Source organism: Diaphorobacter sp. JS3050 (genome assembly GCF_013154915.1).
In the GTDB taxonomy this organism is placed as follows: Bacteria; Pseudomonadota; Gammaproteobacteria; order Burkholderiales; family Burkholderiaceae_C; genus Diaphorobacter; species Diaphorobacter nitroreducens.
The window spans coordinates 2624638-2736294 of sequence record NZ_CP053553.1 but is presented as its reverse complement, the minus strand read 5'-3'; the positions used below and the strand labels follow the sequence as shown (position 1 = coordinate 2736294).

The 111657-nt window shown below is 68.2% G+C and carries 104 protein-coding genes, 1 tRNA gene and 4 pseudogenes (2 of these 109 cut by a window edge); 50 read left to right on the top strand and 59 right to left on the bottom strand.

Annotated elements, in window-relative coordinates:
- Nucleotides 1-149: the start of an AI-2E family transporter gene (locus HND92_RS13165; protein WP_172207576.1), read on the bottom strand. Its footprint begins 931 nt before the window's first position; only the first 149 of its 1080 coding nucleotides appear in the window; its start codon is at nucleotides 147-149; its stop codon lies beyond the left edge, outside the window.
- 18 nt (nucleotides 150-167) lie between these two features.
- Nucleotides 168-1217, bottom strand: a complete 1050-nt coding sequence (purM, locus tag HND92_RS13160; RefSeq protein ID WP_172207565.1) for a phosphoribosylformylglycinamidine cyclo-ligase — start codon at nucleotides 1215-1217, stop codon at nucleotides 168-170.
- Between the two features lie 336 nt (nucleotides 1218-1553).
- On the opposite strand from purM, the gene hda reads away from it, so the two are divergent.
- From hda to folK, 4 genes are read left to right on the top strand one after another with little or no spacing between them, the layout of a single operon-like run.
- Nucleotides 1554-2246, top strand: coding sequence for a DnaA regulatory inactivator Hda (gene hda / locus HND92_RS13155; protein WP_011806134.1), 693 nt, complete (start codon nucleotides 1554-1556; stop codon nucleotides 2244-2246).
- Nucleotides 2247-2296: 50 nt separating this feature from the next.
- Nucleotides 2297-2998, top strand: a complete 702-nt coding sequence (locus HND92_RS13150; protein ID WP_172207562.1) for an HAD family phosphatase — start codon at nucleotides 2297-2299, stop codon at nucleotides 2996-2998.
- Nucleotides 2995-4590: a polynucleotide adenylyltransferase PcnB gene (gene pcnB / locus HND92_RS13145; RefSeq protein ID WP_172207559.1), complete on the top strand. Its 1596-nt coding sequence runs from the start codon at nucleotides 2995-2997 to the stop codon at nucleotides 4588-4590. The genes HND92_RS13150 and pcnB overlap by 4 nt, the downstream gene beginning before the upstream one ends.
- On the top strand, nucleotides 4587-5105 hold the full coding sequence (gene folK, locus HND92_RS13140) for a 2-amino-4-hydroxy-6-hydroxymethyldihydropteridine diphosphokinase (protein WP_253940027.1): 519 nt from the start codon (nucleotides 4587-4589) through the stop codon (nucleotides 5103-5105). The genes pcnB and folK overlap by 4 nt, the downstream gene beginning before the upstream one ends.
- 266 nt (nucleotides 5106-5371) lie before the next feature.
- Here the strand turns inward: folK and HND92_RS13135 are convergent, their stop codons facing one another.
- Nucleotides 5372-6343 (bottom strand): tripartite tricarboxylate transporter substrate binding protein, encoded by a 972-nt coding sequence (locus HND92_RS13135; RefSeq protein WP_103738817.1) that lies wholly within the window; start codon nucleotides 6341-6343, stop codon nucleotides 5372-5374.
- Nucleotides 6344-6475: 132 nt separating this feature from the next.
- Here HND92_RS13135 and HND92_RS13130 point away from each other — a divergent pair, with 132 nt between their 5' ends.
- Nucleotides 6476-6826 (top strand): four-helix bundle copper-binding protein, encoded by a 351-nt coding sequence (locus HND92_RS13130; protein WP_103738818.1) that lies wholly within the window; start codon nucleotides 6476-6478, stop codon nucleotides 6824-6826.
- Nucleotides 6827-7011: 185 nt separating this feature from the next.
- Here the strand turns inward: HND92_RS13130 and HND92_RS13125 are convergent, their stop codons facing one another.
- Nucleotides 7012-8064: a CDP-6-deoxy-delta-3,4-glucoseen reductase gene (locus HND92_RS13125; RefSeq protein ID WP_011806128.1), complete on the bottom strand. Its 1053-nt coding sequence runs from the start codon at nucleotides 8062-8064 to the stop codon at nucleotides 7012-7014.
- A gap of 45 nt (nucleotides 8065-8109) precedes the next feature.
- Here HND92_RS13125 and HND92_RS13120 point away from each other — a divergent pair, with 45 nt between their 5' ends.
- On the top strand, nucleotides 8110-9066 hold the full coding sequence (locus HND92_RS13120) for an SDR family oxidoreductase (protein WP_088886362.1): 957 nt from the start codon (nucleotides 8110-8112) through the stop codon (nucleotides 9064-9066).
- Here the strand turns inward: HND92_RS13120 and HND92_RS13115 are convergent.
- The 6 genes and pseudogenes from HND92_RS13115 to HND92_RS13090 all read right to left on the bottom strand — a co-directional run bounded on the left by HND92_RS13115 (nucleotide 9063) and on the right by HND92_RS13090 (nucleotide 15146).
- A complete protein-coding gene (locus HND92_RS13115) occupies nucleotides 9063-9710 on the bottom strand; it encodes a DUF4124 domain-containing protein (RefSeq protein ID WP_011806126.1) in 648 nt (215 codons plus the stop codon). The two genes, HND92_RS13120 and HND92_RS13115, sit on opposite strands and share 4 nt — an antisense overlap.
- A gap of 9 nt (nucleotides 9711-9719) precedes the next feature.
- Nucleotides 9720-10319 carry a hypothetical protein gene (locus HND92_RS13110; protein WP_172207548.1) on the bottom strand — a complete coding sequence of 200 codons (600 nt, stop codon included), beginning with the start codon at nucleotides 10317-10319 and terminating at the stop codon, nucleotides 9720-9722.
- A 277-nt stretch (nucleotides 10320-10596) separates the two neighbouring features.
- Nucleotides 10597-11349, bottom strand: a pseudogene (locus tag HND92_RS13105) (methyl-accepting chemotaxis protein); the annotation flags it as partial.
- A 135-nt stretch (nucleotides 11350-11484) separates the two neighbouring features.
- Nucleotides 11485-12450, bottom strand: a pseudogene (locus HND92_RS13100) (tripartite tricarboxylate transporter substrate binding protein BugE); the annotation flags it as partial.
- Between the two features lie 90 nt (nucleotides 12451-12540).
- Entirely contained in the window at nucleotides 12541-13797 is a 1257-nt protein-coding gene (locus HND92_RS13095; RefSeq protein WP_172207544.1) for a CaiB/BaiF CoA-transferase family protein, read from the bottom strand.
- A 152-nt stretch (nucleotides 13798-13949) separates the two neighbouring features.
- The gene (locus HND92_RS13090; RefSeq protein ID WP_103738822.1) at nucleotides 13950-15146 is read right to left on the bottom strand and encodes an acyl-CoA dehydrogenase; all 1197 of its coding nucleotides are present in this window, start codon (nucleotides 15144-15146) and stop codon (nucleotides 13950-13952) included.
- A 164-nt stretch (nucleotides 15147-15310) separates the two neighbouring features.
- Between HND92_RS13090 and HND92_RS13085 the strand changes: the two genes are divergently transcribed.
- A complete protein-coding gene (locus HND92_RS13085) occupies nucleotides 15311-16264 on the top strand; it encodes a LysR substrate-binding domain-containing protein (protein WP_103738823.1) in 954 nt (317 codons plus the stop codon).
- A 21-nt stretch (nucleotides 16265-16285) separates the two neighbouring features.
- On the opposite strand, the gene HND92_RS13080 is transcribed toward HND92_RS13085, so the two are convergent.
- The gene (locus HND92_RS13080; RefSeq protein ID WP_011806120.1) at nucleotides 16286-17011 is read right to left on the bottom strand and encodes an LrgB family protein; all 726 of its coding nucleotides are present in this window, start codon (nucleotides 17009-17011) and stop codon (nucleotides 16286-16288) included.
- Entirely contained in the window at nucleotides 17008-17382 is a 375-nt protein-coding gene (locus tag HND92_RS13075) for a CidA/LrgA family protein (RefSeq protein ID WP_011806119.1), read from the bottom strand. Before HND92_RS13075 ends, HND92_RS13080 begins: the two co-directional genes overlap by 4 nt.
- Before the next feature lie 225 nt (nucleotides 17383-17607).
- On the opposite strand from HND92_RS13075, the gene HND92_RS13070 reads away from it, so the two are divergent.
- The 3 genes from HND92_RS13070 (at nucleotide 17608) to HND92_RS13065 (ending at nucleotide 19035) form a co-directional block, all read left to right on the top strand.
- The gene (locus HND92_RS13070) at nucleotides 17608-17835 is read left to right on the top strand and encodes a hypothetical protein (RefSeq protein ID WP_015913796.1); all 228 of its coding nucleotides are present in this window, start codon (nucleotides 17608-17610) and stop codon (nucleotides 17833-17835) included.
- 614 nt (nucleotides 17836-18449) lie between these two features.
- Complete coding sequence (locus HND92_RS19505) at nucleotides 18450-18584, top strand: hypothetical protein (protein WP_255580449.1); 135 nt, start codon at nucleotides 18450-18452, stop codon at nucleotides 18582-18584.
- 121 nt (nucleotides 18585-18705) lie between these two features.
- Nucleotides 18706-19035 (top strand): hypothetical protein, encoded by a 330-nt coding sequence (locus tag HND92_RS13065; protein ID WP_172207540.1) that lies wholly within the window; start codon nucleotides 18706-18708, stop codon nucleotides 19033-19035.
- Nucleotides 19036-19164: 129 nt separating this feature from the next.
- Here the strand turns inward: HND92_RS13065 and HND92_RS13060 are convergent, their stop codons facing one another.
- Both HND92_RS13060 and HND92_RS13055 read right to left on the bottom strand, forming a co-directional pair.
- On the bottom strand, nucleotides 19165-19773 hold the full coding sequence (locus tag HND92_RS13060) for a lipocalin family protein (protein ID WP_135149715.1): 609 nt from the start codon (nucleotides 19771-19773) through the stop codon (nucleotides 19165-19167).
- 25 nt (nucleotides 19774-19798) lie between these two features.
- Nucleotides 19799-20749 (bottom strand): MerR family transcriptional regulator, encoded by a 951-nt coding sequence (locus tag HND92_RS13055; protein WP_172207538.1) that lies wholly within the window; start codon nucleotides 20747-20749, stop codon nucleotides 19799-19801.
- A gap of 169 nt (nucleotides 20750-20918) precedes the next feature.
- Here HND92_RS13055 and HND92_RS13050 point away from each other — a divergent pair, with 169 nt between their 5' ends.
- From HND92_RS13050 to HND92_RS13010, 9 genes and pseudogenes are all read left to right on the top strand, one after another.
- Nucleotides 20919-22223, top strand: coding sequence for an NAD(P)/FAD-dependent oxidoreductase (locus HND92_RS13050; protein ID WP_172207536.1), 1305 nt, complete (start codon nucleotides 20919-20921; stop codon nucleotides 22221-22223).
- Entirely contained in the window at nucleotides 22220-23038 is an 819-nt protein-coding gene (locus HND92_RS13045) for a DUF1365 domain-containing protein (RefSeq protein ID WP_172207524.1), read from the top strand. Before HND92_RS13050 ends, HND92_RS13045 begins: the two co-directional genes overlap by 4 nt.
- A gap of 2 nt (nucleotides 23039-23040) precedes the next feature.
- Entirely contained in the window at nucleotides 23041-24261 is a 1221-nt protein-coding gene (locus HND92_RS13040; RefSeq protein WP_172207521.1) for a cyclopropane-fatty-acyl-phospholipid synthase family protein, read from the top strand.
- Nucleotides 24262-24336: 75 nt separating this feature from the next.
- A complete protein-coding gene (locus HND92_RS13035) occupies nucleotides 24337-26013 on the top strand; it encodes a methyl-accepting chemotaxis protein (protein WP_172207518.1) in 1677 nt (558 codons plus the stop codon).
- A 194-nt stretch (nucleotides 26014-26207) separates the two neighbouring features.
- Complete coding sequence (locus tag HND92_RS13030) at nucleotides 26208-26636, top strand: chalcone isomerase family protein (RefSeq protein ID WP_371814774.1); 429 nt, start codon at nucleotides 26208-26210, stop codon at nucleotides 26634-26636.
- Nucleotides 26633-27952 (top strand): annotated as a pseudogene (locus HND92_RS13025) (MFS transporter). Before HND92_RS13030 ends, HND92_RS13025 begins: the two are co-directional and overlap by 4 nt.
- Nucleotides 27949-28485: a DUF3833 domain-containing protein gene (locus HND92_RS13020; RefSeq protein ID WP_172207514.1), complete on the top strand. Its 537-nt coding sequence runs from the start codon at nucleotides 27949-27951 to the stop codon at nucleotides 28483-28485. The pseudogene HND92_RS13025 and the gene HND92_RS13020 overlap by 4 nt, the downstream one beginning before the upstream one ends.
- 11 nt (nucleotides 28486-28496) lie before the next feature.
- Nucleotides 28497-29279, top strand: a complete 783-nt coding sequence (locus tag HND92_RS13015; protein ID WP_172207512.1) for an SDR family NAD(P)-dependent oxidoreductase — start codon at nucleotides 28497-28499, stop codon at nucleotides 29277-29279.
- Nucleotides 29280-29282: 3 nt separating this feature from the next.
- Nucleotides 29283-29771: a nuclear transport factor 2 family protein gene (locus tag HND92_RS13010; RefSeq protein WP_172207489.1), complete on the top strand. Its 489-nt coding sequence runs from the start codon at nucleotides 29283-29285 to the stop codon at nucleotides 29769-29771.
- Between the two features lie 248 nt (nucleotides 29772-30019).
- Here HND92_RS13010 and HND92_RS13005 read toward each other — a convergent pair whose 3' ends face one another.
- The 4 genes from HND92_RS13005 to HND92_RS12990 all read right to left on the bottom strand — a co-directional run bounded on the left by HND92_RS13005 (nucleotide 30020) and on the right by HND92_RS12990 (nucleotide 31416).
- The gene (locus HND92_RS13005) at nucleotides 30020-30328 is read right to left on the bottom strand and encodes an RNA-binding protein (protein WP_172207485.1); all 309 of its coding nucleotides are present in this window, start codon (nucleotides 30326-30328) and stop codon (nucleotides 30020-30022) included.
- A 76-nt stretch (nucleotides 30329-30404) separates the two neighbouring features.
- Nucleotides 30405-30665, bottom strand: a complete 261-nt coding sequence (gene infA, locus HND92_RS13000; RefSeq protein ID WP_011806104.1) for a translation initiation factor IF-1 — start codon at nucleotides 30663-30665, stop codon at nucleotides 30405-30407.
- A gap of 23 nt (nucleotides 30666-30688) precedes the next feature.
- Entirely contained in the window at nucleotides 30689-30904 is a 216-nt protein-coding gene (locus HND92_RS12995; protein ID WP_041839047.1) for a hypothetical protein, read from the bottom strand.
- A gap of 427 nt (nucleotides 30905-31331) precedes the next feature.
- Nucleotides 31332-31416, bottom strand: a tRNA-Leu gene (locus HND92_RS12990).
- Nucleotides 31417-31459: 43 nt separating this feature from the next.
- Between HND92_RS12990 and cysM the strand changes: the two genes are divergently transcribed.
- The 3 genes from cysM (at nucleotide 31460) to HND92_RS12975 (ending at nucleotide 33278) form a co-directional block, all read left to right on the top strand.
- Nucleotides 31460-32365 carry a cysteine synthase CysM gene (gene cysM, locus HND92_RS12985; RefSeq protein ID WP_011806052.1) on the top strand — a complete coding sequence of 302 codons (906 nt, stop codon included), beginning with the start codon at nucleotides 31460-31462 and terminating at the stop codon, nucleotides 32363-32365.
- Between the two features lie 115 nt (nucleotides 32366-32480).
- Nucleotides 32481-33044 carry an NUDIX domain-containing protein gene (locus tag HND92_RS12980; RefSeq protein ID WP_172207482.1) on the top strand — a complete coding sequence of 188 codons (564 nt, stop codon included), beginning with the start codon at nucleotides 32481-32483 and terminating at the stop codon, nucleotides 33042-33044.
- 6 nt (nucleotides 33045-33050) lie between these two features.
- Nucleotides 33051-33278, top strand: a complete 228-nt coding sequence (locus HND92_RS12975) for a sulfurtransferase TusA family protein (protein ID WP_011806050.1) — start codon at nucleotides 33051-33053, stop codon at nucleotides 33276-33278.
- Between the two features lie 111 nt (nucleotides 33279-33389).
- Here HND92_RS12975 and galU read toward each other — a convergent pair whose 3' ends face one another.
- The 7 genes from galU to hemC all read right to left on the bottom strand — a co-directional run bounded on the left by galU (nucleotide 33390) and on the right by hemC (nucleotide 42284).
- Nucleotides 33390-34277 carry a UTP--glucose-1-phosphate uridylyltransferase GalU gene (gene galU, locus HND92_RS12970; RefSeq protein ID WP_011806049.1) on the bottom strand — a complete coding sequence of 296 codons (888 nt, stop codon included), beginning with the start codon at nucleotides 34275-34277 and terminating at the stop codon, nucleotides 33390-33392.
- A 78-nt stretch (nucleotides 34278-34355) separates the two neighbouring features.
- The gene (locus HND92_RS12965) at nucleotides 34356-37223 is read right to left on the bottom strand and encodes a valine--tRNA ligase (RefSeq protein WP_172207477.1); all 2868 of its coding nucleotides are present in this window, start codon (nucleotides 37221-37223) and stop codon (nucleotides 34356-34358) included.
- A 135-nt stretch (nucleotides 37224-37358) separates the two neighbouring features.
- The gene (locus tag HND92_RS12960) at nucleotides 37359-37979 is read right to left on the bottom strand and encodes a VOC family protein (protein WP_011806047.1); all 621 of its coding nucleotides are present in this window, start codon (nucleotides 37977-37979) and stop codon (nucleotides 37359-37361) included.
- A 178-nt stretch (nucleotides 37980-38157) separates the two neighbouring features.
- The gene (locus HND92_RS12955) at nucleotides 38158-39441 is read right to left on the bottom strand and encodes a heme biosynthesis HemY N-terminal domain-containing protein (RefSeq protein ID WP_172207467.1); all 1284 of its coding nucleotides are present in this window, start codon (nucleotides 39439-39441) and stop codon (nucleotides 38158-38160) included.
- A 23-nt stretch (nucleotides 39442-39464) separates the two neighbouring features.
- Nucleotides 39465-40541, bottom strand: a complete 1077-nt coding sequence (locus HND92_RS12950; RefSeq protein ID WP_172207465.1) for a uroporphyrinogen-III C-methyltransferase — start codon at nucleotides 40539-40541, stop codon at nucleotides 39465-39467.
- Nucleotides 40531-41349, bottom strand: coding sequence for a uroporphyrinogen-III synthase (locus HND92_RS12945; RefSeq protein ID WP_172207463.1), 819 nt, complete (start codon nucleotides 41347-41349; stop codon nucleotides 40531-40533). Before HND92_RS12945 ends, HND92_RS12950 begins: the two co-directional genes overlap by 11 nt.
- Nucleotides 41350-41351: 2 nt before the next feature.
- Nucleotides 41352-42284, bottom strand: a complete 933-nt coding sequence (gene hemC / locus HND92_RS12940; RefSeq protein ID WP_015913774.1) for a hydroxymethylbilane synthase — start codon at nucleotides 42282-42284, stop codon at nucleotides 41352-41354.
- Nucleotides 42285-42408: 124 nt separating this feature from the next.
- Between hemC and ppc the strand changes: the two genes are divergently transcribed.
- The 4 genes from ppc (at nucleotide 42409) to HND92_RS12920 (ending at nucleotide 48732) form a co-directional block, all read left to right on the top strand.
- Nucleotides 42409-45258: a phosphoenolpyruvate carboxylase gene (gene ppc, locus HND92_RS12935; protein ID WP_172207461.1), complete on the top strand. Its 2850-nt coding sequence runs from the start codon at nucleotides 42409-42411 to the stop codon at nucleotides 45256-45258.
- A gap of 9 nt (nucleotides 45259-45267) precedes the next feature.
- The gene (gene yccS, locus HND92_RS12930) at nucleotides 45268-47451 is read left to right on the top strand and encodes a YccS family putative transporter (protein ID WP_172207450.1); all 2184 of its coding nucleotides are present in this window, start codon (nucleotides 45268-45270) and stop codon (nucleotides 47449-47451) included.
- Nucleotides 47452-47563: 112 nt separating this feature from the next.
- Nucleotides 47564-48163: a hypothetical protein gene (locus HND92_RS12925; protein WP_231403378.1), complete on the top strand. Its 600-nt coding sequence runs from the start codon at nucleotides 47564-47566 to the stop codon at nucleotides 48161-48163.
- A 14-nt stretch (nucleotides 48164-48177) separates the two neighbouring features.
- Nucleotides 48178-48732, top strand: a complete 555-nt coding sequence (locus HND92_RS12920; RefSeq protein WP_253940026.1) for a FlgO family outer membrane protein — start codon at nucleotides 48178-48180, stop codon at nucleotides 48730-48732.
- Between the two features lie 81 nt (nucleotides 48733-48813).
- Here the strand turns inward: HND92_RS12920 and flhC are convergent, their stop codons facing one another.
- The 3 genes from flhC to bfr all read right to left on the bottom strand — a co-directional run bounded on the left by flhC (nucleotide 48814) and on the right by bfr (nucleotide 50504).
- Nucleotides 48814-49353: a flagellar transcriptional regulator FlhC gene (gene flhC, locus HND92_RS12915; RefSeq protein WP_011806038.1), complete on the bottom strand. Its 540-nt coding sequence runs from the start codon at nucleotides 49351-49353 to the stop codon at nucleotides 48814-48816.
- A 41-nt stretch (nucleotides 49354-49394) separates the two neighbouring features.
- Nucleotides 49395-49724 (bottom strand): flagellar transcriptional regulator FlhD, encoded by a 330-nt coding sequence (gene flhD / locus HND92_RS12910; RefSeq protein ID WP_011806037.1) that lies wholly within the window; start codon nucleotides 49722-49724, stop codon nucleotides 49395-49397.
- A gap of 303 nt (nucleotides 49725-50027) precedes the next feature.
- Nucleotides 50028-50504: a bacterioferritin gene (bfr, locus tag HND92_RS12905; RefSeq protein ID WP_011806036.1), complete on the bottom strand. Its 477-nt coding sequence runs from the start codon at nucleotides 50502-50504 to the stop codon at nucleotides 50028-50030.
- 237 nt (nucleotides 50505-50741) lie between these two features.
- On the opposite strand from bfr, the gene ahpC reads away from it, so the two are divergent.
- Together ahpC and ahpF are read left to right on the top strand one after the other, a co-directional pair.
- A complete protein-coding gene (gene ahpC / locus HND92_RS12900) occupies nucleotides 50742-51305 on the top strand; it encodes an alkyl hydroperoxide reductase subunit C (protein ID WP_047350525.1) in 564 nt (187 codons plus the stop codon).
- Nucleotides 51306-51410: 105 nt separating this feature from the next.
- Entirely contained in the window at nucleotides 51411-52967 is a 1557-nt protein-coding gene (ahpF, locus tag HND92_RS12895) for an alkyl hydroperoxide reductase subunit F (protein ID WP_172207433.1), read from the top strand.
- Nucleotides 52968-53067: 100 nt separating this feature from the next.
- Here ahpF and HND92_RS12890 read toward each other — a convergent pair whose 3' ends face one another.
- Entirely contained in the window at nucleotides 53068-53898 is an 831-nt protein-coding gene (locus HND92_RS12890) for a pyruvate, water dikinase regulatory protein (protein WP_011806033.1), read from the bottom strand.
- 223 nt (nucleotides 53899-54121) lie between these two features.
- Here HND92_RS12890 and ppsA point away from each other — a divergent pair, with 223 nt between their 5' ends.
- The 4 genes from ppsA to HND92_RS12870 all read left to right on the top strand — a co-directional run bounded on the left by ppsA (nucleotide 54122) and on the right by HND92_RS12870 (nucleotide 59534).
- On the top strand, nucleotides 54122-56512 hold the full coding sequence (gene ppsA / locus HND92_RS12885; protein ID WP_172207431.1) for a phosphoenolpyruvate synthase: 2391 nt from the start codon (nucleotides 54122-54124) through the stop codon (nucleotides 56510-56512).
- 20 nt (nucleotides 56513-56532) lie between these two features.
- On the top strand, nucleotides 56533-56850 hold the full coding sequence (locus HND92_RS12880) for a DUF4212 domain-containing protein (protein WP_172207429.1): 318 nt from the start codon (nucleotides 56533-56535) through the stop codon (nucleotides 56848-56850).
- The gene (locus tag HND92_RS12875; RefSeq protein WP_172207427.1) at nucleotides 56843-58930 is read left to right on the top strand and encodes a VC_2705 family sodium/solute symporter; all 2088 of its coding nucleotides are present in this window, start codon (nucleotides 56843-56845) and stop codon (nucleotides 58928-58930) included. Before HND92_RS12880 ends, HND92_RS12875 begins: the two co-directional genes overlap by 8 nt.
- A gap of 136 nt (nucleotides 58931-59066) precedes the next feature.
- Nucleotides 59067-59534 carry a hypothetical protein gene (locus tag HND92_RS12870; protein WP_103738039.1) on the top strand — a complete coding sequence of 156 codons (468 nt, stop codon included), beginning with the start codon at nucleotides 59067-59069 and terminating at the stop codon, nucleotides 59532-59534.
- A 116-nt stretch (nucleotides 59535-59650) separates the two neighbouring features.
- On the opposite strand, the gene efp is transcribed toward HND92_RS12870, so the two are convergent.
- The 3 genes from efp to HND92_RS12855 form a co-directional block, all read right to left on the bottom strand.
- The gene (gene efp, locus HND92_RS12865; protein WP_011806028.1) at nucleotides 59651-60205 is read right to left on the bottom strand and encodes an elongation factor P; all 555 of its coding nucleotides are present in this window, start codon (nucleotides 60203-60205) and stop codon (nucleotides 59651-59653) included.
- A 166-nt stretch (nucleotides 60206-60371) separates the two neighbouring features.
- Nucleotides 60372-61484 (bottom strand): elongation factor P maturation arginine rhamnosyltransferase EarP, encoded by a 1113-nt coding sequence (earP, locus tag HND92_RS12860; protein ID WP_172207425.1) that lies wholly within the window; start codon nucleotides 61482-61484, stop codon nucleotides 60372-60374.
- Nucleotides 61481-62380, bottom strand: a complete 900-nt coding sequence (locus HND92_RS12855; protein ID WP_172207422.1) for a LysR family transcriptional regulator — start codon at nucleotides 62378-62380, stop codon at nucleotides 61481-61483. The genes earP and HND92_RS12855 overlap by 4 nt, the downstream gene beginning before the upstream one ends.
- A gap of 120 nt (nucleotides 62381-62500) precedes the next feature.
- Between HND92_RS12855 and HND92_RS12850 the strand changes: the two genes are divergently transcribed.
- The 5 genes from HND92_RS12850 (at nucleotide 62501) to HND92_RS12830 (ending at nucleotide 67352) form a co-directional block, all read left to right on the top strand.
- Entirely contained in the window at nucleotides 62501-63721 is a 1221-nt protein-coding gene (locus HND92_RS12850; RefSeq protein WP_088886385.1) for a CaiB/BaiF CoA-transferase family protein, read from the top strand.
- Nucleotides 63718-64692, top strand: a complete 975-nt coding sequence (locus tag HND92_RS12845) for a hydroxymethylglutaryl-CoA lyase (RefSeq protein WP_088886386.1) — start codon at nucleotides 63718-63720, stop codon at nucleotides 64690-64692. The genes HND92_RS12850 and HND92_RS12845 overlap by 4 nt, the downstream gene beginning before the upstream one ends.
- Before the next feature lie 36 nt (nucleotides 64693-64728).
- Nucleotides 64729-65730 carry a tripartite tricarboxylate transporter substrate binding protein gene (locus HND92_RS12840; RefSeq protein WP_172207420.1) on the top strand — a complete coding sequence of 334 codons (1002 nt, stop codon included), beginning with the start codon at nucleotides 64729-64731 and terminating at the stop codon, nucleotides 65728-65730.
- Nucleotides 65731-65780: 50 nt separating this feature from the next.
- A complete protein-coding gene (locus HND92_RS12835) occupies nucleotides 65781-66767 on the top strand; it encodes a tripartite tricarboxylate transporter substrate binding protein (RefSeq protein ID WP_172209313.1) in 987 nt (328 codons plus the stop codon).
- Nucleotides 66768-66833: 66 nt separating this feature from the next.
- The gene (locus tag HND92_RS12830) at nucleotides 66834-67352 is read left to right on the top strand and encodes a M48 family metallopeptidase (RefSeq protein ID WP_015913756.1); all 519 of its coding nucleotides are present in this window, start codon (nucleotides 66834-66836) and stop codon (nucleotides 67350-67352) included.
- Between the two features lie 67 nt (nucleotides 67353-67419).
- Here HND92_RS12830 and murI read toward each other — a convergent pair whose 3' ends face one another.
- Nucleotides 67420-68295 (bottom strand): glutamate racemase, encoded by an 876-nt coding sequence (gene murI, locus HND92_RS12825; RefSeq protein ID WP_172207417.1) that lies wholly within the window; start codon nucleotides 68293-68295, stop codon nucleotides 67420-67422.
- Nucleotides 68296-68478: 183 nt separating this feature from the next.
- On the opposite strand from murI, the gene HND92_RS12820 reads away from it, so the two are divergent.
- Nucleotides 68479-69558, top strand: coding sequence for an IS630 family transposase (locus HND92_RS12820; RefSeq protein ID WP_005801445.1), 1080 nt, complete (start codon nucleotides 68479-68481; stop codon nucleotides 69556-69558).
- Nucleotides 69559-69848: 290 nt separating this feature from the next.
- Here the strand turns inward: HND92_RS12820 and HND92_RS12815 are convergent, their stop codons facing one another.
- The 9 genes from HND92_RS12815 to HND92_RS12775 form a co-directional block, all read right to left on the bottom strand.
- Nucleotides 69849-70280: a GFA family protein gene (locus HND92_RS12815; protein WP_172207415.1), complete on the bottom strand. Its 432-nt coding sequence runs from the start codon at nucleotides 70278-70280 to the stop codon at nucleotides 69849-69851.
- A gap of 25 nt (nucleotides 70281-70305) precedes the next feature.
- Complete coding sequence (locus HND92_RS12810; protein ID WP_172207412.1) at nucleotides 70306-70950, bottom strand: DUF938 domain-containing protein; 645 nt, start codon at nucleotides 70948-70950, stop codon at nucleotides 70306-70308.
- An 11-nt stretch (nucleotides 70951-70961) separates the two neighbouring features.
- Complete coding sequence (dmeF, locus tag HND92_RS12805; protein WP_216662896.1) at nucleotides 70962-71945, bottom strand: CDF family Co(II)/Ni(II) efflux transporter DmeF; 984 nt, start codon at nucleotides 71943-71945, stop codon at nucleotides 70962-70964.
- On the bottom strand, nucleotides 71942-72214 hold the full coding sequence (locus tag HND92_RS12800; protein ID WP_015913751.1) for a metal/formaldehyde-sensitive transcriptional repressor: 273 nt from the start codon (nucleotides 72212-72214) through the stop codon (nucleotides 71942-71944). Before HND92_RS12800 ends, dmeF begins: the two co-directional genes overlap by 4 nt.
- A 204-nt stretch (nucleotides 72215-72418) precedes the next feature.
- Nucleotides 72419-73513, bottom strand: coding sequence for a tartrate dehydrogenase (locus HND92_RS12795; protein WP_172207410.1), 1095 nt, complete (start codon nucleotides 73511-73513; stop codon nucleotides 72419-72421).
- Between the two features lie 337 nt (nucleotides 73514-73850).
- Nucleotides 73851-74312: a GatB/YqeY domain-containing protein gene (locus tag HND92_RS12790; RefSeq protein WP_172207406.1), complete on the bottom strand. Its 462-nt coding sequence runs from the start codon at nucleotides 74310-74312 to the stop codon at nucleotides 73851-73853.
- A gap of 97 nt (nucleotides 74313-74409) precedes the next feature.
- Nucleotides 74410-74622, bottom strand: a complete 213-nt coding sequence (gene rpsU, locus HND92_RS12785; protein WP_007833691.1) for a 30S ribosomal protein S21 — start codon at nucleotides 74620-74622, stop codon at nucleotides 74410-74412.
- 129 nt (nucleotides 74623-74751) lie between these two features.
- A complete protein-coding gene (locus HND92_RS12780; protein ID WP_172207403.1) occupies nucleotides 74752-75156 on the bottom strand; it encodes an antibiotic biosynthesis monooxygenase in 405 nt (134 codons plus the stop codon).
- A complete protein-coding gene (locus HND92_RS12775; RefSeq protein ID WP_172207400.1) occupies nucleotides 75153-75506 on the bottom strand; it encodes an NIPSNAP family protein in 354 nt (117 codons plus the stop codon). Before HND92_RS12775 ends, HND92_RS12780 begins: the two co-directional genes overlap by 4 nt.
- 108 nt (nucleotides 75507-75614) lie before the next feature.
- On the opposite strand from HND92_RS12775, the gene HND92_RS12770 reads away from it, so the two are divergent.
- The 7 genes from HND92_RS12770 (at nucleotide 75615) to sufT (ending at nucleotide 82377) form a co-directional block, all read left to right on the top strand.
- Nucleotides 75615-76343 (top strand): helix-turn-helix transcriptional regulator, encoded by a 729-nt coding sequence (locus HND92_RS12770; protein WP_172207397.1) that lies wholly within the window; start codon nucleotides 75615-75617, stop codon nucleotides 76341-76343.
- Between the two features lie 143 nt (nucleotides 76344-76486).
- A complete protein-coding gene (gene sufB / locus HND92_RS12765; protein WP_253940025.1) occupies nucleotides 76487-77980 on the top strand; it encodes a Fe-S cluster assembly protein SufB in 1494 nt (497 codons plus the stop codon).
- Nucleotides 77981-78060: 80 nt separating this feature from the next.
- A complete protein-coding gene (gene sufC, locus HND92_RS12760; RefSeq protein WP_172207394.1) occupies nucleotides 78061-78831 on the top strand; it encodes a Fe-S cluster assembly ATPase SufC in 771 nt (256 codons plus the stop codon).
- A gap of 4 nt (nucleotides 78832-78835) precedes the next feature.
- Complete coding sequence (locus tag HND92_RS12755) at nucleotides 78836-80083, top strand: SufD family Fe-S cluster assembly protein (RefSeq protein WP_172207390.1); 1248 nt, start codon at nucleotides 78836-78838, stop codon at nucleotides 80081-80083.
- Nucleotides 80076-81341, top strand: a complete 1266-nt coding sequence (locus tag HND92_RS12750) for an aminotransferase class V-fold PLP-dependent enzyme (protein ID WP_172207388.1) — start codon at nucleotides 80076-80078, stop codon at nucleotides 81339-81341. The genes HND92_RS12755 and HND92_RS12750 overlap by 8 nt, the downstream gene beginning before the upstream one ends.
- Nucleotides 81338-81823 (top strand): Fe-S cluster assembly sulfur transfer protein SufU, encoded by a 486-nt coding sequence (sufU, locus tag HND92_RS12745; protein WP_172207386.1) that lies wholly within the window; start codon nucleotides 81338-81340, stop codon nucleotides 81821-81823. The genes HND92_RS12750 and sufU overlap by 4 nt, the downstream gene beginning before the upstream one ends.
- Complete coding sequence (sufT, locus tag HND92_RS12740) at nucleotides 81820-82377, top strand: putative Fe-S cluster assembly protein SufT (RefSeq protein WP_015913741.1); 558 nt, start codon at nucleotides 81820-81822, stop codon at nucleotides 82375-82377. The genes sufU and sufT overlap by 4 nt, the downstream gene beginning before the upstream one ends.
- A gap of 67 nt (nucleotides 82378-82444) precedes the next feature.
- Here sufT and HND92_RS12735 read toward each other — a convergent pair whose 3' ends face one another.
- The 4 genes from HND92_RS12735 to HND92_RS12720 form a co-directional block, all read right to left on the bottom strand.
- Nucleotides 82445-82744 (bottom strand): DUF2249 domain-containing protein, encoded by a 300-nt coding sequence (locus HND92_RS12735; RefSeq protein WP_011806004.1) that lies wholly within the window; start codon nucleotides 82742-82744, stop codon nucleotides 82445-82447.
- A gap of 69 nt (nucleotides 82745-82813) precedes the next feature.
- A complete protein-coding gene (locus HND92_RS12730) occupies nucleotides 82814-84019 on the bottom strand; it encodes an NnrS family protein (RefSeq protein WP_123676044.1) in 1206 nt (401 codons plus the stop codon).
- A gap of 102 nt (nucleotides 84020-84121) precedes the next feature.
- Nucleotides 84122-85363, bottom strand: coding sequence for an NAD(P)/FAD-dependent oxidoreductase (locus HND92_RS12725; RefSeq protein ID WP_172207384.1), 1242 nt, complete (start codon nucleotides 85361-85363; stop codon nucleotides 84122-84124).
- A 70-nt stretch (nucleotides 85364-85433) separates the two neighbouring features.
- A complete protein-coding gene (locus HND92_RS12720) occupies nucleotides 85434-86600 on the bottom strand; it encodes an ABC transporter substrate-binding protein (RefSeq protein WP_172207382.1) in 1167 nt (388 codons plus the stop codon).
- A gap of 194 nt (nucleotides 86601-86794) precedes the next feature.
- On the opposite strand from HND92_RS12720, the gene HND92_RS12715 reads away from it, so the two are divergent.
- On the top strand, nucleotides 86795-87295 hold the full coding sequence (locus tag HND92_RS12715; RefSeq protein ID WP_011806000.1) for an acyl-CoA thioesterase: 501 nt from the start codon (nucleotides 86795-86797) through the stop codon (nucleotides 87293-87295).
- Between the two features lie 4 nt (nucleotides 87296-87299).
- Here the strand turns inward: HND92_RS12715 and cobA are convergent, their stop codons facing one another.
- From cobA to HND92_RS12675, 8 genes are all read right to left on the bottom strand, one after another.
- Nucleotides 87300-88109 (bottom strand): uroporphyrinogen-III C-methyltransferase, encoded by an 810-nt coding sequence (gene cobA / locus HND92_RS12710; RefSeq protein WP_011805999.1) that lies wholly within the window; start codon nucleotides 88107-88109, stop codon nucleotides 87300-87302.
- Entirely contained in the window at nucleotides 88106-89035 is a 930-nt protein-coding gene (gene ybiB / locus HND92_RS12705; RefSeq protein WP_172207380.1) for a DNA-binding protein YbiB, read from the bottom strand. The genes cobA and ybiB overlap by 4 nt, the downstream gene beginning before the upstream one ends.
- A gap of 93 nt (nucleotides 89036-89128) precedes the next feature.
- Nucleotides 89129-91987, bottom strand: coding sequence for a nitrate reductase (locus tag HND92_RS12700; RefSeq protein WP_172207368.1), 2859 nt, complete (start codon nucleotides 91985-91987; stop codon nucleotides 89129-89131).
- Between the two features lie 377 nt (nucleotides 91988-92364).
- Nucleotides 92365-92754 carry a nitrite reductase small subunit NirD gene (nirD, locus tag HND92_RS12695; RefSeq protein WP_088886406.1) on the bottom strand — a complete coding sequence of 130 codons (390 nt, stop codon included), beginning with the start codon at nucleotides 92752-92754 and terminating at the stop codon, nucleotides 92365-92367.
- 76 nt (nucleotides 92755-92830) lie between these two features.
- On the bottom strand, nucleotides 92831-95296 hold the full coding sequence (nirB, locus tag HND92_RS12690) for a nitrite reductase large subunit NirB (RefSeq protein WP_011805995.1): 2466 nt from the start codon (nucleotides 95294-95296) through the stop codon (nucleotides 92831-92833).
- A gap of 488 nt (nucleotides 95297-95784) precedes the next feature.
- Complete coding sequence (locus HND92_RS12685; protein WP_172207355.1) at nucleotides 95785-97371, bottom strand: efflux transporter outer membrane subunit; 1587 nt, start codon at nucleotides 97369-97371, stop codon at nucleotides 95785-95787.
- Nucleotides 97368-100535 carry an efflux RND transporter permease subunit gene (locus tag HND92_RS12680; RefSeq protein ID WP_172207345.1) on the bottom strand — a complete coding sequence of 1056 codons (3168 nt, stop codon included), beginning with the start codon at nucleotides 100533-100535 and terminating at the stop codon, nucleotides 97368-97370. Before HND92_RS12680 ends, HND92_RS12685 begins: the two co-directional genes overlap by 4 nt.
- An 18-nt stretch (nucleotides 100536-100553) precedes the next feature.
- Nucleotides 100554-101894 (bottom strand): efflux RND transporter periplasmic adaptor subunit, encoded by a 1341-nt coding sequence (locus tag HND92_RS12675; protein WP_172207342.1) that lies wholly within the window; start codon nucleotides 101892-101894, stop codon nucleotides 100554-100556.
- Nucleotides 101895-102270: 376 nt separating this feature from the next.
- Between HND92_RS12675 and HND92_RS12670 the strand changes: the two genes are divergently transcribed.
- Together HND92_RS12670 and HND92_RS12665 are read left to right on the top strand one after the other, a co-directional pair.
- Complete coding sequence (locus tag HND92_RS12670; protein WP_047350494.1) at nucleotides 102271-102930, top strand: DUF937 domain-containing protein; 660 nt, start codon at nucleotides 102271-102273, stop codon at nucleotides 102928-102930.
- A gap of 179 nt (nucleotides 102931-103109) precedes the next feature.
- Nucleotides 103110-103547 carry a CBS domain-containing protein gene (locus HND92_RS12665; RefSeq protein ID WP_011805990.1) on the top strand — a complete coding sequence of 146 codons (438 nt, stop codon included), beginning with the start codon at nucleotides 103110-103112 and terminating at the stop codon, nucleotides 103545-103547.
- Nucleotides 103548-103723: 176 nt separating this feature from the next.
- Here HND92_RS12665 and HND92_RS12660 read toward each other — a convergent pair whose 3' ends face one another.
- The 4 genes from HND92_RS12660 to HND92_RS12645 all read right to left on the bottom strand — a co-directional run bounded on the left by HND92_RS12660 (nucleotide 103724) and on the right by HND92_RS12645 (nucleotide 107695).
- A complete protein-coding gene (locus tag HND92_RS12660; RefSeq protein ID WP_011805989.1) occupies nucleotides 103724-104527 on the bottom strand; it encodes an ABC transporter ATP-binding protein in 804 nt (267 codons plus the stop codon).
- Entirely contained in the window at nucleotides 104524-105465 is a 942-nt protein-coding gene (gene ntrB, locus HND92_RS12655) for a nitrate ABC transporter permease (RefSeq protein ID WP_172207339.1), read from the bottom strand. Before ntrB ends, HND92_RS12660 begins: the two co-directional genes overlap by 4 nt.
- Nucleotides 105466-105498: 33 nt before the next feature.
- The gene (locus HND92_RS12650; protein ID WP_172207328.1) at nucleotides 105499-106743 is read right to left on the bottom strand and encodes a CmpA/NrtA family ABC transporter substrate-binding protein; all 1245 of its coding nucleotides are present in this window, start codon (nucleotides 106741-106743) and stop codon (nucleotides 105499-105501) included.
- A gap of 331 nt (nucleotides 106744-107074) precedes the next feature.
- On the bottom strand, nucleotides 107075-107695 hold the full coding sequence (locus tag HND92_RS12645) for an ANTAR domain-containing response regulator (protein ID WP_172207324.1): 621 nt from the start codon (nucleotides 107693-107695) through the stop codon (nucleotides 107075-107077).
- A gap of 160 nt (nucleotides 107696-107855) precedes the next feature.
- Between HND92_RS12645 and HND92_RS12640 the strand changes: the two genes are divergently transcribed.
- Both HND92_RS12640 and tsaD read left to right on the top strand, forming a co-directional pair.
- A complete protein-coding gene (locus HND92_RS12640; protein ID WP_172207320.1) occupies nucleotides 107856-109016 on the top strand; it encodes a branched-chain amino acid ABC transporter substrate-binding protein in 1161 nt (386 codons plus the stop codon).
- A 77-nt stretch (nucleotides 109017-109093) separates the two neighbouring features.
- Entirely contained in the window at nucleotides 109094-110143 is a 1050-nt protein-coding gene (gene tsaD / locus HND92_RS12635; RefSeq protein ID WP_172207318.1) for a tRNA (adenosine(37)-N6)-threonylcarbamoyltransferase complex transferase subunit TsaD, read from the top strand.
- A 68-nt stretch (nucleotides 110144-110211) separates the two neighbouring features.
- Here tsaD and HND92_RS12630 read toward each other — a convergent pair.
- Nucleotides 110212-111657, bottom strand: a pseudogene (locus tag HND92_RS12630) (aldehyde dehydrogenase) (it continues 5 nt past the right edge of the window).

The following is a 111657-nucleotide window of genomic DNA, read 5'->3' as shown; positions in this document are numbered from 1 at the left end:
GGCAGCAGCCCGCGCAGCATCACGAGCAGCAGCGCGGCGCCCATCAGCACGTAGCTGGCGATCACCACGCCCCGCGTGGCGGGCGCGAATGGCGGCCTCAGGGCGGCAGGCGTGGCGGCGGAGCCTTGCGGCGGCTGACCCGAAGGCATCGTGCCAATCGCGCTGGATCAGCCCACGACGACGGCGGCGCCGTCGCCACGCTCGGCAATGGCACCGATGGCGTACACCGCCTCGCCCAGCGCGCGCAGCGTGGCGGCCGTGGCATCGGCGGCCTCCGCCGGCACGACCACCACCATCCCGATGCCGTTGTTGAACGTGCGGTTCATCTCGATGTCGTCGATGCCGGCGGTCTTTTGCAGCCAGGCGAACAGCTCCGTCTGCGGCCAGCTGCCGGCCTTCAGGTGGGCGGCCGTGCCTTCGGGCAGTACCCGCGGAATGTTCTCCAGCAGGCCACCACCGGTGATGTGGGCCAGGGCCTTGATCGGATGCTGTGCCAGCGCGGCCAGCACGTTCTTCACGTACAGGCGCGTGGGCTCCATGACGGCGGCCTTGAAGGGCTTGCCGTCCAGCGTGTCGGGCAGCATGCCGGCGGCCGCGGCGCGCTCGATGCACTTGCGCACCAGCGAAAAACCGTTGGAATGCACGCCGCTGGAGGCCAGGCCCAGCACCACGTCGCCGGGTTTCACCGTCTGGCCGGTGAGGATCTTCGACTTCTCGACCGCGCCCACGGCAAAGCCGGCCAGGTCGTATTCACCGTCGGGGTACATGCCGGGCATCTCGGCCGTCTCGCCGCCGATCAGTGCGCAGCCGCTCAGCTCACAGCCACGGGCGATACCCCCCACCACTGCGGCGGCGGTGTCCACGTCCAGCTTGCCGCAGGCGAAGTAGTCCAGGAAGAACAGAGGCTCGGCGCCCTGTACCAGCACGTCGTTGACGCTCATGGCCACCAGGTCGATGCCCACGGTGTCGTGCATGTTCCACTCGAACGCCAGCTTGAGCTTGGTGCCCACGCCGTCGGTGCCCGAGACCAGCACCGGCTCCTGGTAGCGCTTGGGCACCTCGAACAGCGCGCCAAAGCCGCCGATGCCCGCCATCACCCCCTCGCGCAGGGTCTTCTTGGCCAGCGGCTTGATGCGCTCGACCAGCGCGTCGCCTGCGTCGATGTCAACGCCGGCGTCTTTGTAGGAGATGGGAGTGGAGGGGGCAGAGGAACTCATGGGATGTGCGTCAGTGCTGAGGGCCGCGGTCGGCGGGCCGGAAAGCGGGGATTTTAAGGGTCCGCCCGGGCGGGCCGCGAATGCCCCCGCGCGGCGGGCTGCGCCGCACGCGGCCCGGGCTCGGGTCGTCTGGGCCATCGACGCACTAAAATCGCGGGTTGCACGCCCTGCGTGCCACCCGCTTTCCGGGTGCCTCCGTGGTTTCGCGGCGGTGAACCGCGGCGCGTCCCCTACCTTGCCTCCCATGCCATCCACTCCATCCCGTTACGGCCCGGCCACGCTCCGCATTGCGCGCGGAGGCCGGGGCGCGCCGCATTTGCGCGGGTGGCGCTCGCCATGAAGCAGCTGGCCCTGGACATTGGCCTGGTGACCGGCCCCACGCTCGACAACTTCCATGCCGGCCCCAACGCGCAGGCACTGCAGCACCTGCGGCTGGCGGTGGCCGGTGGCGCCGCGCCGCGCTCGCCCGTGCCCACCTACCTGTGGGGCGAAACGGGCACCGGCAAGTCGCACCTGCTGCGGGCCACGTACGAGGCGCTGCGCGGGCAGGGCGCCAGCGTGGGCTGGCTCGACGCCTCCGTCGCGCTGCCCTCGGCCTTCGACGAGCGCTGGAGCGCGGTGCTGCTCGACGAAGTGCACCTGTACACCACGGCGCAGCAGGCGGCGGCTTTCAACTGGTTCGTCAACGCCATCAACCCCACCGAAGGAGCGCCCCGTTGGGTACTGGCCGCGGGCGACCTGCCGCCGGCCGACCTGCCGCTGCGCGACGACCTGCGCACACGGCTGGGCTGGGGCCACGTGTTCCAGCTCCAGCTGCTGGACGAGCAGGAGCGTCGCGCCGTGCTGCGCCAGCAGGCCGATGCGCGCGGCATCTTCCTGGCCGATGAGGTCATGAACTACATGCTGGGCCGCTTTTCGCGCGACCTGGGCAGCCTCATGCAGCTGCTGGACCGGCTCGACAGCTTTGCGCTGCGCACGCAGCGCGCCGTCACCGTCCCGCTGCTCAAGACCATGCTGGAGACCGAGTAGCGCGCGGCCATCGGTGCAGGGCGCTTTCATCCACCCATTGCAATCAACGCATGACCTTTGACACGCAGGTACAACGCCGCCGACTGGCCCTGTTCGACCTGGACCACACCCTGCTGCCCCTGGATTCCGACTACGAGTGGGGCGAGTTCACCATCCGCATCGGCTGGGCCGACCGCGAAGAGTTCGGCCGGCGCAACAAGGCGTTCTACGACGACTACGTCGCCGGGCGGCTGGACGTGCACGACTACGTGCGCTTCGCCACCGACGCCATTCGCCGGCGCGGCGCCGAGGCGGCGGCCCTGGCGCACGCGCAGTTCATGCGCGAGGTGATCCAGCCCGCGCTGCGCGAGGAAGCGCGCGCACTGGTACAGCGCCACCGCGACGCGGGCGACGAGGTGCTCATCATCACCGCCACCAACGAGTTCGTCACCCGCCCCATCGCCCTGGCGTTGGGCGTGGATCAGCTGGTCGCCGTGGAACTGGAGCGCGGCGACGACGGCTGGATCACCGGCGGCATTCGCGGCGTGCCCTCCATGCGCGAGGGCAAGGTGCAGCGCATGGAGCAGTGGCTGGCCGAGCGCGGCCTGCGCTGGACGGACGTGGACAGCACGTTCTACAGTGACTCCATGAACGATGTGCCGCTGCTGGAAAAGGTGGATCATCCCGTCGCCACCAACCCCGATCCACGCCTGCGCGCACTGGCTTCCCAGCGCGGCTGGCGCATTCTGGACCTGTTTCCCCCACACCCATGATCAAGACCTTCATCGACAAACTGCTGGGCAAGGGCGCCGCCGGCGCGGGCCGTGGCACGCGCGGCCGCTTTGGCAAGCGTGCGGAAGTGCCCGCCGCGGTGCACGGCATCAACCCCGAACTGGTGGACCGCCGCGCCAGCGACGTGGTGCGCACACTCAAGCAGGCGGGCTACGAGGCCTACATCGTCGGCGGCGCGGTGCGCGACCTGCTGCTGGGCCTCAAGCCCAAGGACTTCGACGTGGCCACCAACGCCACGCCCGAGCAGGTCAAGGGCCTGTTCCGGCGCGCCTTCATCATCGGCAAGCGCTTTCGCATCGTGCACGTGGTGCACGGCCGCGGGCGCGAGCATGAGGTGATCGAGGTCTCCACTTTCCGTGCCTACATGGACAACGCGGCAGCCGAGCAGGTGGGGGGCAACGAAAAGACCAGCAAGGCCCAGCTGGCCGGCATGCACCATGCCGTGGACGCCAGCGGCCGCGTGCTGCGCGACAACGTCTGGGGCCCGCAGGACGAGGACGCCACGCGGCGCGACTTCACCGTCAACGCCATGTACTACGACCCAGAGACCGAGGTTGTGGTGGACTTCCACAGGGGCATCGAGGACGCCAAGAAACGCGTGCTGCGCATGATCGGCGACCCGGCCACGCGCTACCGCGAGGACCCCGTGCGCATCATCCGCGCCGTGCGCTTTGCGGCCAAGCTCAGCCCGCTGGGCTTTGCCCTGGAGCCCAAGACCGCCAAGCCCCTGGTGGAGTGCGAGCCGCTGCTGCGGGAGGTGCCGCAAAGCCGCCTGTTCGACGAGATGCTGAAGCTGCTGCAGACCGGCCACGCACTGGCCTCGATCGCGCAGCTCAAGTCCCTGGGGCTGGCCACGGGCATCTACCCGCTGCTGGACGTGGTGGTGGACCGTTCCAGCCACCCGTTTGTGCAGGCCGCGCTGGCCGACACCGACCGCCGCGTGGGCGAGGGCAAACCCGTTGCGCCCAGCTTCCTGCTGGCCTGTGTGCTGTGGCAGGACGTGAAGGCCGGCTGGGAGCAGCGCCTGGGGCGCCAGCAGCCCTTTCCGGCGCTGCAGGATGCGATCGACGATGTGTTCGACAAGCGCATCGGCGATGTCTCCGGCCGCGGCAAGCTGGCGGCGGACATGCGCGAGATCTGGGTCATGCAGCCGCGCTTCGAGAAACGCTCGGGCAGCACACCCTTCGGCATGGTGGCGCACCTGCGTTTTCGCGCAGGCTTCGACTTCCTGCGCCTGCGCGCGGACGTGGGCGAGGTGGAGGAGGCGCTGGCCGAGTGGTGGCAGGAGTTCTCGCTGGCCGACGATGCGCGCCGTGAGGACATGATCGAGCAGGCGCGCGAGGAGCAGCGCGCGCGCCAGCGCAAGGCCCAGCCCACGGTACGGCGCGTGCCCAAGGCCGCGCCAGTCGCCACGGACGACGCCGAGCCCCCGCGCAGGGCCAGCGATGCCGGTGATTCCCTGGCCGAGCCAGCGGCAGAGGACGCTGCTGCGCCCAAGAAGCGCCGCCGCCGTCGCCGCAAGCCCACGGGCAGCGGTGCATCCGAGGGTGGCGCGCCCGCGGGCGAGGCGTGACCCCGCCTTCCGTGGCGGCCAGCGCCTGGGTGGGCCTGGGCGCCAATCTGGGGGATGCGCGCGGCGCGCTGCGCGACGCGGTGCGGGCGATGGGCGCGTTGCCCGGCACCCAGGTGCGGCAGGTCTCGTCGCTGTACCGCAGCGCGCCGGTGGATGCCGGCGGGCCCGACTATCTCAATGCCGTGGCGCAGTTGCAGACCACCTTGGCGCCACTGGCGCTGCTGCATGCCCTGCAAGCCATCGAGCAGGCCGCGGGGCGCGAGCGCCCCTACCGCAACGCGCCACGCACGCTGGACCTGGATCTGCTGTTGTACGGGGAGGAGCGCCTGGACGGCGCCGAACTCACGCTGCCCCACCCGCGCATGGGCGAGCGGGCCTTCGTGCTCCTTCCTTTGGCGGAACTGGCGCCCGGCCTGGCCCAGACGTGTGGCACAGCCGCCCAGCGCGCCCTGGCCAGCGGCCAGCGCATCGAGCGCCTGGCCGAAGCCACCGAATGGCTGGGCGCAAACTCCTGAATTAATAGCTGCTTGCGCTGGTCGTGCGGACGTTTGAAGGTGAAACCACCTGCAAACCGCCATATGGCAAGCGTGAGGCGCTCTTATTTTTGATGTGAGCGCGCCGCCGGTTGCGAGGCGTCACCGCCGTGGCGGCGGGTGCGGCAGCGCAACAGGGGGGCGCCGTTGGGGCGGCTTGGCCCCAGGCTGACGACGACACGCCCGGACAGTCGCGCCGTGTGCGCCGCCCGCGGCACTCCGGTGGCACCCGGAATGCCGCGTTCCGGTCAGTCGACCTTGGCGCCGGAGGCCTTCACCACCTGTTGGTACTTGGCGCGCTCGGCGGCCATGAAGGCGTCGAACTGCTCGGGCGTGGTGGCCACGGGCTCGGCCATCAGCGCGGAAAAGCGCGTCTTGGTTTCCGGTGCCTTGAGTGCCTCTGTGAAGGCCTTGTTGAGCTTGGCGATCACGGGCTTGGGCGTGCCGGCCGGTGCCACCAGACCCCACCAGGTGTCGATGGCAAAACCCTTGAAGGTCTGCGACAGCGGGGGCACGCCGGGCAGCATGGGGCTGGCTTCCAGCGAGGTGACGGCCAGGGCCTTGAGCTTGCCCGACTTGATGTTGGGCGCGGCGGCGGCCAGGTTGTCGATGTTGAAGTCCACCTCGCCGGCCAGCAGGGCCAGCTGCGCGGGGCTGGCGCCGCGGTAGGGGATGTGCAGCGCGAAGATGCCGGCCTTCTGCTTGAACATCTCGCCCGCCAGGTGGCCGGCGCTGCCGTTGCCGCCGCTGCCGTAGTTGAGCTTGGCGGGGTTGGCCTTGGCGTAGGCGATCAGGTCCTGCAGGGTGTTGATCTTGAGCTGCTCGGCCCGCGCGGCGTTGACCACCAGCACGTTGGGCACGCGCACCATCTGCGTGATGCCGGCGAAGTCCTTGGCCGCGTCATAGGGCATGCGGTTGTACAGCCAGGGGTTCACGGCGTGCGTGGCCGTGGCGGCGATGCCGATGGTGTGCCCGTCGGGCGCGGACTTGGCGATCAGATCGGCGCCGATGTTGCCGCCCGCACCCGCCTTGTTGTCGACGACCACCACGCCGAGCGTGTCGCGCACGCGCTCGGCCAGCGCACGCGCCGTCACGTCCAGCGGGCCGCCAGGCGCGTAGGGCACGACCAGGCGGATCGGCGCGTCCTGCGCGTGGCTCAGGGGGGCTGCGAGTGCCGCGCCAATGGCAGCGGCCGAAAGAAGAAGGTGTCTGCGGTTCATAGGCCTCCATTGTGCAAAAAATGGAAGACGCTTCCGTGGCGCCGCAATGCTGCCCTGTCCTACGACAAGGCGCGGCGCATCTTTCTACGATGGGCCCGGGCCTTGCCTGCCCCCGCCCATGAAAGGACTGACATGCTGGACGCCCCCACCATCCTGGACGAATCACGCTACTCCCACTGCATCGCGGCCTGCAACGCATGCGCTGCCACCTGCGATTTCTGCGCCGCGGCGTGCCTGCGCGAGCCCGACCCGCGCCACATGGCCAAGTGCATCGCGCTGGACATGGACTGCGCCGACATCTGCCGCCTGGCTGCCGCCACCATGGCCCGCGAGAGCCCCCACGTGAACTATGTCTGCGAGCTGTGCGCGCGCATCTGCGAAAGCTGCGCACAGGAATGCATGAGCCACGCGGCGGACCATTGTCAGGACTGCGCGGAAGCCTGCAAGCGCTGCGCCAGCCTGTGCCGCGACATGATCGCTTGAGTGAATTACGCTCCCTGAGCGGCGGCGCTTACCGCGGCCTTGTTGCAGCACTTCGCGGTGCCGTGCGACGCGGATCGCGCACGGCGCCCGTGGTCTGGCAGATCCCGTTCGACGACACCTGCCGGCCAGGCACAACGCCCGTTGCGTGGCGCAGGGTCGTGCGCGGTGCGCCGCGCGTACGTCCGTCAGCCGCCGTGCTTGTCGGCCTCGGACGTGAATGCGTCGGCGTAGAACTCGTCGGGCGGCAGGCCACGCTCTGCGCTGTAGGCGGCGCGGGCCGAGTCCACCACGATGGGCGCGCCGCAGGCATAGACCTGATAGCCCGAGAGGTCGGCAATGTCCTCCATGACCGCCTGGTGCACGAAGCCCGTGCGGCCAGCCCAGCCGTCCTCGGGCAGGGCGTCGGAGACCACGGGCACGTAGCGCAGGTTTGGCAGCGCGGCCAGGCGCTCGCGGATCCAGCCGTCCATGTACAGGTCCGCCGGGCGGCGCCCGCCCCAGTAGAGCGTGGCCGGGCGCGTGATGCCCTTGTGCTGCATGTGTTCGATCAGCGCCTTGATGGGCGCGAAGCCCGTGCCCGAAGCCAGAAACACCATGGGCTTGTCGGAATCCTCGCGCAGGAAGAAGCTGCCGAAAGGGCCCTCCACGCGCAGGATTTCCTTCTCCTTCATGGCGTTGAACACATGGTCGGTGAAGCGCCCGCCGGGCATGTGGCGGATGTGCAGCTCCACGCCTGGCGCGCCTTCCTGCGTGTGGGGTGCGTTGGCCATGGAGTACGCGCGGCGCGCGCCGTCACGCAGGATGAATTCGATGTACTGGCCCGCGTGGTAGCGGAAGGTGTCGGCCGCGGGCAGTTGCAGGCGCACCTGCATCACATCGTGCGATGCGCGCGTGAGCGCCGCCACGCGCACCGGCAGCTTCTTGATGGGATAGGCGCTCTCGTCGGTCACCTGGCGCGATTCCAGCACCACGTCGGTCAGCGGCTGGGCACAGCAGGTGAGCACGAAGCCGGCTTCTTCCTCCTCGGTGCTCAGCGCCTTCTGTTGGTGCTCGCCGTGCACCACCGAGCCGCTGAGCTTCTTGCACTTGCACGAGCCGCAGGCACCGTCCTTGCAACCGTAGGGCATGCCCACGCCGCCGCGGATGGCCGCGGACAGGATGGTTTCGCCAGCCTGCGCCTCGAAGGCACGGCCACTGGGCTGCACGGTGATCTGGAATGCGGTCTCTGCGCTGGTCATGACAGTGGGTATCCTTGGAGTTGTCTTCAAGCAAACCGACCGATTTTGCCCTCAATCCAAAACCCTCTCGGCGCCCTGCCGGCGCGCTTTCGCCGCCAGCGCGTGCTCATCATTGGCTGCGGCGACGTGGGGCTGCGCGTGGTGCGCAGCCTGAACGGACCCCAGGGCGGGAGTGGCCGCCCGCGCGTGCTTGCGCTCACGTCCTCGCCCACGCGCGTGCCGCAGCTGCGTGGGGCGGGCGTTACGCCGCTGCTGGGCAATCTGGACGATGCGGCCACGCTGGCGCGCCTGGCGGGCGTGGCCACGCGGGTGCTGCATCTGGCGCCGCCACCTGGCGAGCGCGAGGTTGGTCCGCGCTGGTGGCTGGACCCCCGCAGCACGGCGCTGGCGCGTGCGCTGCGCCGGCGCACGCTGCCGCAATCCCTGGTGTATGCCTCCACCAGTGGCGTGTATGGCGACTGCGCGGGGGCCTGGGTGCCCGAGTCGCGGCCCGTGGCGCCCGCCACGCCGCGCGCGCAGCGCCGCGTGAATGCCGAGCGCGCCATGCGTCACCTGGGTCGTGCGGGCGTGCCCGTGAGCATTCTGCGCGTGCCCGGCATCTACGCCCCTGACCGTGAGGGCGGCACGCCCGAAGCGCGCCTGCGCCGCGGCACGCCCGTGCTGGCCGAGCCTGACGACGTCTATACCAACCACATCCATGCGGATGACCTGGCGCGGGCCTGCATGCTGGCGCTGTGGCGCGCTCGTGCGCAACGCATCTACAACGTGGCAGACGACAGCCAGCTCAAGATGGGAGACTACTTCGACTTCGCGGCCGACCTCTATGGCTTGCCGCGTCCGCCGCGCGTGCAGCGCAGTACCGCGCAGGAGCAGCTACCGCTGTCGCTGCTGAGTTTCATGGGCGAATCACGGCGGTTGACCACTAAGCGCATGGCGCGCGAACTGCGCCTGCGCTTGCGCTATCCCACCGTGCGCGAAGGGCTGCAGGCACCGCACCCTTAGCGGGGGTAGGTGTTGCCCTGCTTGTCGTAGCAGCGAAACACGTTGCAGTGCGTGATTTCGCGCCGCGGCGGCGGCGCGGGCCGTGGTGGCACCACCACCACCGGCGGGGCGTAGTAGGGCGAGGGATAGACGGTGCGGCTGGAGCGCGCGCTCTCCGCGCGTGCATAGTCCGCCGGACTCAGGCAGGCGAGGTCAGCCTGGCGCTGCGCCGCATCCAGCCGCGCCTGCTCGTCGTACATGCCGCGGCCCATGGTGGAGAGCACCTCCTGCAGGTTGCGCCGTGCGCGCTGGCAGTCTACGGATTGCGATGGATCGGCCGGGGTGGCGCGAGGGCGCGCTGCGCGCGTCGCGGGCTCGGCGTCGCGCTGTTGCTGGCGCTCCCATTGCTGTCGCTCCTGCTTGCGCTCCAGGGCTTCGGCGGCTTGCTCGCGCTCCTGCTGGATTTCCTGGGGGGTCTTGCGGGCTTCGACTTCGCGTGCGGACTGACCGCGGCCGCAGTCGCCATCGGTGTAAGTCACCTTGCCCGTGGCCGGGTCGGTGCAGCGCACCACCTGGGCCATTGACGGCAGGGGCAGACAGGTAACCAGCGTCAGCGCCAGCGCGGCACTGACGGTGCCAAGGGAGCCAGGCAGGGCTCGGGTCATGGGCGGCCTTCAGCGCCAGTCGGGGCGCGGGTTGGGGCGGTCGCCGGGCTGGGGCTGGAATGCCTGGTTGCGTCGCTCCCGCTCGGCTTCGCGCTCCGCGCGGCGGTCACGTTCGAACTGCAGCTGCCGTTCTCGTGCCACGTCGGGGTTGGGGTGGCGCAGCAGCTGGTCCTCCTTACGGCGCTGGTCCCAGTCGCGGCGGCGTTCGGCCTCCCAACGTTCGGCGTCGCGGCGGCGTTCCGCTTCGCGCCGGTCGGCTTCACGGCGGTCCGCATCGCGGCGGCGGTCGGCTTCGCGACGACGGTCCGCCTCACGGCGTTCGCGCTCCTGGGCCTCGCGCCATTGGCGCTCACGCGCTTCCCGCCACTGGCGCTCGCGCCAGGCGTCTTCACGCCAGCCGGAAGGCGGCGGGGGGTAGTCGCGCCAGCCTAACGGCGGGGCGGTATAGATCACGCCGGGCTGCTCGTACACCGTCATGGACGATGGCGCGGGATAGTAGCCGCCCCCATCGTAGTAGGGGTCACCCGGCACAGCGGCGCAGCCGACAGCCAGCGAGGCGAGCACGCCGGCGGTGAGGATGCGCACAGAAGTCCAACGCGAACGAGGCATGGAGAGGTCTCCCGGGTAAGCACGCCGGGCGGTCCGGGCCGGCGCTGTGGTGGTAAAGGCGGTGGTCTCGCTGCCACCTCTTGTGTGTCAGACGCGCGTCGGGCCATTTTGGTTGACCCTACCGGACCGGCTTTGTCAGGCTTTGCCCTCTCTTCACCATTGTGACGGGGTGTTTCGCCGCCAGCGCAGGGCCTGGCGGCCGCGCGGCGCGCGATGATTTCGCCTGGCGCAAGAGCGCCTACGCTGCCTATCCGCGCTGTTGTGCTGCGGGCACGGAGCCGTCGGCGCGCAGGCGGAACAGGGCCACGGACTGCACCAGTTGCTCGGCCTGCAGCTTCAGGCTGTCGGCGGCGGCTGCGCTTTCCTCCACCAGTGCGGCGTTCTGCTGCGTGGCCTGGTCCATCTGCGCCACGGCATCGCTCACCTGGTGCACCCCGGCGCTTTGCTCCTGGCTGGCGGTGCTGATCTCGGCCACGATGCCGCTCACCCGCTGGATGGCCGTCACCACCTCCGTCATGGTGGCGCCGGCTTGGCCGACCAGTGCGGACCCTTGCTCCGCCCGCTCCACGCTGGTGTGGATCAGTTGCTTGATCTCCTTGGCCGCGGCGGCCGAGCGCTGGGCCAGCGCGCGCACCTCGCCGGCCACCACGGCGAATCCGCGGCCCTGCTCGCCGGCGCGTGCGGCCTCCACCGCGGCGTTCAGCGCCAGGATGTTGGTCTGGAAGGCGATGCCGTCGATGACGCCGATGATGTCCGCGATGCGGTGGCTGCTTTCGTTGATGCCCTGCATGGTGGTGACGACCTGGGTCACCACTTCGCCGCCCTGGCTGGCGACCTGCGAGGCGTTGGCGGCCAGCTGGTTGGCCTGGCGCGCGTTGTCGGCGTTCTGGCGCACGGTGGAACTCAGCTCCTCCATAGAGGCGGACGTTTCCTCCAGCGCGCCGGCCTGCTGCTCGGTGCGGGCCGACAGGTCGTTGTTGCCCTGGGCGATCTCGGTGCTGGCCAGTGCCACCTGGCGCGCGTTGACTCTTTCTTGTATTTTGTTTCAATAGGTAGTTGCCCTGTAATGCTTGGGCATGTCAGGAAGGCCTGCCGTTGCACTCATGGCGCAAACGAAAAAGCCCCGCGGGTGGCGGGGCTGGTGAGGGTGGAGGCGGTGCGCGCAGTCCATGGTGAGCTTCTGCTTGTCCACCACGTTTTTGTAAGCCGTGTATTCGGCCTTGATTTCCTGGGCGAACTTCGCCGGCGTGTCGGCCACGATCAGCGAGCCCGTGTCCTCGATGCGCTTGCGCACCGCAGGGTCCTTCAGCACCTTGTGCACTGCGGCGTTGACCTTGTCCACGATGTCCTTGGGCAGGCCCTTCGGTCCGATGATGCCGTAATAGGCCATGCGGTTCACGTTGGGCAGGCCCACTTCGGCCAGTGTGGGCACGTCGGGCAGCACGGCCAGGCGCTGCGGGGCGGCCACCACCAGGGCGGTCAGGCGCTTGTCCTTGATGAAGGGCAGGGCGGACGGCAGGTTGTCGAAGATCAGCGGGATCTGGCCGGCGACGGCGTCGTTCAGTGCCGGGCCCGAGCCGCGGTAGGGCACGTGCACCAGCTGGGTGCCGGTCTCCAGCATGAACATTTCCATCATCAGGTGGCCGATGCTGCCGGTGCCGGGCGAGCCGAACGAGTACTTGCCTGGAGTCTTCTTGACTTCGGCCAGGAAGCTCTTGTATTCCTTGCCGGCGAACTGCGGGTTGGCCGCAATCACGTTGGGCGTGGCGGCGATGTTCACGACCGGGGTGAAGTCGGTGAACACGTTGTAGGGGATCTTGGGGTTGATGGCCGGGTTGGTGGCCGTGGTGGACACGGTGGCCACGCCCAGGTTGTAGCCGTCCGGCGTGGCGCGCGCGGTTTCGGCCGCACCGATGGCGCCGCCGCCGCCGCCCTTGTTCTCCACCACCACGGGCTGGCCCAGCTCGCGGCCCAGGGGCTCGGCCACCACGCGGGCGATCAGGTCGGTGGTGCCGCCCGCGGCGAAGGGCACCAGCAGGCGGATGGGCTTGTTGGGGTAGCCGGACTGGGCCTGGGCGGCCGTGCCGAGCAGGGCCAACAGGCCCAGGGTGAGTGCGCTGCGACGAATCATGCTTTTATCTCCTGTTATCGATGTGGTGAAGCAATGGCGTGCCAGTGATGGCGGGAAGGAAGCACCGGCGGGGCCGGTGCGGGAAAAGGGTCAGATGGCACCCCCCGCTTTGAGCGCTGCGATGGCCGAAGCATCCAGGCCCAGCTCGCGCAGCACCTCGTCGGTGTGCTGGCCGAGCGCGGGTGGCGCGCGATGGTAGCGGACGGGCGTGCCCGACAGCCGCATGGGGTTGGCCACCGTGGCCACGTGGGCGATGCCGTCGCCGGCGTCGCGGGGCAGCTCCCTGCGGATGCCGCGCGCGCGCACCTGTGGGTCGTCGAAGGCCTGGGTGATGGTGTTGATGGGGCCGCAGGGCACGGCCTTGTCCTCCAGCAGGGCGATCCACTCGGCGGTGCTGCGGGTCTGCAGGACGGGCTCCATCAGCGCCAGCAGCGCAGCGCGGTGCTGCACGCGTGCGGTATTGGTGGCAAAGCGTGCGTCCTGTGCCCATTCGGGGTGGCCGCACGCCTGGCAAAAGCGCGCGAACTGTCCGTCGTTGCCGATGGCCAGCAGCACGTTGCCGTCGCGGCTGCGAAAGTCCTGGTAGGGCGCCAGGCTGGGGTGGATGTTGCCGGCGCGTCCGGGCGCCTGCCCGGTGGCCAGGTAACCCGCCGCCTGGTTGGCCAGCACGGCCATGCCCACGTCGAGCAAAGCCATGTCGATGTGCTGCCCTTCGCCGGTGCCGTTGCGGGCGTTGTCGCGCGCGTTCAGCGCGGCCAGGATGGCGTTGCTGGCGTACAGGCCGGTGAACACGTCCACCACGGCCACGCCGACCTTCAGAGGCCCGCCACCGGGCTGCCCGTCGGCATGGCCGGTGATGCTCATCAGGCCGCACATGGCCTGCACCATCAGGTCGTAGCCGGCGCGTTCGGCATACGGCCCGTCCTGGCCGAAGCCGGTGATGGAGCAGTAGACCAGGCGCGGGTTCAGCGCTTTCAGGCTGGCGTAGTCCAGCCCGTATTGCGCGAGGCCCCCCACCTTGAAATTCTCGACCACCACGTCGGCCTCGGCGGCCATGCGGCGCAGCAGCGCCTGGCCCTCGGGATGGGCCATGTCCACGGTGATGCTGCGCTTGTTGCGGTTGCAGGCGGTGACGTAGCTGGCCTCGCGCGTGTCGCGGCCAGCGTCGTCCTTCAGGAAGGGCGGGCCCCAGTGGCGCGTGTCGTCACCGGCCTGGGGGCGCTCGACCTTGACCACGTCGGCGCCCAGATCGGCCAGCATCTGGGTGCACCAGGGACCGGCAAGCACGCGCGAAAGATCCAGTACCTTGATACCGTCCAAGGCGCCGCGGGGGGTGGAAGCACTCATGAAATCGCTATTGAAAACGTAGCTGCTCGCGCTTGTTGTGCCGCCAATTCAAGGATAAAAACCATTGAACTGATTGCAGGGTAAGCGCGAGAAGCTCCTATTTTGAGAGCGCGCGTGACGGGCCTTTGATGCGGCCCGCGCGCCGCGCCGGGTCAGTTGGCGAACGCGGCGATGCCCGTCTGCGCGCGGCCCAGGATGAGCGCGTGCACGTCGTGCGTGCCCTCGTAGGTGTTGACCACCTCCAGGTTCACCAGGTGGCGTGCCACGCCAAACTCGTCGCTGATGCCGTTGCCGCCCATCATGTCGCGCGCCAGGCGGGCGATGTCCAGAGCCTTGCCGCAGTTGTTGCGCTTGATCAGCGAGGTGATCTCGACCACGTTCTGGTGCTCGTCCTTCATGCGGCCCACGCGCAGCGCGGCCTGCAGGCCCAGGGTGATCTCGGTCTGCATGTCGGCCAGCTTTTTCTGCACGAGCTGGTTGGCGGCCAGCGGGCGGCCGAACTGCTTGCGGTCCAGCGTGTACTGGCGCGCGGTGTGCCAGCAGAACTCGGCCGCGCCCATGGCGCCCCAGGCGATGCCGAAGCGTGCGCTGTTCAGGCAGGTGAACGGGCCCTTCAACCCGCGCACTTCGGGGAAGGCGTTTTCCTCGGGCACGAACACGTCGTCCATCACGATCTCACCGGTGATGGAGGCGCGCAGGCCCACCTTGCCGTGGATGGCGGGGGCGGACAGGCCCTTCATGCCCTTGTCCAGGATGAAGCCGCGGATCTGGCCCACGGTGCCGGATGCCTCCACTTCCTTGGCCCAGACGACGAACACGTCGGCCACGGGGCTGTTGGTGATCCACATCTTGTTGCCCTTGAGGCGATAGCCGCCGTCCACCTTGTAGGCGCGCGTGGCCATGCTGCCGGGGTCGGAGCCGTGGTCGGGCTCGGTCAGGCCGAAGCAGCCGATGAACTCGCCGGAAGCCAGCTTGGGCAGGTACTTCTGCTTCTGCGCCTCGGAACCGAACTCGTTGATCGGCACCATCACCAGCGACGACTGCACCGACGCCATGGAGCGATAGCCCGAGTCCACGCGCTCGATCTCGCGCGCCACCAAGCCGTAGCTCACGTAGTTCAGGCCGGCGCCGCCGTATTCGGTGGGGATGGTGGGGCCCAGCAGGCCCAGCTCGCCCATCTCGCGGAAGATGGTCACGTCGGTCTTCTCGTGGCGGAACATGTCCAGCACGCGGGGCGCCAGCTTGTCCTGGCAGTAGGCGCGCGCGGCGTCACGGACGGCGCGCTCGTCCTCGGTGAGCTGCTGGTCGAGTTGGAAGGGGTCGTCCCATTGGAAGGCGGTGCGGGGCATGGTGTCTCCAGTGCTGGAATGCGGGGTGGGTGGTAGGACCCAAGCATGCACAAGGTGCATTGCTTGGTTAACGAAGGTGATCGTATGGCGTCTGAGTAAGTGACGGCAAGCGAGTTATTTGCATCCAGATATTTGATTTAAGAATATCTGGCTAAGATGCTGCGATGCGACGACACCTGCCATCCACCCAGGCGCTGGCCTGCTTCGAAGCCGCTGCGCGTCACGAGAGCTATACCCGGGCCGCGCAGGAGTTGGCGCTGACGCAAAGCGCGGTGTCGCGCCAAATCCTGGCGCTGGAGGAGCAACTGGGCGTGCAACTCTTTCGCCGCACGCGCCACGGGGTGGTGCTCACCCCCGCGGGGCGGCATTACGGGCAGCAGGTGGCGCGCTGGCTGCAGGGGCTGGAGCGCGACACGCTCGACGTCATGGCCCACCAGGGGCATGGCGGCGCCATTTCGCTCGCGGCCGTGGCCACCTTTGCCACGCGCTGGCTGATCCCGCGCCTGCCGCTGCTGGCCGCGCGCCACCCCGAGATCGTGGTGCACATCGAGACGCAGACCCGGCCCTTCCTGTTCACCGATACGGCCTTCGACGCGGCGCTGTACGCGGGCACGCCCGAGCAGGTCGCCAACTGGCCCGGCGTGCAGGCGCAGCTGCTGATGCAGGAGGACGTGGTGCCCGTGTCCAGCCCGCGCCTGCTGGAGACGGCGGCGCAGCAACTGGGCATGCCGCGCGGCACGGGCCGTGCACACCAGGGCCTGCCGCCACAGGCGCTGGCGCGGCTGCCGCTACTGCAGCAAAGCACCCGGCCCTATGGCTGGCGACAGTGGTTCGATGCCATGGGCGTGTTGGATGCGCCGCGCGCGCTGGAAGGGCCGCGCTATGAACTGTTCTCCATGACGGCCGCCGCGGCGGCCCACGGCCTGGGGATTGCGCTGATGCCGCCCATGCTGATCGAGGCCGAGATCGCCCGGGGCGAGCTGGTGGTGGCCTGCCCGCGTCCGTTGCGTGGCGAGCGGGGTTACTACCTCGTGAGCCCCGCGCAGCCCCAGCCGCCGGTGCTGGCCGCGTTCGCTGGCTGGCTGCAGGACATGGCGGTGGCCGGGCCGCTGGCGTAGCCGCTCTTCAGCATCTGTCGATCAGCGTCCACCCATCAACGCGACGCATACCGGCACCAGCACGGCAGTGGCCACACCGTTCAGGCCCATCGCCAGCGCGGCGAAGGCACCGGCCGTGGGATGCACCTGCAGTTCGCGCGCCGTGCCGATGGCATGGGCCGTGAGTCCGATGGCAAAGCCGCGCACGGCCGGGTCGTGCACGCGCAGCAGGCGCAGCAGCGGCCCCGCCAGCACCGCCCCCGCAATGCCCGTGATGGCCACGGCCACCGCTGCCAGCGATGGCGCGCCGCCGATACGCTCCGCCACGGGCAGCGCGATCGGCATGGTGGCGGATTTGGGTGCGAGCGCCATCAGCGTCTCATACGATGCGCCCAGCGCCCAGGCCAGCAGCAGGGCGGAGACGATCGCCACCGTGCAGCCCACGAGCAGCGCCACGCTGATCGGGCGCCAGAGCTGGCGAATGCGCTCGCGCTGCGCGAACAGCGGCACGGCCAACGCCACCGTGGCGGGGCCGATGAGAAAGCTCAGCAGTTGCGTGCCCTCGCGGTAGGTGGCGTAGGGCGTGCCCGTGAGCAACAGCACCGCCACGACGAGCGCCGTCGCCGTCAGTGGTGGGATCAGCAGCGGGTGTGCGCCGCTGCGCCGATACAGCGCCAGCGTCAGCGTGTAGGCCGCCAGCGTCAGCGCCAGCCAGGGCAGGGGCGACGCCGTGAACCATGCGGCCAGCCCGGGGAGAGACGCGCTCACGGGGCCTGCTCCTGCTCGCGCGGGCGTGCGTCGGCGCTGTCGCGCAGCAGCCAGCGCAGCGTCCAGGCCGTCACCACCAGCGTGATGGCCGCCCCCACGATGCCGGCCACAAGGAACGGCAGCCATTCGCGCGCGATGCGGTCAAAGTGCAGCATGACCCCGGCGATCGCGGGTATGAACAGCAGCATCATGTTCTGCAGCAGGCTGCCCGCGGTGCTCTCCAGCGCCTGCGGGACGCGCCCGTATGCCAGCAGCGCCGCCAACAGCAGCAACATGCCTGCGAGAGCGCCAGGCAGGGGCAGGCCCAGGAGCTGGACCAGAAGTTCTCCCAGCAACTGGAGGATGAAGAGGGCGGTCAGGGCGTAGAGCATTGAAGGCGGGCAGGGCGGCGCGCAGGCGCAAAAACCATGATCATCCCTGATACCCACCGCCCCGCGCTGGTGCTCGGGTGATGCCGCCTCTTTGCGGGAGGTCGGGGGCTCCGCCGGTTGCGCGCAACGGCCATCCGCAATACCCTGGTGTGCAGCGGTCGCCCGGCGAAGCACCCTCCGGTGCAACGCAACGGTCGCCGCACCATTGCACCAGGAGGACTTGCCATGGCTACCGCCCAGCCCCTGTACCACGCACCCACGTTTGAACCTACCGTGGATGAGATCGCCACGCTGAAGCAGCTCGAAATGGGCCAGGCCCTCAGCGTGCCCGACGCGCTCAAGCACCATCTGTCCGGGCGCCTGCTGGATTGGGCCTATATCGGCAAGACGCCCGGGGGCGAGTTCCACATCACCGACCTGGGCCGCCAGCTCATCAAGCGCCAAAACAACTGAGCCGGGGTCACCGCTGCGGGGCGGATTCGCCTCCGTCCTACACGGCGCCCCGCGCGGGCGAAGGTAACTTACGGCCACCGCGGCAAACACCCGACGGGTGCGCATCGCAGCTTCGCTGCCATGCCCAGGCGGCGCGGGCCGGGCTTCTCGGCTCCCATTGCGGGAGCCCTGGCGCCAGGTCTGGGCCGAACGCTGTGGCCGCATGCATGGCAAGGGTGGCGTTCTCTTATCGCCGCCCGGCGGCATGTGGCTAACACCCGTAAGCTTTGCCCTTTGGCAGCGTCCCGTGCTGGCCAGTCCTCACGGGGCCCCGCGTACTCGATTGCCGAGGCGCGGGCGGCAGGCACATCGTCCTGCCGCTGCCTCTGGCGCGGTATGCCACCGACCCGGAGATGGCTGACATGATTCACCGCACCGCTCTCGCCCACCGCCAACCGGCCGATCCCCCCGTGGAGCCGGATGTGCCCGCACCACCCCCGGAGCCCGCTGACACGCCTCCGCGTCTGGGCTGAATGGCGGTACGTACGGGCGGTACGCGCACTTGCGCGGGTGGCTGTCTTACAAGGCAGGCCCCGCCAGGCGCTTATGGTGGTCTGCAACTATCGGAGCGTGACATGCCACCTACCAAACCCGCCTCAGGCGAAGTACCCCATTCTTCAGGCCGCAACCGCGTGGCCACCTCCAGGACTGTGACACTGCTGCTCATCGCCGTGGCGGTGATGCTGCTGTTCCTGTGGGCGCCGTGGTAGCACCGGGACAGACCGTTGGTCTTTTTGCGCTGTTGAACGGGACGTTCGAACGGGGCATTCGTCTGACAGTGGCCGTGCCCCTGTGTTCATAACGTGCTTCATGTAACACAGGAGCTTCACCATGAACCGCACCCCCAACCGTCCGGGCGCTGAACCATCCCCGGGCACCACCCCACCGAGCCAGCGCGACGACAAGCGCGCCATTCGCATCGCCCTTGTCACCGCCCTGATCGCGCTGGTAGCCGTTGTCGTATTCAACTTGCGCGCTCCAAAGGATCGCTTGAGCGCGCCTGGCGAAGGGGCTCCCGCAGCCACCCAAGGGTCCGCCGGAATGGCCGGGCCGTCGGTGGATGCCCCCCAGCCCTCAGCGCCCCAGCGCGGCGACACGCCTACCACCCCGGGTCGCGCAGGCATGGGCGCACCTGCCGGGGGCGCGCCCTCGGCGCAGTAAACGATTCGGGCACGCGCATTGCCGCACGACTGACCGGCTACGAATGTGGGTCAAAGAAAGCCGCACGCCACTGAGCGCGTTTTCGATCCCACGTAGGCTTCTTTTCCCGCTGCTCGCTGGTACATGCAGTCATCGGGGCGGGTGCGCAGGATCCTGGCGCTTGTGCGTGACCCAGATCAGGGCGTGCGTATCCACCCCCAGCGCCTGGGCGCGAGCCACGATGGCATCGCGCTGCGCAGCGTCCAGATGTTTGTCGCGCGCCAGAATCCAGCAGTAGCTGGTATCAGGCCCCAACACCAGCGCCCAGCGGTAGTCAGGGTCAAGCGCCGCGACGTGGTAGCCGCCGTAGAACGGGCCGAAGAAGGACACCTTGAGCGATCCGGTGGTGGGGGCACCCGTGAACAGCGCCTTGCCAACGGCTTCGCGCCATTGGCCCGATGCGGCGGCAAAGCCGCGGTTGACCACGCGCACGCTGCCGTCCGCCTGGGGGGTGTAGGTGGCGGACACATCCGTCATGCCGCGCTCGAATGAGTGGTCGAGCCGGGCCAGCTCATACCAGCGCCCCTGATAGCGCTGTAGATCGAATGGCGTGACCGCTTCTACGCCCGGCGGGGGGCTGGTGTTTGCACAGCCGGCCATTACGGCGACGCCCGCCATCCACAGCGCCCACAGGCCTGCGCGGCAGGACGGGATGAGTGCGCGCCGCACAGAAAACAGAAAAGCTGGGAGCAGGTACATGTGATGTCCTTGACCAAGTGCTGGATCAGTGTGTGTGGCGCCATTGCGCCACCAAGGGTTGAAGCCCCGTCAGGTGCTGGACGGGAGTGATCCCTTCCAGGGGCTTTTGGTACAGAGCCGTGCACGAGCCGCCGACCCACAACGCGGTGGTGGGAGACAACTGGGCCCGCAACTCACGCAGGCTGGCGTGAACGACTGTCCCGTTATGCACATTGCTGAAGCTCAAAGCCACCACATCCGCCCGATGGGCCACGGCGGCTTGGGCCACGTCGCCCACGGGTGTCTGCGTACCCAATGAAACGCAGGTACAGCCTTCCAGTGCCAGCAGTGCTTCAACCATGAGCAACCCCAGGCTATGCAATTCCTGGGGTAGCGTGGTGAGCAGGACTTTGGGACCTTGCGGTATGGGCAGCGGCGCCAGGGAAGCGATGGCGTTGCGCAGAACCCCGGTGATGACCTCGGTGAAGAGGTGTTCCTCGAAGACCTCGAAGCGCCCTTGCACCCAGGCCTCGCCCACGGCCGTGGTCAGGGGAGCCACCAGGTCGGTGACGAACGGAGCGAACCCCATGCGCAGCTGTGCGTGACTCAGGGCATGCCGCAGGGCTTGCGGATCGTGCGCTCCGATGGCGTCAAGAAGCGGAGTCAGGGTCGCAGGTGAGGAGAACGCCTGAAGATTTGTCTTGGACAAAACTGAACTGGGGGATGAAGGTCTCTGGTTCAGCAAGGACAGCAGTTCTGCACTGTCCAACCCCACCACCTTGCCGGGCCTGGCCCCTGTGTCGAGCAGGCGGCGAATCAGTTTCAGCCGTTGCACCTGCTCGCTCGGATACAGGCGGTCCCCCGCCCCGTCGCGCAAGGGTTGCGGGAAGCCATAGCGTTTTTCCCATACGCGCAAGGTGTCCTTGGCTACGCCGGTTTCGCGCTCCACGGCCGCGATGGGCAAACCTGCGCTCTCGGGATGGTCTGGCGTGCTCATGCGCCAACCTTTATGCGGCGTACAGGCCGCAGGAGGGTATCGAAAGTCATGGACAAACTGTGGGGATTGGTGAAATTGTCTAGGACAAAATTAGTTTTGTCCACTACATTTACGCCCATTGTCTGCGCACAGCGCTACCTCTGGTATTTCGCCGAGGGTTGGAGTGATCATGAAAATCGCCATCATTGGTTCGGGAATTTCAGGTTTGGCCGCAGCCCACCGCCTGCGGGCGCAGGCGCATGTCACGGTGTTCGAGGCGGGGCATTACTTCGGCGGCCACACCCACACGGTGGACGTGTGCCTGCCGGACGCGGCCGGGGAATTGGTACCGCATGGCGTGGACACCGGCTTTCTGGTCTTCAACGAACGGACCTATCCCGGGCTGATTGCCTTGTTTGACGAGCTGCAGATACCCACCGCGCGCTCGGACATGTCGTTCTCGGTGCAGGTGCCTGGCGCCGGCGCACTCGGCACCGGGACGCTGGAGTGGAGCGGTGCCAACCTGGCAACCGTGTTTGCCCAGCGCCGCAACCTGCTGCGTCCGCGTTTCTGGGGCATGCTGCGCGAGCTGCTGCGTTTCAATCAGCTGTGCACCGCCCTGGCGGAGTCGGGCGAAGAGGCCGCGCTGGCCCAGCCCCTGAGCGAGTTTCTGGCGCGGCATGGCTTTGGCACAGCGTTCCGCGACTGGTATTTCCTGCCCATGCTGGGCTGCATCTGGAGTTGCCCCACCGATCAGATGCTGCGCTTTCCCGTGGCCACCATGATCCGTTTCTGCCACAACCACGGGCTGATTCAGGTGAGCCACCGCCCGCAGTGGTTCACGGTGGCGGGTGGCGCACGCCAGTACGTGCACCAACTGCTGCGGGGGCTTGATGCGCGACTGGCCACGCCCGTGGAGCGCATCGTGCGCGATGCCGCTGGCGTGCAGGTGCATGCAGCGGGGCAAAGCGAGCGCTTCGACGCCGTGGTGCTGGCGGTGCACAGCGACCAGGCCCTGCGCCTGCTGGCGCAGCCGACACAGCAGGAAACCCAGGTGCTGGGTGCCATCCGCTACCAGCCCAATCGCGCGGTGCTGCATACCGACGCGCATGTGATGCCGCAGCGGCGCAGCGCCTGGGCCGCGTGGAATTACGAGCGCGCGGCCAGCAGGGAACGTGAATCGGCGCGCGTGTGCCTGCATTACTGGCTCAATCGCTTGCAGCCTTTGCCTTTTGCCGACCCCGTGCTGGTCTCTCTCAATCCGACGCGTTCGATTGCGGCGGAGAAGGTATTGGCCGAATTCGACTACGACCACCCCGTGTTCGATCTGGCCGCCATTGCCGCCCAGGACCAGGTTCCGCAATTGCAGGGCGTGCAGCGCACGTGGTACTGCGGTGCTTGGACGGGGTATGGCTTTCATGAAGACGGCCTGCAGTCGGGCTACCGCGCCGCCGATCTGCTGCTGGAGCAGTTGCGCCAGCGGGAGGCCGCATGAACCTTCCAGTCACCGCGGTCGCCGGCAACCGGCCGCACATCGGCTTCGGTCATGTGTGGCACACCCGGCTGCGCCCGCGCCGTCACCGTTTCATCGTCCCGACCTTCTTCCTGCTGCTGCCCATGCGCACGCTGCGCGCGCAGCCGCAGGCCGCGGGCGTGTTGGCGCTGAACCGGCCGGGTGCTCTGGCGTTTCGCGATGCCGACCACGGTGATGGCCGCAGCCCGCAAGCCGGGGGGGCATTGGCCTGGCTGGAAGAGCTGCTACGCGGCGAAGGCATTACCGATGCGCAGGGTGAGATCTGGCTGCACTGCTATCCGCGCATCCTGGGCTACAGCTTCAAGCCGGTGAGTTTCTGGTACTGCCACCGCCGTGACGGCAGCCTGCGTGCCATCGTGGCCGAAGTGAACAACACCTTCGGCGAGCGCCATGCCTACCTGCTCGACGCACCAAGGTACGGCGAGGAATTACGCGCGCGCAAGGTTTTCCATGTGTCGCCGTTTTGCCCGGTGGAAGGCGGCTACCGCTTTGAATTCAAGCGCAGTGGCACACAGGGGCTTGAGTCCACGCGCGTGCGCATCGACTTTGACGATGCCCAGGGCCCGCTGGTGCTCACCGGCGTGGCAGGGCGCCTGCAACCCTTGGACGCCAGCAGCCGCCGCCGGGCGCTGTGGCACTACCCGTTTCTGACATGGGGCGTCATTGCGCGCATCCACTGGCATGCACTGCTGCTGTGGATCAAGCGTGCGCCCTTGCATTCCAAACCCACGCCGCCTGCACGGCCCGTGACCCGATCTTCCTCGCCGAGCACCTGACCATGAACACCACCACTGTCTCGCCGTCCGCGCTCCCCTTGCCTGACATGCCTGCCGCGGCACGCCATGGACTGCGCCTGTTGCAGCGCCTGCAGCGTGGCACGCTCCATCTGGAGCTACCCGACGGCAACGTCGTGCAATTGGGTAGCGGCCAACACCCGCATGCCAGCATGCGCCTGCACAACTGGAAGGTGTTTGGAGCCGTCCTGCGCTCGGGGGATATTGGCCTGGCGGAGAGCTACATCGCCCAGGATTGGAGTACGTCTCACCTGGCCGATTTGTTGCGGCTGCTGATGGACAACCGCGATGCGCTGGAGTCTCTGGTCTATGGCGGCTGGTGGGGGCGGCTTGCGTACCGTCTGCGTCACCTGCTCAACCGCAACACCCGTGCCGGGAGCCGGCGCAACATCCACGCGCACTACGACCTGGGCAACGCCTTCTACACGCTGTGGCTGGACCCGAGCATGAATTACTCCAGTGCATGGTTCGAGGGCAATCTGGGGGGAGACCTCACCCAGGCGCAGCATGCCAAAGTACGCCGCGCTCTGCACAGCGCGGGCGTGCAGCCCGGGCACCGGGTGCTGGAAATCGGTTGTGGCTGGGGTGCCCTGGCAGAGGTGGCCGCTGGCGAGTTCCGGGCGCAGGTGACAGGGGTGACGCTGTCCACGGAGCAACTGGCCTGGGGCCAGGAGCGCATGCAGGCCGCGGGCCTGGCCGCCCAGGTGGATTTACGGCTGCAGGACTACCGTGATATCCAGGAAGGCCCGTTCGATGCCATCTGTTCCATCGAAATGGTCGAGGCCGTGGGGCAGGCTTATTGGCCTAGTTACTTTGGTGCCATGGCGCGCCTGCTCAAGTCGGGCGGGCGCGCCTGCGTGCAAAGCATCGTGATCGACGACGCGCTGTTCGACCGCTATGTGCGGGGTACCGATTTCATCCAGCAGTACATCTTCCCAGGGGGGTGTCTTCCCAGCCCATCGCGTTTTCGCGCCGCCGCGCAGGGCGCGGGCCTGCGGGTGGTGGAGGAGTTTGCCTTCGGCCGCGACTACGCGGAAACCCTGCGCCGCTGGCACCAACGCTTCGTCCAGCAGCGAGCCCAGGTACAGGCCCGGGGATTTGATGCGTCTTTCCAGCGCACCTGGGAGCTCTATCTGGCGTACTGCGAGGCCGCATTCGACGCACGCAGCATCGACGTCGTGCAGTACACGCTGGTGAAGGACTGAAGCGCCCCTCACGGGCAACGATCCCCGCTTTTCATGGCCCCGTACGGCCCCCTTTTTTTCAACAAGAAAATCATCATGTTCTTATCTCGAATGACGGTCGCCGCCCGCTTGTACGCCGGGTTCGGATTGATCCTGGTCCTTTTGGTGGTGCTGACGGGTATCGCCCTGGTGAAGGTGAACCGCATTGACCAGGCGCTGCGAACCAACAACGACATCCACGTGCAGGTGCAGCGCTACGCCATCAACTTCCGTGGTTCGGCCCATGACCGCTCCATCGCCGTGCGCGACGTGGTGCTGAGTCCGTCCCCCGCCGAGCGCGACCGGGAGATCGCCACCATCGCTGCGCTGGCGAACTTTTACGCCCAGTCGGCTGCGCCGCTGGAAAAGCTCATCACCCGCAAAGGCGCGGCCCCTGAACTGGGGCAGCTGTATGCCGATATTCGCAGCGCTGAATCCAAGGCCGTGGCCACCACTCAGGCCATCATTGCCCAGGTGCAGGCGGGCGACGCCGCTGCGGCACAAACCCTGTGGACGCAGGCCAAGCCGCAATACGTGCAGTGGCTTGCAACCATCAACAAGCTCATCGACTTCAAGGAAGCGCGCATCCAGGCGACCAACCAGGGCGCCATGGACGAGGCGGGCAGCTTCCTCGGCGTGATGTTCTCGGCGCTGCTGCTGGCGTTGGTGCTCAGCGTGGCGGTGGCCTGGAGCGTGGCGCGCAGCATCGTGCGTCAGCTCGGGGCCGAACCCGCAGCGCTGGCCGACGTGGCCAGCCTCGTGGCGCAGGGCAACCTGCGGCCGGTGACGGGCGCTGCCCAGGCGCAGCCGGGGAGTGTGCTGGCATCGCTGGGGGCGATGCAGGCCAGTCTGGCGCGCGTGGTAGGCCAGGTGCGCCAGGCGTCGAACGCCGTCACCGTGGGTTCCGAAGAGATTGCCGGCGGCAACGCCGGGCTGCTGCAGCGCACCGAAGAGCAGGCAGCGAACCTGCAGCAGGCCGCCGCGTCCATGGAGCAGATGACCGCTTCGGTGAGGAACAACGCCGACTCGGCCCGCCAGGCCACCCAGGTCGCGGCCTCCGCCAGCCAGGCGGCCCACAAGGGCGGCGCGGTAGTGGCCCAAGTGGTCAGCACCATGGAGGAGATCACGGCCAGCAGCCACAAGATGGCCGACATCATCGGCGTGATCGACTCGATTGCGTTTCAGACCAACATTCTCGCGCTCAATGCCGCCGTAGAGGCTGCGCGCGCCGGTGAGCAGGGTCGCGGCTTTGCCGTGGTGGCCGGCGAAGTGCGGGCGCTGGCGCAGCGCAGCGCCGACGCTGCCAAGGAGATCAAAGGACTGATCGACGGCAGTGTGGCCAAGGTGGAGCAGGGCGCGCGCCTGGTGGGCGATGCCGGAGCCACCATGACCGACATCGTGGAACAGGCCCAGCGCGTGGCGGGCCTGATTGCGGAAATCAGCACTGCCACTGCTGAGCAGACCGACGGTATTGCCCAGGTGGGCAACGCCGTGACCCATCTCGACCAGGCCACCCAGCAAAACGCGGCCATGGTGGAGCAAAGCGCCGCGGCTGCACAAACCCTGAAGCAGCAGGCTGCGCAACTGGCCGAGGCCGTCAGTGTGTTCCGCTTGGCGCAGGAGGCAGGCGGCGGTGCATTGATGCCGGTGGTGCGCCGCGCTTCCCCCGTGGTGACTGCTGCACCCTCTGCCTTGCGGCTCGGGGGCGAGGCTTCGCCTTCTGTTGCATATTAAAACGATAGCGGCTAGCGCTTGACCCATATGCCCTGGAGCCGAATTTCATCCTTGAAGCGCTGTGCTCTCGCAGGTGGTGCGGCCCTGGTCTTGGCGGCGGCTTCGGCCAATCCCACGGCCGGGCAGGACGGTGGCGCTGCCCCGGCCTGGGTGCGGCAATCCCTCATGGGGCCACCCTGGCGGGGGAAGGGCAGATGCGGTTTTTGGGCTTGCGCATCTATGACGCGCGGTTGTGGGTCACGCCTGGTTTTGACGCCAGCCGCTTTGGTGCGCACCCGCTGGCGCTGGAGTTGACCTACCACCGTGGCTTCACCGGCGCGGCCATTGCCCGGCGCTCGGTAGAAGAAATGCGGCGTCAGGCAAGCGTGCCTTCCGACCAGGCCGAACGCTGGCAGCAGCGCCTGGCGGCCGTGATTCCCGACGTGCAGCCGGGCGAGCGGCTCACCGGCCTGTACCAGCCAGGCCAAGGCATGCGTCTGTGGCGTGGCAGTCAGGAGTTGGCCGCGATTGACGATGCGGAGCTGGCGCGCCTGTTCTTTGGCATCTGGTTGTCACCGCAGACCTCGGAGCCGGGCCTGCGCAGTGCCTTGCTGGCCCGCATCCCCGGCGGAGCGGCCCCATGACTCCGCTGGCTACCCCTGCGCGTGCGGTTCCGCTGCCCCGTTGGTGGTCCGGGCCGGCCTATGGCCTGCTCGGTCTGCCGCTGGCCTTTGTGGCCTTGCCGCTGTATGTGGTGTTACCGCATTACTACGCCACGGAATTGGCTTTGCCGTTGGCCAACGTGGGTGCTTTGCTGATGCTGGTGCGTCTGCTGGATGCAGCCGCCGAGCCCCTGCTGGGGCGCTTGAGCGACCGCCTGTACCAGGGCACGCTGCGTGCGGTCCTGTGGGTAGCGGGGGGCTCGGCCTTGGTGCAGGTGCTGGGGCTGTCGGGGCTGTTCTTTCCCGCGGTGCAAGGACCGCAGGCGTTGGCGGCGTGGATGGTGGCGGGGTTGTTGGTGACCTGCCTGGCGCACAGCCAGTTGGTGATTGCGCACCAGGCCTGGGGCGTGCGTCTGGGCGGCGACGCGCTGCAGCGCAGCCGTGTCGTGGCCTGGCGCGAAGGTCCGGGGCTGATCGGCGTGGTCACGGCCAGTGCGTTGTCGGTGGCCTGGGGCGCCGGGCCCATGCTGGTGGTGTTCGCGCTGAGCTTGCTGGCCGGGTGGCTGGCCCTGTGGCACGCCCCACGCCCTGCAGCACCTGCGCAACGGGATTTGTCTGCTGCCTTTGCCTGGGCCACGGTCTGACAACCCTTGCGCCAGCCAGCCTTTCGCCGCTTGTTGGCGGTGTTTTTGTGCAACGGCATTGCCAGCGCAGTTCCGGCGGCGTTGATGCTGTTTTTTGCCCGGGACCGGCTGCAGGCCACACAGGCGCAGATTGCCTTGTTTCTGGTGCTGTACTTTGTCAGCGGGGCGCTGTCCATGCCAGGGTGGCTGCGCGCGGTGCGCCGCTGGGGGCTGGAGCGCGCCTGGCTGGGCGGCATGCTGCTGGCGGTGGCCTGTTTTGGCTGGACGACGCTTCTGGGCAGCGGGCAGATTGCGGCCTTTGCGTGGATCTGTGCGTTGTCCGGTATCGCCTTGGGGGCGGATCTGGCCTTGCCCGGGGCTTTGCTGGCGCGCTTGGTGGAACGCCAGGGGGCTCAGGGGCGCAGCGAAGGGGCGTACCTGGGGTGGTGGAACCTGGCCACCAAACTGAATCTGGCCCTGGCCGCAGGCGCGGCGCTGCCGTTGGTGCAGTGGCTCGGCTACAGCCCCGGCATCCAGGACGCCCACGCGCTGCAGCGCCTCGCTTGGGCTTACGCGCTGCTGCCTTGCGCCCTCAAGCTTCTGGCGGCAGGTTTGCTGTACCGCCTGCTGATCCACCCCTCCCCGCCGTTGCATGACCAAGGAGTTTCCCCATGAACACCCGCCGCCACGCCTTGCTGGCCCTGCTCGCGGGCACTGCCGTGTTGACCGGCTGTGCCAGCCCCCAGGTGACCGACTATGCCCAGGAGCGTCCACAGCTGGAACTGGACCGCTACTTCAACGGCCGCATCCTGGCCCACGGTATTTTTCAGCAGCGAGGCGGCGAGGTGGTACGCCGCTTCACCGTGGTGATGGACTGCCACTGGGAGGGCCATCAAGGCGTGCTGGACGAGGCTTTCACCTATTCGGACGGCAGCACCCAGCGTCGCATCTGGCGCCTGACCAAGCATGCCGATGGGCGCTACACCGGGACCGCTGACGATGTCGTGGGTGAGGCCCAGGGCCAGACCGCGGGCAATGCCTTCCGCTGGAACTACACGCTGCGCCTGCCGGTGGACGGCAAGGAGTATGAAGTGCAGTTCGACGACTGGATGTTCCTGGTCGATGACCGAGTCATGCTCAATCGGGCCACGATGCGCAAGTTCGGCGTCACCCTGGGCGAGGTACTGCTGTCGTTCACCAAGACATAAGGAGCCGCACTGTGCCTTTGAACCCCGCGATCACCGACTGGCGCGGCAAGCGCGTGTGGCTGGTGGGCGCCTCCAGCGGTATTGGCCGGGCCGTCGCAGCGCAATTGCACGCCCAGGGCGCGCAGGTGATCGTGTCGGCACGCCAGCAGGCGCTGCTGGCGTCGTTTGCGCACGAACACCCTGGCAGCCAAGCAGTGGTGCTGGATGTGACCGATGCCCAGGCGGTCCTGGACGTTGCCGCGCGCCTGCAGACCGAGTCACCACTGGACCTGGTGTGCTACTGCGCCGGCCACTACACCCCCATGCGAGCCGACGCGCTGGCGCTGCCCGAGCTGCTGCGCCACCAGCAGGTCAACCTGACGGGCGCGCTGCATGTGCTCGCCGCCGTGGTCCAGGGACTCCTGGCATCTGCCCAGGCGGGACGCGTACCTCACTTGAGTCTGGTGGCCAGTGTTGCGGGCTGGCGCGGCCTGCCGCAGAGCCTGGCCTACGGACCGACCAAGGCTGCCCTCATCAACCTGGCCGAGACGCTGTTCCTTGATCTGCGCCCGCAGGGCGTGGGCGTGAGTGTGGTGAACCCCGGCTTTGTCGATACGCCCCTGACGCGCCAGAACGACTTCACCATGCCCGCGCTGCTCACGCCGGAGCAGGCGGCCCAGGCCATGTTGCGCGGCTGGGGGAGGGGCGCGTTTGAACTGCATTTTCCACGCCGCTTCACGCTGTGGCTCAAGCTGCTGCGCGTGCTGCCGTACCGCTGGTACTTTCCGCTGGTCCACCGTATGACCGGGCTGTGACGTATGCACCCACCTATAGACACCCACGCTTGCGCCGCCCGTCTGGCCCAGCTCTACGAACAGCTGACTCCCGCACAGCTGTCCCTCCTGGGGGACTACTACGCGCCTGATGCGCGGTTCAAGGACCCCTTCAACGACGTGCGCGGAGTGCCCGCCATCCGTGCCATCTTTGCCCACATGTTCGAGAACCTGGAGCAGCCGCGCTTTATCGTCACCCAGCGGCTGGTGCAGGACGACCGGGCCTTTTTGCAGTGGGAGTTTCACTTCCGCCTGAAGCGCTGGCGGGCACAGGTGCCTCAATGCATCCACGGCGCGACCCTGGTGCATTTTGATGCCCAAGGCCGCGTGACACTGCACCGCGATTACTGGGACCCGGCTGAAGAGCTGTATGAAAAATTGCCTGTTTTGGGGGCTCTGATGCGCTGGCTGCGCAAGGCTGGCGCGGCACCCCTGCCGCATCACCATCGCTGTTCACCCCCTAGCGACCGTTAAGGTGGAGAAGGGAAGAGGTTCATGCCGATGAACGTCCATGAAGCCACGATATCCCCCCCACCACAAAGAGGAACACCCCGACGACTTTCGTCATCGCGGTGTTCGAGGCCAAGAAGGAGATGGGGCGACCATCTCGTCAACGGCATAAGACGCGGCGGAGGGCTCTGTGGGAGGTGGTCAGCGTCCAAAACACGCACTCACCCGGTTGGTCCGGAGCACTCTGAGGCAATTGCCGCGGCAAGGTCCTATCAGTAGCGGCCACCGCGGTAGCCATCACGGTCTGCGCCGCCGCCAAAACTTGGGCGAGCTTCCATGGGGCGTGCGACGTTGACCGTCAGTGCACGTCCATCGACAGAACGGCCGTTCAGACCGTTAATGGCATCCTGTGCCTCGGAATCGCTGCCCATTTCTACAAAGCCGAAGCCCTTGGATCGGCCTGTATCGCGCTCCATCATCACCTTGGCGGAGGTGACGGAACCAAATTGGGAAAACTGCTGGTGCAGCGATTCATCACGCACGGAATAGGCCAAGTTGCCCACGTACAGTCGGTTGTTCATGTCAGTGTCTTTCTTTCGGGAAATGAAGGGACGGCTTGTAAGCGCATCCCAGAGGAAATGAGTGGGGGAACCAAAATCAATGGCGCCGGCGCGCTGGAGGGGTGGTGCGCGTGCGGTTCTCGATATGCCGAAATGTCACTCGCCCCTTGTTGAGGTCGTACGGAGACATCTCCAGGGTCACCAGGTCACCGGCCAGAATGCGGATGCGGAACTTACGCATCTTGCCTCCGGTATACGCGATGAGCTGATGCCCGTTGTCAAGCGTGACGCGGTAACGGGCGTCAGGCAGAACTTCATCGACCTTGCCCTGCATTTCAATCAACTCTTCTTTGGCCACGGGTACCTCCGTCAATAGCAGGATCAGCCCAGTTGGTTGTGTAGCACCATGCGGCGCCCTTGCGCCAAGGCGTACTGGACTGCTTGTGCATCGCAGGGGAAGCTTGGGAGGAAGCGGAAGATGCGGTCGTACATTCCCCGGCGTATGGAAACCGAAGCAGTAACACCGACATTGGTGGTTTTGGTCAGCGGCGTGACAACGTAGTTGCCCACGCGCTCGGCGTTTTGTTTTTCAAGCATTGCAAACAGACAGGATGTAATCGCGAAGGCGACCATCCAGGAGAGAAAAGAGGGGAAAAGACCTGCCGCGCGTCGGCGCAGGAAAGGCGGGGCAGACCCTGAAAGAGGTTGAAGGTCTGCGATGAGCTTGCTGCTTTGGAGAGTGACGGCCGACACTTTGCAAGAAGTGCGGCGCAAGGCGCATCAGCCAGGATGCTGTCAGGCAGGCGCTATCGAAGCAAGCAGTGGGTAGCGCGTTGGCGGATTATTACTCGCCGAAATGAAAAAAGCAAACTTAATTCTTGTGGATGTGCCCGATACCGACCAGCAGGCGCCTTAGGGCCCCGGATTGCTGCACAGTCCCCCGCACCTTTGCGCACGACGCTATCGAGGGTTTCGGAGGAAAAAAGAAAGGCCGCACGTTCTGGGAACTGTGCGGCCTTGTATGTGGTGCCCGGGGCCGGAATCGAACCGGCACGCCTTGCGGCGGGGGATTTTGAGTCCCCTGCGTCTACCAATTTCACCACCCGGGCAGGCGCGAAAGCGAAGTCGCAAATTATGGCACAGTAACGCGGTATGAAGACCTACCCCACCATTGAAGACGCGATCGGACACACGCCGCTGGTCGCACTGCAGCGCATCGGTGCACAGGACAACGCGGCACGCGGCAATGTCATTCTGGGCAAGCTGGAAGGCAATAACCCGGCGGGTTCGGTGAAGGATAGGCCGGCACTGTCGATGATCCGCCGGGCCGAAGAGCGCGGCGAGATCAAAACCGGCGATACGCTGATCGAGGCGACGTCGGGCAACACCGGCATTGCCCTGGCGATGGCTGCGGCCATCAAGGGTTACCGCATGGTGTTGATCATGCCGGAGGATCTGTCCGTGGAGCGCGCGCAGACCATGAAGGCCTTCGGCGCGGAGCTGGTTCTCACGCCCAAGAGCGGGGGGATGGAATACGCGCGGGATCTGGCCGACCAGATGGTGGCGCAGGGCAAGGGCGTGGTGCTGGACCAGTTTGCCAACCCGGACAACCCCCGCATCCACTACGAGACCACCGGCCCCGAACTGTGGGAGCAGACCGAGGGGCGCATCACCCATTTCGTGAGCGCCATGGGCACCACGGGCACCATCACGGGCGTCGCGCGCTTCCTGCGCGAGAAGAACCCCGCGGTGCGCATCGTGGGTGCGCAGCCGCAGGAAGGCTCGCGTATCCCGGGCATTCGCAAGTGGCCCGAGGAATACCTGCCCAAGATCTACGAGCCCCAGTTGGTGGACGAATTGGTGCTGGTGAGCCAGGACGATGCCGAGGACATGGCACGGCGCCTGGCGCGCGAAGAGGGCATCTTTGCCGGCATCTCCGCAGCCGGCGCCTGCTGGGTGGCGCAGCAGATCGCGCAGCGCGAGGAAAACGCCACCATCGTTTTCGTGGTGTGCGACCGGGGCGACCGCTACCTCTCCACCGGCGTCTTCCCGGCGTGAACGTGAAGATCACAGTGAGCATCAATAAGGCCGCTGGCGCCCGGTAGTCAAGCGCGAGCAGCTATTAATTACGGAGCGCTGTGACTGCCATGGCGCATGCTGGAGGAGCATCGCCATGTCGTACGAAACCCGCTATTGCACCCACTGCGCCACGGCGCTGGCACCCATTGTGGTCATTGAGGACAGCGGCGAGAAGGAACGCCTGCGCTGCCCCGCCTGCGGCTGGACGCACTGGAACAACCCGACGCCCGTGCTGGCGGCCATCGTGGAGGTGGACGGCCGCGTGCTGCTGGCGCGCAATGCACTGTGGCCACCCAAGATGTTCGCACTGATCACGGGTTTCATGGAGGCCGGCGAGACGCCCGAGGACGGCATTGCCCGCGAAGTCAAGGAAGAAACCAACCTGGACGCGCGCAGTGTGCAGCTGGTGGGCGTGTATGAGTTCATGCGCATGAACCAGGTCATCATCGCCTACCATGTCCAGGCCGAAGGCGAGGTGCGCCTGTCGCCGGAGCTGCTGGAGCACCGCTTTTATGAGCCGGACCAGCTCAAGTGCTGGCCCGCGGGCACAGGCTATGCGCTGGCCGACTGGCTGCGCTCGCGCGGCCACGAGCCGGTGTTCTTCACCGCCGAGGAAAATGCAGAGCGCCGCCGCGGACTGGACGCGCCGAAGGACTGAGAAAAAATGGACATCCACAAGGAAATCGACACCCGGGGCCTGAACTGCCCCCTGCCCATCCTCAAGGCCAAGAAGGCCTTGGCCGACATGGCCAGCGGCCAGCTGCTCAAGGTGGTGGCGACCGACAGCGGCTCGCTGCGTGACTTCCAGGCGTTTGCCCGGCAGACCGGCAACGAACTGGTTGAGCAACAGACCGTGGGCGAAGAATTCATCCACGTGCTGCGCCGTCGCTGAGTGATGAATGGCTAAATAGCCGTCCAGCGCTTGTTGGGTAAGCGCTGGTAGCTATCAAAACAGGAATCCCATGCCCGGGCGGGAGGGCAGGGGCACCGCCCTGGCGGTGCGTTACAGCGCCAGGGATTGGAGGTATTCGCGGAACTGTGGGCCCACCTGGGGGTGCTGCAGTGCCAGTTCGACCGTGGCTTCCAAAAAGCCTTCCTTGCTGCCGCAGTCGTACCGTTTGCCGGCGTACTGGTAGGCATACACCGTCTCGTGCTGCATCAGGCGCGCGATCGCATCGGTGAGTTGGATCTCGCCGCCCACGCCCTGCGGCTGGTTGCGGATCTCTTCGAAGATGCGCGGCGTGAGCACATAGCGGCCGGCCACGCCCATGCGCGACGGTGCCTTTTCGGGTGCGGGCTTCTCCACGATCTCGTCGACGCGGATCAGCGCGCCGCCAGCGCTCTCGCCCTTGACGATGCCGTAGCGCTTGGTGTGCTCCAGCGGGACTTCCTGCACGGCCAGCAGCGAGCGCCCCTGCTTGGCGAAAGCGGCCGTCATCTGCGCCATCACGCCGGGGCCGCCGGGCTCGCCGGTCATCAGGTCGTCGGCCAGGATGACGGCAAAGGGCTCGTTGCCCACCAGGGGCTCGGCGCACAGCACGGCATGGCCCAGGCCCAGCGAGCGTGGCTGGCGCACAAACAGGCAGTTCATGTCGTCGGGCGCGATGCTGCGCACCAGCGCGAGCATCTCGCGCTTGCCGGCGTTCTCCAGCTCGTTCTCCAGCTCGTACGCGGTATCGAAATGGTCCTCGATCGCGCGCTTGCTGCGGCCGGTGACGAACACCATGTCGCGGATGCCGGCCTCGTAGGCCTCCTCGACCGCGTACTGGATCAGGGGCTTGTCCACCACCGGCAGCATCTCCTTGGGCGATGCCTTGGTGGCGGGCAGGAAGCGGGTGCCGAGCCCTGCGACGGGAAAGACGGCCTTGCGGACACGGGTGGGTGCGTTCAAGTCGGGTGCCTCACGAAAAAGGGTGCCGGGTAAAAACAAGGGCGCCTGCAGCGCCCTTGTCCGGTGATCGGGCTGATCTTAGCCCAGGCGCGCGAGCTGCTCCTGGATGCGCGCCAGCGTGGCCCCGAAGTCGGCCACGCGCTTCTTTTCCTGCTCGATCACGGCCGGCGGGGCCTTGGCCACGAAAGCCTCGTTGCCCAGTTTGCCGTTGGCCTTGGCGATCTCGCCGGACAGGCGCGCGGCCTCCTTGGACAGGCGGGCCTTTTCAGCAGCGATGTCGATCTCCACGAACAGCGCCAGGCGGGCGTCGCCCACCACGGCCACGGGCGCGCTTTGCGCGGCCTGGGCCCAGGCGGCCTCGTCGTCGAACACCTTCACCTCGCTGAGCTTGGCCAGGTTCTGCAGCACCGGGGCGATGTCGCGCATGAAGTCCGCGTCGCCCGCCACCAGCAGCGGCAGGCGCTGTGCGGGCGACACGCCCATCTCGCCGCGCAGCGTGCGGCAGGCGTCCACCACCTGCTTGATGCGCGCCACGTAGGCGATGGAGCCCTCGTCGATTTTCTCGGGCTGGGACTGCGGATAGGCGGCGATGGCAATGGAGTCGCCCTTCAGGCCCGCGAGCGGGGCCACTACCTGCCACAGCGCTTCGGTGACAAAGGGGATGACGGGGTGCGCCAGGCGCAGGATGGCCTCCAGCACGCGGATCAGCGTGCGGCGCGTGGCGCGCTGCTGCGCTTCGTTGCCAGTCTGGATCTGCACCTTGGCGATTTCCAGGTACCAGTCGCAGAACTCGTTCCAGACGAAGTCGTAGAGGGTGTTGGCCACGTTGTCCAAGCGGAACTCGGCGAAGCCCTTGGCCACTTCGGCCTCTACCTGTTGCAGCTGCGAGACGATCCAGCGGTCGGCCTGGCTGAAGCGCAGGTAGCTTTCAGTGCAGCCCTGCGCGGTGTCCATGCCGCAGTCGTAGCCCTCGCAGTTCATCAGCACGAAGCGGCTGGCGTTCCACAGCTTGTTGCAGAAGTTGCGGTAGCCCTCGCAGCGCTTGCTGTCGAAGTTGATGCTGCGGCCCAGCGACGCCAGCGCGGCGAAGGTGAAGCGCAGCGCGTCGGCGCCATAGGCGGGAATGCCCTCGGGGAATTCCTTTTGCGTGTTCTGGCGCACCTTGGGCGCGGTCTCGGGGCGGCGCAGGCCCTGGGTGCGTTTGTCCAGCAGCGGCTCCAGCGCAATGCCGTCGATCAGGTCCACCGGGTCGAGCACGTTGCCCTCGGACTTGCTCATCTTCTTGCCCTGTGCGTCCAGCACCAGGCCGTGGATGTAGACATGCTTGAACGGCACGCGCCCGGTGAAGTGCGTGGTCATCATGATCATCCGGGCGACCCAGAAGAAGATGATGTCGTAGCCCGTGACCAGCACGCTGCTGGGCAGGTACAGGTTGTAGTCGTCGGTGGCACCATCGGTCTGGTTTGGCCAGCCCATGGTGCTGAAGGGCACCAGGGCGCTGGAGTACCAGGTGTCGAGCACGTCCGCATCGCGGGTCAGCGTCTTGCCGGGGGCCTGGGCCTGGGCCTCTTGTTCGTTGCGGGCCACGTACACATTGCCGTCCTCGTCGTACCAGGCAGGGATCTGGTGGCCCCACCACAGCTGGCGGCTGATGCACCAGTCCTGGATGTTGTTCATCCACTGGTTGTAGGTGTTGACCCAGTTCTCGGGCACGAACTGCACCTGGCCGCTGGCCACGGCGTCGATGGCCTTTTGCGCGATGCTCTTGCCGGTGGCGTCGCCCGTGCCTTCTTGGGCCACCTTGTTCATGGCCACGAACCACTGGTCGGTCAGCATGGGCTCGATCACCTGGCCGGTGCGGGTGCAAATGGGCACCATCAGCTTGTGCTTCTTGGTCTCGACCAGCAGGCCCTGGGCCTCCAGGTCGGCCACGATGGCCTTGCGCGCCACGAAGCGGTCCATGCCCTGGTACTTGGCGGGGGCGTTCTCGTTCACCGTGGCCTGCAGGGTGAGCACGCAAATCATGGGCAGCTTGTGGCGCTGGCCCACCTGGTAGTCGTTGTTGTCGTGCGCGGGCGTGACCTTGACCACGCCGGTGCCGAACTCCTTGTCCACGTAGGCGTCGGCAATCACCGGGATCTCGCGGTCGCACAGCGGCAGCTTCACCATCTTGCCGATCAGGTGCGCGTAGCGCTCATCCTCGGGGTGGACCATCACGGCCACGTCGCCCAGCATGGTCTCGGGGCGGGTGGTGGCCACCACCAGCTGGCCGCTGCCGTCGGCCAAGGGGTAGGCGATGTGCCACAGCGAGCCGTCTTTTTCCTCGTTCTCCACTTCCAGGTCCGACACGGCGGACTGCAGTTTGGGGTCCCAGTTCACCAGGCGCTTGCCGCGGTAGATCAGGCCCTGCTGGTAGAGCTTCACGAAGGTGTCGGTCACCACCTTGGAGAGCTTGTCGTCCATGGTGAAGTACTCGCGGCTCCAGTCCACGCTGTCGCCCAGGCGGCGCATCTGGGTGGTGATGGTGTTGCCGCTCTTTTCCTTCCACTCCCACACCTTCTTCACGAAGTCGGGGCGGCCCAGGTCATGGCGGCTCACGCCTTGCTCCTGCAGCTGGCGCTCCACCACGATCTGCGTGGCGATGCCGGCGTGGTCGGTGCCGGGCACCCAGGCCGTGTTGTGGCCCAGCATGCGGTGGTAGCGCGTCAGGCTGTCCATGATGGTCTGGTTGAACGCGTGCCCCATGTGCAGCGTGCCCGTCACGTTGGGCGGAGGCAGCTGGATGGCGAACGCCGGCTGCCCGGCCCGCGCCGCGCCCGTGCCGCGGTAGCCTGCCACGCCGTAGCCGCGCTTTTCCCATTCGGGGCCCCAGTGGGCCTCCAGGGCGGCGGGCTCAAAGGACTTGGAGAGGCTGTTCAGGCCGGGTTGTTCGATCGTGTCGCTCATGGCAATGAAAAACGGCATCCCGTGGGATGCCGCCTGGGGCAGTGGTTCGGAGGATAGGGGCATTTTATTCGGTTACCGCCATGCTTCCATACTGATAGCTGCTTGCGCTTGCTGGATAAGCGCTGGAGGCGCTTTTTACTCAGACCCTGTGGTGGGCACGAATTCGGGGCGGTCGTTGGTCTGGGGTTTGAGCGGCGCGCTGGCATGGCCGCCGGCGCGTTCCTTGCGCCATTGCTCCTTGCGCGCCGTCCACTCGGCCAGCCGGGCGTGGGCGGTGGTGCTTTCGCGTTGCATCTGCGCGGTGTCGGCCAGTTGGGCCGACAGCTCCAGCCGGATGCCGTTGGGGTCGAAGAAGTAGATGCTCTTGAAGATGTGGTGGTCGGTCACTCCGAGCACCTGCACACCGTGTGCCTGCAGACGGGTTTTGGTGTCCTCCAGCTCTTGCACGGTGTTCACGCGGAAGGCGATGTGGTTGACCCACGGGGGGGTGTTGGGCGAGGGCTCGGGCTTCACGTCGTCGCCCAGGTCGAAGAACGCGATGAACGAGCCGTCCTGCAGCCGGAAGAAGAAGTGGGTGTAGGGGCAGTACTCGCCCGTGCTGGGCACGTAGTCGCTCTGGATGATGTGGTACAGCGGCAGGCCCAGGATGTCCTCGTAGAAGTGGCGCGTCTCCTCCGCGTCGCGCGCCTTGTAGGCGTAGTGGTGCAGCTGCTGGATGGCGGCGGGGGGCGGGAGGGTGTCGTGGGGAGCAGTCATGGCGTTGTCTCCGGGATAGGGCGCCAGGGCGCATGCTGATATGAAGAAGTGCCTGAAATTCTACTATTCGTAATTGATTTGCGTTAAGTGAATCTGAAAAACCGCTGTCCAGCAGGCATGGCGCAGCCGCCGCGGCAAAGGCGGCCGGTGGCTTCAAACGGGAAAGGGGGAGTGGTGCTCAGGCGTTCGCCTGGGCGGCTTTCTTCCAGGCATCCGCGGCGGCCTCTGCGTCGCCGCGCTGCTCGGCCAGCTCGGCCAGGTGGCGCCAGGCGCTGGCGCGCAGCGACGCATCGGGAAGCTGCTGAGCGGCCTGGGTGAAGAGTTGCTGGGCCTTGCCCCACAGGTTGCGCTGCAGGCAGGCCTTGGCCGACAGGTATTGCAGACGCGCGTTGCGCGGAGCCGCCTGCTGGGCGGACTCGATGCGCGCCAGCCAGTTGGCATCCAGCGCCTGCAGGCTGCCCTCAAGCGCGCGCACCAGCTTGAGCACCTGGGCATCGGGCAGCGGGGGCTGAGCGGGGTCCGTCATGCGTTCCCACACCGGCAGAAGCCATGCGCGCACCTGCATCGCATCGCCGCCCAACTGGCCCAGGCGCTGCGCCGCATGCACGGCGATCTCGGGCATGGCGCGCTCATGGGGCTCCAGCCCCAGCCAGATGCGCTGCAACTGGGCCGGGTCGTAGGCGCCGTTGATCAGTTCCATTGCCAGGCCGCGCACGATGCTCTCGGCGGCGGCCGGCGAAAAGGCGTGGTGCTTGCCCAGCAGACGGGCGGTTTCCAGCGCCTGCTCGGTCTGGTGCGACAGGCGCGATGCCTTGAGTTTGGCGCGCAGTGCCAGCGTGCGGCGCGCCGTGCCGGCCGGCAGGACGGAAAGGCGCTCCAGCGCGGTGGTGGCGTCGCGCTCGTCCAGCGACCAGCGTGCCGCGCGCAGCTGCGCGCCCTCGCGCAATTCCTGCTCGATGGCGGCCGCACGATCGGGAATGTTGTCCAGCGCCTGCTGCAAGTGTGCTTCCCGCGTGGCACGGTCCTGCAGCGCATGCGAGCTTTCCGCGGCCACCATGTGGGCCAGCGTGCGCAGCCGACGGCCATGGGGCAGGGCTTCCTTGGCGTCTTCGAGGGCGCGCTCCTGCGCGATCGCGGATTCCGCGGACTTGCGGGCGCGCAGGAAGCGCCCTCCCAGCATCTGCGACAGCGCATCCAGCAGCGCACCGTGCATGGCACGCTCCTTTTGCAGCAGGCGCCAGCGGCGCGCCTGCATGGGTAGCTCCAGCAGCGCCGCCAGGGCACGCAGCGCCGCGTACAGCAGCGTGAAGCCGCCGAACAGCAGCATCAGCACCATGTTGAGGGACAGGTCGATGCGGTAGGGCGGCCAGAACAGCGTGACCGTGCCCTGGTTGTTGCCCGCAAACAGGGCGACGGCAACGGCCACACCGAACAGGGCCAGGAACCAGAGTGCTGCGCGCATGGGCAGAGTGTCCTAGGGGCGGGTCAACGGCCGGCCGCGGCCGTGGCCAGCGCGGCGAAGGTGTCCTCCAGCGCGGGCATTTCGACGGTCTTCATGTGCGCCTGCAGCTGCTGCAGGGCCGCGGTGGCGTTCTGCGTGCGGCGCGAGGCAGGGTCGAAGTACTTGCCCAGCGCGCTGTAGGCGCCGGCCAGGTCGGCGCGCGCCGAATCCATGCGACGCGCCAGCAGGCCCAGCCGTGCATTGAGCAGCTTGAGCTTGAGGTTCTCGCGCAGGAAGAAGGCCTGGTCGGGGGCGAGCAGGATTGCGTCGGGATGGTCGATGCGGCTCACGCGCACCAGGCCGCGCACCTCGTCGCGCACGCCTTCCCAGGTGCGGTGCAGCGTGGCTTGCCAGCGCGGCTGGCTGGCGGTGCTCGCGGCGGGGGCGGGCGCCGTCGCCTCGCCCGCCGGGCGGCGCATGCTGGCTGCCTGGGCCACGCTGCCCAGCAGGGGCAGCTCGTCCACCTGGAGCACCAGGTCGTCCAGGCGGCCGAGCAGACCCGCAGTGTCGATGACGTTGGCGCGCTCCAGGCGCTCCAGGTCATGGCCCATGGCGCGCAGCACGGGCGCCAGGCGCGGCTGCGATGCGCGCTCCACGCGCTGGCTCGCGCTCTTGAGCGCGGCCACCAGGGGCTGCAGGCTGCCCGTGAGTTGGGCCTGCTGCTGCGCCAGGCGGATGGCGGCTTCCACGTCCACCACCAGGTTCTCGTCGCGCGTGCGCGAGAGGCTTTGCATGAGTTCTTCCAGCTGGCTGCGCTGCAGCGCGACTTCGCTCACGCGGGCTTCTGCCACGGCCAGGCGCGTGGAGGTCTCGCGCGCCAGCTCCTGCGCTTGCTGGGCCATGGTGCGCGCCTCGATGGCCTGGGCGCCGGAGTCGGCCGACTGGCGTGCCAACTGCTCCTGGATGGACGACAGCCGCTGCCACAGCATCACCGAACTGGCCAGCGCGGCAATGGCGATGGCGCTCAGCGCGAACAGGGTCGCGCGGCCGCCGTGGGCCGCGGCGGGCCGGGGAGCGGCGGGCGCCGGTGCGGGCAGCCCGGATGAGGACTCATTGCTCATAAAGCGATTCTATCGAGGCTGCCACTTCATCGAACGCCGGACGGCATTCGTGCACGCTGCCAAAGCCGGCCGCACGTGCGGCCTGCGCGATACGCGGGTGGGTGGTCAGGGCGCGGGCCATGCCCCAGTGTTGCGCGGGCAACACAGCACGCAGGTTGGCGATGGCCTCGGAACTGCTCAGCAGCCAGACCGAGCCGTCGCTGGCGGCTGCTTGCGCCAGCACCAGTTGCTGGGCGTCGAGGCAGGGTGCGCCGCGCTCGTACGCGGCGACGAAGTCCACCGCGCCACCCGCAGCGGCGATCTGCCGGGCCAGCCATTCGCGCCCGTTGCCGCCCTCGGCCGTGGGGGCGTTGGCTCCACGCACGATGAGCACGCGGTCGCCCGGGCCGATCTGCGGCGCGACCACCTGCCACAGGGCTTCGGAGTCAAACTGCGCGGCGTCGGCGCCGGGAGCGTCAATGCGCTCGGGCGCAACCCCGGCCTGCACGAGTGCCGCCACGGTGCCGGGGCCGGGAGCCCATACTCTCGTTTTGATAGCTGCTAACGCTTGTCCAGAAAGCGTTAGAGGCATATTTGATTCAAGGAAATACTGCGCCGCGTTGCCGCTCACGAACATCACCGCGCAGTAGCGGTCCATCCGTGCGCGGGCCTGTTGCAGTTCCTCGCGCAGAGCCGGGTTGGTCACCGGGCCGATGGCGATGAGTGGCAGCGCCAGCGCGGCGATGCCGCGCGCCTGCAGATCGGCGGCCCACTGCGTGGCCTCGCGCGCGGGGCGCGTGACGATGGCCCGGGGCGGCTGCACGGGCAAGGTCAGAGCGCTCCCACCGCGCCCGCAGTGCGCAGCTGTGCGGCGACGGCCAGTCCCAGCGCATCGGCCTGCTCCAGCGTATGCACGGGGGCCGCGCCCTCGGCGCGTACCAGCGGCACCCGGGCCGCGACGTCGCCCCAGGCGGCGCGCAGCGAGAGCGTGTCGCCGTCCCACTGGCCATGTGCGGCCAGCGGCATGGAACAGCTCCCCCCCATGGCGCGGCTCACGGCACGCTCGGCCGTCACCGTGAGCCAGGTGCGCTCATGGGCCAGCGGCGCCAGCGCCTCGCGCAGGTCGTGTCGGTCGCCGCGGATCTCGATGCCCAACGCGCCCTGGCCGGCGGCGGGCAGCATCTGCTCGGGCGTGAACACGGCGCGGATGCGTTCGTGCAGGCCCAGGCGCTTCAGGCCTGCGGCCGCGAGCACGATGGCCGCGTACTGGCCCTCGTCCAGCTTGCGCAGGCGCGTCTGCACGTTGCCGCGCAGCGGCTCGATCTGCAGGTCGGGGCGCAGCGCTTGCAGCAGCACCTGGCGGCGCAGGCTGGACGTGCCCACCACCGCACCGTGGGGCAGCTCGTCCAGCGATGCGTAGCCGGGCGACACGAAGGCGTCGCGCGGGTCCTCGCGCTCCATCACACAGGCCAGGGCGAAGCCCTGGGGCAGCTCCATGGGAACGTCCTTGAGCGAATGCACCGCGATGTCGGCGCGGCCTTCCTCCAGCGCCACTTCCAGCTCCTTCACGAACAGGCCCTTGCCGCCCACCTTGGACAGCGTGCGGTCCAGGATCTGGTCGCCGCGCGTGGTCATGCCCAGCAGCGCCACGGCATGGCCGCGCGCGCGCAGCAAGGACTGCACATGCTCGGCCTGCCAGAGCGCGAGTTGGCTTTCGCGCGTGGCGATCACGATGGAAGGAAGCGAGGGGGAGGGAGTGGTCATTGCGGCGTCTGTCTCGGCCCCCGCAGGCAGGGCGGCGGGGCAGCGGGGAATGCTAGCATGCTGCGCTGCAACAGCCGCGCCATTCCATCAACCATCCCATCGGCGCGCCAGGAGACCTTTGCGCATGACCGCCCCCGCCCGCAAGACCGACGCCGCCGCGGCGCCGGCGCCCGCCCGCAAGACCGACAAGGACCTGCCGCTGATCCAGGACATCCGCCTGCTGGGGCGCATCCTGGGCGACGTGATCCGCGAACAGGAGGGCGTGGCCGCCTATGACCTGGTGGAGCAGGTCCGCAAGCTGTCAGTGGCCTTCCGGCGCGACGCGGACCACGAGGCCGACAAGGCGCTGAAGAAGCTGCTCAAGGGCCTGACGGGCGACCAGACGGTGAGCGTGATCCGCGCCTTCACGTACTTCAGCCACCTGGCCAACCTGGCCGAGGACCGCCACCACATCCGCCGCCGCGCCGTGCACGAGCGCGCGGGCAGCGCGCAGGAGGGCAGCATCGAGGTGGCGCTGGCGCGCCTGCGCTGGGCCGGCATCGCGCCGCGCACCGTGGCGCAGACGCTGGCCACCAGCTATGTGGCGCCGGTGCTCACGGCCCACCCGACCGAGGTGCAGCGCAAGAGCATCCTGGACGCGGAGCGCGAGATCGCCCTGCTGCTCACCCAGCGCGACGATATCCAGGCGCGCGCCCAGCTCTACAACAGCGCGAAGGACACGCTCACCCCGCGCGAGCTGGCCGCCAACGAGGCGCAACTGCGCGCGCGCGTGGCCCAGCTGTGGCAGACGCGGCTGCTGCGCTACTCCAAGCTCACCGTGGCCGACGAGATCGAGAACGCCCTTTCGTACTACGAATACACCTTCCTGCACGAGATCCCCAAGATCTATGCCGAGCTGGAGCGCGAGCTGGGCGGCAGCCACCCCGTGGCGAGCTTCCTGCGCATGGGCCAGTGGATCGGTGGCGACCGCGACGGCAACCCCAACGTGAGCGCCGACACGCTGGCCCTGGCCCTGCGCCGCCAGGCCGAGGTGGCGCTGCGTCACTACCTGACCGAGGTGCATCACCTGGGGCGCGAGCTGTCGCTCTCCAGCAACCTGGTGCAGGTCTCGGCCGAGATGCTGCAGCTCGCCGCACGCTCGCCCGACACCAGCGAGCACCGCCGCGACGAACCCTACCGCCGCGCACTCACGGGCGTGTACGCGCGCCTGGCCGCCACGCTCAGGGATTTGACGGGCGGCGAGGCTGCACGCCATGCCGTAGCCCCACAGAATGCGTATGCCCGCGCGGGCGACTTCCTGGCCGATCTGCGCGTGATCGAGGCTTCGCTGCGCTCGCACCGCGGTGCGGCCCTGGTGGGCGAACGCCTGCGCCCGCTGATGCGCGCAGTGGAAGTGTTCGGTTTCCACCTGGCCACGGTGGATCTGCGCCAAAGCTCCGACCAGCACGAGCGCGTGGTGGCCGAACTGCTGGCCACCGCCCGGGTGGAGTCCGACTACGAGGCCCTGCCCGAGCCCGCGCGCCGCGCGCTGCTGCTGCGCCTGCTGTGTGACGCACGGCCCCTGCGCGTGGTGGGGGCGCCGTATTCCGAGCACACGACGGGCGAGGTCGCCATCTTCGAGACCGCGCGCCAGATGCGCGAGCGCTATGGCGACGACGCCATCCGCCACTACATCATCAGCCACACCGAGACGGTGAGCGACCTGCTGGAGGTGCTGCTGCTGCAAAAGGAGGTGGGCCTGCTGCAAGGCACGCTGGACACGGGCGCCAGGGCGGACCTGATCGTGGTGCCGCTGTTCGAGACGATCGAGGACCTGCGCAATGCCGCGCCCATCATGCGCGAGTTCTACGCGATCCCTGGCATCGCGCAGTTGGTGCGCGCCAGCGGGGCCGAGCAGGACATCATGCTCGGCTACAGCGACAGCAACAAGGACGGCGGCATTTTCACCAGCAACTGGGAGCTGTACCGCGCCGAGATCGCGCTGGTGGCGCTGTTCGACGAGATGAACGCCGCCCAGGCGGGCGCGCCCATCCAGCTGCGCATGTTCCACGGTCGTGGCGGCACGGTGGGGCGTGGCGGCGGGCCCAGCTACCAGGCCATCCTGGCGCAGCCGCCCGGCACCGTGCGCGGGCAGATCCGCCTGACCGAGCAGGGCGAGGTGATCGCCTCCAAGTACGCCAACCCCGAGATCGGCCGGCGCAATCTGGAGACCCTGGTGGCCGCCACGCTGGAAGCCACGCTGCTGCAACCCACCAAGTCCGCCACCAAGGCTTTCCTGGAAGCGGCCGAGCAGCTCTCGCAGGCCAGCATGGAGGCTTACCGCGCGCTGGTGTACGAGACACCGGGCTTCACCGATTACTTCTTCAATTCCACGCCGATCCGCGAGATTGCCGAGCTCAACATCGGCTCGCGCCCGGCCAGCCGCAAGGCCAGCCAGCAGATCGAGGATCTGCGCGCCATTCCCTGGGGCTTCAGCTGGGGCCAGTGCCGCCTCACGCTGCCGGGCTGGTTTGGCTTCGGCGCGGCGGTGGATGCCTTCACGCACGCGCCGGGCAAGGATCCCAAGGCCCAGCTGGCGCTGTTGCAGAAGATGTACCGGCAGTGGCCGTTTTTTCGCACGCTGCTGTCCAACATGGACATGGTGCTGGCCAAGAGCGACCTGGCGCTGGCCTCGCGCTACAGCGAGCTGGTGGCCGATGCGCGCCTGCGCAAAAAGGTGTTCGGTGTGATCGAGGCCGAATGGCAGCGCACGGCCGACGCGCTCACGCGCATCACAGGGGAAAAGCAGCGCCTGGCGGCCAACACGGCGCTGGCGCGCTCCATACGGCACCGCTTCCCCTACATCGACCCCCTGCACCACCTGCAGGTGGAGCTGGTGCGCCGCTGGCGCGCGGGCCAGGGCGACGAGCGCGTGCAGACCGGCATTCACATCTCCATCAACGGCATTGCCGCGGGGCTGCGCAACACGGGCTGAGGTACGGGCGTGGTAGACGGCATCACGGCGCAGTGGCTGCAACGCCTGGGCGCGCAGGTCGCCTGGGCTTACGGCCTGCGCGTGCTGCTCGCGCTGGGCGGCGCCATGGCCTGGAGCTGGGGCACGCACCAGGTGGAGCTGGTGGTGCCGCTGTTCCTGGGCGTGCTCGCGTCTGCGCTGGCCGAGACGGATGACAGCTGGCGCGGCCGCCTGAAGGCGCTGCTGGTCACACTGGCGTGCTTCGCGCTGGTGGCCTTCCCGGTGGCGGCGCTCGTGGACCAGCCGCTGTGGTTCCTGCTGGTGCTGCTGGTGTGCAGCTTCGTCTTCACATTGCTGGGCGCGGTAGGCGGGCGCTACCGCGCGATCGCTTCGGCCACGGTGATCCTGGCGCTGTATGCGGCCCTCAGCGTGCCCCAGGGTGCGGGCGACACGCAGCCCTGGTGGCGCATGCCTGCGCTGCTGCTGGCGGGCGCGGGGTGGTACGGACTGTTGTCGTTGGCGTGGTGTGTGCTCACGCCGTTGTTGCCCCTGCGGCATGGCATGGCTGCGCTGTACGAGGAGCTGGGCGCCTACCTGCGGCTCAAGGCCAGCGTCTTCGAGCCCGTGCGCGGCGTGGATGTGCAGCAGAGGCGGCTGGCGCTGGCACAGACCAATGCGCGCGTGGTGGCGGCGCTCAACAGCGCCAAGGAAAGCCTGTTCAGCCGCATGGACGCGCAGCCGCCCCAGGGCCGGCTGCTGCAACTGCTCAACCTGTATTTCATCGCCCAGGATATTCACGAGCGCGCGAGCTCCTCACACTACCACTACAACGAATGGGCGGACGTGCTCTTTCACAGCGATGTGCTGTACCGCTGCCAGCGCGTCCTCACGCTGCAGGGCATGGCCTGCACGCAACTGGGTGAAGCACTGCGCCGGCGCCGCCCGCTGGTACGCGATGCGGGGCATGCGCAGGCACTGGCAGACCTGCATGATTCCATCACTTACCTGGAGCGCCAGGGCCAGAGCGCCTGGCAGCGCCCGCTGCGCTCGCTGCGCGCGCTGGCGCGCAACCTCAGCACGCTGGACGCGCAACTCACCACTGCCACGCTGCCCATGCAAAACGCGGTGCTGGGGGACATCGCATTGTTCGACCGCACGCCGCGCTCGCTGGCCGATGCGTGGGGCCGCGTGCGTGCGCAGCTGCATGCGCGCTCGGTGCTGTTTCGGCATGCGGTGCGCCTCACGCTGGCGTTGGCCGCGGGGTATGCCGCCATGCAGCTCACGGACCCGCGGCATGGCTACTGGATCCTGCTGACCACGCTGTTCGTCTGCCAGCCGACCTATGGGGCCACCGTGTCCCGCGTGGCGCGGCGCGTGCTGGGCACCGCGCTGGGGCTGGTGGCGGGCTGGGCGTTGCTGGAGCTGTTCCCCAGCCCGACCCTGCAGGCGCTCTTGGCCGTGGCGGCGGGGGTGCTGTTCTTCCTTACGCGCACCCAGCGCTACCTGCTGGCCACGGCGGCCATCACGCTGATGGTGCTGCTGTGCTTCAACCAGACCACGGGCGAAGGCTACACGCTCATCCTGCCGCGCCTGCTGGACACGGTGATCGGCAGTCTCATCGCGGCGGCCGCCATGTTTCTGGTATTGCCTGACTGGCAGGGCAAGCGCCTGGGTGCCGTTGCGGCCGAGGCGCTGGAGGCCCATGCGCTGTACCTGCGCGAGATCATGTCGCAGTACGCCACGGGCAAGGACGACGACCTGGACTACCGCCTGGCGCGCCGCGTGGCGCACAACGCCGATGCGGCCCTGTCCGCCGCCCTGTCGCACATGCTGCTGGAGCCGCGCTGGGTGCGCCGCCACGCGCGCGTGGGACTGCAGTTGCTGGTGCTCTCGCATACGCTGTTGAGCTATCTGTCGGCCTTGGGTGCGCACCGCGGTCTGCCGGCCGACGTGGCGGCCGATTCGTTGGCAGAGCGCGCCGCCCGTGAGGCCGCGAACCAGATCGAGCAGATGGCCCAGGCGCTGCGCGGGCGGCATGCGCTGGCGCAGGAGGATGGCGCTGCCGAGGGGTTGGCGCTGGCGCTGGAGCAGGCGGCCGATGCCTCCGGCGACGGCCTGTCGCTCGTGCAGGCCCAGTTGGCGCTGGTGTGCCGGCAGGTGGCGCCGCTGCGGGCCGCGGTGCGCTCGCTTGCCGGGCAGGGCGCGGCGGCCTGAGGCTGATCTGGCCCGCAAAGCCCGTCTTGTTCCACCCTTGGCGCGCAGGCGCACCGGCTAGCATGGCCGATCGTCACGCAATACATATTCTTCGATCATGAGAAACCGGGTTTTGGCCTTCTGCGTCCTGGCCGGGCTGGCGGCCGGCTGCGCGCCCCTGCCAACGGCGCTGCACGGCGCGACGCCGGAGGGGGCGCACGCGCCCACGGAGCAACAGGCGGTGAACGCAGTCCGCCAATGGGACGTGCTGGCTGCCGACGTGGCGGCGCGTGTGGCCGACCGGCTGCGTGCGTGGCCCGCAGGGCAGCACCCGATCCATGTGGAGATGGCCCCCCAGGCCTCCGACTTTCAGCGCGGCTTTCGCGAGTTGCTGGTCACGCATTTGGTGGAGCGGGGCATCGCCGTAACCACCGAACCCGCAGCCCTGCGGTTGTGGGCCAGCACCCAGCTGGTGCAGCACCACGCGGGTGCGGCGTCCGCGGCGCCGTTGCAGCGCCTGGCCGAAGGTGTGTACGTGCGGCGCAATGCAACGCATGCGGACGCGAGTGTGCCGATGCGCACCGAGGTGCTGGTCGTCACGTCGCTGGAAAGCGAGGGCCGGGTGCTGGTGCGCACATCTGACGTGTACACGATCGCGCAGCCGGACGCACCGCTGTACCAGCGCCCCGCTGCGGCGCCGGGGCCCCTCACGACCTGGCGGGTCGTGCCATGAAGGAGGGAGACCGCATGACGCAACGCATTGGAATACAGCGGCGCGTGCTGCTGGCAGCGGTGCTGACCGCCAGCGCATTGGCCCTGCCGGGCTGCGCACGCTACTACTACGGCGCTGCGGCCAGCAGCGACCCCGTGGACCTGATGGCCAGCAACCACGGCGCCGCGGATGCGCTGTTGCTGCAAGTGCCGCTGGACCCCGGCACCCCTGTGCTGGTGGGAACGGTGGTGCAGTTGGACCGGTTGGATGAATCTTCGCGCCTGGGGCGCCTGGTGGCCGAGCAACTGGCGGGCCGGCTGGCCCAGCGCGGCTTGCGCGTGACCGAGTTGCGCATGCGCGAGACCCTGGCGATGCGTCCCGGACAGGGCGAGCTGCTGCTGTCGCGGCACGCACAGGAGGTGGCGCGCGCCCAGGCGGCGCAGGCCGTGCTGGTGGGCACCTACGCGGTGGCGCCGCAGGCGGTTTACGTGAGTCTGAAGCTGGTGGGCGCGGGCAACGCGGTGCTGGCGGCGCACGACTATGCACTGCCCATGGATGCCAACGTGCGCGGTCTGCTGGCGGGCCGGTAGCCCATTGCCGCGCCGTTATGCTATTTATTTAATAGCTGTTAGCGCCTGATGGGTAAGCGCTAGAAGCCATTTTGACTTGAATTAGTGCAGCGTGAGTGCGCCGGCGCTCTTGCTCTTGCCGGCACGTGCGGGCGGGTTGCACAGGCCGCAGGTGTAGTGGCGGTTCTCGTACAGCTCGGTGACGAATTGGCCGCCGCACTGCGAGCACTTGGTGCGCGTGAGCATGCCGGCATCCACGAACTTCACCAGCCGCCAGGCGCGCGTGAAGGACAGCAGCGGGTCGATCTGCGCTGCGGCCACCTGCTCGTTGTAGAGGCGATAGGCCTTGGTGAGCAGCTCCACCGCGTCCAGGCTCACGCCCTTGGACAGGTATTCGTAGATGTTCAGGAACAGCGAGCTGTGGATGTTCTCCTGCCAGGTGAGGAACCAATCCGTGGAGAAGGGCAGCTGTCCCTTGGACGGCGACTTGCCCGCGATCTCCTTGTACAGGCGGATCAGGCGCTCGTACGACAGCGTGGTCTCGGACTCCAGCACCTGCATGCGGGCTCCCATCTCGATCAGCATGGCGGCGCGTTCGATTTGCTTGGATTCGTTGAGAACGCTCTTGGCGGGTGCGGACATGGCAGGCTTTCGGAGGAAGAGGAGAACGCTGGCGTGGGACTTCAGAGCACTTCGGAGACGCGGCTGGCCATCAGGATGTTGGCGTGCAGCGTGTTGGTGGCTTCGCTGGCGGCTTTGCGCGGCGTGTTGTGGCTGGTCAGCAGGCTCCACACCAGTTCGTCGTCCACGCGGAAGCTGCACAGCAGCGTGTTGCGCGAGGCCAGCTTGAGCACCTGTGCGGCGGACAGCGATGCCAGAATGTCGGCCGCTTCTTCGTTCAGCCCCAGACGGAAAACGGCTTCGGCCTTGTCCTGGCGGATCAGGGTCTGCGCCAGCATCAGGTAAGTGAGGTTGGCTTCGCGGATTTCGGCGAGCAGTTGTTCGGAGGTCATGGGGCAATCCTTTCCAGAGGGGATCACTGCGTTGCATAACGTTGCATGTGTTGCGTGATCCGATGAAATGGATTGTGAAACCGGGGCAAAAAGAAATTAAGTCGGGGTTCGGCGCTGCGTGGCGTCTGGCGGATGAGCAGCCTTTGTAGGAATTTGCCTTACAGCGGCGTCGGCGTGTGGCGCGTGTTTGCGGTGGTGGTTTCGCCGATACAGGCATGAAAAAACGGGCCGCAGCCCGTTGGATGGAGTGCACGCGGTCGTGCGCAGGGTGGAAGGCACCGTGTCAGGCGCCTGGCGCCTGGCTCAGTCGGCGTCGCCCATCTGGGACTGCAGGTAGTTCTGCAGCCCGACCTTGGCGACCAGTTCGATCTGGGTTTCCAGAAAATCGATGTGCTCTTCGGTGTCTTCGAGGATGTCTTCCAGCAGTTCGCGCGAGACGTAGTCGCGTACGGACTCGCAGTAGGCAATGCCTTCCTTGATGGTGGCCTGCGCTCCGCGCTCGGCGCGCAAATCGCATTCCAGGATCTCGGGTACGTCTTCGCCCACCTGCAGCTTGGCCAGGTCCTGCAGGTTGGGCAGGCCGTCCAGCATGAAGATGCGGTCCATCAGCCGGTCGGCGTGCTTCATCTCGCCGATGGACTCGTCGTATTCCTTCTTGGCCAGCTTGTCGAAGCCCCAGTGCTTGAGCATGCGGTAGTGCAGGAAGTACTGGTTGATGGCCGTGAGCTCATTCTTCAGCTGGGCCTGCAGGTGTGCGATGACTTGCGCGTCGCCTTTCATGGGGCTTCTCCTTTCAGTCAGAAAGGGGCATTGTCATGACCCTGGCACCAGGGGGCAAGACAATGCCCCTGCATGCAGGCTTTGCCTGCGTGTGATGCTGAGTCGTGTTCTCGAATGGAATGAGACGATAGTCAATATCAATTCAATTGATGTGTTCAATTTATTGGATTTATCATTCGATCCGGCCTAAACTTCAGTCTTGTTCTAGCCCATCAACCTAAGTAAGAGGAAACAGCAATGTCCGTGCTTAACACCACTATCAAGCCTTTCAAGGCGCAAGCCTTCAAGAACGGCAAGTTTATCGAAGTGACCGAGAAGGACGTCCTGGGCAAGTGGGCCGTGTTCTTCTTCTACCCGGCCGACTTCACCTTCGTGTGCCCCACCGAGCTGGGCGACGTGGCCGACCACTACGACGAGCTGCAGAAGCTGGGTGTTGAGGTGTACTCCGTGTCCACCGACACGCACTTCGTGCACAAGGCATGGCATGACGCCTCCGACACGATCCGCAAGATCAAGTACACCATGCTGGGCGACCCCACCTGGCAGATCAGCCAGAACTTCGACTGCCTGCGCGAAGGCCAGGGCCTGGCAGACCGCGCCACGTTCATCGTGGACCCCCAGGGCGTGATCCAGGCGATGGAAATCACCGCCGAAGGCATCGGCCGCAACGCCGCCGATCTGCTGCGCAAGGTCAAGGCTGCCCAATACGTGGCCAGCCACCCCGGTGAAGTGTGCCCCGCCAAGTGGGAAGAGGGCGCCAAGACGCTGGCTCCTTCGCTGGACCTGGTCGGCAAGATCTAAGCTGGCACCAGCCACGTTCAGCCGCCGCGGCGGCTGACCAAGACGCCCGGGTGCCAGGCGCCCGGGTTTTTTTTGCCCATAACTAGATTGATTAGGAGTAACCCTATGCTCGACGCCAACCTCCAAGCCCAATTGAAAGCCTATCTGGAGCGCCTGCAGCGCCCGGTGGAGCTGGTCGCCACGCTGGACGATGGCGCCACTTCCCAAGAGCTGCGGGAACTGCTCCAGGAGATCCGCTCTCTCTCCGACAAGATCACCGTGGTCGAGAAGAACGACGCGCCCGTGCGCAAGCCGTCCTTCCTGATCACCAACCCCGGCGTGGACACCGGCGTGCGTTTCGCGGGCGTCCCCCTGGGCCATGAGTTCACCTCGCTGGTGCTGGCGCTGCTGCAGGTGGGCGGCCATCCCTCCAAGGAATCGGCGGACCTGCTGGAGCAGGTCAAGGGCCTGGACGGCGACTTCCATTTCGAGACGTACTACTCGCTGTCCTGCCACAACTGCCCCGACGTGGTCCAGGCGCTGAACCTGATGAGCGTGCTCAACCCGCGCATCACGCACACGGCCATCGACGGCGCCGTGTTCCAGGACGAGATCAAGGAACGCCAAATCATGGGCGTGCCCACGGTGTTCCTGAACGGCAAGAATTTCGGCCAGGGCCGCATGGAGCTGGCGGAGATCGTCGCCAAGATCGACAGCGGCGCCCATGCCCGCGTGGCCGCCAAGCTCAATGCCATGGAGCCGTTCGACGTGCTGGTGGTCGGCGGTGGTCCCGCCGGTGCCGCGGCCGCCGTGTATGCGGCGCGCAAGGGCATTCGCACCGGCGTGGTGGCCGAGCGTTTCGGCGGCCAGGTGCTGGATACGGTGGACATCGAGAACTACATCTCGGTCAGCAAGACCGAGGGCCCGAAGTTCGCCATCGCGCTGGAGCAGCACGTCAATGACTACGACGTCGAGGTGATGAACCTGCAGCGCGCCAAGGCCCTCAAGCCCGCCGCAACCGAAGGCGGCCTGGTGGAAATCGAACTCGACAACGGCGCAACGCTCAAGAGCAAGACCGTGATCCTGTCGACCGGCGCGCGTTGGCGCAACATGAACGTGCCGGGCGAGGAGCAGTACCGCACCAAGGGCGTGACGTACTGCCCGCACTGCGACGGCCCGCTGTTCAAGGGCAAGGACGTGGCGGTCATCGGCGGCGGCAACTCGGGCGTGGAGGCCGCGATCGACCTGGCCGGCATCGTCAAGAGCGTGACGGTGCTGGAGTTCGCCAGCGATTTGAAGGCCGATGGCGTGCTGCAGAAAAAGCTGCGCAGCCTGCCCAACGTGACGGTCATCCTGAACGCCCAGACCACGGAAGTGAATGGCGACGGCAGCAAGGTCACCGGCCTGACCTACAAGGACCGCACGACGGACGAGGCCAAGACCGTGGCGGTCGAGGGCATCTTCGTGCAGATCGGTCTGTTGCCCAACACCGACTGGCTCAAGGGCACGGTGGACCTGACGCGCTTTGGCGAGATCATCATCGACGCCCGGGGCCACACCAACGTGCCGGGCGTGTTCGCCGCGGGAGACTGCACCAACGTGCCGTACAAGCAGATCATCATCGCCGCAGGGGCGGGCGCGACGGCGGCCTTGTCGGCCTTCGACCACCTGATTCGCCACTGATATCTAAGCCAAATTGGCCTTTAGCGCTTACCGGTCAAGCGCTGATAGCTATCAAAAACAAAGCGCCTTTCGGGGCGTTTTTGTTTTGATGCAGGGGCGGTCAGTACTGCAGCCGTTCCGGCCGCACCTCCTGCAGGATGGTGGTCGCGATCTCCTCGATGCTCTTGGTGGTGGTGGACAGCCAGCGAATGCCCGAGCGGCGCATCATCGCCTCGGCCTCGGCCACCTCGTTGCGGCAGTTCACCAGATCGGCGTACCGGGAGCCGGGGCGCCGCTCATTGCGGATCTGCGACAGCCGTTGCGGGTCGATCGTCAGGCCGAAGATCTTCTTGCGGTGCGGCACCAGTGCGGGCGGCAGTTGGCGGCGCTCGAAGTCCTCGGGGATCAGTGGATAGTTGGCCACTTTCAGGCCGCACTGCATGGCCAGGTACAGGCTCGTGGGCGTCTTGCCGCTGCGCGACACGCCGATCAGGATCACGTCCGCACCCGACAGGTCGCGGTGGCTTTGGCCGTCGTCGTGGTCCAGGCTGAAGTTGATGGCTTCGATGCGGTCGCTGTATTCCTTGGACACGCTGATGTCCGAGAAACGCCCCACGCGGTGGTGTGACTTCACGCCCAGCTCGGACTCCAGCGGGCGGATGAAGGTGCCGAACATGTCCAGCAGCATGCCCCTGCAGCCGTCCTCGATGATCTTGAGCACGCTCATGTTCACCAGCGTGGTGAACACGATGGGCTTCTTGCCCTCCAGCTCGGCCGTGTGGTTGATCTGGCGCACCACCTGGTGCGCCTTGTCCTCGGTATCGATGAAGGGCAGGCGCACGTGGCGCGGGCGGATGTCGAACTGCGCCAGGATGGCATTGCCGAAGGTCTCGGCCGTGATGCCGGTGCCGTCGGAGATATAGAACACGGTGCGCGTGTGCGTGGCAAGCATGGGAAAGGAAGAGCGGGAAGGAGAGCGTGGTGATGCGATGGCGCGTGCGCTGCGGCGGGCAGCCCGCCTACAATGGCGCCCATTATTCCCAATTTCTCCCCATGCACCGCGCCGGCCCACAACCACAACAGCAAAGCCGTGGCCGCTGCATGAGCGACGACTGCCCGCCTTCCCTTGACGCGACGGTGGGCGCAGACCGGTTTTTAAACTCTGGAGCTTTCCCATGTCTGCACGTTTCGAGGCGACCGCCCTGGTCGTACCGTTTGAGAACCTGAGAATGAGCGACGTCGAGGTCGTTGGCGGCAAGAACGCCTCCCTCGGCGAGATGATCTCCCAACTGCCCCAGGGGGTGCGCGTGCCCACGGGCTTCGCCACCACCGCGCATGCGTTCCGCGAGTTCCTCAAGTACGAAGGCCTGCACGACCGCATCAGCCAGCGCCTGGCCGCGCTGGACGTGGACGACGTGCGCGCGCTGGCCGAGGCCGGCGCCGAGATTCGCGGCTGGGTGGAAAGCCAGCCGTTTCCTGCCGACCTGGAAAAGGCCGTGCGCGAGGCATTTGCCGCGCTGTCGGCGGGTAACGACCAGGCCAGCTTCGCCGTGCGCTCCTCCGCCACGGCCGAGGACTTGCCCGATGCCTCCTTTGCCGGTCAGCAGGAGACCTTCCTGAACGTGGTGGGCATCGAAGCCGTGTTGCACAAGATGAAGGAAGTGTTCGCGTCGCTGTACAACGACCGCGCCATCTCCTACCGCGTGCACAAGGGTTTTGCCCATGACGTGGTGGCCCTGTCGGCGGGCGTGCAGCGCATGGTGCGCTCCGACCTGGGCGCGGCCGGGGTGATGTTCACCATCGACACGGAAAGCGGCTTCGAGGACGTGGTGTTCATTACCTCCAGCTACGGCCTGGGCGAAACCGTGGTGCAGGGCGCCGTGAACCCCGACGAGTTCTACGTGCACAAGCCCATGCTCCAGGCCGGCAAGCAGGCCGTGATCCGCCGCAACCTGGGCTCCAAGCTGATCCAGATGGTGTTCTCCACGGCGCAGGAAAAGGCCGCCAGCGGCAAGCTGGTGAAGACCACCGAGGTGGCAACCGAGCTGCGCAATCGCTACTCGCTGACCGACGACGAGATCGAGCAGTTGGCCCACTACGCGCTGGTGATCGAGCAGCACTACGGCCGCCCCATGGACATCGAGTGGGGCAAGGACGGCACTGATGGCCAGCTCTACATCCTCCAGGCGCGCCCTGAGACGGTGAAGAGCCAGGCCAAGGGCCAGGCCGAGCAGCGCTTCAAGCTCAAGGGCCACGGCCCGGTGCTGGCCGAAGGCCGCGCCATCGGCCAGAAGATCGGCACCGGCCCGGTGCGACTGGTCAACGACATCGCCGAGATGGACAAGGTGCAGCCCGGCGACGTGCTGGTCACCGACATGACCGACCCCAACTGGGAGCCGGTGATGAAGCGCGCCAGCGCCATCGTGACCAACCGGGGCGGGCGCACCTGCCACGCGGCCATCATTGCGCGCGAGCTGGGCATTCCGGCCGTGGTGGGCTGCGGCCACGCCACCGACGTGCTCAAGGACGGCACGCTGGTCACCGTGAGCTGCGCTGAGGGCGACACCGGCCGTATCTACGACGGCCTGCTCGAGACCGAGGTGACCGAGGTGCAGCGCGGCGAGATGCCGCCCATCTCCACCAAGATCATGATGAACGTGGGCAATCCGCAGCTGGCCTTCGACTTCGCCCAATTGCCCAACGAAGGCGTGGGCTTGGCGCGCCTGGAGTTCATCATCAACAACAACATTGGCGTGCACCCGAAGGCCATCCTGGACTACCCCGCCGTGGATGCCGACCTGAAGAAGGCCGTGGAGAGCGTGGCGCGCGGCCATGCCAGCCCGCGCGCGTTCTACGTGGACAAGGTGGCCGAGGGCGTGGCGACCATCGCCGCCGCGTTCTGGCCCAAGCCCGTCATCGTGCGCCTGTCGGATTTCAAGTCCAACGAGTACCGCAAGCTCATCGGCGGCAGCCGCTACGAACCCGAGGAAGAGAACCCCATGCTGGGCTTCCGTGGCGCAGCGCGCTACGTGAGCCAGGACTTCGGCGAGGCCTTCGCCATGGAGTGCGAGGCCATCAAGCGCGTGCGCAACGACATGGGCCTGACCAACGTGCAGGTCATGGTGCCCTTCGTGCGTACGCTGGGCCAGGCCGAGCGCGTCACCAAGCTGTTGGCACAGCACGGTCTGCAGCGCGGCGAGAACGAGCTCAAGCTCATCATGATGTGCGAGATCCCGAGCAACGCGATATTGGCCGAGCGCTTCCTGGAGTATTTCGACGGCTTCTCCATCGGCTCCAACGACCTGACCCAGCTCACCCTGGGCCTGGACCGCGACTCGGGCCTGGAACTGCTGGCCGCCGACTTTGACGAGCGTGACCCGGCCGTGGAAGCGCTGATCCACCTGGCCATCAAGGCGTGCCGCGCGCAGGGCAAGTACATCGGTATCTGCGGGCAGGGCCCCAGCGACCATCCCGACTTTGCCCAGTGGCTGGCGCGCGAGGGCATCACGTCGATCTCGCTGAACCCTGACAGCGTGATCGATACCTGGCAGCAACTGGCGCGCTGACCGCGCCGCAGCCGCAGGCCATGCCCCACCGCCGGTCGCTCACGCAGGAAGAGATCGAGGGGGCGCCCTTTGCCCCCGACCTGCACGATGCACGCCACCTGTGGCTGAAGGCGGGCCTGCTGCTCATGTGGGTGCTGGTGTCGTTCGGCACCGGCTACTTCGCGCGCGACCTGCAATTCCTGGTGGGTCCATGGCCGTTGAGCTACTGGATTGCCTCCCAGGGGGCAGTCCTGATGTTCATTGGCATCGTCTGCGTTTACTGTGCCGCCATGAGCTACTTCGAACGGCAGGACATGGCGGCGCAGCGCGACGCTGCCACAGCCCCACCCCATGATTGAACGCGGCGGCGAGGGGCGCAGCTACATGGCGCGCCTGAACCGCATCGTGGCGCTGTACATCGCGGGGCTGCTGGGGTTCGTGGCCCTGATGGCCTGGGCCGAGCAGCGCGGGCTGTCGCGCCAGTGGATTGGCCCCATCTTCCTGTTTCTCACCGTGATGGCCTACGCCGCCATCGGCGTGTACGGCCGCACCACGGATGCGGACGAATACTACGTGGCGGGCCGCCGCATTCCGCCGTTCTACAACGGCATGGCCGCCGCCGCGGACTGGATGAGCGCGGCCTCGTTCATCAGCCTGTCGGGCGCGCTGTATCTGCAGGGCTTCTCGGGCACGCCGGAGCAGCCGGGCGGGCTGGCCTATCTGTTGGGCTGGACGGGCGGCTTCGTGCTCGTGGCCATGCTCATCGCGCCGCACCTGCGGGCGATGAACCTCTACACCGTTCCGGACTTCTTCCAGGTGCGTTTTGGCGGGCGCTGGCCACGCATCATCGCGGCCCTGTCGGCCGTGCTGTGCTCTTTCACCTACGTGGTGGCGCAGATCTACGGCGTGGGGTTGATCGCCTCGCGCCTGACCGGGGTGCAGTTCGAGATCGGCATCATGCTCGGCCTGGGCGGCGTGCTGCTGTGCTCGTTCCTGGGGGGGATGCGCGCCATCACCTGGACGCAGGTGGCGCAGTACATCGTCATCCTGCTGGCGTTCCTGATCCCGGTGTCGTGGCTGGCGTACAAGCAGCTCGGCAACCCCGTTGCACCGGTGGTGGCGGGAGCGCAGATCGGCAAGATCACCACGCTGGAGGGCGGGCTGCTGGCCTCGGAGGTCGAGCAAGACGTGGTCGCGGCCTACCTGCAGCGCGCCGAGGATTACAAGGCGCGGCTGGCCGACGTGCCCGCCGCACTCGCGCGTGAGCGCGAAGCGGCGCGCGAGCGCATCCAGCGCCTGCGCGCCCAGAACGCCGACGTGGGGCTGATCGTGGCCGCCAGCCGGGATTTGGCCTCCATGCCGCGCGACGAGGCTGCCGCGCGCGATCGCTGGACGCGCGAGATGCGCGACAACTATGAGCGCGCCCGCGCCATGGGCGGCCTGCCGCGCCACAGCCAGGCGTTTGCGGGCGATCCGCAGGGCGACCCGCAGGAGCGCCAGACCTTCGACGATGCGCGCCGCAACTTCCTGGCGCTGATGTTCTGCCTGATGGTGGGAACGGCCGGCCTGCCGCACCTGCTGACGCGCTACTACACGGTGCCCTCGGTGGCGGGCGCGCGCGCGTCGGTCGCGTGGTCGCTGTTCTTCATCGCACTGCTGTACCTGAGTGCGCCGGCGCTCGCCGTGCTGGTGAAGTTCGAGGTCATGAACAACCTCGTGGGAAGCAGCTTCGACCAACTGCCCAACTGGATGGCGCAATGGGCGCGTGTGGACGCCTCGCTGCTGTCCGTGGAGGACGTGAACGGCGACGGCATCGTGCAGTTCGGCGAGATCCGCTTCGGGGCCGACCTCATCATGCTGGCCACCCCCGAGATCGGCGGGCTCCCCTACGTGATCTCCGGCCTGGTGGCCGCGGGCGGGCTGGCCGCTGCGCTGTCCACTGCCGATGGCCTGCTGCTCACCATCAGCAACGCGCTGGTGCGCGACCTGTACCACCAGGAAACGCGCCGCAAGGCGTCGCCCGAGCAGCGGGTGATCCTGACCAAGTTCACGCTGCTCTCCGTGGCGCTGTCCGCGGCGTTCGTGGCGGCGCTCAAGCCGTCGGAAATCCTGCCCATGGTGTCGGCGTCGTTTTCCATCGCCGCATCGGCCTTCGTGCCCGCGATGGTGCTGGGCATCTTCTGGCGCGGTACTACGCGCCAGGGCGCGGTAGCCGGCATGCTCGCCGGCCTGTCCGTCACGGTGTATTACCTGTTGGCGCAGGTGGACAGCGTGCGCCAATGGGTGCCTTCCGCGCTGCTCGTCGATGGCCTGTGGTTCGGCATCCATCCGATTTCGGCCGGGGTCTTCGGCGTGCCGGTGGGCCTGGCCGTGGCGTGGAGCGTCAGCCTGGCCACGCGGCCGGGCCGCGTGCGGCCGGCTCCCGCGGACGGGCTTTAGCGCGCCGCGCCCCGCGGTTGCGCCCACGGGCGACCTGCGGTTTGACCTCATTCACAAATGGTCACATTCGTGCGACGCTGATCCCGTGCGGCGTTCCATGCCGCTTTTCCATCACGTACCAAGCGAAGAGGTGGGCATGATTCTCGTGAAGACACCGGCTGGGCAACAGGCGCTGAAGGATCGCCAGGGTGCGCTTTCGCCGCGCCAGCGCTCAGCCTTCATCCTGTTCGACGGCAAGCGCACCCTGGACCAGGTGCTGACGGCCACGGCGGCCATGGGCATCTCGCGCGAGGACGTGCAGCTCATGATCGACCAGGGGTTGCTGGAGAGCGGACCGGGAGCGCCGGCACCCGCGGCCGCAGCGCCGGCGGACGGCGCCGAGGTGCAGGTCGATGGCACGGGGCGCACGCAGCGCGAGCGCTATCAAGCCGCCTACCCGATCGCCACCGAACTTACCGCCAGCCTTGGGCTGAAGGGCTTCCGCCTGAATCTGGCGGTCGAGGGGGCTGCGGGGTATGAGGATCTGGCGGCGCTGGCTCCCAAGATCCGCGAGGCCGTGGGAGACGCCAAGTACACCAGGCTGGAGAGGGCGTTGTTCGCGTGAATGCGGCGCTGGGCGTGGCCCCCTGCAGGACCCACCCAGTCCTCAATAAAAAAAGGGAGCGTGCATGACACGCTCCCCTTGCATGAACAGCGTCCGCAGCCGGACGCAAGGTGTTCTTAGACGCGCTTGCGGTACTCGCCCGTGCGCGTGTCGATCTCGATCTTGTCGCCCTGGTCCACGAACAGCGGCACGGCCACTTCGAAGCCGGTGGCGATCTTCGCGGGCTTGAGCACCTTGCCGGACGTATCGCCCTTCACGGCGGGTTCGGTCCAGGTGATCTCGCGCTCCACGCTGGTGGGCAGTTCCACGGAGATGGCCTTGCCGTCGTAGAACACCACTTCGGCCGCCATGCCGTCTTCGAGGTAGCTGATGGCATCGCCCATGTTGGAGGCTTCCACTTCGTACTGGTTGTACTCGGCGTCCATCCACACGTACATCGGGTCGGCGAAGTAGGAGTAGGTGCACTCCTTCTTGTCCAGGATCACGTTGTCGATCTTGTCGTCGGCCTTGAAGACGACTTCGGTGCCCATGTTGGACAGGAGCGCCTTCAGCTTCATGCGCACGGTAGCGGCGCCGCGGCCGCCGCGGGCGTATTCGGTCTTCAGCACGATCATGGGGTCTTTGCCCTGCATGATCACGTTGCCGGCGCGGATTTCTTGAGCGATTTTCATGGCTTGCTTGGGAAGGAAAGGTTGACCGCTCCACAAGTCGGGGCGGGCGGGCGTGGCCCAGGCGTTTGCGTGAACTGGGCCGCCTTCCACCCCGGCGCATGTTCCGCGGCGGGGGCGCCGGCTGGGCACGCGAGTGCCGCCTTCGTATGGCGCAAAACCGGGGATTCTAGCTTTTCTCCGCCACAAACCCTAGCAGTAAGGTCAATAAATCCTGCTGTGCCAGCAGCCGCGCACGTGCGGACTGTATACATGCGCGCCATTCGCCCAGGGTGGCCGCGTCCAGCGGCGGCAACTCGCTGCGGGTCTCCAGACCGTTCCAGAGGGCCGACCAGCGCCGCAGCGATGCAGGGGCGTGCAGCCAGTCCAGAAAGGCCAGTAGCTTGGCGTGGTGCGCATCGTCGTGCTGCGGATAGATCTGCCACACGAACGGCTGGCCCGCCCACAGGGCGCGCACCAGTGAGTCCTCGCCGCGCACGAAGTTCAGGTCGCAGGCCCAGAGCATTTCGTCAAAGGCCGGCTGAGGGCAGGGTGGCAGATATGAAATTGATAGCTGCTCGCGCTTGCTGTATGAGCCTTTGAGGCTTTTTTGACTCTCAAACCGCTGCTGCCATTGGCGCACGGCCGCCGTGGCACGTCCGGGCGTGACCAGCAGCCGCACGTCGCTGCGCGGCCGCCATTGCGCCAGCAGCTGGGGCAGGGCGGGTGGTTCGTAGCAGAACAGCGAGATGGCGACTTCGTCTGCCCCGATGCCGTGGCCGGCGCGCCAGGCGGTGCGGTCGAATCCGGCCTGGCGCGCCAGCAGGTCTGGCTCACGCAGCAGGCCGCCCGTGCGCTCGGTGAAGCCGGGGTAGTAGAACCAGCGTGTCAGGCCTGCCCCCGGGCCGCTCATGAGCGGAGACGGCAGCCGGTGGCAGCGTTCCACATAGGCCTCGGCCGACAGGTACTCCAGGTTGATCCATAAGGGTTTTGGGCCTGTAGCGTTTGTGTGGTGAGCGATGGCAGCTATGAATTGCGGAGCAATCTCGCAGCCGAAGGCCTCCACCACCACGTCGCCAGGCCCGTCTGCGGGCGCCTGCGTGGGCCAGGGCAGCACCTGTACGCCAGGTGCGCCCTGCGGCGCCATCCAGGCCAGAGCGCTGGCGTCATCCACCCACAGGCGAACGCGGTGGCCGCGGCTGCCCAGATCGGCCGCCAGGCGCCAGCACACGCCGATGTCGCCAAAGTTGTCGATCACCTGGCAAAAGATGTCCCAGCGCAGGTGGGCCGTGGCCTTCGTCATGGCGCCTCCTGGGCGCCGGCGCGCAGGTGGTCCACCAGCAAGCGTGCGACGCTGGACAGCGACTCCTCCGAGCGCACGCACAGCGACAGCCGCCGCCGTGCCCAGGGCTCATCCAGCGTGATGGCGCGCAGGGCCAGCGTGCCGCGGTAGATCTGGGCGCTGCCGCGCGGCAGCACGGCCACGCCCAGGCCGGCGGACACCATCAGGCACAGGGCGTCATAGCTCGTGACCTGGATGCGCAGCTTGAGCGGCATCTCCTGCTCGGCCGCGGCGCGTGTGAGCAGGTTGTTGATGGCGCTGCCCGGATGCATGCCCACAAAGTCACAGGCCAGGGCGTCTGCCAGGCGCACGCTGCGGCGGCGTGCCAGCGCATGGCCCGCGGGGACGATGAGGACCAGCTCGTCCTCGCGGTAGGGCAGCAGGGTCACGCGCTCGCCATAACTGCCGTGGTTGAGGATGCCCACGTCGGCTGCGTTCTCGGCCACCGATTGCGCCACGGCGGTGCTGATCTGCTCCTGCAGCCGCACATCGACCTGCGGATGCGCGGCCATGAAGCGCTGCAGTTCGCCCGGCAGGAACTGCGTGATGGCCGAGATGTTGGCCACCACGCGCACGTGGCCGCGCACGCCAGCGCGAAAGTCCTGCATCTGCGTGGCGATGCCGTCCAGGTCGTTGAGCACGCCGCGCGCCAGGTGCAGCAGGGCGTAGGCCGCGGCCGTGGGCTCGGTGCCGCGGTTGCTGCGGGCGAACAGCTCCACGCGCAGCGCGTCCTCCAGCTCGGCCAGGCGGCGGCTGGCGGCGGAGGGCGCGATGTGTTCGCGCGCGGCGGCGCGGGCGATGGCGTTTTCCTCCATCACCGCGACGAACAGGCGCAGGGAGACCGGGTCGAGCTTCATGGGCGGCGATGGTACTGCGGCGGCGGCGGGCCATGCCGGTTTGCGATGGCAGCTTCGCGCTTGAGCGTTTTGCGGCCCGGCCGGGGCGCCGCATCATGCCGCCTGGATTGCAGGAGACATATGACCCCCAAGTACAACACCGCTGCCCCCACGCCCGCGGCACTGGCCGGCGTGCGCGTGATCGAAATGGGCCAGCTCATCGCCGGGCCGTTCTGCGGCAAGACATTGGGCGAGTTCGGCGCCGATGTGGTGAAGATCGAGGCCGTGGGCGCGGGCGACCCCCTGCGCAACTGGCGCCTCATCAAGGAGGGCACCTCCGTGTGGTGGCAGGTGCAGTCGCGCAACAAGAAGTCGGTGGCGCTGGACCTGCGCCAGGCCGAGGCGCAGGACATCGCGCGCCGCCTGATTGCCGAAGCCGACGTGCTCATCGAGAACTTCCGTCCCGGCACGCTGGAGGGCTGGGGCCTGTCGCCCGAGGCGCTGCACGCCCTCAACCCGGGCCTGGTCATCCTGCGCATCTCGGGCTACGGGCAGACCGGCCCCTACCGCGACCTGCCGGGTTTTGGCGTGATCGGCGAGGCCATGGGCGGCCTGCGCCACCTCACGGCCGAGCCGGGCCGCGTGCCGGTGCGCGTGGGCGTGTCGATCGGTGACACGCTGGCCGCGCTGCACGGCGCCATCGGCGTGATGATGGCGCTGTACCACCGCAAGGTGAACGGCGGCGCGGGCCAGGTGATCGACGTGGCCCTGCACGAGGCGGTGTTCAACTGCATGGAAAGCCTGATCCCCGAGTACAGCGCCTTTGGCGCCGTGCGCGAGGCCGCGGGCAGCGCGCTGCCGGGCATTGCGCCGAGCAACGCCTACCCCTGCCAGGACGGCTGGGTGCTGGTGGCCGGCAATGGCGACAGCATCTTCAAGCGCCTGATGGCCACCATCGGCCGCCAGGATCTGGCCGATGACCCGCAACTGGCCGACAACGCCGGCCGCGTGGCGCGCGTGGCCGAGATCGACGCCGCCATTGGCCGCTGGACCGCCGAGCGCACCGTGGCGCAAGTCATGGAGTTGCTGGCTGCCGCACGCGTGCCCGCGGGCAAGGTCTATACCGCCAAGGACATCGCCGAGGACCCGCACTACCAGGCGCGAGACATGTTGCTCACGCAGCGCACGCGCGACGGCTACGAGCTGCAGGTGCCGGGCATCGTGCCCAAGCTCTCGGCCACGCCGGGCACCATCCGCACCAGCGCGCCGCGCCTGGGGGACGACACCGATGCCGTGCTGGCCGAGGCGGGGCTGACGGCCGAGCAGATCGCGCTGCTGCGCAGCAAGGGAGTGATCCAATGACGACCAGCGTGTGGAACGGCGCCGGGCGGCGCATCGAGCTGTGCGACGTGGGCCTGCGCGACGGCCTGCAGATGGAGGCGCAGTTCGTGCCGACCGAGGACAAGATCGCGCTCGTGAATGCACTGTCCCACGCGGGCCTGTCCAAGATCGAGGTGACCTCGTTCACCTCGCCCACGGCCATCCCCGCGCTGCGCGACGCCGAGGTGGTGATGCGCGAGATCGAGCGCCGCCCCGGCGTGACCTACACCGCGCTGGTGCCCAACGCGCGCGGCGCGGAGCGCGCCATCGAGTCGCGCACCGACGAGCTGAACCTGGTCATGTCCGTCAGCGAGACGCACAACCTCGCCAACCTGCGCATGACGCGCGCGCAGTCGTTCGCGGCACTGGCACAGGTGATCACCATGGCGCAGGCGGCGCAGGTGCCGGTGAACGTGTCGCTGTCGTGCGTGTTCGGTTGCCCCATGGAGGGCGACGTGGCGCTGGACGCCGTGTGGGAGCATGTGCAGCGCTTCGCCGACCTGGGCGTTGCGGGCATCACGCTGTGCGACACCACGGGCATGGCCTTTCCCACGCAGGTGGGGCAGGTGGTGGCCGCTGCGCGCGCGCGCTGGCCGGGCATGGCCTTCACGCTGCACTTTCACAACACGCGCGGCATGGGCCTGGCCAATGTGCTGGCGGCCATCGATGCGGGGGCGCAGCGCTTTGACGCATCGCTGGGCGGCCTGGGCGGCTGTCCCTATGCGCCGGGTGCCACGGGCAATGTATGCACCGAAGAAGTGGTGCATGCGCTGCAGCTCATGGGTTACGACACGGGCATTGATCTGCCGGCGCTGATTGCCACTGCGGCCCGCCTGCCCGCGCTGATCGGCCACGAGGTGCCCAGCCAGATCGTGAAGGCGGGGTGCCGGCTGGACCTGCATCCGGTGCCTGCGGGCTTCGACGCAATCCGCGAGCGCGCGCTGGCGCGGTAGCTTTCACCGCACATCCATAACGACAGGAGACAACCCATGCCTTTGACCACTGCATTCCACGGCCGCAGGGCCGCGCTGGCCTTTGGGGCCGCTGTGGGCGCACTGCTGTGCACCGCGCCCCTGGGCGCCGCCGCGCAGGACAGGTACCCCTCCAAGCCCATCACCCTGGTGGTGCCGCAGGCCGCGGGCGGTGCCAACGACGCGATTGCGCGCGTGCTGGCACAGCGCCTGAGCGAGCAGATGGGCCAGAGCGTGGTGGTGGACAACCGCCCCGGCGCGGGCGGCACGCTGGCCACGGCGGCCCTGGCGCGTGCCAAGCACGATGGCTACACGCTGCTGGTCACGGCCGACAGCGCGCACGTGATCGGCCCGGCGCTCTACAAGAACCCGGGGTTTGACGCCGTCAAGGATTTCGAGCCCGTGGCGCCCGTCGCCACCGCCGGCTATGTGCTGGTGGCGCATCCTTCGTTCCCGGGCAACAACGTGGCGGACCTGATCCGGCTGGCCAAGGCCAGCCCCGGCAAGTACGCCATCGCCTCGGCTGGCAACGGCACGCTCAACCACCTGATCGGTGAGCTGCTGCAAAAGGCCGCGGGCATCCAGCTGCAGCACATTCCCTACAAGGGCTCGGCGGCGGCCGCCACCGACGTGGCGGGCGGGCAGGTGCCGCTGTCGGTGCAGAGCCTGCCCTCGTCGATCGCCTTCATCAAGGCGGGCAAGCTCAAGGTGCTGGGCGTGGTGAACGAAAAGCGCGTCGGCGCGCTGCCCGACGTGCCCACCATCGGCGAGACGCTCAAGGGCTTCGCCCAGGCACCGTGGTACGCCATGTTCGCCCCGGCGGGCACGCCCGCGCCCATCGTCGAGCGGCTGCAGGCCGAAGTGGCACGCGCGCTGGACCACAAGGATGTGGTGAACAAGCTCGCCGTCGTGGGCTGCGAGCCGTTCAAGGGCACGTCTGCCGAACTGGGTGCGCTGGTGCAGTCCGACCTGCCCAAGTGGGCGCGCGTGGTCAAGGACACCGGCGCCACCGTGGACTGATTCTTCCATCCCGATTTCGCACAACTTTCAACAAGGAGACACAACCCATGATGACCACGCGCATCACACGCAAACATTTCGGCGCACTGGCGCTGGCCGCTTTGGCGCCGCTGGCGCTGTCCACGGCCTGGGCGCAGGGCGGCTACCCGTCGCGCACGGTGACCTTCGTCGTGCCGGCCGCCGCCGGCGGCACCACCGACATCTCGGCCCGCATGGCCGCGCAGGCGCTGGCGCCGGTGCTGGGCCAGTCGGTGGTGGTGGACAACAAGGGTGGCGGCAACGGCGCCATCGCGGCCAACATCGTCAAGCGCGCCGAGCCCGATGGCTACACGCTGCTCATGCAGTACTCGGGCTACCACGTGATCTCGCCCCATCTTGCCAAGGCACCGCAGTGGGATCAGAAGGATTTTCAGCCCATCGCCAACGTGATCTCGGCGCCGCAGATCATCGTGGTGCGCGACGGCCTGCCCGTGAAGACCCTGGCCGAGCTGGTGGCCTACGCCAAGGCCAACCCCGGCAAGCTCAACTACGCCTCGTCGGGCAACGGCTCGCTGCAGCACGTGACCGGCGCCATGCTGGAGCAGCAGGGCGGCATCAAGATGGTGCACGTGCCCTACAAGGGCACGGGCCCCGCGCTGCAGGACCTGCTGGGCGGCCAGGTGGACCTGACCTTCGGCACCGCACCGCCGTTCATGCCCCACATCCAGTCCGGCAAGCTGCGCGTGCTGGCCGTCACGGGTAAGGAGCGCCTGGCCAGCCTGCCCGACGCCCCCACCACGGCCGAGGCCGGCTACCCGGGCGTGAACGCCACCTCGTGGTTCGCGCTGTTTGCGCCCGCAGGGGTGCCCAAGCCGGTCATCGACAAGCTGGCCGCCGACATGAAGAAGGTGGTGGAAGACCCGGCCTTCCGCAAGAAGGCGCAGGAACAGGGTGCCGCGGCCGACTACCAGGGCCCGCAGCAACTGGGCGAGCGCGTGAAGAGCGACTTCGCCGACTGGGCGGGCGTGATCAAGAGCTCCAAGATCGAGGCGGAATAAATCCGCCCTACACTGGGCGCCCTTTGGAATGCGGCGGCACGCCCGGTGCCGCTGCCCGGCGCCCTGATGACGACAGCCCCTCTCGATCTGCCCTACCTGCGGGCCTACGCGCCCGCGCTGCAGGCCCAGGCCCATGCGCTGCTGGCGCAGGGCCAACTGGGCGCGCTGCTGCAGCGCAAGTACCCCGAGGGGCATGCGGTGCGCAGCGACAAGGCGCTGTACGACTACGCCCAGGAATTCAAGGCGCGCCACCTGCGCAACGCGGGCACGGTGAACAAGGTGCTGTTCGACAGCAAGATCCACGTGGTGCGCCATGCGCTGGGGCTGCACACCCACCGCACGCGGGTGCAGGGCGGGCGGCTGGCGGCGCGGCATGAGATCCGCGTGGCTGCCCTGTTCAAGCAGACGCCCGACGAGTTCCTGCGCATGATCGTCGTGCACGAGCTGGCCCACCTGCGCGAGAAGGACCATGGCAAGGCCTTCTACCAGCTGTGCACCCACATGGAGCCGCAGTACCACCAGTTCGAGTTCGACCTGCGCCTGTACCTCACGCACCTGGACGCGGGCGGTGAGCTGCTGTGGTGAAACGCTATTGAAAAAATAGCTGCCAGCGCTTGATAGATAAGCGCTACGGCCCGTTTTGGCTTAAATCTCAGTCGATCTGCAGCGCCGCGCAGTACAGCGCGGGCAACTGTAGCCAGCGCTCGGCTGCCGACTGCAGCGCGGCCAACTGGCCGGTGGTGTAGAGCTGGATATGCCCCGGCGCTGCCGGCGTGCCATCCGCCGCGTGCTCGGGTGCGAGGGCGTGGGCCTGGTCGAGGATGCGCCGGGTCTGGCGCGCCACGGGCGCACCTGTGTCGATGATCTGCACATCCGGCCCCACCAGGGCGCGCAGCATGTCCTTGGCGAACACGTAGTGGGTGCAGCCCAGCACCAGCGTGTCGATCTCGCCCGTTTTCAAGCCAAAAGTGCCCAGCGCGCCCGTGTACTGGACGCAAAGCGCTTCTATTTTTGCCATGGATGCGGCGGCGGGCAGCGGCTCCTCGGTGCTTTGCTCGATGGCGCGCGCCAGGCCGTCGCAAGGCTGCACCGAAAAGCGCGTGCCGGCCGAATGCCCATCGCGCAGGCGCTGAAAGCGCGCGCTGCCCACCGTGCCGCGCGTGGCCAGCACGCCCACGTGGTGCGTCTGGCTGCTGGCGGCGGCGGGCTTGAGCGCCGGCTCCACCCCGATGGCGGGCAGGTCGGGCAGGGCGGCGCGCAGTTGTTCCACCGCGGCGGCGGTGGCCGTGTTGCAGGCCACCACCAGCGCCTTGATGCCGTGGTGTTCGCGCAGCCAGCGGGCGATGGCCAGCGTGCGCTGCTGCACGAAGGCGTCGCCCTTGGCGTCCCCATAGGGAGCGTTGCCGCTGTCGGCCAGGTAGACGAAATGCTCGTGCGGCAGTTCGTGGCGCAGCGCCTGCAGCACGCTCAGGCCGCCAATGCCGCTGTCGAACACACCAATGGGACGGGCGGCAAGGGGCGATGTCATGGAAGGCGTGGCAAGAAATCGGGGGAAGGGCACCGCCAGGAGGGGCCGGCGGCGCACGGGCCTCCAGTATGCCCGTGCGGCGGCCGGGCTGCAGGGGTGCGCTCTAGTGTGGTGTCTCAAAAATAGATAGAACTATTTTGACCGGTGTTGGTCGAATCAGCTTCCTTATAGGAGACTACGCTGATGGCCCACCCTGGACGCCCCGCCACGAAGCTGCAGATCACCGATGCCGAGCGCGCAGAGCTGCATGCGCGACTGCGCGTACGCAAAGCGCCCGAGGACGAGAAGCTGCGCATGCGAATCGTGCTGGGCTGCGCAGATGGGGAGTCGGGCACCATGATTGCCCAACGCTTGGGCACGACGGTGCAAACTGTCTCCAAGTGGCGGCGGCGCTACCGGGCGTATCGTCTGGCGGGTTTGACCGATGCCCCGCGCGCTGGCCGCCCGCGCAGTGTGGGCGACGAGCAGGTTCAGCTCATTGTGGACAAGGTTCGCCAGAGCAAGCCTGACAACGCCACGCACTGGAGCGTGCGCCAGATGAGTCGGCACGCTGGCGTATCGCCCGCGACGGTGCAGCGCATCTGGCATGCCTTTGGGCTGAAGCCGCACCTGCAAGAAACCTTCAAGCTATCGACGGATCCCCATTTCGTGGACAAGGTACGGGATGTGGTGGGGCTGTATATGGCACCACCCGATCGCGCCTTGGTGCTGTGCGTGGACGAGAAGAGCCAGATCCAGGCTCTGGATCGCACCCAACCAGGGTTACCACTGACGTTTGGCAAACCCAGCACGCGCACGCACGATTACAAGCGCCATGGCACAACGTCGCTGTTTGCAGCGCTGGATGTGGCCACTGGCAAAGTCATAGGACAGCTCAAGCGCCGTCACCGCAGTGTGGAATTCCTGCAGTTCCTCAAAGCCATCGATGCAGCGGTGCCTGGCGAACAAGACATCCACCTGATCATGGACAACTACGGCACGCACAAGACGCAGGCAGTGCGGGCCTGGCTAGCAGCCCATCCTCGCTACCACGTTCACTTCACGCCCACCTCAGCGTCCTGGCTCAATCTGGTCGAGCGTTTCTTTAGCCAGATCAGCGAGCAGTGGATCAAGCGCAGCGCCCACACCAGCGTTGCTCAGCTGGAGCAATCCATACGGGAATACATTGATCGTCACAACGAGGATCCCAAGCCGTTCGTGTGGCATAAAAGTGCGGACACCATCTTGGCATCTGTGGCGCGGGCAGCGAGTACCATTATTTGATGATTACTTTTGAGACACCACACTAGGGCCTGTTCACACTATTTTTGCCAGTGCGAATGGCGTGAAAACCGCGCCAACCTAGGCGCGTGACGACGCCAAGGCCGGGGCCTTGGCTAGGAGGGCAACGACGCGTGGCGCGGTTCTCACTCCGTTCCCTCCGGGTTGCGATCAAAAAGGGCCATTCGCGGCGTTGCCAAGCCTCGCTGGGGTAGCACCCCAGCTTCGTTTGGCGCCTTGCGCCTGGCCCTTTTTGATCGCAACGCATCTGGCAAAAATAGTGTGAACAGGCCCTAGGCCGCGCCGGGCAGTACGTACCCCTGCGGGTGCTGGGGTAGATCGTCCTGGAGGGGCCACCAGCTGCAGCGCGAGGCCACATGCATGTGGAATGCCGGCGCCGTGGCCACGGGCTCGTCCAGCAGGCCTGCGCGGATGCGCACCACGCCGGGCAGGCTGTCGCGCTCGCTGAATACTGGCGAACCGCAGATGCCGCAGAACACGCGCCGCTTGCCGGGGGAGGACTCGAAGCGCCGCAGCAGGTCCTGGCCGGCCTGGAACTGCAGCCGATCCACGTTCACCGGCAGGTTGGCAGCAAACGCGCTGCCCTGCGCGCGGCGGCACTGCGCGCAGTGGCAGATCTGGATCGGGGCCAGCGGCCCGCGGATCGTGAAGCGCACGCCCTGGCAGAGGCAGGCGCCGTGGTGCAGCGGCTCGGATGGGTTCATGGCAGACGGCGAAGGTGTGTTGGCGTCACTCTACGGCAGGCTCCGCCGGGGCGGCGGTGCGGTGGAACACCAGCAGCCGGTTGTTCGCAGGCATGGCGTGGTCGTGCGCGAGCGCGAGGCCGTGCTGTGCCGCTAGCGCCACGATGTCCTCGAAGTGGCGGATGCCGCTGTGCGGGTCGCGCTGGTGCAGCCAGGCATCAAAGGCGCGGTTGCTGTCACTGGTGTAGGTTCCGCCGTAGTTGAAGGGGCCGTACAGCGCCAGCACGCCGCCGCCAGGCAGGTGGGCACCGGCCAGCGCGAACAGCCGCTGCACCAGCGGCCAGGCCACGATGTGCGCGGTGTTGCTGCTGAATACCGCGTCGAACGGCCCGCTGTCAGGCTCGCCCTGCGGCCAATCGCTGTGCGCCAGGTCCAGCAGCAGCGGCGGGCGCAGGTTGGGGGCCGGGTGCTGCGCATGCCAGGCGCGTATGCCCGCGTGGTTGTCCGCCAGGTCGCTGGTCTGCCACACCAGGTGGGGCAGGCGCGGCGCGAAATACACGCTGTGCTGGCCCGTGCCCGAACCCACCTCCAGCACATGGCGCCGGTCGGCAAAGGCTTGCTGCAGCACGGCGAAGATGGGCGCCTGGTTGTTTTCGCAGGCCTGGGAAAACGGCAGGGGAGGGTGATTCATGGCATGTGTGCTCAAAGCGCCTGTACTTCCACGGTGACGTGCGACAGCTCGTGCACCGGCAGCAGCAGGGCCTTGTAGTGTTGCGCGGGCTGCGGCGTGGCCGAGGCGACGGAGATGATGGCAGCAAAATGGCCCGGGCCGACCTGCCAGACGTGCAGGTCTTTCAGCGTGTCGCCCGTGGCGGCGAGGATGTCCTCGATCTCCTGGCGGACCTGCGGCCCTTCCGCCGGCGCATCCAGCAGCACGCTGCCGGCGTCACGGATCAACCCCCAGGACCAGCGGGCGATCACCAGCGCGCCCACCACGCCCATGGCCGGGTCGGCCCAGAGCCAGCCGTAGCTGCGCCCCACGAGCAGCGCCGCGATGGCCAGCACGGAGGTCAGCGCGTCGGCCAGCACATGCAGGTAAGCCGCGCGCAGGTTGTTGTCGTGGCCATGGCGGCCGTGGTCGTGGTCGTGGTCGGCGTGGTGATGGTCGTGCCCGTGATCGTGGCCATGGTGGTGGTGCCCATGTCCGCCATGCAGCAGCCGGGCGGACACCAGGTTCACCACCAGGCCGATCACCGCCACGGCGATCGCCTGCTCGAAGCGGATGGGCACGGGGTCGGTCAGCCGCAGGAAGCTCTCCCACGCGATGAGCAGCGCCACGATGGCCAGCACCACGGCGCTGGCGAAGCCGGCCAGGTCGCCCATCTTGCCGGTGCCGAACGAGAAGCGTGGGTTGGCCGCATGGCGGCGTGCATACCCATAGGCCAGCGCCGTGATCAGCATGGCACCGGCGTGCGTGGACATGTGCCAGCCGTCGGCCACCAGGGCCATCGAACCGTACAGCTTGCCCGCCAGCATCTCGGCGACCATCATGCTGGCCGTCAGCGCGATCACGAGCCACACGCGCCGCTCGTTGCGCTGGTGCTCCGTGCCCAGGAAGACGTGGCGGTGGTCGGCGGGGAAGGGTGCGGGCGCCGCGCCCGCGGTGTGCAGGGTGGAGGAAGTCATTTCAGGTACGAGCGCAGGATGTCCATCATTTCTTCGCCGCCGGTGCGGCGCTCGGCATCGGTGCCGGCGTCCACCACATGAGCCTGCAGGTGGCCCAGCATGACTTCGGTGGTCAGACCATTCATGGCGCCGCGTGCCGAAGCGAGCTGCCGCAGCACTTCCGCGCACGCGGCGTCACCCTCCAGGGCGCGCTCGATGCCCTCCATCTGGCCCTTGATGCGCCGCACGCGTGCGATCAGCTTGTCTTTTTGCCCGTGGGTGTGGGACATGGAATGACTCGAAAATATAGTGTGGGGGGCTATGCTAACCCGGCCGCACGGACCGCGGCGGGAACGCGGCCATTGCGCGCAGCGGGGGCTTGCGCAATATGTTGCAGAAATGGGCTGCAGCGCTTGATGGACAAGCGCTAAATGCTATTTAATCAATAGCGTAAGTCCGTTGACGGAAACATGCCGCGCCCTGCGGGCGGGGGGTTACCCGTGCGCGATGCGCGCGGCGATGGCCTCGCCCACCTGCGTGGTGCTTGCCGCACCGCCCAGGTCTGGCGTGCGCGGGCCGCTTTTGATGATCTCTTCGATGGCCGCAACGATGGCATCGTGGGCCTGCCGCCCCGCGCCTTGGCCGTGGGTCAGGAAGTCCAGCATCAGCGCACCGGACCAGATCATGGCGATCGGGTTGGCGATGTTCTGGCCATAGATGTCGGGCGCCGAGCCGTGCACGGGCTCGAACAGGCTGGGGAAGGTGCGCTCGGGGTTCAGGTTGGCCGATGGCGCCAGGCCGATGGTGCCGGTGGTGGCGGGCCCCAGGTCGGAGAGGATGTCGCCGAACAGGTTGGTGGCGGCCACCACGTCGAAGCGCCCCGGCTGCAGCACGAAGCGCGCGGTGAGGATGTCGATGTGCTGCTTGTCCAGCGTGACTTCGGGATAGCCCTTGGCGACATCGTCGGCGCGCTGGTCCCACCAGGGCATGCTGATGGCGATACCGTTGCTTTTGGTGGCCAGCGTCACGTGCTTGCGCGGGCGGCTTTGCGCCAGGTCGAAGGCGAACTTCAGCAGGCGGTTGGCGCCGTGGCGCGAGTAGACCGATTCCTGGATCACGATCTCGCGGTCCGTGCCCTCGTACATGATGCCGCCCAGCGACGTGTATTCGCCCTCGGTGTTCTCGCGCACCACGTAGTAGTCGATATCGCCGGGCTTGCGGCCGGCCAGCGGGCAGGGCACGCCCTCGAACAGGCGCACGGGGCGCAGGTTGATGTACTGGTCGAACTCGCGGCGCATTTTTAGCAGCGAGCCCCACAGCGAGATGTGATCGGGTACGGTGGCGGGCCAGCCCACGGCGCCGAAGAAGATCGCATCCATGCCCGACAGCTGCGACTTCCAGTCGTCGGGCATCATCTGGCCGTGCCGGGCGTAATAGTCGCAATGCGCCCAGTCGAAGGTGTGCAGTTCCAGGTTCAGACCGAAGCGCCGGGCGGCGGCCTGCACGGCGCGCAGGCCTTCGGGCATGACTTCCTTGCCGATGCCGTCTCCGGCGATCACGGCGATCTTGTGGGTGCGTTGCTGCTGCATGGATGGCTTTTCAAACGATGTAAGCCCGCCATTGTTCACCGAGGAGAGCGTCCGTTCAATGTGCGCGCCCGTGTCTGCGTCTTTCGTGACGTTGGCAGGACGTTCGCCGCTGCACACGGAATGGCGGGGGGACGCCCAGTACGGGGGCCGCGCCCCGCGCAGCCCAGCGGTCTGTCAGCAGTCGGGTCTGTGGGTGTCCAAGCGGCTGTTGAGCGGGGCGTGTGCGGCGCAGCAAAAACGATAGCTACCAGCGCTTGCCAGCGAATGAACTCAATGCCAAATGGGTCTGTGATCGAGACACATCAAGCGCGAGCAGCTATGAATAGCATAGTGGCAATTAACTGCTCAGCGCGGCCTTCACGGCGGCCGACACCTGGCCCATGTCGGCCTTGCCGGCCAGGCGGGTCTTGACCACGCCCATCACCTTGCCCATGTCGCCGGGGCCCACCGTCTTGCCCAGTTCTGCGCCGACTTCGGCCACGATGGCCTTCACTGCGGTAGCCACTTCGTCGGCCGACATGCGTTCGGGCAGGTAGGCCTGCAGCACGGCCATTTCGGCCTTTTCCTTGTCGGCCAGGTCCTGGCGGCCCGCGCCCTCGAAGGCGGTGATGCTGTCCTTGCGCTGCTTGATCAGCTTGTCCACGATGGCCAGGATGGCCGCGTCATCCAGCGTGATGCGCTCGTCCACTTCCTTTTGCTTCATGGCGGCCTGCAGCAGGCGGATGGTGCCCAGGCGCTCGCTGTCCTTGGCGCGCATGGCGGTTTTCATGTCTTCGGTGATCTGGTCCTTGAGGCTCATGGTGTTTCTCCAGTCAAACGGTGTAGAAAACAAAAAACCCGCGCTTGGCGTCCCTAGCGCGGGTTTTGTGGCGTCTGGTGTCAACGCCGGGCTGTGCTTAGTACAGCTTCTTGGGCAGCTGCATGCTGCGCACGCGCTTGTAGTGGCGCTTCACGGCGGCAGCCTTCTTGCGCTTGCGCTCGGCGGTGGGCTTTTCGTAGAACTCACGGGCGCGCAGGTCGGTCAGCAGGCCCAGCTTTTCGATGGTGCGCTTGAAGCGGCGCAGGGCCACGTCAAAGGGTTCGTTTTCTTTTACACGAATGGTCGTCATTAGCTAATGTTTTCCAATAGGTGCCGCTAGCGGGTTTTCGGGAAGATCGGGCCCAAAAGCCATATACGGCGGTTTTCCCCGTCTGTAACTAGTATCCGGCCGACGGGGTCATGCCAGCAGAGCCGAGCATTATAACGGCTCTGCGCTGCCGGGCAAGCGGCTGCCCGGCGCGGGGTTGGGCACAGGCCGCGGCGCATGGCAGGCGCGCGAGTCGGCGGGTGCCTCTCCTCGCGCATGTAGGCCGTAGTCGCGCTGCACGGTGGCCACGCGCAGCCGGTAGTCGGCAAACACGCCTGCGCGGCCCGTCGCCTGGGCCTGGCGGTGCTGCGGCAACGCGCGCCAGCGGGCTACGGCCTCTTCGTCGCGCCAGAAGCTCAGCGACAGCAGCTTGCCGGGCGTGGACAGGCTCTCGAAGCGCTCCACGGAAATGAAGCCGTCGATGGCCTGCAGCGCGGCGCGCAGGTCTGCCGCCAGGTCCAGGTAGGCCTGGCGGCCGTCGCTGCTCGGCTGCACTTCAAAGATGACGGCGATCATGGCTGGGCCTGCGTGGTGGTGGGCAATGCGGGGCGCGCGAGGGTGCCCGCCACCGCCTCGGTGAAGCTGCGTTCCTCGTGCAGGATGAAGCGCTGGCGCTGCGCCATCTCGAAGTTGGCGCGGCCCTCTGGGTCGGCCTTGAGCCGGGCGCGGTAGGCCTCGTAGTCGGCCAGGCTGGCGAAGGCGATCAGGCCCCAGGCCTCGTAATTGGTGCCCTCGCTGGGAAGAAAGTAGCCCAGCAGGTGGCCGCCGCAGCGCGGGATGATGCGCCCCCAGGCTTCGGCATAGGCGCGGAAGGCCTCGCGCTGAAAAGGGTCGATCTCGTAGCGGATGAAACAGGTGATGGGCATGGCGTGCTCCTGTGGTGGGTGGATGCGTCCATGGTGCCGGCCGTCGCACGGCCGATGTTTCGTCCTGGAGCGAAGCGTGCGCCGGGCTGGCTGCGGCACACTGCGCGCATGAATACCAACCAGATTGCGCATGTCGCGGCCCTGGTGGGCGAGCCGGCGCGCACCGCGATGCTGGTCGCGCTGATGGACGGACGCGCCCTCACGGCACGTGAATTGGCCGAGGCCGGGCGCGTGTCTGCCGCCACGGCCAGCCGCCACCTGAGCCTGTTGGTGGAGGCCGGGCTGCTGGTGCTGGAACGCCAGGGGCGCCATCGGTACCACCGCCTGGCTTCGCCCGAGGTGGCGCATTTGCTGGAAGGGCTGATGCAGCTGGCCGTGCGGCAGGCGACGGCGCCGCGGCCCGTGGTCGTGGGCCCGCGCGACGCGGCGCTGCGCCAGGCGCGTACCTGCTATGACCATATTGCCGGCCGCCTGGGCGTGGCCATCGCCGCGCACCTGTTGGAGGAGGGCGCCATCGTCTTCGATGACGATGCGGGTGGGCGGGTGACCGGCCGGGCGCAGGCTGTGCTGGCACCGCTGGGCCTGGCCGCGCAGGACGCACTGGCCGCAAGCGCCGCGCGGCGCCCGCCATGCCGGCCCTGTCTGGACTGGAGTGAGCGCCGCCCCCACATGGCCGGGCGCCTGGGGGCGCTGCTGTGCGTGCATTGCCTGGAGCGCGGCTGGCTGCGGCGCGCGCAGGCATCGCGCGCGCTGGAGATCACGCCGCCCGGCGTGGTGGCGCTGCGCAACTGGCTGGGCGTGGTGCGCTGGGGCGAGGTGACCGGCTCAGTGGGGTGATGCGCTGGCCTGACGGCAAGCCGCTGCCCGCCCGAAGCGGCGAGCCGGTAAACCCCTGATGCGGGTGCAGGGACCGCATGCGGGTTTGGCGGATTTTTAAAAGATTCATAACATATGAATATTAAAAACTCCGCCCCACGGTCATGTCCTCACAACCCGCCATCCTCGACGCGCCCGTCGCCGGTCGCGAGGCGCCGCAGGCGCCCGCGCTGGAGCAGGCGCTGCAGCGCCCGTACCAGCACGGTTTCGTCACCGACGTCGAGTCCGATTCCCTGCCGCCGGGCCTGGACGAGGACACCATCCGCGCCATCTCGCGCAAGAAGCGCGAGCCGCAGTTTTTGCTGGACTGGCGGCTGGCGGCCTTCGAGCGCTGGCGTGCGATGGAGCTGCCCGACTGGGCGCATCTGAAGATCGAGCCCATCGATTTTCAGGCGCTGAGCTACTACTCGGCACCCAAGTCGCTCAAAAACGCACCCAAGAGCCTGGACGAGGTGGACCCCAAGCTGCTGGAGACCTACGAGAAGCTCAACGTGCCGCTGCACGAGCGCGCCCGCCTGGCGGGCGTGGCGGTGGACGCGGTGTTCGACTCGGTCTCGGTGGGCACCACCTTCCGCGAGCAGTTGGCCGAGGTGGGCGTGATCTTCTGCTCGTTCTCGCATGCGGTGCAGAACCACCCGGAGCTGGTCGAGAAATACCTGGGTACTGTGGTGCCGCAGGGCGACAACTTCTACGCCGCGCTGAACTCGGCGGTGTTTTCCGATGGCTCCTTTGTCTACATCCCCAAGGGCGTGAAGTGCCCCATGGAGCTGTCGTCCTACTTCCGCATCAACGCGCAGAACACGGGGCAGTTCGAGCGCACGCTGATCATTGCCGAGGAGGGTAGTTCGGTCAGCTATCTGGAGGGCTGCACCGCCCCGCAGCGCGACGAGAACCAGTTGCACGCCGCCGTGGTGGAGTTGATCGCGCACGACGACGCGTTCATCAAATACTCCACGGTGCAGAACTGGTACCCCGGCGACGAGAACGGCGTGGGCGGCATCTACAACTTCGTGACCAAGCGCGGCCTGGCGGCCGGCAGGCGCTCGCGCATCGCCTGGACGCAGATCGAGACCGGCTCGGCCATTACCTGGAAGTACCCCAGCGTGGTGCTGCGCGGTGACGAATCGAACGGCGAGTTCCACTCCATCGCCGTGTCCAACCACTTCCAGCAGGCGGACACCGGCACCAAGATGATCCACCTGGGCAAGAACACCACCAGCCGCATCGTCTCCAAGGGCATCAGCGCGGGCCATGCGCACAACAGCTACCGCGGCCTGGTGCGCGTGAACCCCGGCGCCGCCAACGCGCGCAACCACACGCAGTGCGACTCGCTGCTCATCGGGCCCGACTGCGGCGCACACACCTTCCCCTACGTGGACACTGCGCGCAGCGATGCCGTGGTGGAGCACGAGGCCACCACCACGCGTATCTCGGAGGAGCGCCTGTTCTATTGCCAGCAGCGCGGCATCGACCCGCAGGAGGCGACGGCCCTCATCGTCGGCGGCTTTTGCCAGGCGGTGCTGGAAGAGTTGCCCATGGAATTCGCGCTGGAAGCCAAGGCGCTGCTTGCCGTGTCGCTGGAAGGCGCGGTGGGCTGAGATCACAAGATTTGAATAAAAACGGCATCCAGCCCTTATCCATCCAGCGCGAACAGCTATCAAATTAATAGGGAATCCACATGACCTCCACCACCCCCCTGCTGCAAGTGCGCGACCTGCGTGTGCGCGTTGGCGAGCGCACCGTGCTGCAATCGGTCTCGCTGGACGTGCCCGCCGGCGCGCTCGTTGTGCTGATGGGCGCCAACGGCAGCGGCAAGAGCACGCTGGGCATGGCGCTGGCCGGCCACCCGAGTTACCAGGTGCAGGACGGCCAGGCGCTGCTGGACGGACTGGACCTGCTGCAGCTGCCCGCGCATGAGCGCGCCCGCGCGGGGCTGTTCGTGTCCTTCCAATCGCCGCCCGATGTGCCGGGTGTGAAGAACAACCTGTTCATCCGCACCGCGCTGAATGCCGTGCACGAGGCGCGCGGCCAGCAGCCGCTGGACGCGTTCGACTTCCTGGCCAGCGCCAAGCAGGCCGCCCACGAACTGGGGTTGCCCCAGGCCATGCTGGGCCGCCCGGTGAACGAAGGTTTTTCCGGCGGCGAGCGCAAGCGCAACGAGTTGCTGCAACTGGCGCTGCTGCAACCGCGCCTGGCGCTGCTGGACGAGATTGACTCGGGCATGGACGTGGACGGCGTGCGCGCCGTGGTCACGTTGGTGCAGAAACTGCGCGAACAGGGCACGGCCTTCATCGTCGTATCGCACTACCTGCACCTGATCGAGCAGCTGCAGCCCGACACCGTGCTGCGCCTGGACCAGGGCCGTATCGCCGAGACGGGCGACGTGGAGCTGGCGCGGCGCATCGCCCGCACGGGCTTTGCGCGCCAACCGGCCACAGCGGAGGCATGACACCATGAACAACGCACAAGCCGAGATCCGCGCCGCGCGCGAGCGCCTGCAGACGCAGGGCTGGATTGCCCGGCGCAGCGAAGCCTTTCACCACTTGCCCCCGCCCGCGCTGCAGGACTGGCTGGGAACGCAGGCCGAGGTCGTCGATGAGGCCTCGTTGCCCGCGGGTGCAGGCTGGACGCTGCGCCTGCCCCACGCACAGGCGGCCACCAGCGTCCAGGCGCGTTGGCTGGATGCCCTGGATCCGGCGCAGCGCGCCGAGTTGATGGCAGGGCTGCCGTCGCCAGAGTCCGGCAGTGGGGATGGGGCTGCTGCCCCCTTCACCTGGGCGCACCGCGCCCTGTGCCGCCGGGGCCTGCGCCTGCGCGTGGCCGCCACGCCGGGCCGTGAGCGCGAGCCCGTGCGCCTGGAGCTGCACCACCAGCCCGGCGCCGCGGCCGAGGCGCCCTTGCTGGTGCTGGACGTGGAAGCCGGCGTGCAGTGCGTTCTGATCGAAACCCATGAGCGGCCTGCCGCAGACGGTCTGTCGACCGTGGCGCAAAACCTGCACGCCCACATTCGTCTGGCGCAGGGGGCACGGCTACAACACCTGCGCGTCGCTGCGCCGTTGGCCGACGACCGCGTGGCGCACCACCTGCAGGTCCATGTGGCGGCAGGTGCCGCTTATGCCCAGGCGCTGGTTGCCACGGGCGCCAGCTACCACCTGCAGCGCAGCCACATCACGCTGCAGGGCGCGGGCGCCAGCGCGCGGCAGGCCGCGTTGCTGCTGTTGGCGGACGGCAAGCTGGACCAGCAGACGTACACCGACCTGCAAGCCGCCCAGGCCGTGAGCCAGGTCGAGACCCTGGCCCTGGCCCAGGGCCGCGCCCACGCGGTGGCGAATGCCTATACGCGCATCGCGCCCGGCAGCGACGGGGCCGATGTGCGCCAGCGCCTGGCCGGCGTGCCGCTGGCGGGCCAGCCACGTTTGATCCTGCGCCCGCACCTGGAGATCCTGCACGACAACGTGCAGGCCGCGCACGGCGCTACCTGGGGCGCGTTGCCCGAGGATGCGCTGTTCTACGCCCGCCAGCGCGGGTTGGATGACGCGGCTGCGCGCGCGCTCATCATCGAAGGCATGGCCCAAGCGTTGCTTGATCGATGCCTGGGGGCCGAGGGGGACGGCATGCTGGCGCAGTGGCTGCAGAGCGGCTGGCTGGCCGGTGCGATCGCCCGCCTGAAGCCCACAGCCGAGGAGGCACACCATGGGTAAACCACATCCTTTGTTGCACACCGGCGGCCTGCCGGTGCAGGCACTGCGCGCGCAGTTTCCGGTGCTGGCGCAGCGCATCCACGGCCAGCCGCTGGCCTATCTGGACAACGCCGCCACCACGCAGATGCCGCTGGCGGTGCAGGAAGCCATGCAGCGCTTCGAACGCCATGACCGCGCCAACATTCACCGCGGCGTGCACACGCTGAGCCAGCGTGCCACCGACGCTTTTGAAGAGGCGCGCGCCACGCTCAAGCGCTTCATCGGCGCGGGCGCGCAGCATGAACTGGTCTTCACCAGCGGCACGACCGAGGCGCTCAACCTCGTGGCCCAAGGGTTGTGGGCCGCCGGGCCGGGCAAGGCCTGGCTGCGCCCCGGCGACCGCATCATCGTGAGCGGGCTGGAGCACCATGCCAACCTGGTGCCCTGGCAGCAGGCCGCGCGCATGAGCGGGGCGGAACTGGTCGTCCTCAAACCCGACGCGCAGGGGCGCGTGCATGAGGCCGATTTGGCGCCATTGCTCACACCCAACACCCGTGTGCTGGCACTCACGGCGTGCGCCAATGCCACGGGCGAGCGTCCTCCGTATGAGGCACTGCTGGCCATGGCACGCGCGGCCGGCGCCCTCACGGTGCTGGATGCCGCGCAGGCGGTGGGCCATGCCATGCCCGCTCTGGCGGAGTTGGAGGCGGACTTCATGGCCTTCTCCGGCCACAAGATGTACGGGCCCATGGGCACCGGCGCACTGGCCGGCCGGCGCGACGCGCTGGAGCGGTTGTACCCGCTGCGCCTGGGTGGCGACATGGTGGAGTGGGTGAGCTACACCGCTGCGAGCTATGCGGCGCTGCCCGCGCGGCTGGAAGGCGGCACGCCCAACGTGGCCGGGGCCGTGGGCCTGGCGGCGGCGGCGCGCTTCATCGATGGTATTGGCCGAGAGGCCATTGACCTGCACGTGCAGGCCCTGCGCGCGCAGGCGCTGGCGGGCTTGTCGGCACTGGAGGGGGTGACGGTGCTCGCCCCGCATGCCACGCAGGCGTCGCTGGTGTCGTTTGTGGCACGCGACGTGCACCCGCACGACATCGGCACGCTGCTGGACGAGCGCGGCATCGCCGTGCGCACGGGCCACCACTGCGCCCAGCCGCTGCAGGAGCACCTGGGGCTGGGGCCGACCACGCGCGCATCGTTCGCGCTGTACAACAGCCATGAGGAGGTCGAGCGCTTGATCGCCGGCGTGGCACAGGCGCTGGAGGTCATGCGATGACTGGATTCACCGGCAACGCCGAGAACGAGCTGTACCAGGAGGTGGTGCTGGAGCACAAGCGCGCACCGCGCAACTTCGGCCATCTGCCGCAGCCTACGCACCAGGCGCAGGGCACCAACCCGTCGTGTGGCGACCGCATTGCCGTGGAACTGCAGCTGCAGGAAGGGCGCGTGCAGGACATCCGCTTCACCGGCCAGGGCTGCGCGATCTGCATGGCCTCCACCTCGATGATGACCGAGGCCGTGAAGGGCAAGGAGGTTGCCGCCGCGCAGGCGCTGCAGCAGCACTTTCGTGCGGTGCTGACGGGGGAAGAAGCCCCTGAGGATGCCCCGCTGGGCAAGCTGGTCAGCCTGGCCGGCGTGCGCCAGTACCCCAGCCGCATCAAGTGCGCCCTGCTGGGCTGGCATGCGCTGATGCATGCGATTGCCGACAACGGCAACGGCAACGGCCAGAGCGTAAGTACTGAGGAGGAGCCCGCATGACCTACCGCCGCCATCGCGAGGATGTGCTGGTGCGCCGCAACGTGACCGTGGAGGCGATTCCCAGCGGCGAGCCGATCGAACTGGAGGCCGGGCAACTGGCGCAGATCACGCAGGCGCTGGGTTCTTCCTTCACGCTGCTGGTCGAAGGCCAGCTCATGCGGCTGAAGGGTGTGGATGCCGACGCCATCGGCAAGACGCCGCCCGAGACTATCACTGCGCCCGCGGACCTGCCCATCGAGGAACTGGAGCCGCTGGTGTGGGAGACGCTGCGCACCTGCTACGACCCGGAGATCCCGGTGAACATCGTGGACCTGGGCCTGGTGTACCGGCTGGCTTTCGAGCCCTTGCCCGACGATGCCCACAAGGTGCGCGCGCTGGTGGACATGACGCTCACCGCCCCCGGCTGCGGCATGGGCGAAGCGATTGCCGACGAGGTGTGCGACAAGCTGCTGGCCCTGCCGCGCGTGGGCGAGATCACGGTGAATCTGGTGTTTGACCCGCCCTGGGACCGCTCCATGATGAGCGAGGAGGCGCAGCTGGCGCTGGGGCTGTGAAGCAGGGACGATCAAAAAGGGGCAGGTGATACCTGCCCCTTTTGCTTTGGTTGAGTGGCTTCGCCGATCAGCCGCAGCAGGCACCGCCCGAGCAGCAGGAGTCTTCAGCCTCTGCGGCAGCCTGGGTCTTGGATGCCAGCTTGGTGATTTCGATCTGCCACTGTCGGGGGCCTGCCTCCAGGTACGCCCACTGGAACTGGCCGGGTGCGCGGCCTTCCAGTTGCATGCGCAGCGGCACGGGGTCGTGGTCGTTCACGATCTGCAGCGACTCGCCCGCGCCCAGCGCGTCCAGGCGGCCAAAGATTTGCGCATGGCGCTCATAAGGAGCGATGGTGCGTACGTCGATCACGGAAACGGTGTTGCTCATGGTTCAACCTTTCGGGTGTGTGTAAAAAAAGGGGGGAGGGAGCTTGCAGTTGTGAGGCATGGGCCGGCATCAGCCGTCCTTGCCGTCCAGACGGGTGCGCATCAGCCAGGGTGTGTAGATCACGAGGTAGATCGCGAAGGCGATGGCCCACAGGCAGGCGGCGCCTTCCAGCGCATAGGCGTACCACGCGGGTTGCACGGCGGGCACCAGCACGCGCAGCACGGCGGCCAGCATCACCAGGGCATAGGCCACCACTTCGCCGCGCGAGGGCTGCAGCGGCCGGCCCGTATGGCCGCGCGCGGTGCGCGTGACCATGCCGATGATCAGCCCGCCGATCACGCCCACGGCAAAGGCATGCACGGCCAGCGACGGCACGACCCAGCCCAGTTGCGCCAGCGCCAGCAGCACGAAGCCCAGGGGCAGCCATGCGTACGAAGCGTGCAGGATCCAGAGGATGGGGCGCTTGAACGTGACCTGCGGATGCCACTTCCACAGCCGCACCGCATGCATCACACCCGCCGCGAGGCTGGCCACCAGCACCACCGGCGCGGGCGCTGCGAACACCCACAGCGCCAGCGCCACGGCCGTGACGGCCAGCAGCGACAGCTCGAACTTGCGCGGCATGTTGATGACCAGGCCGGGCGTCACGTTGCGCGTGAACATGGGCACCACGCGGCCGGTGATCACGCTCACCACCATGAGGATCAGCGCCAGCTCGGCATACAGCGCGCTCACGGCCGGCACCGCCACGATGCCCAGCACCGAAAGATGGAACACCAGGTTGGCCGCAGCCATCAGCAGCAGCAGGCAGATCAGCGGAATGTTGCGCTTGTTGCCGGCCTTGATCAGCACGCGCAGCAGCACGGCGGCCACGGCCGGCAGCAGCAGCATGTCCAGCGTGGCATAGACGGCGTAGGGCGCCACCAGCGAAGCCAGCCGCGCGGCCAGCCACAGCAGGGCCAGCGCGCCCAGCAGCGGACCGCGGGCCGTCTCCAGGCCGGTCCAGGCCTTGACGGCGGTGAGCAGAAAGCCCACCACCACGCCTGCGGCGAAGCCGAACAGCATCTCGTGCGCGTGCCACAGCAAAGGTGACATCGGCAACGGCACCTGGATGCGGCCCAGAAAGATCGCTATCCACAGCGGCACCGCCAGACAGGCCAGCAGGGCCGTGCCCAGGTAGAAGGGCCGAAACCCCAGTCGCAGCAAAGGCCAGCCGTGCAGCGGAGCGGCGGACTGGGCCGGGCGGGAGGCGGAGACGAGCGGGGGCAGGGACATGGCGGGCCTTTGGCAGGGCGGTTTTCTTAAGATTCATTTTACATGAATATTAAAAATCGGCCAGAAATTCGCGCGCAGACGGCCCCTAGAGACGGAGGGCGTTCAGTGGAGCGGGAGGGCCTGGGCGCAGGCGTGGGCGCTGGCCCAGGCCCATTGGAAGTTGTAGCCGCCCAGCCAGCCGGTGATGTCTACCACCTCGCCGATAAAGTACAGGCCCGGCTGGGCCTTGCATTCCATGGTCTGTTGCGACAGGGCGCGCGTGTCCACGCCTCCCAGCGTCACCTCGGCCTTCTTGTAGCCTTCGGTGCCCGTGGGGGTGAGCTCCCAGCGCGCCAGCCGCTCGGCCAACCGCGCCAGGGCCTTGTCCGCGGCTTCGTTGATGGGGCGCTGCCAGTCCACGATCTGGCTGGCCCAGGCGTCGGCCAGACGGCTGGGCACGAGCGCGGCGAGTTCGTTGGCGATCAGCTTGCGCGAGCGCACCTTGGCTTGGGCCAGTGCGGCCGGCAGGTCCACGCCCGGTGCGAGGTTGATGGCCAGCGGCGTGCCCGGCTGCCAATAGCTGGAGATCTGCAGCACGGCCGGGCCCGACAGCCCGCGGTGCGTGAACAGCAGGTCTTCCACGAAGGCCATGCGTTCCTTCTTGGCGCCGGTGCTGATCTCCACCGGCAGCGCCAGCCCGGCAAGCTGCGCGTAGGGCGCCCAGGCCTGGCCGTCGAAGGTCAGCGGCACCAGGCCGGGGCGCTGCGCCACCAGCGGCAGTCCGAACTGCTGCGCCAGCCGGTAGCCGAAGTCCGTGGCACCGATCTTGGGGATGGACAGCCCGCCCGTCGCCACCACCAGGCTGCGTGCTTGCACCGGGCCGCGATCGGTATCAATTTGATAGCTGCCAGCGCTTGAGCCGCCTGCCTCATCTGCCAAAAAGACTACATTCTTGACGCCGCAGGGCTGCCAGCGCTCCACGCGCCCCTGGGCGCATTCGGCCAGCAGCATGGCGATGATGTCCTCGGCCGAGCGGTCGGCAAACAGCTGGCCCTTGTGCTTCTCGTGGTAGGCGATGCCGTGGCGCTCCACCAGCGCGATGAAGTCCGCCGGCGTGTAGCGCGACAGCGCGGAGCGGCAGAACTGCGCGTTCTGCCCCACGAAGTGCTTGTGCGGCGCGCGCACGTCCAGGTCGCGGTTGGTGAAGTTGCAGCGCCCACCGCCCGAGATGCGGATCTTTTCGGCCACTTTGTCGGCATGGTCGACGAGCAGCACCTTGAGCCCGCGCTGGCCCGCCTGGGCGGCGCAGAACAGGCCGGCGGCGCCGGCGCCGATGATGACGGCATCAAAGAAGGGTGTGGACACGGGCAGCAACCTGGCGGGCAAAGCCGCCGATTGTCGCGTACGGGCTCCGAGGCCGTGCAGTGCAGGCAGTTCAGTGCATGTAGTTGCCGTCGGGCCCGATCACGGCAATGTCCACGTAGCTGGAGCCATTGCGATTCTGCGCACTGTACTGGTAGGTGTAGCCGCCCAGGTCCACCTTGTGCAGTCCTTCCAGGGTCGCCGCCAGCGATGCGCCCGTCACCGAAGGGCCCGCGGCGCGCAGGCCTTCAATGAGGATGCGCGCGTCCAGGTAGCCCCTGAAGCGGTCGTAGTCCACGGGGTGGCCGTGGCGCTTCATGGACGCCTGGAACTCGCGTGCCACGGCGGTGGTCAGCCGCGTGGGCGGCGGCGTGGTGCGCGCCACGGCCAGCCCGCGCGCGTCACTGCCCAGCGCGCGGATGACCTGCGCACCCGCGCCCAGCGACAGCGTGTACACCGGCACGCCCAGGTGCGCCTTGTTGGCGCGCACGTAGGCCACCACGGGCGGGCCCGCGGCAATCATCACCACGGCTTGCGGCCGCAGGGCCGCCAGGGCCTTGGCGGCGGCCTCGGCGTCCTGGCCGCTGCTGTGCATGGCATGGGCGCCCACGAAGGTGCCGCCCTCGGCCGTGATGGCCTTCTCGACCAGGGGCAGGGCGAGCTTGCCGAAGTCGTTGTTCTCGTAGGCGACGCCGATGCGCGTGGTCTGAATGGCCACGAGGTTGCGCACGATCTTCACCAGCTCGTCCGCGTAGCTGGCGCTGGTGGTGAACAGGTAGGGGCTGCGCGCGCCGTGCACTGCGGGGCTGCCGGTGTAGACGGCCACCAGCGGCGTGCGCGCCTGCGCCAGGTAGGGCAGCAGCGCCAGCACCTGCGAGGTGCCGGCCTGGCCGAACAGCGCGATCACGCCGCTGTCCTGCACGAGTCTGCGCGCGTTGTCCAGGGCAAGCGCAGCGTCGAACTTGTCGTCCAGGGACACGAGCTGCACCTTGCGCCCTGTGACGCCGCCGGCCTCGTTGAAGTCCGCCAGGGCGGCTTCCTGCCCCTCGTGCACCGGCGTGAGGAACGGCGCCATGGGGCCCGACAGTGCCGAGGAGCGCCCGATGAGGATGGCTGCCTTGGCGTCTGCCGAGCGCTGCTGGGCCAGCGCCGGCCACGCGAGCGCACAGGCACTTGCGCACAGCGATTGCAGCAGCCGCCTGCGCGGCGCACAAGGGTGGACGATGAACGGCGTGGTCATGGGAGCTCCCTGCTTTTTGTATTGGGCTGGCGCTGCACCGCCATGGGCAGCGCAGGGGCCATGCTAGGAACGCCGGCGCACGCGCCCACTGGGGGAAACCAAGAAACCGTGACGCGGGTGTGACACGGGGCGTGGCGGGTGAAGGCACGTGCTCCGGCCTCGCACGGTCGGCGTAAACACGCTCTAATACCGCCATGCACCTTCCCGCGCACCAACTCAGCATGACCGTGCTCATGTCGCCCGACATGGCCAACTTCTCCGGCAACGTCCACGGCGGCGCCATCCTCAAGCTGCTGGACCAGGTGGCCTATGCCTGCGCCAGCCGCTATTCGGGCAGCTACGTGGTCACGCTGAGCGTGGACCAGGTGATGTTCCTGCAGCCCATCCACGTGGGCGAACTGGTGACCTTCCTGGCCAGCGTCAACCACACGGGCACATCGTCCATGGAGATCGGCATCAAGGTGGTGGCCGAGAACATCCGCACCCAGGTGGTGCGGCATGTGAACAGCTGTTTCTTCTCGATGGTGGCGGTGGACGATGCGGGCAAACCCACCCCCGTGCCGCCGCTGGCTCCCACCAGCTACGACGAGCGCCGCCGCTGGGAGGCCGCGCTGCTGCGCAAGGCCCTGCGCAAGGAACAGGCCGAGCGCTTCGCGCAGATCCGCCAGGCGGCGCAGGCCAGCGCCGCCGGCTGAGCGGTCACACCGCCCGGCTGCGCGTGCCTGCTACCGGGGCTGCATCTTCGCCGTGCGCCACGGCCTGGATGCCGCGCACCACGTCGCCGATCACGATCACCGAGGGGCTGGCCAGCCCCTCGCGGGTGATGGTGGACTGCAACTGGCCCAGCGTGGTCACCGCGTGGCGCTGCTGCGGCAGGCTCACATGCTGGATCACCACCGCCGGCGTGTGCGCAGGCAGGCCGGTGAGCAGTTCCTCCTGGATGTGGGCGCAGCCGGTCACGCCCATGTAGATCACCAGGGTCAGGCGTGCATCGCGCGCGGTGGCGGCCAGCTGGCGCCAGTCGGTGCCTTGGTTCCCAGGCTTGTTGTGGCCCGTGATGAAGACCACGCCGTGCGCATGTTCGCGGTGGGTGAGCGGCGCGCCCAGCTGCGTCATGCCCGCCAGGCCGGCGGTGATGCCATTGACCACCTGCACCGGCACGCCCGCCGCGCGCAGGTGCTCCACCTCTTCGCCGCCCCGCCCAAAGATGAACGGGTCGCCGCCCTTCAGGCGCACCACGGTCTCGCCCTCCTGCACGGCGGTGAGCATGAGCTTTTCGATGAACGCCTGGGGCGTGCTCTTGCAGCCGCCGCGCTTGCCCACATGCACGACGCGGGCGCCGGGGCGGGCCAGGGCGACGATGGCGTCGCTCACCAGGTCGTCCACCAGCAGCACGGTGGCGGCCTGGATGGCCTTCACCGCCTTGAGGGTGAGCAGCTCGGGGTCGCCGGGGCCGGCGCCCACCAGGGTGCAGCTGCCTGCATGGGCTGGAAGAGAAGGTGTGGTCATGACGAGGCCTGTGCAGTGATTTGACGGCTCAAGTGCAAGATATGTTCCACCTGCTGGCGCAGGGCAGGGGGCACGGGCGCATCGCCCGCCAGCACGCGCCGGGTATAGGCGGCGGTGGTGGCCACGTCGATCTCGGTCGGCAGGCCGGGCACTTCGGCGGCCGTGCCGGGCTGCTGGTCTTGCAGCAGTTGGTGCGCGCCGCCAATGAAGGCGTCGTAGCGCGGCGTGCGGCGCGGGTCGGCCGCCACCTCGCCCTCCAGCCCGCGCGACAGCAGGGCGTGCGCGCCCAGCGTGGCAAAGGTGCCGCTCAGGATGTCGAAATATTCGGGGTGTGTGAAGCTGCTCACCACCAGCGCCGGGCCGGCGCAGGGGTTCATCAGCTTGGCCACGCTGTGCCCCGGTGTGCGCAGGCCGATCACCTCGCGCACCGCCAGCAGGCGCGCCAGCCCGGGCAGCAGCACCGCGGTGCCGATGTGCGCCACGCTGCCGGGTGCTATGGATCGAGGAGCTGTTAGCGCAGGTATATCCAGCGCTTCAAGCACATCTGATGCCAGAACGCGGCGCGCCTCGGTGCGCATGCCGTGCAGCAGCACGGGCAGGCCTTCGCGCGCCAGCAGCAGAGCCAGCAGCGGCGTGAGCACGGGCAGCTTGCGCGCGCCGTTGTAGCTGGGCAGCACGATGAGCGGCTGCCCGTCCGCACAGGCCGGTATGGCGGCCATGCGCGCATGCACCGCGTCCAGCAGGCCGCACATTTCCTCGGCGGTCTCGCCCTTGATGCGCATGGCCACGCAGAAGGCGCCGATCTCCAGATCGGTCACCTGGCCGTCGAGCACTTGCCCGAACAGGTCGGCGGCTTGCGCGCGGTCCAGCGCCTTGGCGCCGCGTGCGCCGCGGCCGATTTCCTTGATGTAGTGGCTGATGCCCATGGGGTATTGGCTGGCGGGTGGGACGAGTGGTGTCCATTCTGCGGCATGTCTGATAACCGCCTGTTATATGCGTGCGGCGGATTGCGTGCCGCGTCACGCTGCCTGCACCGCAGTGGTGCCTATGCCCGCGACCGCCGCCTGCACCATGCGCTTGAGCTCGGGCACGCAGGAGCCGCATTGCGTGCCGCAGCGCAGCGCGCCCTGCAACTGCGCCAGGCGCTCGGCCGGGCTGCCCTGGCACTGGCCCAGGCGCTCGGTGATGTCGGTATCGGTCACGTTCAGGCAGACGCACACCCGCTTGCCGCGTGCGGCTACGGCCACGGGCGGCTGTTGGGTGGGCAGCAGCAGCAACCGGCCATAGGTCTGCACGGGCAGTTCTTCCTGCAGCAGCGTGCGCAGCCAGCCGCCAGCGCTGCCATTGCCGGCCAGCAGCAGTGCGTCCAAAGTGGTGCGGCCGTCGGCCTGGCGCTGCAGGCGCGCGGCGCGGTGCTGGGCGCGGCGGCGGTCGGCGTAGCGCAGCGTGCCAGGCCCGTCCAGGTGCAGCAGGTGCTCGATGCGCGCGAGCAGGGCCGGTGGCGGCGCCTCGTGCGCGGCACCGCGCAGCAGAACGCCCGTGCGCGCGGGACCTGCCGCCGGCGCGGCGCCGCTGAAGGGCACGCAGTGGGCGAAGGGCAGTTCGGGCATCAGCGCGGCCAGGGCCTCGCGCGCGGCCAGGGCTTCATCTTCGGGCAGCCAGGCCATGGCCAGCAGCGTCCAGGGCAACTCGGCCTTGAGCACCTTCACCGCCGCGTGCTTGAGCTCCGGCTGTTTGGAGCCAGGGCAGAAGGCCGGCGTGGTGAGCGCGTTCACGCCCGCCAGCGGCCGGCCCGTGCTGGAGCGCCCGCCCAGGTATTCGCCGCCCCAGTGCATGGCCATGAAGGCCTGCCCGGGTGCCAGTGTGTCGTCGGCCTGCACGGGCGCGATGATGGAGCCGCGCGCGCTGGTCACATGCGCCAGGTCGCCAGCGGCCAGCTGCAGGCGCTGCAGGTCCTGCGGGTGCATCTGCAGCGCGGGCTCGGACGCGTGGCCGAACAGCCGCCCCAGCGTGCCGGTGCGGCTCATGCCGTGCCACTGGTCGCGCAGGCGTCCCGTGGTCAGGCTGAACGGGTAGCGCGCGCTGGGCGGCTCGGCCAGGGGCTGCCAGGCCGTGGGGACGAAGCGCGCACGCCCGTCGGGAGTGGGAAAGACGCCGTCCGCATACAGGCGCGCGCGGCCCGTGCGGGCGCCGCTCGGGTAGGGCCACTGCTGCGGCCCGTCGGCCTCCAGCGCGGCCCAGGTCAGGCCGGTGATGTCCAGGTCGCGCCCGCGCGTGGTCTCGCGGTGTTCGTTCCAGATGGCCTCGGCGCAGGCCTGCGCCGTGTCGCCGGTGTAGGGGAACAGCGTGGGCTGGCCGGGGCGCAGGTGCCTCTCCAGCCGCTGCGCCAGCGCCAGCGCGATCTGCCAGTCGTGCCGCGCGCCGCCGGGTGCGGCCACTGCCGCGCGCACGCGGCTGATGCGGCGCTCGCTGTTGGTGACGGTGCCGGTCTTTTCGCCCCAGGTGGTGGCGGGCAGCAGCAGGTCGGCGTACTGCGCGGTGGCGGTGGTGGCGAAGGCCTCTTGCACCACCACAAACTCGGCGCGCTGCAGGGCGCGGCGCACGGTGGTCTGGTCGGGCAGGCTCTGCGCGGGGTTGGTGCAGGCGATCCACAGCGCCTTGATCTCGCCGTCGGCCGCGGCCTGGAACATTTCCACCGCGGTCTTGCCGGGCCGCGCGGGCACCGACTCCACACCCCACAGCCGGGCCACTTCGGCGCGGTGGTCGGGGTTGGCCATGTCGCGGTGCGCGGGCAGCAGGTTGGCCAGGCCCCCCACCTCGCGTCCGCCCATGGCGTTGGGCTGGCCCGTCAGGCTGAAGGGGCCGGCGCCCGGTTGGCCGATCTGCCCGCAGGCCAGGTGCAGGTGGATCAGCGCGGCGTTCTTGGCCGTGCCGCTGGTGCTCTGGTTCAGGCCCTGGCAGTACAGGCTCAGCGTGGGCCGGCGCGGCCCACCCCCCGCCATGCCCTCCACGCCGGCGAACCAGCGCGCTGCGGTGGCAATGTCCTGCGGCGGCAGGCCGCAGACGGCGGCAGCGCGCTCGGGCGTGCAGTCCTGCACCACGGCCTGCAGATCGGCAAAGCCGCTGGTGTGGCGCGCGATGTAGCCCTGGTCCACCCAGCCCTCGCGCAGCATCACGTGCAGCATGGCGTTGAACAGCATCACGTCGCTGCCCGGCAGCAGGGGCAGGAACAGATCGGCCATGGCCGCGGTGTCGGTGCGGCGCGGATCGGCCACGATGATCTTCATGGCCGGGTTGGCGGCGCGCGCGTCCTCGATGCGGCGAAACACGATGGGGTGCGCCCAGGCCGTGTTGCTGCCGGCGATGAACAGGCACTGCGCGTGGGCCAGGTCGTCGTAGCAGGCGGGCGGCGCGTCGGCGCCCAGCGTGGCCTTGTAGCCGGCCACGGCGCTGCTCATGCACAGGCGCGAGTTGGTGTCGATGTTGTTGGTGCCGATCAGGCCCTTGGCCAGCTTGTTGAAGACGTAGTAGTCCTCGGTGAGCAACTGGCCACTCAGGTAGAAGCCCACCGCGTCGGGGCCGTGGCGGTCGATGGTGGCGGCGAAGCGCTGCGCCGCGGTGTCGAGAGCCGCGTCCCAGTCGATGGGGTGCGCTGCCTGGCCGCGCTGCGGGCGCAGCTGGGGTTGCAGCAGCCGGGTCTGCAGTGTGACGGGCCGGCTGGCGGTGAGGTGCAGGGTGCTGCCCTTGGTGCACAGGCGGCCGAAGTTGGCGGGGTGGTGGGGGTCGCCGCGCACGCCGGTGATGGTGTCGCCGTCGGACTGGATGATCACGCCGCAGCCTACGCCGCAGTAGGGGCAGGTGGAGGGGGTTTCTTTCATGGCGTGGTTTCTTGGGGTTTTGGGGCTTTAAGGCTTGATAGGCGGGCGCGGGTAGCTATATTTTTTTGATGTCGCTGGCCGGGATGTGCGCCCGGCGGCGCACCTACCTTTCTTTGCTTCGTCAAAGAAAGGTAGGCCAAAGAAAGACGACCCTACAGGCTGCGTCCCTCCGCTTCGCTGCGGGCAACCTGCGGTGCTCGCGTCCAGCGGGGTCTCGCTCGAACTCGCGCCTTTGGCGCTCAAACAATCGCGAGCCCTGATCCGCTGGCCGCTGCGCTCCTCGGCGCATCCTGAAGGGAACCAGGAAACCGGACAGCCCATTCGGGCCATCGCTGCGCTCGGCCTGGCCTTGCGCGGCACGTTGCGCCTGCGCGGGGTCATGGTGGGTTTGCCTTGCAGCGCAGCGCGGGGCCGGCCACGGGGCGTTGCAGGTCCAGGGCGTGGTGGGCCAGCTCCTGGGCGTCCAGGTAGACGGTGCCGGCTTCCACCTTGACCTGAAAGCGCGGCGTGCAGCCTTCGTCGGGGGCGGCGGCCTGGCCGTCGCACAGGCCGATGGTCCAGTTGTGCAGCGGGCAGGCCACGCTGTTGCCGAAGACGATGCCCTGGCTCAAGGGGCCGCCCTTGTGGGGGCAGCGGTCGAGCAGGGCGAACACGCCGCCGGCGTCGTTGCGGAAGACGGCCACGTCCATGCCGTGCGGGCGGGCCACGCGGCGCGCGCCGAGCACGGGGATGTCGTCCAGGGAGCAGATCGGGGTCCAGGTGGTCATAGCTATTCCTTTAGGAGCTGTTGGCGCTTGCTGGCAGGGCGTGACAGGCACTTTTGACTGAAACTCATGCCAACGTTCATGCGGGGATCGGCGTGATCGGGATGAACTGGCGCCGGTCCACCGCTGCCGGCTCGAACTCGAACCACGGGTCGGGCTCGCCCGCCAGCGCGTCCTGCAGCTCGCGCCACAGCGCCTGGCGGCCGGGGGCATCTTGGAGTACGCGGCGCTTGACGTAGTCCAATCCCACGCGGGCGACGAAATGCACCGTGCGCTCCAGGTACCAGCCCTCCAGGCGGTACAGCTGCATGAAGGCGCCCGTGTACTCCAGCACCTCCTCGGCGGTCTTGAGCTTGGTGAAGAACTGCGCCACCTCGGTCTTGATGCCGCCGTTGCCGGCCACGTACATCTCCCAGCCCGAGTCCACGCCGATGATCCCCACGTCCTTGATGCCGCTCTCGGCGCAGTTGCGCGGGCAGCCGCTGACGGCGAACTTGACCTTGTGCGGCGCGTACATGCCCACGAAGGCGTGCTCCAGGTCCTTGCCGAGCTGCGTGCTGTCCTGCGTGCCCATGCGGCACCACTCGCTGCCCACGCAGGTCTTCACGGTGCGCAGCGCCTTGGCGTAGGCGTGGCCGCAGGGCATGCCGATGTCGCGCCAGACGTTGACCAGGTCTTCCTTTTTCACGCCCAGCAGGTCGATGCGCTGGCCGCCCGTGACCTTCACCGTGGGGATCTGGTACTTGTCCACCACGTCGGCGATGCGGCGCAGTTCGGCGGCACTGGTCTCGCCGCCCCACATGCGCGGCACCACGCTGTAGGTGCCATCCTTCTGGATGTTGGCGTGGCTGCGCTCGTTGATGAAGCGGCTTTGCGGGTCGTCCCGCGCCTCCTTGGGCCAAGTGCTGATGAGGTAGTAGTTCACGGCCGGGCGGCAGGTGGCGCAGCCGTTGGGCGTCTTCCACTCCAGGAAGCGAAACACGCCGTCCACGGTCAGCAGCCGGTGTGTGCGGATGGCTTCGCGCACGGCCTGGTGGCCGTGGTCGGTGCAGGCGCACACGGGCTTGGTCTTGGGCGTGGCGGAATAGTCGCCGCCCGCAGTGGCCATGAGGATCTGCTCCACCAGCCCGGTGCACGAGCCGCAGCTGGCGCTGGCCTTGGTGTGCTTGCGCACCTCGTCCAGCGTGAACAGGCCCTTGTCCTTGATCGCCTTGCAGATCTGGCCCTTGGTCACGCCGTTGCAGCCGCAGACCTCGTCGCTGTCGGCCATGGCGGCGGCCTTGTTCTGGCCCTGATGGCCCGCGTCGCCCAGGTGCGATTCGCCGAACATGAGCCGGTCGCGGATGTCGGCCACGCTGCGGCCGTCGCGCAGCAGCTTGAAGTACCAGCTGCCGTCCACCGTGTCGCCATAGAGGCAGGCGCCCACGAGCCGGTCGTCCTTGAGCACCAGCTTCTTGTACACACCGCCGCCCTCGGCATGCGGGTCGCTGAGCACGATTTCCTCCGTGCCCTCGCCGCCCTGGAAGTCGCCGGCGGAAAACAGGTCGATGCCCGTGACCTTGAGCTTGGTGGAGGTGAGCGAGCCCTGGTAGCGCCCGATACCCCATTCCGCCAGGTGGTTGGCCAGCACCTTGCCCTGCTCGAACAGCGGCGCCACCAGCCCGTAGGCGATGCCGCGGTGCGCCGCGCATTCGCCCACGGCGTAGATGCGCGGGTCGGTCACGGTCTGCAGCGTGTCGCTGACGACGATGCCGCGGTTGACGTGCAGGTGCATCTGCTCGGCCAGGGCCGTGTTGGGGCGGATGCCCACGGCCATCACCACGAGCTGGGCGGGCACCTCGCTGCCGTCCTTGAAGCGCACCGCGGCCACGCGGCCGTCGCCGCCGGCTACCAGTTCCTGCGTTTGGGCCTGCATCAGGAACTGCATGCCGCGCTCGGCCAGCGACTGCTGCAGCAGCTTGCCCGCCACGTCGTCAAGCTGGCGCTCCATGAGCCATTCGCCCGCATGCACCACGGTGACCTGCATGCCGCGCTTCATGAGGCCGTTGGCCGCCTCCAGGCCCAGCAGGCCGCCGCCGATCACCACGGCGTGCTTGTAGCTGGCGGCAGCGTCGATCATGGCCTGCGTGTCCGCGATGTCGCGGTAGGCCAGCACGCCGGGCAGCTCACGGCCCGGAATGGGCAGCATGAACGGGTTGGAGCCCGTGGCGAGGATCAGCCGGTCGTAGGGGGCCTCGACGGTGCGGCCGTCCTGCGCCACGCCATGCACGGTGCGCCGCGTGCGGTCCACGTGGGTCACGGTGCACCCCGCGTGCAGCGTGATGTGGTGGTCCGCATACCAGGACCAGTCGTTGAGGACGATCTCCTCCAGCGTCTGCTCGCCCGCCAGCACGGGCGACAGCAGGATGCGGTTGTAGTTGGGGTGCGGCTCGGCGCCGAACACCGTGATGTCGTAGAGGTCGGGCGCGATCTTGAGCAGCTCTTCCAGCGCGCGCACGCCTGCCATGCCATTGCCCACCATCACCAGCCTGGATTGCTTCACCATCGTCTCCCCGGCGGGAATGCCCCGCGCAGCCACATCAACAAAAAAGGCGTCCGCACGCCGCACCGGGCAGGGGCCTGGTTGCGGGTGGGGACGCCTTCGTCCCGCGAGCCCTGCCTCCGCCGTTGGAGAGGGCACGCGCTGCGGCCTACCGTGGCCGCGCTGGCTTCAATGCAATGGGCGTGCCAGGGTGCGGCGGGGTGAGAGGTGTGCGCTCATGGGTTGGGATGAATAGTCCGCTATCGCTTGATGGACAAGTGCGAGCAGCTATGGTTTTAGGAGCAATCGCGCGCTTGGGCGGGCGTGGCGGGCTGCGCACCGCCGTGGTGCAAGTGGCGGCGCGATGGTGCGAGCGCTGGCGTCCTGATTGCGCCCGGACCTCGTAGGGGATGTTGTGCCGGTGGCACGGCCCCTGCGTGCGCGCCCGGTGCACCGCAATTGAACAAAAACAGCGTCCAGCGCTTGCCCCTCAAGCGCTGCCAGCGATGGAATCAGGAGCCGCCTGCCGGCGGTGGTGTTGGGTCCGTCCAGGCGCCGCCCAGCACCTTGTAGAGCGTCACGCGGTTGACCTGCTCGGCCAGTTGCAGCGTGATCTGCGCCTGCTGTGCGGCATACAGCGTGCGCTGCGCGTCCAGCACGGCGAGGTAGTTGTCCGCACCGAGGCGAAAGCGTGCGTCCGACAGCTGCAGCGTGCGCTGTGTGGCCTGCACCAGCGAGCCCTGCGCCTGCAGGCGCTCGGTGAGCGTGGCGCGCTCGGCCAGCGCGTCGGCCACCTCGCGGAAGGCGGTCTGGATGGCCTTCTCGTACTGGGCCACGGCGGTGTCGCGCGTCACCTCGGCCACGCGCAGGTTGGCCTGGTTGCGGCCGGCGTCGAAGATCGGCAGGCGGATCTGCGGCGCGAACGCCCAGGTGCCGTTGCCGCCCTCGAACAGGCCCGACAGCGCATTGCTGGCCGTGCCCACCGAGGCCGTGAGCGTGATCGACGGAAAGAACGCCGCGCGGGCCGCGCCGATATTGGCCGTGGCGCCCTGCAGTGCATGCTCGGCCGCGCGCACGTCGGGGCGGCGCAGCAGCACGCTGGACGGAACGTCTGCAGGCACGGCCAGCAGCGCCGTTGCGGGCGCCGCGGGATCGGCCAGCGCGGGGACGGGGGACCGGGGGGCAGGACTGTTCGCAGTACCGGTGCCGGGAGAGGGCTGGGTTGCAGCCGTGGCCGGGCCCGCCATGGCCGTGACCGGCATGGCCGTTTCCACGGTGGCCACGCTGGCGGGCAACAACGCTGGGGGCACGGGCGATCCCACCAGCAGGGCCAGGGCGTTGCGGCTGCGCGCCAGCTGCGAGACGAAGGCGGCCGCATCCACGCGTGCAGTGTCGGCCGCCGACTGGGCCTGCGCCAGCACCAGGCCCGAGCTGGCGCCCAGTTCATGGCTGCGCTGCGTGAGTTCCAGGGCCTGCTGGCGCGTGCGCAGGGTCTCGCGTGCCAGTTGCAGGCGGCGCGCGTCGGCGTCCAGCGTGAGCCAGGCGCCGATCACCTCGGCCACCAGGCTGAGCTGCACGCTGCGGCGGTTCTCCGCCACGCGCAGGAACTCCTGCAGCGCGGCATCGTTCAGGTTGCGCACGCGGCCGAAGAAGTCGATCTCGTAGCTGCTGAAGCCCAGTGTGGCGCTGTACTGGCTGGTGGTGTTGGAGCGGCCCGCGGCGGTCAGGTCGTCGGCGGTGCGGCTGCGGTTGCCCGCGCCGGCCGCGTTCACCGTGGGAAAGCGGTCGGCCTGCACCACGCCGTACTGCGCGCGGGCCTTGTCGATGGCCAGTACCGCCACGCGCAGGTCGCGGTTGTTCGCCAGGGCCTGTTCCACCACCGTGCGCAGGCGGGCGTCCTGCACGAAGTCTTGCCAGGCCATGGGGCCGCCGTCCGGCAGCGCCACGGCGCCGGCGGTCGGTGGCTGGGGCAGGGGCGATGCCACCGTGTCCGGCACGGGCAGCGGCGGCGCTTCGTAGCGTGGCGCCAGGTTGCAGCCGGCCAGCAGGGCGCAGGCCAGGGCGGCGGTCACAGGCGTGAAGGGATGGGGGCGCGTCATGCGGCACTCTCCGGATGGATGGGGGCAGGCTGGGCCGCGTCTTCCTGGCGCGAGCGGCTCTTGAACCAGCTGCGGATCAGCAGGAAAAACACCGGCACCATGAAGATGCCCAGCACCGTGGAGGCCACGGTGCCGCCCAGCACGGCCGTGCCGATGGCATTGCGCCCGCCTGCGCCGGCGCCCGTGCCCAGGGCCAGCGGCACCACGCCGAAGCCAAAGGCCAGCGAGGTCATGAGGATGGGGCGCAGGCGCATGCGCACGGCTTCCAGCGTGGCATCCAGCAGCTTGCGGCCCTGTTCCTGCAACTGCACGGCAAACTCGACGATCAGGATGGCGTTCTTGGAGGCCAGACCCACCGTGGTGATCAGGCCGACCTGGAAGTACACGTCGTTGGCCAGGCCCCGCGTCCAGGTCGCCAGCAGCGCGCCCAGCACGCCCAGCGGCACGGCCAGCATCACCGACAGGGGCACGGTCCAGCTCTCGTACAGCGCGGCCAGGCACAGGAACACGAACAGGATCGAGATGGCGTACAGCAGCGGCGCCTGCGCGCCCGACTGGCGCTCCTGCAGCGAGGCGCCCGTCCATTCGTACGCAATGCCGGGGGGCAGGCCCTTCAGGATGTCCTCCACGATCTTCATGGCCACGCCCGAGCTGACGCCCGGCGCGGCGCTGCCCACCATCTCATAGGCGGGCGCGCCGTTGTAGCGCATGAGCTGCGGCGAGCCATAGGCCCAGTGGGCCTTGGAGAAGGTGCCGAACGGCACCATCTCGCCGTTCTTGTTGCGCACGGTCCACTTGCCGATGTCCTGCGGCAGCATGCGGTGCGGCGCGTCGCCCTGGATGTAGACGCGCTTGACGCGGCCGTTGTTCAGAAAGTCGTTCACGTAGGTGCCGCCCATGCCGCTGGAGAGCACGCTGTTGATGGCGTCGTAGCTCAGGCCCAGCGCGGCGGCCTTGCGGTCGTCGATGTCCAGGCGCAGCTCGGTGGCGTCGTCCAGGTTGGTGGTGCGCAGGTTGGTCAGCTCGGGGTGCTTGCGCGCCTCGGCCAGGAACCGGTCCTTGGCGGCCAGCAGCGCCTCGTGCCCCAGGCCGTTGATGTCCTTGAGCATGAAGTTGAAGCCCGCGTTGGAGCCCAGGCCGCGCACGGCCGGCGGCTGCGACACGAAGATGCGCGCGTCGCGGATCTTGGCCAGATCCTGGGTGGCGCGGTGGGCGATGGCCGCCGCGGACTGGCTGGCCAGCGGCCGCTGGTCCCAGGGCTTGAGGCGGATGAATGCGCGCGCCGAGCTCTGGTCGCCGTTCAGGCCTGAGACCTGGTTGAAGCTGATGACCTCGGGCACGTCCTTGAAGTACAGATTCACCTGGTCCAGCACGTCCTGCAGTCGCGCGTCGGTGGCTCCAGCGGGCAGGTTGACGTTGGCCAGGATGTAGCCCTGGTCTTCATCGGGCAGGAAGGCCGTCGGCACGCGGCCGATGATCCACCACACGGCCAGGCAGATGGCGGCAAAGATCAGCAGCATGCGCTTGGCGCGGTGCAGCATCCAGCGCACGCCGCGCTGGTAGCGCAGCGTGTTGGTCTCGAAGTGGCGGTTGAACCAGAGGAAGAAGCGGTCGTTCAGCCCCAGCAGGCCGCGGCGCACCTGCGGGTCCTTGCCCAGGTGGGCGGACGGCTTGAGGATGCTGGCGCACAGCGCCGGCGTGAGCGTGAGCGCCACCAGCACCGACAGCGCCATCGCCGCCACGATGGTGATGGAGAACTGCCGGTAGATCACCCCCGTGGAGCCGCCGAAGAACGCCATCGGCACGAACACCGCCGACAGCGTGAGGCCGATGCCCACCAGCGCGGGCGTGATCTCGCGCATCGAGTGGCGCGTGGCCTCTTTGGGCGAGAGGCCCGACTCGTGCATCACGCGCTCGACGTTCTCCACCACCACGATGGCGTCGTCCACCAGCAGGCCGATGGCCAGCACCAGCGCGAACATGGTCAGCGTGTTGATCGAGTAACCCGCCGCGGCCAGCACGCCGAAGGTGCCCAGCAGCACCACTGGCACGGCGATCGCAGGGATCAGCGTGGCGCGGAAGTTCTGCAGGAAGATGAACATCACGATCACCACCAGCACCATGGCCTCGCCCAGCGCGGTGGCCACTTCGCGGATCGAGGCGCGCACGAAGGGCGTGGAGTCGGAGCTGACGAAATAGTCGATCTGGTTGGGGAAGTAGGGCTTGAGCTCCGCCAGCTTGGCGGCCACGGCGTCCGACACCGCCATGGCGTTGGCGCCGTCGGCCAGCACGATGCCCATGCCCGCGCCCGGGCGGCCGTTGAGCTTGGCCTTGACCGACAGGTTATCGGGGCCCAGTTCCACGCGCGCGACGTCCTTCACCGTGACCACCGAACCGTCGGTGGCGGTCTTGAGCACGATGTCCTCGAACTCCTGCACCGTCTGCAGCTTGGTGCGCGCGGTGATGGTGGCGTTGAGCTGCTGGTCGGGCACGGCGGGCAGCGCGCCGAGCTGGCCCGCCGAGACCTGTGCGTTCTGCGCGTTCAGCGCGCTGATCAGGTCCGACGGCATGAGCTGGAATTTCTCCATCTTGGCCGGGTCCATCCACAGGCGCATGGCGTAGAAGGTGCCGAACACGCGAATGTCGCCCACACCGTCCAGGCGGCCGATCACGTCCACGAGGTTGGAGTTCAGGTAGTCCCCGATGTCCACCGCGCTCATGTTCGGGTCGCCCGAGAAGAAGCTGTAGGTGACCAGGTAGTCCTGCCCGCCCTTGTTGACGAACACGCCCCGGCTCTTCACGGCATCGGGCAGGCGGTTCATGGCCGACTGCAGCTTGTTCTGCACCTGCACCTGGGCCACGTCGATGTTCGTGCCCGGCGCAAACGTGAGGGTGGTGGCCGAGCGGCCCGACGCATCCGACGTCGAGCCCATGTAGATCATGTTGTCGATGCCCTTGAGCTGCTGCTCAATGATCTGCGTGACCGAGTTTTCCACGGTCTCGGCCGAGGCGCCCGTGTACTGCGCGGAGATGGTCACGCGCGGCGGCGCGATGTCGGGGTACTGCTCCAGCGGCAGCGTGAAGATCGCCAGGCCGCCCGCCAGCATGATGATGATGGACAGCACCCACGCGAAGATGGGGCGGTTGATGAAGAACTGGGCCATGTGCGCCTGACCTCGTGCTCAGCGGGATGCGCCGGGGCGGGCGGTGATGTCCACGCTCTGGCCCGCCGCGGGGGGGGCGCTGGCGGCGGGTGCTGGCGCCGCGGCGGCCGGGCCCTTCTTGGTGTTCAGGTCCACCACCTGGGGCGCCACCTTGTTGCCGGGCTTGATGCGTTGAAAGCCATCCACCACCAGGCGCTCGCCGGGTTGCAGGCCGCTGTCCACCAGCCAGCGGTTGCCCAAGGCACGCGCCAGTTCCACGGGGCGTTTCTCGACCACGTTGTCGGCGTTAACCACCAGCACGCTGGCGCGGCCCGTCAGGTCGCGGTTCACGGACTGCTGCGGGATCAGCAGCGCGTCGCTGGCCAGGCCCGTGGGCAGCAGCGCCTGCACATACATGCCGGGCATGAGCACGCCGTCGGGGTTGGGCACCACGGCGCGCAGCGTCACCGTGCCTGTGGTGTCGTTGACGATCACGCCGGCGAACTGCAGCCGGCCCTCGTGCGGGTAGTCGCTGCCGTCGTCCAGCCGGATGCGCACGCGCATCTGGTTGCCGTCCACCTTCTGGTAGCGGCCGGCCTCCCAGTCGCGCTTGAGCTGTACCAGCTCGGTGCTGGACTGGGTGAAGTCCACGTACATCGGGTCCATCTGCACGATGGTGGTGAGCGCATTGGCCTGGTTGGCCGTCACCAGCGCGCCAGGGGTGACGCTGGACAGGCTGATGCGTCCGGCGATGGGCGCCTCGATGCGGCTGTAGCGCAGGTTGATGCGCGCCGTCTCCAGGTTGGCGCGGGCCACGCCCACGTCGGCGCGGGCCTGCGCGGCCGCGGCCTGGCTCTCGTCATGGGCCTGGCGGCTGATGGCGTCGATCTTGACCAGTTCGGCATTGCGGCGCGCATTGGCCTCCTGCGTGCGCGCCGTGGCCTCGGCGCGGGCCAGGGTGGCCTCGGCGCTGGCCTCGGTGGCGCGCAGCGGGCGGTCGTCGATCTGGTACAGCGGCTGGCCCTTGCGCACCAGCGCACCCTCGGTGAACAGGCGCTGCTGCACGATGCCCGAGACCTGGGGGCGCACCTCGGCGGTCAGGTAGGCGCGGGTGCGGCCGGGCAAGGTGGCGTCCAGTTGCTGCGCGCGCGTTTGCAGGGTGACCACGCCCACGGCGGCGGGGCCCTGTGGCTCGGTGGCTGGCGCGTCCTTGCCGCCACAGGCCGCCAGGCCCAGCGCCAGGGCCAGGCCAGCCAGCCGCTGCGCGAGCGCGCCGTGACGGGCCGCAGAGGTGCACGAGGGGGAAAAAGCGGGTGAAGCGGAAAGACGGGGGGCGCGGGCGGGGCGCTCAATGGGCGCGGGTGTCGTCGCGTGGATCATGGGGCGAAGGCGCAAGGTCTGGAAAGGGTGGCGCAGAGCAGGAAAGCGGGGCCTGGAAGGGCGTCGCAGGGCGCTCCGCTCTGCAGGCACGCGTTGCACTTTCGCACATTGACGGCAAGGCTGCCGTGGTAGCAGCGATTCTTCATGCTTCTTTACAAGGCATTGTCAAAGGGCATCGCGCGCCGCAGAGCCCCCGCCGGCAGGATGTGGGGGTTGGCTGCTGGCGCTTTAAATCGGCGCTTGAGGCTTGGGTGTTCGGCGCCTAAAGCTATGTAAATGATAGCTACCGACATGCAGCGAAGCCGTGCAGCGCCTACCATGTACGCCTGACGCGGCTGCCGTGGCCGCGCACCACCGTCTGAAGGAGTTGCCTGCCATGAACACTTCCACTTCCGCATCCACCCCGCTGCTGACCCAGCAGCTTTTGCAGCACCTGCAGGGGGCGCCGCTGCAGCAGATGGCCCAGCGCCTGGGTACCGACACCGCCCAGACGCAAAGCGCCGTGGAGATGGCCCTGCCGCTGCTGCTGGGTGCCCTGGGGCGCAACGCCGAGGGGCCGCAGGGTGCGCAGTCGCTGCTGGGGGCGCTGCAGCGCGACCACATGGACGCCACGGCCCAGGGCATCGGCGGCCTGGACCTGGGCGGGCTGCTGGGGTCGGTGCTGGGCGGCGGCATGGCCGGCGGCGCCGGGCAGGGCGGCGATGCGGGCGCCATCCTGGGCCATATCTTCGGCGGCGGCCGCGAGAGGGCCGAAGCCGGCCTCGGCCAGGCCAGCGGACTGGGGGCGAACGCCGGCCAACTGCTGCAGATGCTGGCGCCCATCGTCATGGCGTTCCTGGCGCAACGGGTGCGCAGCGACGGACTGGACGCGGGTGGCCTGGGGCAGGTGCTGGGCCAGGAGCGCGCCCAGGTGCAGCGCACGGGCGCGCCCGGCGGCGATCTGCTGGGCAGCCTGCTGGACCAGGACGGCGACGGCCAGGTGGGCCTGGGCGACCTGTTCAAGATCGGCGGCAGCCTGCTGGGTGGGCGGCGCTGAGCGCAGCGGCTCAGGCCGCGCCTGCAGCTTCCAAAAGCATAGCTGCACTCGCCCGGCCCGTGGGCGCTGCGACCACCTGGTTGCAACAAATTTTGAACCCGGTTGCGCGCCCGCCCTGGTTCGGCGGACACTGTGGGCGCGTGTTCGGTTTCGTTCCATCCACAGCCAGGGAGGCAGCCATGACGACTGTTGCAGAAATCCTCAGAACCAAAGCCGATGGGCAGGTCCATGCCGTCGAACCTTCGGACACCGTGCTCACCGCGCTGCGGCGCATGGCCGACAAGGGCATCGGTGCGCTGCTGGTGATGGAAGGCGATCAGATCGCGGGCATCTTCACCGAGCGCGACTACGCCCGCAAGATGGTGCTGTTGGGCCGCTCGTCGGGCGACACCCCGGTGAGCGAGGTGATGACGCGCGCGGTGCGCTTCGTGCGGCCCGCGCAGAGCGCCGAGCAGTGCATGGCGCTGATGACGGAAAACCGGCTGCGGCACCTTCCGGTGGTGGAGGGCGGGCGCGTGGTGGGGCTGGTGTCCATCGGCGACCTGGTCAAGAGCGTGATCTCGGAGCAGCAGTTCATCATCGAGCAGATGGAGCTTTACATCACGGGGGTGCGGTGACGGTGTTCCGGGCGGGCCTGTGCCGAGCGGGGCGCGGGCTCTGTGAAGCCCTGCGGTGTGAGTTTCTTCGTCGCTGGCCGGGACTCGCCCCGGCCAGCGGCATGAAACCCAAGGGCAAATGATCAAAAACAATAGCTGCCAGCGCTTGCCCAGCAAGCGCTAGAGCCCAAAAACCCTCAAGCCGCTCTCTCCACGTGCCCCTGCCGCGTGTAGAGAAAGTCGATCACCGCCTTGCGGCACTGCAGGTACCGCGCATCCTCCGCCAGCGCCACCCGGTTGCGCGGGCGTGCAATGCCCACGTCCAGCACCTCGCCAATGGTGGCGGCGGGGCCGTTGGTGAGCATCACGATGCGGTCGGACAGCAGCACGGCCTCGTCCACGTCGTGCGTGACCATGACCACGGTGCTGCGCGTGCGCGCCACGATCTCCAGCAGCTCGTCCTGCAGCCGTGCGCGCGTGAGCGCGTCCAGCGCGCCGAAGGGCTCGTCCATCAGCAGCACCTGGGGCTCCATCGACAGCGCGCGTGCGATGCCCACGCGCTGCTTCATGCCGCCCGATATCTCGCCGGGGCGCTTGTGCGCGGCATGGGCCAGGCCCACCAGTTCCAGCGCGGCGTGGGTGCGCTCCTTCAGCCGGGCCTTGGACTCGCGCGCGCCGAACACGCGTTCCACGGCCAGGTGCACGTTGCCTTCGCAGGTCAGCCAGGGCAGCAGCGAGTGGTTCTGGAACACCACCGCGCGCTCGGGACCGGGGCCCTTGATCTCGCGCCCGGCGCAGATCAGCGCGCCGGCGGTGGGCGTGGTCAGGCCCGCGATCAGGTTCAGCAGCGTGCTCTTGCCGCAGCCCGAGTGGCCGATCAGTGCCACGAATTCGCCCCGGGCGATGGCCAGGTCGATGCCGCGCAGCGCGGGAAACACGCCCTTGGCGGTGCGGAAGGTCTGCTCGACCCCCTGGATCTGCAGGAATTTTGCGTCGCTCATGATTGCACCTCCTCGAACGTGAAGGCCGTGGCCAGCCGGACCAGCGCCCATTCCAGCAGCAGGCCCACGCCGCCGATGACGAAGATGGCCACCAGGATGTTGGTGACGTTCAGGTTGTTCCACTCGTCCCACACCCAGAAGCCAATGCCCACGCCGCCGGTGAGCATCTCGGCCGCCACGATCACGAGCCAGGCCGTGCCCACGGCCAGGCGCACGCCGGTCAGCATGTAGGGCAGCACCGCCGGGAACAGGATGGTGGTGGCGATCTTCCATTCGCTCAGGTTGAGCACGCGCGCCACGTTCATGTAGTCCTGCGGCACGCGTTGCACACCCACGGCGGTGTTGATGACCATGGGCCAGATGGAGCAGATGAAGATCGTCCAGATGGCGGCCGGGTTGGCGCCCTTGAACACCAGCAGGCCGATGGGCAGCCACGCCAGCGGCGAGACGGGCCGCAGCAGGCTGATGACCGGGTTGCACATGCGCGAGAGGAACGCGAAGCGCCCGATCACGAAGCCCGCCGGTATGCCCACCAGCGCGGCCAGGCCGAAGCCCACGGCCACGCGCTGCAGGCTGGCCAGCACGTTCCAGCCCACGCCCTGGTCGTTGGGGCCGTTGCGGTAGAACGGGTCGCTGAAGATCTCCACCGCCTGCGCCCAGGTCTGCAGCGGGCCAGGAATGCTCTGGCCCGTGGTGGCCGAGACCACGGCCCACAGGCCCAGCAGCAGGCCCACGCCGCACAGCGGCGGCAGCACGGCCAGCCAGAGGGCGTTCCAGCGCTGGCGCGCGTCGCTGCGCGGGGGTGGGTTGGCAGGCCCTGAGGGTTTTGGGCCTGCAGCGCTTGTGGGATAAGCGCTGGCAGCTATCGGTTTGGAAGCATCGGACGCGCCGGCCGGCGCTTGCGGCTCCAGCGGGCTGTGAAAGACGGCACTGACCATGGTTTCTCCTGTGGGGGTGGGGCGATCGGGGCGTCAGGCCTTGAGCTTGAAACCGTCGGCGTACTTCGCGGGGTCCTTGCCGTCCCAGACCACGCCATCCACCAGCTTGTGGCTGCGCATGTCGCTTGCGGGCAGGGGGGTCTTCGCGGCCGTGGCGGCTTGGCGGTACACGTCGGTGCGGTTGATGGCCTTGGCCACGCCCAGGTAGTCCGGGTGGTCCTTGAGCAGGCCCCAGCGCTTGTGCTGGGTCAGGAACCACATGCCGTCGGACAGGTAGGGGAAGTTCACCGCGCCGCCGCCATAGAACTTCATGTGGTCGGGGTCGTCCCAGGTCTTGCCCAGGCCGTCCTGGTAGCGCCCCAGGATGCGCTGGTTGATGGCGTCCACGCTGGTGTTCACGTAGGCCTTGCCGGCGATGGTCTCGGCCATCTGGTTCTTGTGGGCCAGGCTTTCGTCGATCCAGCGGCTGGCCTCCAGGATGGCGGCCGTCACGGCGCGCGCGGTGTTGGGGTACTTCTGCACGAAGTCGGCGGTGGTGCCCAGCACCTTTTCGGGGTGGTCCTTCCAGATCGCCTGCGTGGTGGTGGCCGTGATGCCGATGCCGTCCATGATGGCGCGGTGGTTCCAGGGCTCGCCCACGCAGAAGCCGTCCATGTTGCCCACGCGCATGTTGGCCACCATCTGCGGGGGCGGTACGGTGATGACCTTGGCGTCCTTCAGGGGGTGGATACCGTGCGCGGCCAGCCAGTAGTACAGCCACATCGCATGCGTGCCGGTGGGGAAGGTCTGCGCAAAGGTGTACTCGCGCCGTTCCTTGGCCATCAGCTGGGCCAGGCCTGCGCCGTTGACGGCCCCCTTGTCGGCCAGCTTGCGCGACAGCGTGATGGCCTGGCCGTTGTGGTTGAGCGTCATCAGCACGGCCATGTCCTTCTTGGGGCCGCCCACGCCCAGATGCACGCCGTAGACCAGGCCGTAGAGCACATGGGCGAAGTCCAGCTCGCCGTTGACCAGCTTGTCGCGCACGCCGGCCCAGCTGGCCTCCTTGGTGGGGATGATCTTCACGCCGTACTTCTGGTCGATGCCCAGCACCGATGCCATGACCACGCTGGCGCAGTCGGTGAGGGGGATGAAGCCGATGCGCACCTCTTTCTTCTCGGGGGCGTCCGAGCCCTGGGCGTGCACCAGGGCACGCAGCGCGGGGCTCACGCCCACGGCGCCCACGGTGGCCGCCTGCAGCACGGTGCGTCGGGGGATTCGGGTGTGGAGCAGATCGGTCATGCAAGAGTCCTTTGGGGTCGTCAAAAAAGCAGTGCAGCAACGGAAAAAGGCGTCCTCACGCCGCGCGGCCGGCGCATGTGCGCTGTCCGAGCGGGTGGGGACGCCTTTGTCCTGGGAGCCCGGCCCTTCCGCCGTTGGAAGGGCCTGGTGCGTGACCAGCGGTGGTCACCGGGCCTGTTGCAAGCGGTGTGCCATCTCTGGGGTTGCTTTCATTTTGATAGCTGCCAGCGCTTGATGGTCGGGCGTTCCAGCCCCGTTTTGTTTGAATGCTTCATGGCCGTGCGGCGCGGCATCGGATGCACCGCATTTGTGCAACGCACAAACCGGCGCATCAACCCAGCAAATCGGCCGCGTCCAGCATGCGCTGCGCCACCTCGGCCAGGCGCAGGCCGCGGTCCATGGCGGCGCGGCGCAGCCGCTCGTAGGACTGCTGCTCGGTCAGGCCCTGGCGCTGCATCAGCAGGCCCTTGGCGCGGTCGATGGTCTTGCGCTCGTGCAGGGCGGTGCGTGCCTGCGCCAGTTCGGTGCGCAGCGCCTGTTCGTGGGCAAAGCGGGCCAGCGCCACCTCCAGGATGGGGCGGATGCGCTGCGGCGCCAGGCCCGCGACGATGTAGGCCGTCACGCCCGCGGCCAGCGCGTCCTTCACGTGGCGCGTGTCCTCGTCGTTGGTAAACATGACGATGGGGCGGGGCGCCTCGCGCGTGGCCATCACCACATGCTCCAGCGCGTCGCGGGCCTCGCTTTCGGCGTCCACGATCACCAGGTCGGGCTGCAACTGGGCCAGGCGCTCGCCCAGGAACATGTCGCCCGGCAGCGTGGCCACGAGGTTGAAGCCGTTCTCCAGCAGCCCGATGCGCAGCGCGCGCGAACGCTCGGCCTGCAGCGCCGCGTGCGCGTCGCCGTCGGCCGCCAGGTCCGGCGCCACCACCACGATCCGCAGTTGTTCAGTCATGCCGCAGGCGCCAGCAAGAAATACGCCACACCCGCCCCGATGCGTTGTGGAAGATTGCCGAAACGCGCCGGTTGGGGCCGCGGGCAATTCCCCTGGCGCGCGCGGCATCCTTTCGCGAACATCCTGTCACATATCCACATGAACGAGAGAGGAGTCGACTGTGCAGCAGGGAATCAAACGACGCGGTTTTTCCGCCAGCCTGGGGCTGGCGGCGTTGGGAGTGGGCGGGTGGATCACGGGATGCAGCAAGGTGCCGGACACCATCAAGATCGGTGTGGCGCAGCCCTTGTCCGGCCCCTTGGCGGGTTTGGGGCAGGACCTGCTCAATGGCGTGAAGCTGGCGGTGGACGAGATCAACCGATCCGGCCTGAACGTGGACGGCAAGCGCGTGACGCTGGAGGTGGTTGCGCAGGACGACCGCGCGGACGCCGCTTCGGGCAAGGCGGCTGCGCAGCAGCTGCTGGAATCGGGCGTGGTGGCCGCCATCGGGCACCTGAACTCGGGCGTGAGCCTGGAGACCGCGCCCATCTATGCCGCCAAGGAGGTGCCGCAGCTCATCATCTCCACCAACCCGCGCATCACGCAGCTGGGGCTGGCCACCACCTTCCGCATCGTCGCCAACGACAACCTGCAGGCGCGCGCCATCGGCGCGTTCGCGGCCGCGCAGCTCAACGCCGATGCCTACGCGGTGGTCGACGACGGCTCGCCCTACGGCAAGGGACTGGCCGAGGGCGCGGCCGCGCAGTTGCTGGCGGCCAAGAAGCACATCGCCGTGCGCCAGAGCTTCGACGACAAGACCGTGGCCTTTGCCGAACTGGCGGCCCGGCTCAAGGAGGCGCAGGTGCGCGTCATCGTCTGCATGCTCAACGACTTCCAGGCGCTGGCGCTGCTGCAGGAACTGCAGAAGCTGGGCCACAGCCGTGTGGCGCTGCTGGGCGGCGACCTGGTGAAGACGGCCGACATGGCCAAGGGCATGGGCGTGATCGACGGGATCTACGCCACCTCGCCGGTGCTGGACGTGGCCGAGTTCACCACCGGCCGCCAGTTCCTGGAGAAATACATCGCGGCCTTCCAGAAGCCCCCGGCCTATGGCGGCCACTACACCTACGACGCCGTGTACGTGGTCAGCGAGGCGATCAAGAAGGCCGGCTCCGCCGCGCCCGCCGACATCACGCGCGCGCTGCGCGGCATCAACGGCTACGCCCCCGTCACCGGCACCATGGCCTGGGACGGTCAGGGCGAGCTGCGCTACGGCGCCGTGGGCGTGTACGAGCTGCGCAAGGGCCAGTGGGAGCTGCGCATGCGCTCCGACCGCTGGTAGCCGCCGTCCGGGTATGCGCGGGCGTGCGATTGCCCCCGGCCCGGCGGGCGCGGGGGGCGGCCACTACACTCGCGGGCATGAGTCAGCTGATCCTCGGTATCGAATCTTCCTGTGACGAAACCGGCGTGGCCCTGGTGCGCGCCGGCGAGGGCGGCGCCGTGCCCGTGCTGCTGGCGCATGCGCTGCACAGCCAGATCGACATGCACCAGGCCTATGGCGGCGTGGTGCCCGAGCTGGCCAGCCGCGACCACATCCGCCGCGTGCTGCCGCTGACCCGCGAGGTGCTGCGCGAATCGGGCGAGCGCCTGGAGGATGTGGACGTGGTGGCCTTCACGCGCGGGCCGGGCCTGGCGGGTGCGCTGCTGGTGGGCGCGGGCGTGGCCTGCGCGCTGGGCGCAGCGCTGGACAAGCCCGTGCTGGGCGTGCACCACCTCGAAGGCCATCTGCTGTCGCCGTTCCTGAGCAGCGACCCGCCGGAGTTTCCGTTCGTCGCCTTGCTGGTGTCGGGCGGGCACACGCAGCTCATGCGCGTGGAGGGCGTGGGACGCTACGAGATCCTGGGCGAGACCATCGACGACGCGGCGGGCGAGGCCTTCGACAAGTCGGCCAAGCTCATGGGCCTGGGCTATCCCGGAGGGCCGGCGCTGTCGCGCCTGGCCGAGCAGGGCAACGCCACCGCGTTCAAACTGCCGCGCCCGCTGCTGCACAGCGGCGACCTGGATTTCTCGTTCGCGGGACTCAAGACCGCCGTGCTCACCCAGGCCAAGAAGCTGGGCGACGAACTGTCCGCGCGCAAGGCCGACCTGGCCGCGAGCACCGAGGCCGCCATCGTGGAGGTGCTGGTCAAGAAGACGCTGGCCGCCCTTCAGAAAACAGGGCTCCAGCGCGTGGTGGTGGCCGGCGGCGTGGGCGCCAACCGGCATCTGCGCGCGCAACTCAACGCGGCCTGCGCGCGAGCCAAGGTGCGTGTGCACTACCCCGAGTTGCACCTGTGTACCGACAACGGCGCCATGATCGCCATGGCCGCGGCCATGCGCCTGCAGGCCGGGCAGCAGCAGCCCAACCGCGATTACGCCTTCGACGTGAAGCCGCGCTGGCCGCTGGACGCCATCACGCTCGCGGCCTGAAGATATGGGTCAAAATAGGCTCCAGCGCTTGTCTATCAAGCGCTGGTAGCTCACATTTTGGTAGCAAGCTAGAACGGGTAGTGGCGCGGCGCGGTCTGCACCGTGATCCAGCGCAGTTCCGTGAACTCGCGCACGCCCGCCATGCCGCCAAAGCGCCCCCAGCCCGACTGCTTCACGCCGCCAAAGGGCATCTGCGGCTCGTCGTGCACCGTGGGGCCGTTCACATGGCAGATGCCGGACTCGATGCGTGCGGCCACGTTCCAGGCGCGCGCCACGTCGCGCCCGAACACGGCGGCCGACAGGCCGTAGGTGGTGTCGTTCGCGGTGGCGATGGCTTGCTCCACGCCGCGCACCCGCACGATCGCCTTGACCGGGGCAAAGGTCTCCTCGTGGTAGATGCGCATGGCGGGCGTCACCCGGTCCAGCAGCGTGGCGGGCATCAGCGGGGTGTCGCTTTTGCCGCCGCACACCAGCGTCGCGCCCTGTGCCAGCGCGTCGTCGATCAGCGCGTTGCAGCGCTGCACGGTGGCCATGTCCACCACCGGGCCCAGCACCACCGGGCCCTGGCGCGGGTCGCCCAGCGGCAGGGCACGGGCGCGTTCGGCCAGTTGGTGCACGAACGCATCGGCCACAGCCTCGTCCACCACCAGGCGCTCCGTGGACATGCAGATCTGCCCCGAATTGGCGAACGCGCCAAACACGGCGGCGTTCACGGCGGCATCCACGTCGGCATCGTCCAGCACCACCAAGGGGGCCTTGCCGCCCAGCTCCAGCACCACGGGCTTGAGGTGGCGCGCGCAGGTTTGCGCCACCAGCCGCCCTACCTTGGTGGAGCCCGTGAAGTTCACGCGGCGCACGGCTGGGTGGGCCACCATGGCCTCCACCACGTCGGCCGCATCGCCGGGCGCATGGGTGATGAAGTTCACCACGCCCGCGGGCAGGCCGGCGTCGTGCAGCGCCTCGGCAATGAGGCGGTGGGTGGCCGGACAGGTTTCCGAGCCCTTGAACACCACCGTGTTGCCGCAGGCCAGCGGCGTGGCAATGGCGCGCACCCCCAGGATGACCGGCGCATTCCACGGCGCCATGCCCAGCACCACGCCGGCGGGCTGGCGCACGCCCATGGCCAGGCTGCCCGGCATGTCGGACGGGATCACCTCGCCGGCGATCTGCGTGGTGAGGGCGGCGGCCTCTTGCAGCAGGTTGGCGGCCAGGTGCACGTTGAAGCCGGCCCAGGCGGCAGAGGCGCCGGTCTCGGCCGCCATGGTGGCGGCGAAGGCATCGGCGCGCGCCGTGAGGGCCTGCGCGGCGCGCTGCAGCAGGTCGCGCCGCGCGGCGGGGCCCAGCGCGGCCCACGCGGGAAAGGCCTGGGCGGCCGCGTGCACGGCGGCCACGGCGTCTTCGGGGTGGCCGCAGCGGCCGTGGTGGCAATGCGGCCATCCAGCGGGTTGCGGCGCTCGAAGGTGGCGCCGCCCGAGGCGGGCCGCGGCGCGCCGTCGATCAGCAGGGGAAGAGGG

Coding starts and splice junctions, on each gene's coding strand:
- purM (WP_172207565.1), bottom strand. CDS start 1,217: ATGAGTTCCTCTGCCCCCTCCACTCCCATCTCCTACAAAGACGCCGGC.
- hda (WP_011806134.1), top strand. CDS start 1,554: ATGAAGCAGCTGGCCCTGGACATTGGCCTGGTGACCGGCCCCACGCTC.
- HND92_RS13150 (WP_172207562.1), top strand. CDS start 2,297: ATGACCTTTGACACGCAGGTACAACGCCGCCGACTGGCCCTGTTCGAC.
- pcnB (WP_172207559.1), top strand. CDS start 2,995: ATGATCAAGACCTTCATCGACAAACTGCTGGGCAAGGGCGCCGCCGGC.
- HND92_RS13135 (WP_103738817.1), bottom strand. CDS start 6,343: ATGAACCGCAGACACCTTCTTCTTTCGGCCGCTGCCATTGGCGCGGCA.
- HND92_RS13130 (WP_103738818.1), top strand. CDS start 6,476: ATGCTGGACGCCCCCACCATCCTGGACGAATCACGCTACTCCCACTGC.
- HND92_RS13125 (WP_011806128.1), bottom strand. CDS start 8,064: ATGACCAGCGCAGAGACCGCATTCCAGATCACCGTGCAGCCCAGTGGC.
- HND92_RS13115 (WP_011806126.1), bottom strand. CDS start 9,710: ATGACCCGAGCCCTGCCTGGCTCCCTTGGCACCGTCAGTGCCGCGCTG.
- HND92_RS13110 (WP_172207548.1), bottom strand. CDS start 10,319: ATGCCTCGTTCGCGTTGGACTTCTGTGCGCATCCTCACCGCCGGCGTG.
- HND92_RS13095 (WP_172207544.1), bottom strand. CDS start 13,797: ATGAGTGCTTCCACCCCCCGCGGCGCCTTGGACGGTATCAAGGTACTG.
- HND92_RS13090 (WP_103738822.1), bottom strand. CDS start 15,146: ATGCCCCGCACCGCCTTCCAATGGGACGACCCCTTCCAACTCGACCAG.
- HND92_RS13085 (WP_103738823.1), top strand. CDS start 15,311: ATGCGACGACACCTGCCATCCACCCAGGCGCTGGCCTGCTTCGAAGCC.
- HND92_RS13075 (WP_011806119.1), bottom strand. CDS start 17,382: ATGCTCTACGCCCTGACCGCCCTCTTCATCCTCCAGTTGCTGGGAGAA.
- HND92_RS13070 (WP_015913796.1), top strand. CDS start 17,608: ATGGCTACCGCCCAGCCCCTGTACCACGCACCCACGTTTGAACCTACC.
- HND92_RS19505 (WP_255580449.1), top strand. CDS start 18,450: ATGCCACCTACCAAACCCGCCTCAGGCGAAGTACCCCATTCTTCAGGC.
- HND92_RS13065 (WP_172207540.1), top strand. CDS start 18,706: ATGAACCGCACCCCCAACCGTCCGGGCGCTGAACCATCCCCGGGCACC.
- HND92_RS13060 (WP_135149715.1), bottom strand. CDS start 19,773: ATGTACCTGCTCCCAGCTTTTCTGTTTTCTGTGCGGCGCGCACTCATC.
- HND92_RS13055 (WP_172207538.1), bottom strand. CDS start 20,749: ATGAGCACGCCAGACCATCCCGAGAGCGCAGGTTTGCCCATCGCGGCC.
- HND92_RS13050 (WP_172207536.1), top strand. CDS start 20,919: ATGAAAATCGCCATCATTGGTTCGGGAATTTCAGGTTTGGCCGCAGCC.
- HND92_RS13045 (WP_172207524.1), top strand. CDS start 22,220: ATGAACCTTCCAGTCACCGCGGTCGCCGGCAACCGGCCGCACATCGGC.
- HND92_RS13040 (WP_172207521.1), top strand. CDS start 23,041: ATGAACACCACCACTGTCTCGCCGTCCGCGCTCCCCTTGCCTGACATG.
- HND92_RS13035 (WP_172207518.1), top strand. CDS start 24,337: ATGTTCTTATCTCGAATGACGGTCGCCGCCCGCTTGTACGCCGGGTTC.
- HND92_RS13030 (WP_371814774.1), top strand. CDS start 26,208: ATGCGGTTTTTGGGCTTGCGCATCTATGACGCGCGGTTGTGGGTCACG.
- HND92_RS13020 (WP_172207514.1), top strand. CDS start 27,949: ATGAACACCCGCCGCCACGCCTTGCTGGCCCTGCTCGCGGGCACTGCC.
- HND92_RS13010 (WP_172207489.1), top strand. CDS start 29,283: ATGCACCCACCTATAGACACCCACGCTTGCGCCGCCCGTCTGGCCCAG.
- HND92_RS13005 (WP_172207485.1), bottom strand. CDS start 30,328: ATGAACAACCGACTGTACGTGGGCAACTTGGCCTATTCCGTGCGTGAT.
- HND92_RS12995 (WP_041839047.1), bottom strand. CDS start 30,904: ATGCTTGAAAAACAAAACGCCGAGCGCGTGGGCAACTACGTTGTCACG.
- cysM (WP_011806052.1), top strand. CDS start 31,460: ATGAAGACCTACCCCACCATTGAAGACGCGATCGGACACACGCCGCTG.
- HND92_RS12980 (WP_172207482.1), top strand. CDS start 32,481: ATGTCGTACGAAACCCGCTATTGCACCCACTGCGCCACGGCGCTGGCA.
- HND92_RS12975 (WP_011806050.1), top strand. CDS start 33,051: ATGGACATCCACAAGGAAATCGACACCCGGGGCCTGAACTGCCCCCTG.
- HND92_RS12965 (WP_172207477.1), bottom strand. CDS start 37,223: ATGAGCGACACGATCGAACAACCCGGCCTGAACAGCCTCTCCAAGTCC.
- HND92_RS12960 (WP_011806047.1), bottom strand. CDS start 37,979: ATGACTGCTCCCCACGACACCCTCCCGCCCCCCGCCGCCATCCAGCAG.
- HND92_RS12955 (WP_172207467.1), bottom strand. CDS start 39,441: ATGCGCGCAGCACTCTGGTTCCTGGCCCTGTTCGGTGTGGCCGTTGCC.
- HND92_RS12950 (WP_172207465.1), bottom strand. CDS start 40,541: ATGAGCAATGAGTCCTCATCCGGGCTGCCCGCACCGGCGCCCGCCGCT.
- hemC (WP_015913774.1), bottom strand. CDS start 42,284: ATGACCACTCCCTCCCCCTCGCTTCCTTCCATCGTGATCGCCACGCGC.
- ppc (WP_172207461.1), top strand. CDS start 42,409: ATGACCGCCCCCGCCCGCAAGACCGACGCCGCCGCGGCGCCGGCGCCC.
- HND92_RS12920 (WP_253940026.1), top strand. CDS start 48,178: ATGACGCAACGCATTGGAATACAGCGGCGCGTGCTGCTGGCAGCGGTG.
- flhC (WP_011806038.1), bottom strand. CDS start 49,353: ATGTCCGCACCCGCCAAGAGCGTTCTCAACGAATCCAAGCAAATCGAA.
- flhD (WP_011806037.1), bottom strand. CDS start 49,724: ATGACCTCCGAACAACTGCTCGCCGAAATCCGCGAAGCCAACCTCACT.
- bfr (WP_011806036.1), bottom strand. CDS start 50,504: ATGAAAGGCGACGCGCAAGTCATCGCACACCTGCAGGCCCAGCTGAAG.
- ahpC (WP_047350525.1), top strand. CDS start 50,742: ATGTCCGTGCTTAACACCACTATCAAGCCTTTCAAGGCGCAAGCCTTC.
- ahpF (WP_172207433.1), top strand. CDS start 51,411: ATGCTCGACGCCAACCTCCAAGCCCAATTGAAAGCCTATCTGGAGCGC.
- HND92_RS12890 (WP_011806033.1), bottom strand. CDS start 53,898: ATGCTTGCCACGCACACGCGCACCGTGTTCTATATCTCCGACGGCACC.
- ppsA (WP_172207431.1), top strand. CDS start 54,122: ATGTCTGCACGTTTCGAGGCGACCGCCCTGGTCGTACCGTTTGAGAAC.
- HND92_RS12880 (WP_172207429.1), top strand. CDS start 56,533: ATGCCCCACCGCCGGTCGCTCACGCAGGAAGAGATCGAGGGGGCGCCC.
- HND92_RS12875 (WP_172207427.1), top strand. CDS start 56,843: ATGATTGAACGCGGCGGCGAGGGGCGCAGCTACATGGCGCGCCTGAAC.
- HND92_RS12870 (WP_103738039.1), top strand. CDS start 59,067: ATGATTCTCGTGAAGACACCGGCTGGGCAACAGGCGCTGAAGGATCGC.
- efp (WP_011806028.1), bottom strand. CDS start 60,205: ATGAAAATCGCTCAAGAAATCCGCGCCGGCAACGTGATCATGCAGGGC.
- earP (WP_172207425.1), bottom strand. CDS start 61,484: ATGACGAAGGCCACGGCCCACCTGCGCTGGGACATCTTTTGCCAGGTG.
- HND92_RS12855 (WP_172207422.1), bottom strand. CDS start 62,380: ATGAAGCTCGACCCGGTCTCCCTGCGCCTGTTCGTCGCGGTGATGGAG.
- HND92_RS12850 (WP_088886385.1), top strand. CDS start 62,501: ATGACCCCCAAGTACAACACCGCTGCCCCCACGCCCGCGGCACTGGCC.
- HND92_RS12845 (WP_088886386.1), top strand. CDS start 63,718: ATGACGACCAGCGTGTGGAACGGCGCCGGGCGGCGCATCGAGCTGTGC.
- HND92_RS12840 (WP_172207420.1), top strand. CDS start 64,729: ATGCCTTTGACCACTGCATTCCACGGCCGCAGGGCCGCGCTGGCCTTT.
- HND92_RS12835 (WP_172209313.1), top strand. CDS start 65,781: ATGACCACGCGCATCACACGCAAACATTTCGGCGCACTGGCGCTGGCC.
- HND92_RS12830 (WP_015913756.1), top strand. CDS start 66,834: ATGACGACAGCCCCTCTCGATCTGCCCTACCTGCGGGCCTACGCGCCC.
- murI (WP_172207417.1), bottom strand. CDS start 68,295: ATGACATCGCCCCTTGCCGCCCGTCCCATTGGTGTGTTCGACAGCGGC.
- HND92_RS12820 (WP_005801445.1), top strand. CDS start 68,479: ATGGCCCACCCTGGACGCCCCGCCACGAAGCTGCAGATCACCGATGCC.
- HND92_RS12815 (WP_172207415.1), bottom strand. CDS start 70,280: ATGAACCCATCCGAGCCGCTGCACCACGGCGCCTGCCTCTGCCAGGGC.
- HND92_RS12810 (WP_172207412.1), bottom strand. CDS start 70,950: ATGAATCACCCTCCCCTGCCGTTTTCCCAGGCCTGCGAAAACAACCAG.
- dmeF (WP_216662896.1), bottom strand. CDS start 71,945: ATGACTTCCTCCACCCTGCACACCGCGGGCGCGGCGCCCGCACCCTTC.
- HND92_RS12800 (WP_015913751.1), bottom strand. CDS start 72,214: ATGTCCCACACCCACGGGCAAAAAGACAAGCTGATCGCACGCGTGCGG.
- HND92_RS12795 (WP_172207410.1), bottom strand. CDS start 73,513: ATGCAGCAGCAACGCACCCACAAGATCGCCGTGATCGCCGGAGACGGC.
- HND92_RS12790 (WP_172207406.1), bottom strand. CDS start 74,312: ATGAGCCTCAAGGACCAGATCACCGAAGACATGAAAACCGCCATGCGC.
- rpsU (WP_007833691.1), bottom strand. CDS start 74,622: ATGACGACCATTCGTGTAAAAGAAAACGAACCCTTTGACGTGGCCCTG.
- HND92_RS12780 (WP_172207403.1), bottom strand. CDS start 75,156: ATGATCGCCGTCATCTTTGAAGTGCAGCCGAGCAGCGACGGCCGCCAG.
- HND92_RS12775 (WP_172207400.1), bottom strand. CDS start 75,506: ATGCCCATCACCTGTTTCATCCGCTACGAGATCGACCCTTTTCAGCGC.
- HND92_RS12770 (WP_172207397.1), top strand. CDS start 75,615: ATGAATACCAACCAGATTGCGCATGTCGCGGCCCTGGTGGGCGAGCCG.
- sufB (WP_253940025.1), top strand. CDS start 76,487: ATGTCCTCACAACCCGCCATCCTCGACGCGCCCGTCGCCGGTCGCGAG.
- sufC (WP_172207394.1), top strand. CDS start 78,061: ATGACCTCCACCACCCCCCTGCTGCAAGTGCGCGACCTGCGTGTGCGC.
- HND92_RS12755 (WP_172207390.1), top strand. CDS start 78,836: ATGAACAACGCACAAGCCGAGATCCGCGCCGCGCGCGAGCGCCTGCAG.
- HND92_RS12750 (WP_172207388.1), top strand. CDS start 80,076: ATGGGTAAACCACATCCTTTGTTGCACACCGGCGGCCTGCCGGTGCAG.
- sufU (WP_172207386.1), top strand. CDS start 81,338: ATGACTGGATTCACCGGCAACGCCGAGAACGAGCTGTACCAGGAGGTG.
- sufT (WP_015913741.1), top strand. CDS start 81,820: ATGACCTACCGCCGCCATCGCGAGGATGTGCTGGTGCGCCGCAACGTG.
- HND92_RS12735 (WP_011806004.1), bottom strand. CDS start 82,744: ATGAGCAACACCGTTTCCGTGATCGACGTACGCACCATCGCTCCTTAT.
- HND92_RS12730 (WP_123676044.1), bottom strand. CDS start 84,019: ATGTCCCTGCCCCCGCTCGTCTCCGCCTCCCGCCCGGCCCAGTCCGCC.
- HND92_RS12720 (WP_172207382.1), bottom strand. CDS start 86,600: ATGACCACGCCGTTCATCGTCCACCCTTGTGCGCCGCGCAGGCGGCTG.
- HND92_RS12715 (WP_011806000.1), top strand. CDS start 86,795: ATGCACCTTCCCGCGCACCAACTCAGCATGACCGTGCTCATGTCGCCC.
- cobA (WP_011805999.1), bottom strand. CDS start 88,109: ATGACCACACCTTCTCTTCCAGCCCATGCAGGCAGCTGCACCCTGGTG.
- ybiB (WP_172207380.1), bottom strand. CDS start 89,035: ATGGGCATCAGCCACTACATCAAGGAAATCGGCCGCGGCGCACGCGGC.
- HND92_RS12700 (WP_172207368.1), bottom strand. CDS start 91,987: ATGAAAGAAACCCCCTCCACCTGCCCCTACTGCGGCGTAGGCTGCGGC.
- nirD (WP_088886406.1), bottom strand. CDS start 92,754: ATGACCACCTGGACCCCGATCTGCTCCCTGGACGACATCCCCGTGCTC.
- nirB (WP_011805995.1), bottom strand. CDS start 95,296: ATGGTGAAGCAATCCAGGCTGGTGATGGTGGGCAATGGCATGGCAGGC.
- HND92_RS12685 (WP_172207355.1), bottom strand. CDS start 97,371: ATGACGCGCCCCCATCCCTTCACGCCTGTGACCGCCGCCCTGGCCTGC.
- HND92_RS12680 (WP_172207345.1), bottom strand. CDS start 100,535: ATGGCCCAGTTCTTCATCAACCGCCCCATCTTCGCGTGGGTGCTGTCC.
- HND92_RS12675 (WP_172207342.1), bottom strand. CDS start 101,894: ATGATCCACGCGACGACACCCGCGCCCATTGAGCGCCCCGCCCGCGCC.
- HND92_RS12670 (WP_047350494.1), top strand. CDS start 102,271: ATGAACACTTCCACTTCCGCATCCACCCCGCTGCTGACCCAGCAGCTT.
- HND92_RS12665 (WP_011805990.1), top strand. CDS start 103,110: ATGACGACTGTTGCAGAAATCCTCAGAACCAAAGCCGATGGGCAGGTC.
- HND92_RS12660 (WP_011805989.1), bottom strand. CDS start 104,527: ATGAGCGACGCAAAATTCCTGCAGATCCAGGGGGTCGAGCAGACCTTC.
- ntrB (WP_172207339.1), bottom strand. CDS start 105,465: ATGGTCAGTGCCGTCTTTCACAGCCCGCTGGAGCCGCAAGCGCCGGCC.
- HND92_RS12650 (WP_172207328.1), bottom strand. CDS start 106,743: ATGACCGATCTGCTCCACACCCGAATCCCCCGACGCACCGTGCTGCAG.
- HND92_RS12645 (WP_172207324.1), bottom strand. CDS start 107,695: ATGACTGAACAACTGCGGATCGTGGTGGTGGCGCCGGACCTGGCGGCC.
- tsaD (WP_172207318.1), top strand. CDS start 109,094: ATGAGTCAGCTGATCCTCGGTATCGAATCTTCCTGTGACGAAACCGGC.